Source organism: Pseudomonas sp. SR18 (genome assembly GCF_023701505.1).
Lineage (GTDB): Bacteria > Pseudomonadota > Gammaproteobacteria > Pseudomonadales > Pseudomonadaceae > Aquipseudomonas > Aquipseudomonas cyclaminis.
Genome location: NZ_JAMQAU010000014.1, coordinates 1 through 112,952, shown reverse-complemented (window position 1 = coordinate 112,952; position 112,952 = coordinate 1). Strand labels below are relative to the sequence as shown.

Genomic DNA, 112,952 nt, shown 5'->3' with positions numbered 1-112,952 from the left:
TCAAGATGAAGTACCTGACCGGGGGTGACGATTCGTTCGGCCCCAACTACGGCCAGGCCACCATCTACACCAACGTCCGCAAGGGCTACACCCAGGAATGCAGCAACGTTGGCCAATTGCTGAAAAACCTGTCGTTCACCCTGAACATGGAAAGCACCCTCATGGGTAACGTCCTGGACGACAAGATGAAGCCCGATGCAGCGGCCAAGGCCTGGCTGAAGAAAAACCCGCAAGTCCTCGACACCTGGCTCGCCGGTGTCACCACCGTTGACGGCCAACCTGGCCTTGCTGCCGTAAAAGCGTACCTCGACAAGTAAGTAACGCCGTTGTCCCCGGGGCGGTGCGCTGTCCCGGGATGTTTTCCCTCTTCGCATGTGGACATTCACTACCATGCTGACTGAACAGAAAATCCCACTAGGCCAGTACATCGCTGCCTTCGTCGAATGGTTGACCCAACACGGCGCCAACTACTTCGACGCAATCGCATCGACACTGGAAACGATGATCCACGGCGTGACGTTTGCGCTGACCTGGTTCAATCCGCTGGCATTGATCGGTCTGATTGCGCTGCTGGCTCACTTTATTCAACGTAAATGGGGACTGACTGTTTTTGTCATTGCCTCCTTCCTGCTGATCCTCAACCTGGGGTACTGGCAGGAAACCATGGAGACCCTGGCGCAGGTGCTGTTCGCCACCCTGGTCTGCGTGGTCATCGGCGTGCCGCTGGGCATTGTTGCCGCGCACAAACCGATGTTCTACACCATGATGCGGCCGGTGCTCGATCTGATGCAGACCGTACCGACCTTCGTCTACCTCATCCCTACCCTGACCCTCTTCGGGCTGGGTGTGGTGCCTGGGTTGATCTCCACGGTGGTGTTCGCGATTGCCGCGCCGATCCGCCTGACCTACCTGGGTATCCGTGATGTACCGCAAGAGTTGATGGACGCCGGCAAGGCCTTTGGCTGCTCGCGCCGTCAGTTGCTCTCGCGCATTGAACTGCCCCACGCCATGCCGAGCATTGCCGCCGGCATTACCCAATGCATCATGCTGTCGCTGTCGATGGTAGTGATCGCCGCGCTGGTCGGCGCCGATGGCCTCGGCAAGCCGGTGGTCAACGCGCTGAACACCGCCGACATCGCCCTGGGCTTTGAAGCGGGCCTGGCGATCGTGCTGCTGGCCATCATGCTCGACCGCATCTGCAAACAACCCGACGCCAAAGTAGGGGGTGATGCATGAGCATTATCCGATTCGACAATGTCGATGTGATCTTCTCCAAAGACCCACGCGAAGCCCTCAAGCTGCTGGACCAGGGCATGAGCCGTAACGAGATCCTGAAAAAGACCGGGCAGATCGTCGGCGTGGAAAAAGCCAGCCTGGATGTACAGAAAGGCGAAATCTGCGTGCTGATGGGCCTGTCGGGCTCCGGCAAGTCGAGCCTGCTGCGCTGCATCAACGGCCTCAACACCGTCAGCCGTGGCCAGTTGTTTGTAGAGCATGAAGGTCGCCAGATCGACATCGCCTCCTGCACCCCGGCCGAGCTGAAAATGATGCGCACCAAGCGCATCGCCATGGTGTTCCAGAAGTTCGCCCTGATGCCGTGGCTGACGGTGCGCGAAAACATCAGCTTCGGCCTGGAAATGCAGGGCCGTCCCGAGAAAGAACGGCGCAAGCTGGTGGACGAGAAACTTGAGCTGGTGGGCCTGACCCAGTGGCGCAACAAGAAGCCGGACGAGCTCTCGGGTGGCATGCAACAGCGCGTCGGCCTGGCCCGCGCCTTGGCGATGGACGCCGACATCCTGCTGATGGATGAACCCTTCTCCGCCCTCGACCCGCTGATCCGCCAGGGTTTGCAGGACGAGTTGCTGGAACTGCAACGCAAGCTGAGCAAGACCATCGTGTTCGTGAGTCACGACCTCGACGAGGCGCTCAAGCTGGGCAGCCGCATCGCGATCATGAAAGACGGCAAGATCATCCAGTACAGCGTGCCGGAAGAGATCGTACTCAACCCGGCGGACGACTATGTGCGCACCTTCGTCGCGCATACCAACCCGCTGAACGTGCTCTGCGGCCGCAGCCTGATGCGCACGCTGGACAACTGCAAACGTGTGAACGGTTCGGTGTGCCTCGATCCGGGCGGCGACTCGTGGCTGGACCTGGCCGAAGGCAACACCATCCAGGGCGCTCGCCAGAATGGCGTGGTGATGAACCTGCAGAACTGGGCGCCGGGGCAAGCGGTTGAAGGTTTAGGCCGGGTGCCGACGCTGGTGGACTCGAATATCGGCATGCGCGATGCGTTGCAGATTCGCTACCAGACGGGGAATAAGCTGGTGTTGCATGACAACAACAAGGTGGTGGGGATTCTGGGGGACAGCGAGCTGTATCACGCCCTCCTCGGCAAGAACCTGGGCTAAAAAACACTGCAAACCCAATGTGGGAGGGGCAAGCCCCCTCCCACATTTGAAATCAATGGTGTCAGTGAGGACACCACAAGGCTTTCAACTATCAGCTATAGACACGGCCAAGGAGCTGCCGATGGCTTTCAAACTGATCGAGCACGTCCCGGGTAATCTGCTCCTGGGCGAAGCCCATCAGGTCGTACTCTTGAGGCCCGTTGTGCAGGTACACCTCGGCACGGTAATAGCGGGTGCGTTCTTCTTCAGGCAAGTCGCTCGGCGCCGCCGAGTAAGCGTCCAGGCTCACTTCGTAGACAAACGGGTTGCCCTCTTCCATCTCGATCCGCACACCGATGCAGCGCTTGGATTTACCCAGCAGCGTCTGCACTTCCAACCCCTGATCACGCAGCGCAATCGCGGCTTCTTCCAGCGCCGGCGTTACGTGCTTGTCCATAAAGCGCTGCACGGTGGCCTGGCTCGGTTGCAGGTCCAGGGCGGTCAAACGCTCGCTGAAACCACGACGCCCACGTTCAGCCAATTGCGCCTGCTCCTGTTCGATCGCCGCGTCCTGGCGCATGGCCTTGTGCAAACCGAACATGAAGAAAATCAGCACCACCGAAAACGGCAGCCCCGCCAACACCACCATGGTTTGCATGGCTTCGAAGTTGCCGGCAAACAGCAGGCCGATGGTCACCAGGGTGATCACCGCCGACCAGAAGATCCGCAGCCAGTGCGGCGCATCTTCATCCACGTTGCCGCCTTTGCACGAAAGGTTGGCCATCATCACCGCGCCGGAATCCGCCGGGGTCAGGAACAGCACGAAGCCCACAAAGATCGACACACCGATGACAATTTTCGACGCCGGGTAGTGCTCCAGCAGTTGGTAGATCGCCATGGACGGTTGTTCCAGGGCCGTCTTGCCCAACTCCACCGCCCCCTGGTTCAGCACCAGGTCCAGCGCCGAGTTACCGAAGATCGACAGCCACGCCAGGGTAAAGCCCAGCGGGATCAGCAGCACGCCGGCCACCAGTTCACGCACCGTACGACCACGGGAAATACGCGCGATGAACATGCCTACGAATGGCGCCCAGGAAATCCACCAGGCCCAGTAGAACAGGGTCCACAGGCCCATCCAGCGCTCGGTCTTCTCACCGTCGCCTTCGTACACATACAGGTCGAAAGTTTTCAGCACGATGCCGTTGAGGTAGTCACCGGTGTTCTGCACCAGGCCATTGAGCAGGTGCAGGGTCGGGCCGAACAGCAGCACAAAGATCAGCAAACCGCTGAACAGCACGATGTTGAGGTTGGACAAGCGACGAATGCCGTTCTCCACACCCGACACGGCGGCGATGGTCGCCACGGTGCTCATCACGATGATCACGATCAGCAGGTTGGTGTTGCTGTGTTCCATGCCGAACAGGTTTTCCAGCCCGGACGACACTTGCAGCGAGCCAATCCCCAGGTTGGTCACCAGACCCAGCAGGGTCACGAACATGCCGAAACCGTCCACCGCGTGGCCGGCCGCGCCTTTGACCCAGCGCTCGCCCATCAGCGGGTACAACGCCGAGCGCAAGGCCAGCGGCTGGTTGTGGCGGTAGGCAAAGTAGGCCACGGCCAGGCCGACCAAGGCATAGATCGCCCAGCCATGCAGGCCCCAATGCAGGAAGGTCAGTTGCAACGCCTGACGCGCCGCACCATTGCTGGCGGCCGCGCCTTCGGGCGGGTTGAAGTAGTGATCCAACGGCTCCGAGGCGCCGAAGTACAGCAACGAGATGCCGATGCCCGACGAGAACAGCATGCCGGCCCAGGCGCCGTAGCTGAAATCCGGGGTGTCGTCCTTGCTGCCCAGTTTCAACTTGCCGTAGGACGAAAACGCCAGGCCCACCACGAATACCAGGTAAGCGGCGATGACCACCATGTAGTACCAGCCGAAGCTTTTCGACAGCCACGCCTGGGCAATGCCGAGCATGCGCCCGGCCTCCTGCGGGGCGATGATCAGGATGGCGGTCAACAACAGGATCAGCGCGGTGGAGGTGTAGAACACCCAACCGTTGACCCGCACCTTTTCCGGCGGGGTCTTTATAAGAGAGGCAGAACTCATGGCGCAGATGCTCCGGGCAGTGCGAGAGAGAAACACAAGGCAACGGTTATCCCAGGCCATCGATTTTTCGGCAGTCGACGGACGGGTGTTATAAAGACACCCCGAAAATTCTTGCGCCCCGTCGATGCGGTGCCAGGCGCTCAGGTGGCCTGTTTCAAGGGTTTTCCAGGTGTCAGATGTCGCAGCTCCCGGGTAGGAAATACCTGTAGGCAGCGACCATTTGTCGCAGAGCTTATTCTTTGTTGATTGAACGTTCAATCAAAACAAAATAGACTGGCCATCAAGCCGACGGACGTTCATCGCCCATCGGCAGGCCTAAGGAGAGGTGCTACATGCCCAAGGTCGGTATGCAACCCATACGCCGCCAGCAGTTGATCGAAGCCACGCTGACGGCCATCGATCAGGTCGGGATGGGCGATGCCAGCATTGCGCTGATCGCCCGTCTGGCCGGCGTTTCGAACGGCATCATCAGTCACTACTTCAAGGACAAGAACGGCCTTATTGCAGCGACGATGCGCTACTTGATGAACGCGCTGATTGAGAACGTCCACGAACGCAGGCTTGCGCTCACGGACGACAGCCCACGGGCACATCTTCAGGTGATCATCGAGGGCAACTTCGATGCCAGCCAGGTCAACGGCCCGGCAATGAAAACCTGGTTGGCCTTCTGGGCCACCAGCATGCACCACCCGTCATTGCACAGGTTGCAGCGGATCAACGATCAACGTCTGTATTCCAACCTGTGCTGCCAGTTCCGCCGAACGCTGCCGCTGCCGCACGCACGCAAAGCAGCCCGAGGCCTGGCGGCCCTGATCGACGGTTTGTGGTTGCGCGGCGCCCTGTCGGGAGACGCTTTCGACACAGCGCAGGCGCAACGGATCGCTTACGAATACATGGATTTCCAATTGGCCAAGCAGGTGAGTTAGAGCACACATAACCGCTCAACCCCTGAACTGCCGTCGCTCAGTGTTGCCACACCCTTATGGCCCACTTGGCGGCGGTCAACGCCAACCACTTATGCACTTGCGAGGACTTTATGGCCCGTTTCGAACTGCAAAAACTCTACATTGACGGCGGCTACAGCGACGCTGGCAGCGATGCCACCTTCGAAGCCATCAACCCGGCTAACGGTGAAGTTCTCGCCCAAGTGCAACGCGCAACGAAAGAAGACGTTGAACGTGCCGTGGTCAGCGCCGAGAAAGGCCAGAAAATCTGGGCCGCCATGACCGCCATGGAGCGTTCGCGCATCCTGCGTCGTGCCGTCGACATCCTGCGCGAGCGCAACGATGAGCTGGCCGCCCTGGAAACCCTGGACACCGGTAAAGCCTTCTCCGAAACCAAGTACGTCGACATCGTCACCGGCGCCGACGTGCTGGAATACTACGCAGGCCTGGTGCCGGCCATCGAAGGCGAGCAGATCCCGTTGCGCGACACTGCCTTCGTCTACACCCGCCGCGAGCCGCTGGGTGTGGTTGCCGGTATCGGCGCGTGGAACTACCCGATCCAGATCGCCCTGTGGAAATCCGCACCGGCCCTGGCTGCCGGTAACGCGATGATCTTCAAGCCAAGCGAAGTGACGTCGCTGACCACCCTGAAACTGGCCGAGATCTACACCGAAGCCGGTGTTCCAGACGGTGTGTTCAACGTCCTGACCGGCAGCGGCCGTGAAGTCGGCACCTGGCTGACCGAGCACCCGCGCATCGAGAAAATCTCGTTCACCGGCGGCACCGACACCGGCAAGAAAGTCATGGCCAGCGCGTCGAGCTCTTCGCTCAAAGACGTGACCATGGAACTGGGCGGCAAGTCCCCACTAATCATCTTCGACGACGCCGACCTCGACCGCGCCGCCGATACTGCGATGATGGCCAACTTCTACAGCTCCGGCCAGGTCTGCACCAACGGCACACGCGTGTTTGTTCCAAAGCACCTGCAAGCAGCCTTTGAAGCCAAGATCGTCGAGCGTGTTGCGCGCATCCGCGTCGGCAACCCGGAAGACGAAAACACCAACTTCGGCCCGCTGGTCAGCTTCGCCCACATGGAAAGCGTGCTCGGCTACATCGCCAAAGGCAAAGAGCAAGGCGCCCGCCTGCTGTGCGGCGGCGACCGCCTGACCGACGGCGACTTCGCCAAAGGCGCGTTCGTGGCACCGACTGTGTTCACCGACTGCACCGACGACATGGTGATCGTGCGTGAAGAAATCTTCGGGCCGGTGATGAGCATCCTCACCTACGAGACTGAAGAAGAAGTGATCCGTCGCGCCAACGACACCGACTTCGGCCTGGCTGCCGGCCTGGTCACCAAGGACCTTAACCGCGCCCACCGCGTGATTCATCAGTTGGAAGCCGGTATCTGCTGGATCAACGCCTGGGGCGAGTCCGACGCGAAAATGCCGGTCGGTGGCTACAAACAATCCGGTGTGGGTCGTGAGAACGGCATCAGCTCGCTGAACAACTTCACCCGCATCAAATCGGTACAGGTTGAGCTGGGCGATTACGCCTCGGTGTTCTAACAGATCCGGGATTCGCCTTTGTGGTGAGCGGGCTTGCCCCGCGCCGGGCTGCGCAGCAGCCCCATCCCGGACACCACTGTTTGACTGACCTGACCATCTCCAAAGAGGGTGCATTTATGTCCCAAGAATACGACTACATCATTGTGGGTGCCGGCTCTGCCGGTAACACCCTGGCGACCCGTCTGACCGAAGACGAAGGCGTCACCGTCCTGCTGCTGGAAGCCGGCGGCCCCGACTACCGCATGGACTTCCGTACCCAGATGCCCGCCGCCCTGGCATTCCCGCTGCAGGGCCGCCGCTACAACTGGGCCTACGAGACCGATCCAGAGCCACACATGGACGGCCGCCGGATGGAGTGCGGTCGCGGCAAAGGCCTCGGCGGCTCCTCGCTGATCAACGGCATGTGCTACATCCGTGGCAACGCCATGGACTACGACAACTGGTCGAAGCTGCCAGGCCTGGAAAACTGGACCTACCTCGACTGCCTGCCGTATTTCCGCAAGGCCGAAACCCGCGATATCGGCCCCAACGACTGGCACGGCGGCGATGGCCCGGTCAGCGTGACCACGCCTAAAGCCGGCAACAATCCACTGTTCCACGCCATGGTTGAAGCTGGCGTGCAGGCCGGTTACCCGCGTACCGAAGACTTGAACGGCTATCAGCAGGAAGGTTTCGGCCCGATGGACCGCACCGTCACGCCGAACGGCCGTCGTGCCAGTACCGCACGCGGTTACCTGGACACCGCCAAGAAGCGTTCGACCCTGACCATCGTCACCCACGCCCTCACCGACAAAGTGCTGTTCGAAGGCAAGCGTGCCGTTGGCGTGCGTTACCTGATCGGCGCGGCTGAAGAGCGCGTTGAAGCCCGTGCGCGCAAGGAAGTGCTGGTGTGCAGCGGCGCAATTGCCTCGCCGCAACTGCTGCAACGCTCCGGCGTCGGCCCGGCCAAATTGCTGGAAAGCCTCGACATCCCGGTGGTCCACGACCTGCCCGGCGTCGGTGAAAACCTGCAGGACCACCTTGAGCTGTACCTGCAATATGCGTGCACCCAACCGGTGTCGCTGTACCCGTCGCTGCTCTGGTACAACCAGCCGGCGATCGGCGCCGAATGGCTGTTCAACGGCACCGGTATCGGCGCCAGCAACCAGTTCGAAGCGGGCGGTTTTATCCGTACCCGTGAAGAGTTCGAGTGGCCGAACATCCAGTACCACTTCCTGCCGGTCGCGATTAACTACAACGGCAGCAACGGCGTGAAAGAGCACGGTTTCCAGGCGCACATGGGCTCCATGCGTTCGCCGAGCCGTGGCCGCATCCAGCTGAAGTCGAAGAACCCACGGGACTACCCGAGCATCCTCTTCAACTACATGGCCACCGAGCAGGACTGGCAGGAATTTCGCGATGGCATCCGCCTGACCCGTGAAATCATGCAACAGCCGGCGTTGGACCAATACCGTGGCCGCGAAATCAGCCCGGGGATTGAGGTGCAAACCGATGAGCAGTTGGACACGTTCATCCGCGAGCACGCCGAGACCGCGTTCCACCCGTCCTGCTCGTGCAAGATGGGCACCGACGAGATGGCCGTGGTCGATGGCGAAGGTCGCGTGCATGGCATGCAAGGCCTGCGTGTGGTCGATGCTTCGATCATGCCGATCATCACCACCGGCAACCTGAACGCGCCGACGATCATGATCGCCGAGAAAATCGCCGACAAGATCCGTGGCCGCCAGCCATTGCCGCGCAGCACGGCTGACTACTATGTAGCAGGCGGTGCGCCGGTGCGCGGCAAGCCGATGCGTGAGATTGCGCAGTAACTGATAGACCGCGGCGCTTCTATCGGGGGCAAGCCCCCTCCCACACTTTGATTTGTGAATACATTCCAAATGTGGGAGGGGGCTTGCCCCCGATAGGGCCCGAACAAACAACGCACAACCACCTCCCTTGATCAGCTCCCAGCCCAGGCCTACTCTGTCTGCCTGCCTGCGCTGAGCCGCCCACAAGGAAGGCCCCATGTTCGACCACCACGCCACACTCAAACGGCACTTCAGTGCCCTGCGCACCTGCGCCGAGTTCTTCTCCCTGCGCTACGTGCGCGAATCCGGCCAGTACCTGTCGGTGCGCAAGAACGTCGCCGAACCGCCCCACTTGAGCCACGACGAAGGCGCCATGCTCACCGTGCGTCTCAACGGTGTCGAAGCCTACGCCGCGACCAACGATATCTCCCTTGCCGGCCTGCAAGCCGCCCTTGAGCGTGCCGAACAGCAAGCCCGGCAGATCAAGCCTCACGCCCTGCTCGACCTGCGCGACCAACACGTGTCCAGCGACGTGGCCGACTACCTGTCGCCCGATCTCAGCCAGCCCTTCCCGTCCCTGAGCGACTGCTACCAACTGCTCGGCGACGAATCGGCCGCCGTGCCCAGGGATGAGCGTCTGGTCAGTTGGGATGTAAGCCTCGGCCTGACCCATGTCGAGCAGATCTACCTCAACACGGCCGGCGCCGAACTGCGCCAGGCCCAGCGTTTTGTGTTCCCCGGCGTCAACGTCACGGCCTTCGACGGCAACGACAGCCAGACCCGCACGCTCGGCGGCAGTAACTTCGGCCAGCAAGGCGGGTTTGAGGTGATCAACCGCTTCGGCCTGGTCGGCGCCGCGCCGCGCATTGCCGACGAAGCCCTGCAACTGCTGCTCGCGCCGAACACGCCCCAAGGCCCGCGCGACCTGCTGCTGATGCCGGACCAGATGATCCTGCAGATTCACGAGTCCATCGGCCACCCACTGGAGCTGGACCGTATCCTCGGCGACGAGCGCAACTACGCCGGCACCAGCTTTGTGAAGGCCAGCGACTTTGGCCACCTGCAATACGGCTCCAGGCTGCTCAACGTGACGTTCGACCCGGACATTCCCGAGCAACTCGCCAGCTACAGCCATGACGACGACGGCACCGCCGCCAGCAAGCAATTCCTGATCCGCGAAGGGCTGTTGATCAAGCCATTGGGTGGAGCGCTGTCGCAATTCCGATCGGGCATGAGCGGCGTGGCCAACAGCCGCGCCAGCAGTTGGAACCGCGCACCGATCGACCGCATGGCCAACCTGAATATCGAGCCCGGTGACAAGAGCCTCGCGCAGTTGGTGGGCGGCATCGAAAGCGGCATCCTGATGTCGACCAACCGTTCCTGGTCCATCGACGATGCGCGCAATAAATTCCAGTTCGGCTGCGAATGGGGCCAGTTGATCGAAAACGGCGAACTCAAGGGCGTGGTGAAGAACCCCAACTACCGGGCGATTTCCGCGCAGTTCTGGCGCAAGCTCAGCGCCGTGGGTGACGCCAGCACCTCCAAGGTGCTGGGCACGCCGAACTGCGGCAAGGGTGAACCCAACCAGGTGATCCGCGTCGGCCACGCCTCGCCAGCCTGCGTATTCAGCAACGTAGATGTATTTGGGGGAGATGCCTGATGAACAACTTCACGGCATTGGTGCAGTGGCTCAAGCAAGCCATCACCGACAAGGAACAATTTCACCTGGGCTACGCGGCGGAATCGTCCGAGTTCGTGCGCTTCAACCACGCCAAGGTGCGGCAGGCCGGGCAAGTGCAGCAGGCCAGCCTCAACCTCAAATTGATCAACGATGGCCGCCATGCCGACCTCGGCATCACCCTGGCCGGCGAGCCTGAGCTGGATCGCCAGCGCCTCGCCGCCGGCCTGCAACAGCTGCGCGAAACCTTGCCGCTGCTGCCTCTCGACCCGTATCTATTGCTCAACCAGAACGCCTGGCACAGCCACAACGAACAGGCCCAGCCGTTGCCCGACCTGGGCCTCGTACTGGAGGACATCAGCCAGGCTGCCGACGGCGTGGACCTGGTCGGGATCTATGCCGCCGGGCCGATCAGCCGTGGCTTTGCCAGTTCCGACGGAGCCTTCGGCTGGCACCAGGCCAATAGCTTCAACTTCGATTTCAGCCTGTTCCATGCCAACGGCGAAGCGGTAAAGGCCAGCTACGCCGGGCATACCTGGGACAGCGCGGAATTCGCCCGCCGCTTGCAACAGGCCCGCGACCAGCTTGAGTTCCTCGACCGGCCGCTGCATACCCTGCCACCCGGAGAGTACCGCGCCTACCTGGCCCCGGCGGCATTGGAAGAAATCATCAGCATCATCACCTGGGGTGGTTTCTCCGCCCAGGCCATCGCCAGCAAAGGCAGCTCGCTGCAAAAACTGTACGCCGGTGAGCAACACCTCAGCCCGCTGGTAACGGTGAGCGAACAGATCAGCGGCTCCCTGAGCCAGGCGTTTTCCAGTGAGGGCTACCCGCGCAGCGATGTCACGCTGATCAACGCCGGCAAGGCCGACGGCCAACTGGTGAACTCGCGCAGCGCCGCCGAATATGACCTGAGCGCCAACGGCGCCGGCAGCGACGAATCCCCCAGCGCCTTGCAGATGGCCGCAGGCAGCCTGGCCCAGGCCGAGATCCTCAAGCAGTTGGGCACCGGCCTGTACATCAGCAACCTGTGGTACCTGAACTACTCCGACCTGCCGGCCGCACGCCTGACCGGCATGACGCGCTTCGCTACGTTCTGGGTGGAAGACGGCGAAATCAAGGCGCCGGTCAGCACCATGCGTTTTGATGACAGTGTCTACAGCTTGCTGGGTTCGCAGTTGGAAGCGCTTACCGCCGAGCGCGAGTTGCTGTTGTCGGCCAGTACCTATGGGCAGCGCAATACTGCGTCCAACCTGCTCCCCGGCGCCTTGGTAAAACGCCTGACGCTAACCCTCTAAACACTGCAAACCCAATGTGGGAGCCGGATTGCCCCCTCCCACATTGCTTAGCGTGATTTCAGAGACTTCGTTTCACCTATTCCTACCGCCAAATCCCATCTCACACGTCTCCCCGTGCAGCCTGTTGTCGCCTGCAAAAAACCTCGTTATAACGGTTAGTGGCATACCGCCACACACCGGAAGTGATGCGATGAACCATGGAAGTTTCGTCATACAAAAGCTGTTCAAACACTACAACGTTCACGTGGAGCAACTGGGTCACGACCCGCAAAAGAAGACGGTGCTGATGGTCAATGGCGCGCTGTCCACCACGCGTTCCTTCGCCCGCACCAGCAAATGCCTGGCTGAGCATTTCAATGTACTCATGTTCGACTTGCCATTCTCCGGCTACTCCCGCGAGCACAACACCGACCTGGACCTGGTGACCAAGGACGACGAAGTACAGATGCTGCGCGCCCTGGTCGAGCGTTTCGAGGTCAACCACTTGGTGTCGGCCTCCTGGGGCGGCATCTCCACGCTGCTGACCCTGGCGCACAACCCGCCGTCCATCGAAAGCTCGGTGGTGATGGCCCTGGCGCCCAACCTCAATCAAGCGATGCTCGACTATGTGGAGCGTGTGCGCGTGCTGATCGAGGCCGATGACAAGTCCGCCGTCGGCCACTTGCTCAACGAGACGGTCGGCAAATACCTTTCGCCCCGGCTCAAACGCAACAACCATCGGCACCTGTCTACCATGGCCACCACCGAGTACCGCCAGGCGCGCTTTCATATCCATCAGGTGCTGGGCCTGGGCGACGGCAACTACCTGCCCGCACTGCGGCAGATTGAAACGCCGGTGCATTTCCTCAACGGCGCCCTGGACGAATACACCCCCGCCGCCGAAGCCAAGTTGTTCAAGCAGTACGTGGCGCGCAGCAGCTTTGCCGTGGCCGAGCACACCGGCCATTTGCTCGATCTGGAGTCCCGCGAGGCCGCGTTGTCGGTGCACCGCGCCCTGCTGAATTACCTGGTGGGTGAGCACGCGACGTTGTCGGACTTAGACGAACCGCCAGTGGGAAAAAGCGCGACGGATGGCGCATAATCGCCAACACATAGCCTGCTAACAAAAGGGTTCCCATGCCGAATCGCGTCCCGCTCGATGCCAAGACCGCCCGCTGGCTCCCCTGGGTGGTGGCGATTGCCTTCTTCATGCAGTCGCTGGATGGGACGATTCTGAACACCGCACTGCCGGCCATGGCGCGGGACCTCGCCGAGAACCCGCTGCGCATGCAAGGCGTGGTGATCGCCTACATGCTCACCGTCGCCCTGCTGATCCCTGCGTCGGGCTGGATCGCCGACCGCTTCGGCACCAAGAAAATCTTCTTTGGCGCGATCATGCTGTTCAGCATCGGCTCCTTGCTGTGCGCGTTGTCCAGCAGCCTGACCATGCTGGTGGGGGCGCGGGTGGTCCAAGGCTTGGGCGGTGCGTTGATGCTGCCCGTGGGCCGGCTTGTAGTCTTACGTGCTTACCCACGTTCCGAGCTGGTGCGGATCATGGGCTTCATCACCATTCCCGGCCTGCTCGGCCCCTTGCTCGGCCCGACCATGGGCGGCTGGATGGTGCAATACCTGACCTGGCACTGGATCTTCCTGATCAACCTGCCGGTGGGCATGATCGGTTGCTACGCCGTGTGGAAATTCATCCCCGACCTGCGCGGCAGCGAGCGTACGCGCTTCGATGGCATCGGCTTCCTGCTGTTCGGCGCGGCGATGGTGCTGATCACTATCGCCATGGAAGGCCTGGGCGAACTGCACCTGCCGCACCTGCGGGTGATGTTGCTGCTGTTCGGCGGGCTGGCGTGCCTGGCGGCGTATTGGCTGCGGGCCGGGCATATCGACAATGCGCTGTTCTCGCCGGTGCTGTTCAAGACGCGCACCTTTGCCGTGGGCATTCTGGGCAACCTGTTCGCCCGGCTGGGCAGCGGCGCGCTGCCGTTCCTGGTGCCGCTGCTGTTGCAGGTGGCGCTGGGCTATTCGCCGTCGCAGGCCGGCATGAGCATGCTGCCCCTGGCGGCGGCGGCGATGTTTGCCAAGTCGGTGGCGCGGCCGCTGATCGAGCGCCTGGGTTATCGCATCGTGCTCACCGGCAACACGCTGGCGCTGGGCCTGATGCTCGCCAGCATGGGCCTGGTCACGGAACAAACGCCCTACCCGTTGCTGCTGGGCATGCTCGCGGTGCTGGGGGCGATCAACTCCCTGCAATTTACCGCGATGAACACCGTGACCCTGATCGACCTCGACGACGCCCAGGCCAGCAGCGGCAACAGTTTGCTGTCGGTGGTGGCGCAATTGTCCCTTAGCCTGGGCGTGGCCTGTGCCGGTGCGCTGCTCGGCGGGTTTACTGCCGAAGCGGGCAATGATGGAGTGGACAGTATCCTCGGCGCCTTCCAATTAACCTTCCTCACCGTGGGCATCATGGCGATGCTGGCGGCGGCGATCTTCCTGCAACTGTCGCCAAAAGACGGCAAACGGGTGGCCAACCCGGACCAACATATCGAGCATTAACCGGCGGCTCGTCTAGAACTTGCAGGGAAATTCCCACGGTACTGGTACACTGCGCGACATTTTGTTTTGCAGAGCCAGTCCCGTGACCACCATCGCCACCGCTTTTAATACTTTGCCGCTCTCCGCCGCCATGCTGGCTAACCTCGACTCGCTGGGTTATGTCGAGATGACGCAGATCCAGGCGCAAAGCTTGCCGGTGATCCTCAAGGGGCTGGACCTGATTGCCCAGGCCAAGACCGGCAGCGGCAAGACCGCAGCCTTCGGCATCGGCCTGTTGAACCCGATCAACCCGCGCTACTTCGGCTGCCAGGCGCTGGTGATGTGCCCGACCCGTGAACTGGCCGACCAGGTCGCCAAGGAAATCCGTCGCCTGGCCCGTGCCGAAGACAACATCAAGGTCCTGACCCTGTGCGGCGGCGTGTCCCTCGGCCCGCAGATCGCGTCCCTTGAACACGGCGCCCACGTGATCGTCGGCACTCCGGGCCGCATCCAGCAACACCTGCGCAAAGGTTCGCTGGTGCTGGACGGCCTGAACACCCTGATCCTCGACGAAGCTGACCGCATGCTCGACATGGGCTTCTACGACGCCATCGAAGACATCATCAGCAAGACCCCGCCACGCCGCCAGACCCTGCTGTTTTCGGCCACCTACCCGGTGAGCATCAAGCAGTTGGCGTCCAAATTCATGCGCGCACCGCAGCAAGTGAAGGCCGAAGCCTTCCACTCCGATGACCAGATCGAGCAGCGTTTCTTCGAGATCTCGCCGGAAGAACGCATGGACGCCGTGACCAAGGTGCTGGCGCACTTCCGCCCGGCCTCCTGCGTGGCGTTCTGCTTTACCAAGCAGCAAGTGCAGGAAACCGTCGACCACCTGACGGCCAAGGGTATTTCCGCCGTTGGCCTGCATGGCGACCTGGAACAGCGCGACCGTGACCAGGTGCTGGCGATGTTCGCCAACCGCAGCACCTCAGTGCTGGTGGCCACTGACGTCGCCGCCCGTGGTTTGGACATTGATGCGCTGGACATGGTGATCAACGTCGAACTGGCCCGCGACTCGGAAATCCACATCCACCGCGTTGGCCGGACTGGCCGTGCGGGCGAGACCGGTATCGCCATCAGCCTGGTGGCGCCGTCCGAAGCGCACCGCGCCCAGGCCATCGAGCAACTGCAGAAGTCGCCACTGAACTGGGACCAACTGGACAACCTCAAGCCGCAAAGCGGCGGTCCGTTGCTGCCGGTGATGAGCACGCTGTGCATCGCCGCTGGCCGTAAAGACAAGGTGCGTCCGGGCGACATCCTCGGTGCACTGACCGGCGACGCCGGCATCCCCGGCGCTCAGGTCGGCAAGATCGCGATCTTTGACTTCCAGGCGTTCGTGGCCGTGGAACGTGGCATCGCCAAGCAGGCGTTGCAGCGCTTGAATGACGGCAAGATCAAAGGCCGTTCGTTGCGCGTGCGCATCCTGTAAGAAATCTCCAACCCAATGGAGATCCAAATCAGAATTTGCATGAGGACACCGTTTTGCGCTCGACCGAAGTTGTGATCATTGGCGCCGGCGCCGCAGGCTTGATGTGTGCGCTGACCGCCGCCGGGCGTGGGCGCAAGGTGATGTTGATCGACCACGCGAACAAGGCCGGTAAAAAGATCCTGATGTCCGGCGGTGGCCGCTGCAATTTCACCAATATGTACACCGAGCCTGCCAACTTCCTCTCGCACAACGCGCACTTCTGCAAATCCGCCCTGGCCCGCTACACCCAGTGGGATTTCATTGGGCTGGTGGCCAAGCACGGCGTGCCGTATCACGAGAAGAAGCTCGGCCAGCTGTTCTGCGATAACAAGTCCAGCGACATCCTCGGCATGCTGCTCGACGAGTGCATCCAGGCGGGCGTGAACATGCACCTGGACACTTCGGTGCAGGAAATCGCCAAGGTCGACAGCGGTTATCAATTGCAGACCACCTTGGGCGAACTGCGCTGCGAATCCCTGGTGATCGCCACCGGCGGCTTGTCGATTCCGACCCTGGGCGCCACCGGTTTTGGTTATCAAGTGGCCAGGCAATTCGGCCACGAACTGCTGCCGACCCGCGCAGGCTTGGTGCCGTTCACCATCACCGATCAGCTCAAGGACTTGTGCGGCGAGTTGTCCGGCACCTCCGTGGATTGCCTGGTCAGCTGCAACGACCAGAGCTTTCGCGAGAACATCCTGTTTACCCACCGTGGCCTGAGCGGGCCGGCGATCCTGCAGATTTCCTCGTATTGGGAATCCGGCGACACCGTGGAAATTAACTTGCTGCCCGACCACGACGCCCACACCTGGCTGCAACAGCAACAGGCCGAGCGCCCCAACAGCGAGCTGAAAACCCTGCTGGGTGAGATCTTCACCAAGAAGATGGCCAACCTGCTGGCAGAGACGTGGTTTGCGTCCAAGCCGATGAAGCAGTACACCCACGCGGAGATCGCCGACATTGCGCAAAAGCTGGGCAGTTGGCAGCTGGTGCCGGCGGGTACCGAGGGTTATCGCACCGCCGAGGTGACGTTGGGCGGGGTGGATACGCGGGAAGTGTCGTCCAAGACCATGGAATCGCTGAAAAGCCCTGGGTTGTACTTCATTGGTGAAGTGCTGGATGTGACCGGGCACTTGGGTGGGTTCAACTTCCAGTGGGCGTGGGCGTCGGGTTACGCTGCTGCGCAGTACGCCTAGAGGATGTACTCGGTCAAATGTGGGAGGGGGCTTGCCCCCGATGGCGGTGTATCAGTCAAAGATGTTCTGGCTGACACACTGCTATCGGGGGCAAGCCCCCTCCCACATTTTGATTTGAGGTGTGCCAGGGAATAAATTGCAGTGAGATGTGATCACCACCCTTGCCGTGGCGTCCTTGATAGCTCAATTTAACGGCATCGTCCCGGAAGACTCACGACTTCATGTCATCGACCTCGTTCAAGCAGTCCATGCGGCGCCTGTGGGCCCTGGATAAATTCAGCTACAGCATTCGGGTATTCATCGCCCTCACCGGCAGCATGGCGCTGTGCTGGTATCAGGATGAAATGACGCTGCTGATCCCGCTGTTCCTGGGGATTATCGCCAGCGCCCTGGCCGAGACCGACGACAGTTGGCAAGGCCGCCTCAACGCCCTGGCCGTGACGCTGGTGTGTTTCAGCATCGCCGCGCTGTCGGTGGAGTTGCTGTTCCCTTATCCCTGGGTTTTCGCCATCTCCCTGGCCCTGGCGACGTTCGGCCTGACCATGCTCGGCGCCTTGGGCGAACGTTATGGGGCGATTGCCTCGGCCACCTTGATTTTGTCGGTCTATACCATGATCGGCGTGGACCAGCGCGGCGGCGCCGTCAGTGATTTCTGGCATGAGCCATTGCTGCTGGTGGCCGGTGCGGCCTGGTACGGCGCGTTGTCGGTGCTGTGGCAGGCGCTGTTTTCCAACCAGCCGGTGCAGCAGAGCCTGGCGCGGTTGTTCCGCGAGTTGGGGCGCTATCTCAAGCTCAAATCGTCGCTGTTCGAACCGATCCGCCAGCTGGATGTGGAAGCGCGCCGCCTGGAACTGGCCCAGCAAAACGGCCGGGTGGTGGCGGCGCTGAATGCGGCGAAGGAAATCATCCTGCACCGCGTGGGCAACGGCCGACCGGGGTCGAAGGTCAGCCGCTACCTCAAGCTGTACTTCCTCGCCCAGGACATCCACGAGCGCGCCAGTTCCTCCCACTATCCTTACAACGCCCTCGCCGATGCTTTCTTCCACAGCGACGTGCTGTTCCGCTGCCAGCGCCTGCTGCGTCAGCAAGGCAAGGCCTGCCAGGCCCTGGCCGAGTCGATCCAACTGCGCCAACCGTTCATCTATGACGACAGCTTCGCCGAAGCCCTCAGCGACCTGAATGCCTCCCTGGAACACCTGCGCATCCAGAGCAACCCGGCCTGGCGCGGCCTGCTGCGCTCGTTGCGCGCGCTGGCGGCCAACTTGTCCACCCTCGACCGTTTGCTGGGCGATGCGAGCAACCCGGACGCCCTGGCCGACGCCACCGACAGCAACCTGCTGGACCGTGCGCCGCGCAACCTCAGGGAAATGTGGACGCGCCTGCGCACGCAACTGACGCCGACGTCGCTGCTGTTCCGCCACGCCTTGCGCCTGTCCCTGGCATTGACCATCGGCTACGGCACCTTGCACGCCATCCATGCTTCCCAAGGTTACTGGATCATCCTCACCACCCTGTTTGTGTGCCAGCCCAACTACGGCGCCACGCGGCGCAAGCTCGGCCAGCGGATCATCGGCACCGCCATCGGCCTTACCGTGGCCTGGGCGCTGTTCGACCTGTTCCCCAACCCCTTGGTGCAGTCGATGTTCGCCATCGCCGCTGGCCTGGTGTTCTTTATCAACCGCACCACCCGCTACACCCTGGCCACGGCAGCGATCACCTTGATGGTGCTGTTCTGCTTCAACCAGGTGGGGGATGGCTACGGGCTGTTCCTGCCAAGGCTGTTCGATACCTTGCTCGGCAGCTTGATCGCGGGCCTGGCGGTGTTCCTGTTCCTGCCGGACTGGCAAGGCCGCCGACTGAACAAAGTGCTGGCCAACACCCTGACCTGCAACAGCATCTACCTACGCCAGATCATGCAGCAATACGCTGCCGGCAAGAGCGACGACCTGGCCTACCGCCTGGCCCGCCGCAACGCGCACAACGCCGACGCGGCGCTGTCGACCACCCTCGCCAATATGCTGATGGAACCGGGGCATTTCCGTAAGGAAGCGGATGTGGGGTTCCGTTTCCTGGTGTTGTCCCACACCTTGCTCAGTTACCTGTCAGGGCTCGGTGCACACCGCGACACGCAATTGCCGGCCGAAGTGCGCGAGCATCTCATTGACGGCGCGGGCAAAACACTCGCGGCGAGCATTGATGAAATCGCGACAGGACTGGCCAACAAGCAGCCCATTGCGATCCAGAGCGACGCCGAGGAAGCCCTGGCGGCGGACCTGGAGCAGATGCCGGACGAGATAGATGAAGGGCAGCGGTTGGTGCAGACGCAGTTGGCGTTGATTTGTCGGCAGCTAGGGCCGCTGCGAACATTGGCGGCGCATTTGATCAAGGACACCAGCGCGGCTTAGGCCGCTACATCCCATGAGCCTTCATCAACCGCGCATAACTGCCATCAGCCTTCATCTTGGCAATCTCGCGATCAAAGCTCGCGACAATCTGCTCATGCTCTGGGTTCTTCAGGCTCACCAGGATATGCAGGCTGTTTTCACTCAGCGGCTGGGGCAGGAACTCCACCGAATTGCGCACCCGCGCCGATTCCCGTGACAGGTAAAAGCGCGCCACATATTCATCCTCCACCGTCAGCCGCACGCGCTGCGCCGCCAGCATCCGCACGGCCATGGCAAAGTTATGCACAGGGACTTTCTGCAACTGCGCGTCACCATCGAACGCCGCCGAATACGCATAACCGCGCACCACGGCGATGGGGTAGTCGTGCAGTTGCTGCAGGTTCTGATACTCGATGGGATCATCACGGCGCTTGATAAAGCGCACGCGGTTGAGCAGGTATTCGCCGGAGAACTGCCCCAATTGCGTACGGGCGTCGTCGTACCAGGCGTTGATCAGCACGTCATAGCGCCCGTCACCCACGCCCATCAGCGCGCGAGCCCAAGGCACCTGCTCGAAATCACTGGCATAGCCGGCGCGGGCCAGGGCCGTGCTGACAATGTCGGTGGCCAAGCCACCGTTGATCAGCGTGGCATCGGTAAAGGGCGGCCAGGCATCCGCGACCAGACGCAGGCGCTGTGCACATGCAGGCGTCGCCAGCAACAACACTCCCATCAAAGCAACGGCACGAGACAATCGCGGCATGCTCAAAATCCTTGGCGGACAGGCGGTGGCCTTAGCTCAGGCTGCGCCTGAGGTTCTAACATTAGCTCAGATTACACAAAGAAACGGCTGGCGCATGCACTCAATGATGGCAAATTGATTTCACTCACAAAAATAGTTGATTTAGACACCACCGCGCGCCGCGCTTACTATCCAGAACAGACATTCACGTGAGAACACACCATGACAGTCGATTGGGTCTGCAAACATCACACCGACCTGGGCAAGGAGCAGCTGTACGCCATCCTGCGCCTGCGCGGCGAGGTCTTCGTTGTCGAGCAGAAGTGCGTTTATCAAGACATCGACGGGCAAGACCTGGCGGGCGACACCCACCACCTGATGGGCTGGAAAGACGATGAACTGGTGGCCTACCTGCGCCTGCTGGATCCAGAGTCCCAAGGCGGCGATGTGGTAGTTGGCCGGGTGATCGTCGCGTCGGGGGCGCGGAGGACCGGGCTGGGGCACACGATGATGGAAGAAACGCTCAAGCAGATCGACGAGATCTGGCCAGAGACACCGATCTTTCTGTCAGCCCAGGCGCATCTGCAGGGGTATTACGGGCGGTATGGGTTTGTGGTGGCGGGTGAGGAATACCTTGAGGATGATATTCCACATATAGGTATGCGCCGGGCTTGAGGGCCTCATCGGGGGCAAGCCCCCTCCCACATGTGGGAGGGGGCTTGCCCCCGATGGCGTCAGCTGAAACAGTGCAAAACCTTCAGGGATACCCCAACACCTGCTTCACCGACGCCAGATTGCCTTCGATCCAGCGCCGATCAATTGCGCCCCAATCACGAATCCGATAGTGCCCGGCATGGTTACGGGCACCGTCCTCTTGCTCGAATTCACACACGATATCCAGGTCAGCCAATGCCGCAATCGTGTCCTGCGCCGTGCGCCGAGGCATGCCGGTGGCGTCGGTCAGCGCCGGCACACTGCTGGCCAGCCCACTGTCGATCAGGTACGCCACGTACAGGCGGCGGTAGAAGCTGCTTTTGGTCTTGCTCACATCCATGGTCAGTCGCCTTGTGCGGTCAGGGTTTGCCCTGCAGGTCGCGATACGTGAGGTACACCCGCAGGTCGAATTCCACCTGGTGGTAACCCGGCATCATGTAGTCGCAGAGTTTGTAGAACGCCTTGTTGTGGTCCGATTCCTTGAAGTGTGCCAGTTCGTGCACCACGATCATGCGCAGAAATTCCGGCGCGGCGTCCTTGAACAACGCAGCAATGCGGATCTCTTTCTTGGACTTGAGGTTGCCGCCCTGCACCCGCGAAATCGTGGTGTGCAGGCCGAGGGCGCGGTGGGTCAGGTCCAGGCGATTATCAAACAGCACCTTGTCGATGGCCGGCGCGTTGCGCAGGTGTTCCTGCTTCAAGGCCAGCGCGTAGGCGTACAGGGCTTTGTCGCTCTGCACCGCGTGGCGCTCGGGGTAGCGCTGCTCCAGGTAGGCACCCAACTGGTCCTTGGCGATCAGTTGGCGTACCTGCTCCTGGAGGGCGGCGGGATAGGCCTGGAGGTATTTCAGCGCGGTCATGGAGGTCTGCAACAGGGTTCGAATGGCCGCCAGTGTAGCGAATTCAGCGCATGCGGGCGCGAGACCAGTCGAGCACTTCATCGGCCATCAGCGGTTGTGCCGCCCACGGCCCTTGGATAAACGGGCAGCCATGCGCCTTGAGCCACTGAGCTTGTTCCTGGGTTTCCACGCCTTCGGCCACCACGACCACATCAAAATGCCCACACAGCTCGATAATGCTGCGCGCCATCGCCGTGTCCCTCACCGAACCCGGCAGACGCGCAACCAATTGCGGGTCAAGTTTGAGGGTGTCGAACGCCAAGTCACGCAGATGCGACAAGGAGCACTGCCCCGCGCCGAAGTCATCCAGCGCAATGCGTACGCCGATGCGGCGCAGCAATTTAAGCTGTTTGGCGGCCTCTTCCAGGTTACTCATCAGGCAGTCTTCGCCGATTTCCACCTCCAACTGGTGCGTCTGCAGCCCATACCGCTCCATCATCTGCTGCAACTGGTTCGCCAGGTTGGGCATGTTGAACTGGCTGCTGCTCAGACTCACGCTCAATACCAATTCGTCATCGAAGGCGCTTTGCCACATCTGACGCTGGGCAGCGACCTGCTGATAAATCCACGCGCTCAGTTGGCTGATCAGCCGCGCCTCTTCCAGCAACGGTAAAAACAGCCCTGGCGGCACGTCGCCGACGCTGGGGTGCTGCCAGCGCAACAACGCCTCGACGCCGCGCAAGCGCCCATCCGCCAGGGAAACCTGGGGCTGATAGACCAGGGTGAACTCCCTGTTTTGAATCGCCGTGCGCACACTGTCTTCGAGCATCAGCCGCGAGCGCGCACGGCCGTTCATTTCCTGGTCGTAATAACGATATTGCTGACGGCCTGCGCGCTTGGCTTCGTACATGGCGATGTCGGCCGCACGCAGCAAACCATTCAGATCCGAGCCGCAATCCGGGTAGGTCGCAATGCCGATGCTCACACCGAGCATCACATCCAGACCGTCGACCTGCTGGCACACCGAGACGCGCTCGATCAGCTTCTCCGAAATCTTTGCCGCCTGCTCCGGGAATTCCAATTCCAGCAGCGCGGTAAATTCATCCCCGCCCATGCGGCCGATAATGTCGTAGGAGCGCAGGCAGCCCTGCAATTGCTCCGAGACCCAGCGCAGCACCCGATCACCGGCGTCATGGCCCAGGGAATCGTTGACCCGCTTGAAGCCGTCGAGGTCCAGGTACAGCAACACCAGGGACTGCTCCGTGCGCTCGCTGCGCAACAGTGTGTTTTCCACTGCCTGATGGAAGCCGCGCCGGTTCAGCAGCCCGGTCAGTGGGTCGGTGACGGCCTGGAATTCCAACTGCTGATGCAAGTGGCGGACCTCGGACATGTCCAGCACCGTCACCACCATGGCCTTCTGCTCGGCGGGCAACGGCGCGCAGGACAGTGCCACCGGCACCTGCTGGCCACGGCGGGTGCGCAGCAGCGCATCGTGCAGACGCCAGGTTTCGCCCTTGCGATAACCGGCGTACATCTGGGAGTCCAGCCAGGCGGGCACATGGGGTTTTTGCAGGAAACTCAGGAAGTCCTGATCTTGCAACTCCTGGATCGTGGCGTTGAGCAGCCGCGAAATCGCCGGGTTGGCGTATTCGATCACGCCCTCCTCACTCACCACCAGGATGCCCTCGGCGGCGTTATCCAGCACCGACGCATTAAAGGCCCGCGCGGACTCCAGGTCATGGCTCAGGCGCTGCAACGCCCGGCGATTGCGCTGGTGCTCCAGCAACGCCTGGACCTTGGGCTTGAGGATATGCGGGTCGAAGGGTTTGAACAGATAGTCGATGGCACCACTGGCATAGCCTTCCAGCACGGCGGCGGGCGACTGGGCGTTGGCACTCAGAAAGATGATCGGGGTCATGCGCGTGCGCTGGCTGCCGCGCATCAACCGCGCGACTTCGAAGCCGTCCATGCCGGGCATCATCACATCCAGCAACACCAAATCGACTTCATGTAGCAGCAACAACTCCAGGGCTTCCATCCCGGATGCGGCGGTGATCACCTGCCAGTCATCGCGTTGCAAAAGCGCACGCATGCTGATCAGGTTTTCCGGGTAGTCATCGACCACCAGAAGAACCGAACTGCCATCGCCGTGATGTGGAGCGCATTCCATGCTGGGACTCTTCCTTAGGTCTAATCCGGTCATTTCTGACAGAAAACCCGGACAAACATCAAGGCCTCACTCTAGCCCCGGATCCTGAAAATCAGAAGTGACGTGGATGCCATCATTGCGCCAAAGTTCAGTCAGCCGACTAACGGTCAACCTCTGCAGCCCACGGTTCATGGGAAACATGGCTTTTTGGCATTCCTATGGCGTCAATAAATTGCCAGCAAATGTTTAACAACTGGACGGCCACCGCCTATAAAGAACCTGTCAGGCCCCCGGGCCAAAGCCGTCACCCCCTGTAAAAGGCCAACGCCATGATCGACCTCTCCACGTGGAACCTGAGCATTCCGGTCGGCTCGCCCCCCGCGACTATCGACACGCCAAAGCTGCTCAGCGGCTTCAACGACCAGTATTTCCAGGCCGAAGGCAGCAACGTGCAATTCTGGACCCCCGTCACCGGCACCCGCACCGAAAACGCCATCTACCCGCGCAGTGAATTGCGCGAAACATACGCCGACGGCCGCCTGCGCAACTGGACCTACCCCGACGCCGACAACTTCCTGCGCGCCACCCTGGCCGTGAACCAGGTGCCCTCCAGCGGCAAGATCGTCATTGGCCAGATCCACGCCTATGACAGCCAAAAACCACTGATCAAGCTCGAATACCAGTTCAAGGAAAAGACCCAGACCGGCAACATCGTCGCCAAAGTGCGCATGCGCCCGGATGAAGATGAAAGCCGCGTAATCATCGTCGCGTCCAATGTGCCGCTGGAGAAAAGCTTCACTTACGTGATCAACCTCAACAAGGCTGGGCTACTCAGCGTGTACGCCGCCGACAGTGAATGGAACGAGCGCATCGGCGCGGCCTGGGCGGCCAAGCCGCTGTATTTCAAGGCAGGCGCGTATGTGCAGGACAACAGTGGGGACAGCAAGGAAGGGGCGAAGGTGACGTTTGCGAAGTTGGATATAGATCACGAGTGAAGTGTCCGGTGGTGCCAAGGACGATTCCTCGGTGAAGCTACCTTGTTAAACACACCGCGATTCCTGTGGGAGCCGCAGATATGCATGGCTATCGCGGGCAAGCCTCAACGCCGGTCAGTTAAGAGATAAAAAGACAAAAAGTTTTGTCCTTAACTGACTCGCGCTGTTCACTTAAGAATTGCTGACTATTCCTCAAGCAACCGGGCAACCCGGAGTCTGAGAAAGACTCCGGATTTTTATGCATGTCGCTGAGGGATTGCGATATGTGAACCGCAACGACAACCTAAACTTCGGCACATGTGCTACTTGATGTTACAGCCTTGTGTATTAGTGAGCATTATTAAAAATCAGCGAGGGAGCGAAATGTAGGAAATACCAATCAGAATAATCCGGTACTTTCCTACAAAAACACACAAAGACTCAGCTGAAAAACAATACAACCCAAGAAATAGAAATTGACAATCACAATAAGCCCTCATACGGTTTAAGCGCATCGCAAATCTGCGAAGGCAATAACACTGAGGAACGAATGAATCGCAGAATCGTCGCATGCATCAATTGCTGAGTGCCTATCGGGCTGTGTCAGGAGTCGGCGAACTGTGCAACACCTCTTTGAACTTTAACGGACGCGGCTTTATAAATAGGCTGAGCGACTTGTATCGATTCGCCAGTGAGCATGAGCTCGACGGTTTCGTATTTGAAGACACACTTTTTCTTCATTCAGATCAGCATCATGAAAACGTCAAGTAAGCTTATTTGCGTACAAGCGCTATCCAGCTTTTCACTATGGCTTGATATTTTTTTAATCTTCACGGTTCCCGTGTATCTATGGCATGCCTCATCTTCATCGATAGCGTTCCTGGCTTTTTGCCTTGGTGCCCCGATGTTGTTTCTAGGCCCTATAGTAGGAACGCTGATAGATCGATATGACGTAAGGAAAACACTATTATCCGGCGCCTTACTCCGCACACTGTCTACCATAGCGTTAGCAGTTTCTCCGGACCTCCAGACCTTTTTGCTTTTCGTCATATTCAAAGGCGTGTCAAACTTATTCTACTTCCCCTCGATAACTATTGTGGTTCGGCAATTGATACATGCTGAGGAGCGCAAATCTTTTTTCAGCCACGTAAGTGTATTTGATCAATCTTCCAAAATTTTCGCGCCGTTATTTGCTGGTGTGTTAACGGCAGCATTATCACCTAAGGATTTATTCTTTTTTTCGGCTGCCGCCGTTTTACTAACCGTCCCATTCCTAAGGTCTATTTGCCTTGCATTCCGAACGCAAATTAAGGGCACCTCTTCAAAAGCCCTGCCACTTTATCGCGACCTGGCAAGAGGATTCTCTATATTCAATGCCTTACCCTTTCAATTACGCATGGGTTTTTTGTACTCCCTGCTAACTTCGCTGGCTTTAGGCATTTACGACCCGCATTTGGCGTCCCTTCTAGCCTATGAAGGTTTACCTCCAGTTAACTTTTCAATAATCGTCTCAGCAACAGCCGCAGGTGCAATATGTGCCGCATTGCTGATGAAATTCAAATTGAACAACTTCGATGAGATTCTTCTTCGGTCAGGCGCGTTAGTGGTTTTCTCTATAGCATTAATTCTGACCGCAGCTTTGGTATTTTTTCAACTGCCTGGAAGATCCTATCTCTACCCATTGGTTTGGTTTTTGAATGGCGTTGGCTACGAGACACTAATAATATCTTCGAATATAATTCTTCAGCAGTTATGCCCTGCTGACAATATCGGAAGAGTTTCCATGTCTTTCAGAAGTATCCAAGTACTATGTGTTATAACGGGACCTTCTTTAGGAACAATGCTAATAATCGCAGGTGGTCGCCCAGCACCTTTTGTCGTGGCTGCAGGCATGACACTTTTAACTGCATCGGTGTCCATTGCCGTCTATTTATATTTTTACAGAAAACAAGCGCACGCACCTACCAGCTAGTGCAAAAATCAAACAATCATCCCGTGAACCTCCTGCCTCTCAAACTTATCTAATCAAATCTCAGCCACAAAAAAGCCCGCATCGCTGCGGGCTTCTTTTTAAACGACAGAGGTTCAGTTCACCTTAGCGTTCAACTCACCTTTCAAATACCGCTGATACATCGCTTCCAACGATACCGGCTTGATCTTCGAAGCATTACCCGCAGTACCAAACGCTTCGTAACGTGCGATACACACATCACGCATCGCGGTCACGGTGGCGCCGAAGAATTTACGTGGGTCGAATTCGCTCGGGTTGGTGGCCATCAGGCGACGCATTGCGCCGGTGGACGCCAGGCGCAGGTCGGTGTCGATGTTGACCTTGCGCACGCCGTGCTTGATGCCTTCGACGATTTCTTCAACTGGTACGCCGTAGGTTTCTTTGATGTCGCCGCCGTACTGGTTGATGATCGCCAGCCACTCTTGCGGGACCGAGGAAGAGCCGTGCATCACCAGGTGGGTGTTGGGGATGCGCTTGTGGATTTCCTTGATACGGTCGATGGCCAGCACGTCGCCGGTAGGCGGCTTGGTGAACTTGTAAGCGCCGTGGCTGGTGCCGATGGCGATGGCCAGGGCGTCGACCTGGGTCTTCTTGACGAAGTCCGCAGCTTCTTCCGGGTCGGTCAGCATCTGGCTGTGATCCAGCACGCCTTCGGCGCCGATGCCGTCTTCTTCGCCGGCCATGCCGGTTTCAAGCGAACCCAGGCAACCCAGCTCGCCTTCAACCGAGACGCCGCAGGCGTGAGCCAGGGCCACGGTTTGTTGGGTCACGCGCACGTTGTATTCGTAGTCGGTCGGGGTCTTGCCGTCTTCGCCGAGGGAGCCGTCCATCATTACCGAGCTGAAGCCCAGTTGGATGGAGCGCTGGCACACGTCAGGGCTGGTGCCGTGGTCCTGGTGCATGCACACCGGGATGTGCGGGAATTCTTCGATGGCTGCCAGGATCAGGTGACGCAGGAACGGGGCGCCGGCGTATTTGCGCGCACCGGCCGACGCCTGGACGATCACTGGGGAGTCGGTCTTGTCAGCGGCTTCCATGATGGCGCGCATCTGCTCAAGGTTGTTGACGTTAAAGGCTGGGACGCCGTAGCCGAACTCGGCTGCGTGGTCCAGCATTTGACGCATGCTGATAAGTGCCATTGTGTTGTCTCTCCCGGTCGAGGGTCGTTAATCGTGCAAGCCTGCCGTAGCGGCGGCTGCTATTCAAGTTATTGCCGGTCAGGTTTTGCATGCCTGGCCTGCTGAATCGTTATTGCTGTCAGGCTTATTGGGCTTTGCAGCCGCGCCCGATCAAATCGTCGGTAGCCACCCAGTAAACCAGGCCTTCCTCACCTTTCGTGTGAAACGCCAATTGGTCGTTGCTGTACAGCACGCCAGAAGCCGCAACATCCTGTTTAAGGCGGTAAACCTGGTCGGAACCACCGAGGCGAACATCCACCTCGGATTTGGCCGCATTGGCAAAGCGCCAGTTGACCTCAGCCTTGCTGTCGCAGGTCCAGGTGGTCCACTTGTCGGCAGGCTCTGCCTTGTTGAACATGTTCATGCTGCTGCAACCGGCCAGTAGGGCCAGGGCTGCCAGGGCGAAAACGCCTTTCATTGCCAATCCTCGCAGCGGCGCCAAAGGCCGCCGATGCTGTCGGTTAGTTGATCAGACCCGTCAAGGGCAACCCTGTTCCTGACCGTTGGGCGCGGAGTCGTATTTCTCCAGCCGCTCATTGCCGATGCGCTTGTTGATCACCGGCATGGTCTCGGCTTGCCAGTCCGCCTGGTAGCAGCTCGTTTTCTGCTGCGATGCCGGCTTTCCAGCCTGCTGCGCCGCGCTTGGCGTGCTGCCGCAACCGGCCAAAAGGCCCGCTGCGATCACCAGTGCCAACGACTTGATCATGGGAATGCTCCTTTTCCTGATCACGGGCCTTAACCTTTGGCTCGGGTTTCCAGCACTTCAACGGCGGGCAGGACTTTGCCTTCGACGAATTCAAGGAATGCGCCGCCACCGGTAGAAATGTAGGAGATACGGTCAGCCACGCCATATTTATCGATGGCCGCCAGAGTGTCGCCACCGCCGGCAATGGAGAAGGCCGAGCTTTCAGCGATGGCGTTGGCCAGCACTTTGGTGCCGTTGCCGAACTGGTCGAATTCGAACACGCCAACCGGGCCGTTCCACAGAATGGTCTGGGAGGCTTTCAGCAGTTCCGCGAAGTTGGCTGCAGTTTGCGGGCCGATGTCCAGGATCATGTCGTCTTCAGCCACGTCAGCGATGAGTTTGACGGTAGCGGCGGCGCTTTCGGCGAATTCCTTGGCTACCACCACGTCTACTGGCAGCGGCACACTGACTTTGGCAGCAATGGCGCGGGCGGTGTCCAGCAGGTCCGGCTCGTACAGCGACTTGCCCACCGGGTGGCCGGCAGCGGCCAGGAAGGTGTTGGCAATGCCGCCGCCGACGATCAATTGGTTGCAGATCTGGCTCAGGCTGTTGAGCACGTCCAGCTTGGTGGACACCTTGGAGCCCGCCACGATGGCAGCCATCGGCTGGGCCGGTGCGCCGAGGGCTTTGCCCAGTGCATCCAGTTCAGCAGCCAGCAGCGGCCCAGCAGCGGCGACCTTGGCGAACTTGGCCACGCCGTGGGTCGAACCTTCAGCACGGTGGGCGGTACCGAACGCGTCCATTACAAACACATCGCACAGGGCCGCATATTTCTGGGCCAGTTCGTCGCTGTTCTTTTTCTCGCCTTTGTTGAAGCGCACGTTTTCCAGCAGCACGAGGTCGCCGGGCTTCACGTCAACGCCACCCAGGTAGTCAGTCACCAGTGGCACGTTGCGGCCCAGGGCATTGCTCAGGTAATCGGCTACAGGCTTGAGGCTGTTTTCTTCCGAGAACTCACCTTCGGTCGGACGACCCAGGTGGGAGCAGACGATGACGGCTGCACCTTTTTCCAGGGCCAGCTTGATGGTCGGCAGCGAAGCCCGGATCCGCGCATCGCTGGTGACAACACCGTCTTTGACTGGGACGTTGAGGTCTTCGCGAATCAGTACGCGCTTACCTTGCAGATCGAGGTCGGTCATCTTCAACACGGTCATGGGTCGCAGTTCCTGAGTTACTGTTGTTGAGGTTGTTTAGAGGCGATGTGCAGATAATGTTCCGCAACATCCAGCATACGGTTGGCAAACCCCCATTCGTTGTCGAACCAAGCCAGGATGTTCACCAACCTGGGGCCGGAAACGCGAGTCTGGCTGGCATCGACAATCGCCGAATGCGGGTCATGGTTGAAATCACAACTGGCGTGGGGCAACTCGGTGTAGGCCAGCAAGCCTTTGAGCGGGCCGCGGGTGGCGGCGTCGCGCAGAATCCGGTTGACCTCCACCGCATCGGTGTCGCTGACGGTTTGCAGGGTGATGTCCAGGCAGGACACGTTCACCGTCGGCACCCGTACGGCTTTGGCCTGAATTCGCCCGGCAAGTTCCGGCAGCAGGCGCTCGATGCCGCGGGCCAGACCTGTGGACACCGGAATCACTGACTGGAACGCCGAGCGTGTACGACGCAGGTCTTCATGATGATAGGCGTCGATCACAGGCTGGTCGTTCATCGCCGAGTGGATGGTGGTGATCGACACGTAATCGATGCCGATCGCCTGATCCAGCAGGCGCAACAGCGGCACACTGCAGTTGGTGGTGCAGGAAGCGTTGGATACCAGCAGCTCATCGCCGGTCAGGCAATCCTGATTAATGCCGTAGACGATAGTGGCGTCGACATCCGCCTCGCTGGCCATCGGCTGGGAAAACAGCACACGCGGCGCGCCGGCATCGAGAAAACGCTGGCCATCGGCGCGGGTGTTATAGACACCGGAACATTCCAGCACCAGGTCGACGCCCAATGCTTTCCAGTCGATGCCTTCGGGGGTGGCACTGCGCAAGACCTGCACGCAGTTGCCATTAATATGCAGACAATCGTCTTCAACCCGCACTTCACCAGGGAAGCGGCCGTGAGTGGAGTCAAAGCGTGTCAGGTATTCGATGCTGGCCATGTCGGCCAAATCGTTGATCGCGACAATTTCAAACCCGGCAGCCGCCCCTCGCTCGAACAGAGCACGCAAGACGCAACGACCAATGCGGCCGTAGCCGTTGAGTGCAACTTTGTAGGGACGCGGTTGGGGCATGGGGTTCTCGATCAAGGTTAGTTCGGTGTCGAATGTTCTGACGCCATCGCGGGCAAGCCCGCTCCCACATTAGACCGCGATCTAAATGTGGGAGCGGGCTTGCCCGCGATAGCGCCAGTACAGACAACGCAGACTGACTTAGTCTTCCAGCAGCTCTTCAGCCTGACCCAGGATGTTTTCCAGGGTGAAACCGAATTCTTCGAACAAGGCTGGCGCCGGCGCCGACTCACCGTAGGTGGTCATGCCGATGACGCGGCCTTCCAGGCCCACGTACTTGTACCAGTAGTCGGCGTGAGCCGCTTCGATGGCAATACGCGCGCTGACCTGCAACGGCAGGACCGATTGCTTGTAGCCAGCATCCTGGGCTTCGAACACGCTGGTGCACGGCATGGACACAACGCGCACGTTACGGCCCTGGGCAGTCAGCTTGTCGTAGGCCTGAACGGTCAGGCCGACTTCGGAACCGGTGGAGATCAGGATCAGCTCCGGCTCGCCGATGCAGTCCTTGAGCACGTAGCCGCCACGCGCGATGTCGGCGATCTGTGCGTCGGTACGCACTTGGTGTTGCAGGTTCTGACGCGAGAAGATCAGCGCCGACGGGCCGTCCTTGCGCTCGATGGCGTGCTTCCAGGCCACAGCGGATTCCACCGCGTCGGCTGGACGCCAGCAATCCAGGTTCGGCGTGGTACGCAGGCTGGTCAGTTGCTCGACCGGCTGGTGCGTCGGGCCGTCTTCGCCCAAGCCAATGGAGTCGTGGGTGTAGACATGGATCACGCGCTTCTTCATCAGAGCGGCCATACGTACTGCGTTACGTGCGTATTCCATGAACATCAGGAAGGTCGCGCCGTACGGCACCAGGCCGCCGTGCAGCGACACGCCGTTCATGATGGCGCTCATGCCGAACTCGCGCACGCCGTAGTACATGTAGTTACCGCTGGCGTCTTCGGCCGAGACACCTTTGCAACCTTTCCACAGGGTCAGGTTGGAACCGGCCAGGTCGGCCGAACCGCCAAGGAACTCAGGCAGCAGCGGGCCGAAGGCATTCAGGGTGTTCTGGCTGGCTTTACGGCTGGCAATGGTCTCGCCCTTGGCCGCAACTTCGGCGATGTAGGCCGAGGCTTTTTCCGAGAAGTCGGCAGGCAGATCACCGGCGAGGCGGCGCACCAGCTCATTGGCCAGCTCTGGGAATTCGGCGGAGTAGGCAGCAAAACGCTGGTCCCACTCGGCTTCGGCCGCCAGGCCTTTTTCCTTGGCGCTCCACTCGGCGTAGATGTCAGCCGGGATTTCGAACGGGCCGTGGTTCCACTTCAGCGCTTCACGGGTCAGGGCGATTTCCGCGTCACCCAGTGGGGCGCCGTGACAGTCTTCCTTGCCTTGCTTGTTCGGCGAACCGAAACCGATAGTGGTCTTGCAGCAGATCAGGGTTGGTTGCGCGCTCTTGCGAGCGGTGTCGATGGCGGTCTTGATTTCTTCAGGATCGTGGCCGTCGACGTTGCGGATCACCTGCCAGTTGTAGGCTTCGAAACGCTTTGGCGTGTCATCGGTGAACCAGCCTTCGACTTCGCCGTCGATGGAAATGCCGTTGTCATCGTAGAAGGCGATCAGCTTGCCCAGGCCCAGGGTACCGGCCAGGGAAGCGACTTCGTGGGAAATGCCTTCCATCATGCAGCCATCACCCAGGAACACGTAGGTGTGGTGATCAACGATGTCGTGGCCAGGACGGTTGAACTGCGCGCCCAGGACTTTTTCAGCCAGCGCGAAGCCAACAGCGTTGGCCAGGCCTTGGCCCAGGGGACCGGTGGTGGTCTCGACGCCTGGGGTGTAGCCGAATTCCGGGTGGCCCGGTGTGCGGCTGTGCAGCTGGCGGAAGCTCTTGAGGTCATCAATGGTGACGTCGTAGCCGGTCAGGTGCAGCAGCGAGTAGATCAGCATCGAGCCGTGGCCGTTGGACAGCACGAAGCGGTCACGGTCGGCGAACGACGGGTTGCTCGGGTTGTGTTTCAGGTAGTCACGCCAAAGTACCTCGGCGATATCCGCCATGCCCATCGGGGCACCGGGATGGCCGCTGTTGGCTTTTTGCACGGCATCCATGCTGAGGGCACGAATGGCGTTGGCACGCTCACGACGGCTGGGCATCGCTGTTCTCCTGAGGATTTGAATAAAGAGTGAATAAAAAGAAACGCAAAAAAGGACCGGCATTTTCCCTCAGCCACCGCCTGCGGGCAATGACAGATAGTCACTTGAGGCTGTTTTTCCTGTGCGTTGCCGGCAATCGCCTGCAGAAATCGGCAACTTGTTCGTCTAACGGTTATAGCGGCGGCTTATAACCGCCACTTATCGATCAATATCAAAACTTTTTGATATTGGCCTTGCGAGGATATGCACCCGTCACTAGACTGCTGGCCTTATGAACCTACCCGTGCCCTCACTGCGTCCCGACGACGGCGATGAACTGGCAGCCTTGTGCAAGGCCGCTGGGGACCCGTTGCGCCTGAACGTCTTGCGTGCGCTGACCAACGATTCCTTCGGCGTACTGGAACTGGCGCAGATCTTCGCCATCGGCCAGTCCGGCATGAGCCACCATTTGAAGGTGCTGTCCCAGGCCGACCTGGTAGCCACGCGCCGCGAAGGCAATGCAATTTTTTACCGCCGCGCCCTGCCCCACACCGACCTGCTCGGCGGCAAGCTGCACGCCGCCCTGCTCGAAGAAGTGGACAACCTGAGCCTGCCAACCGACGTACAGTCGCGCATCGGCCAGGTCCACGGGCAACGCGCAGCGGCGAGTCAGGACTTTTTCGCACGGGTGGCCGAGAAGTTTCGTGCGCAGCAAGACCTGATTGCCGGCCTGCCGCAGTACCGCGACAGCGTGCTGGCGCTATTGGACAAGCTGAGCTTCAGTGATGAGGCGACGGCATTGGAAGTCGGGCCTGGGGATGGCGGTTTTCTGCCGGAGTTGGCGCGCCGCTTTCATCAGGTGACCGCGCTGGACAACAGCCCGGCGATGCTCGAACTGGCGCGACAGCTGTGCGAGCGTGAATCGCTGGGCAATGTGACCCTGCAACTGGCTGACGCCTTGAGCGGCACGCTGATCAAGGCCGACTGCGTGGTGCTGAACATGGTATTGCACCATTTCGCCGCTCCCGCCGACGCATTAAAGCAAATGGCCGGGTTGCTGCACCCCGGCGGTAGCCTGTTGGTTACGGATTTATGCAGCCACAACCAGAATTGGGCCAGGGAGGCCTGCGGTGATCTCTGGTTGGGTTTTGAACAGGACGATCTGGCCCGTTGGGCCACCGCTGCGGGGCTCGTTCCCGGGGAAAGCCTCTATGTAGGCTTACGTAATGGTTTCCAGATCCAGGTTCGCCATTTTCAGCGACCGGCTGGCGACACTCACCATCGGTAATATCAGGAAAACATCGAGATGAGCGAATACTCCCTTTTCACCTCCGAGTCCGTGTCTGAAGGGCATCCGGACAAAATCGCCGACCAGATTTCTGATGCGGTGCTGGACGCCATCATTGCTGAAGACAAGTTCGCCCGCGTGGCGTGCGAGACTCTGGTGAAAACCGGTGTAGCGATCATCGCTGGCGAAGTGACCACCACCGCCTGGGTTGACCTGGAGCAGATCGTCCGTGACGTGATCACCGAGATCGGCTACACCAGCTCCGACGTCGGCTTCGACGGCGCGACCTGCGGTGTGATGAACATCATCGGCAAGCAGTCCCCGGACATCAACCAAGGTGTCGACCGTGCCAAGCCAGAAGACCAGGGTGCCGGTGACCAAGGCCTGATGTTCGGCTACGCCAGCAACGAAACTGAAGTGCTGATGCCAGCACCGATCACCTTCTCGCACCAGCTTGTGCAACGTCAGGCCGACGCGCGTAAATCCGGCCTGCTGCCTTGGCTGCGCCCGGACGCCAAGTCCCAGGTGACCTGCCGCTACGAAGGCGGCAAGGTGGTGGGTATCGACGCTGTCGTGCTGTCGACCCAGCACAACCCTGACGTGTCCTACGCCGACCTGCGTGAAGGCGTGATGGAGCTGATCGTCAAGCACGTACTGCCGGCCGAACTGCTGAGCAAAGACACCCAGTTCCACATCAACCCGACTGGCCAGTTCATCATCGGTGGCCCGGTGGGCGACTGCGGCCTGACCGGTCGCAAGATCATCGTCGACAGCTACGGCGGCATGGCGCGTCACGGCGGCGGCGCGTTCTCCGGTAAAGATCCGTCCAAGGTTGACCGTTCGGCCGCCTACGCCGGTCGTTACGTGGCCAAGAACATCGTTGCGGCTGGCCTGGCCGAGCGCTGCGAAATTCAGGTGTCCTACGCCATTGGTGTGGCCCAGCCTACGTCGATCTCGCTGAATACCTTCGGCACCGGCAAGATCAGCGACGACAAGATCGTCAAGTTGGTGCGTGAGATCTTCGACCTGCGCCCGTACGCGATCACCACCATGCTCGACCTGCTGCACCCGATGTACCAGGAAACCGCAGCCTACGGCCACTTCGGTCGTACCCCTGCGCAAAAGACTGTCGGCGACGACACCTTCACCACGTTCACCTGGGAAAAAACCGACCGCGCCAACGACCTGCGCACCGCCGCCGGCCTGTAAGCACGCGCTGCACCCAAAAGCCCTGCCGGGTTCGCCCGGCGGGGCTTTTTATGGCCTGCGCGACCCCTTTCACATTTTTTGGATCCAAACCTTGCAGGCCCAATGATGGCCCTCTAGAATCCGCGCCCTCTCGGGCCCTCTAACCTTATCTGGATATTGACCTGCGCCAGCCCGGGATAGACACGTGCACAGGCAATCGAACATTGAGGTTTTTCATGCGCATCTCCACGCTCGCCCCTGCTGCCCTTCTGCTCAGCCTGTTCGCCCTGCCGGCCCACGCCGCTGACCTGAGCGCACTGAGTGGCGCCCTGACCTCCCAGCTGGGCGGCGGCAACTCCGGCGACTGCCAAAAACAAGCCGCAGACCTGCAAACCAAGATCGATGCGGCCGAAGCCAGCAAAGACACCTTGAAAGTGAAGGCCTTCAAAGCGGCGCAAGACCAGATCAACAAAGGTTGTGACAAACTTTCCGAGGCCCAGGCCAAAGCCGACGCCAAGCAGCAAACCCAAGAGGCCAAGGCTGATAAGCCGGATGCCGTGAAAGCCTTGGGCGGTCTGTTCAAGTAAGTAGAAACACCCGGTAAAAAGCCCCGCACTGTCGGGGCTTTTTTGTGGCCGTGAGGTTCATTTAGGCTGGGCACCCTTTCCGAGCAAGGATGCTCATGATGCGTTTATTGGTTGCCCTGTTACTCAGCACGTTCCCCTTATTGGCATCGGCCGAAGACTGCCCCGACGAGGCCAGGACACAGGTCGACACCCTGGCCGAACAGGTCCGCCTGTGGGATGACAGCTATCACCGCCTCGGCCAATCCCCCGTCCATGATGAGCTCTACGACCAGGCCCGCCAGCGCCTGACCCATTGGCGCCAGTGCGTCCCTCCAACCCCCTCGAAACCTGATAACCCACTGGCTAGCGCTCGGGGCACCTTGCCACATCCGGTCGTGCATACCGGCCTGGAAAAACTCCTGGATGAACAGGCCGTCGGCGCCTGGCTGGACACCCGACACGACGTGTGGATCCAACCCAAGGTCGACGGCGTTGCAGTGACGCTGGTGTACCGTCAGGGCCGCTTGAAGCAGGTGATCAGCCGCGGCGATGGCACTCTCGGCCAGGACTGGTCAGCCTCCGCCCGCAGGATCCCCGGCATTGTCCAGCAACTGCCGGAGCCCATCGATGTGGTGCTGCAAGGCGAGCTGTATTGGCGCCTCGACGACCACGTGCAATCAGCCCTGGGCGGGCTCAATGCCCGCAGCAAGGTGGCCGGCCTGATGAACCGCCGACAGTTGAGTAACGCCGACGCCGCCGGTATCGGCCTGTTTGTCTGGGCCTGGCCGGACGGCCCGGCCGTTTTTACCGAACGCCTGGCCATCCTGGCACGCTGGGGTTTCACCGACAGCCAGCGCTATAGCCAGCCCGCCCGGACGATCACCGAAGCCGCGCACTGGCGCACCTATTGGTACAACCACACACTGCCCTTCGCCAGCGACGGGGTGGTACTGCATCAGGCATCACGGGCGCCCGCCAAGCGCTGGCAAGTCAGCGCACCCTACTGGGCTGTCGCCTGGAAGTACCCCGCTTCCAGGGCCTTGGCCCTGGTCCGCAAGGTGCAGTTCAAGATCGGCCGCACGGGGCGCATAACGCCGATTCTGGAACTGGAGCCAGTGCGGCTGGACGACCGACAGATCAGCCGGGTCAGCGCCGGCTCGCTGAAACGCTGGCAGGCGCTGGATATTCGCCCTGGCGACCAGGTGTCCATCAGCCTGGCAGGCCAAGTGATCCCGCGACTGGACCAGGTGATCCTGCGCAATACCAAACGGATCGACCTTCCTGTCCCCGACCCGCAGGACTTTCACGCCCTGAGTTGCTGGCAACTGGACCCAGGCTGCGAAGAACAGCTGCTCGCACGCCTGACCTGGCTGAGCGGCAACCAGGGCTTGGCGTTGCCGCACATGGGTCGCGAGACATGGAACATATTGATCCAGGCCGGTCTAATCGCAGGCTTTCTCGATTGGTTAACCCTGGATACGACAGAGCTTGCTAACATTGATGGCTTGGGTGAGCGCAGCCGCGCACGACTGCTCGACAGCCTTCACAGCGCTCGGCAACGACCCTTTGCACAATGGCTCAAAGCCTTGGGTGTGCCGCCTGCGGCCCGCAGCAATCTGGAGGGCAACTGGCAGACGCTGGTCGCCAGAGATACCCAGGCCTGGTTGGCCATCGATGGCATAGGTCCGGGGCGTGCAGCGCAACTGAGCGCTTTTTTCCGCGATCCACAAGTACTGGCTTTGGCTGAAACATTACGCGTGGCAGGAATAGACGGGTTTTAAACCCCGCCCAGCCACCCTTAAACCACCGCAGAATTCACCCTGCACTTTGCGATCCTGGAGCTCCACATGAAATTCCTCGCCCCTTTTGCCCTGCTGACCGTCGCAAGCTTCATGGCCACGCCACTGCTGGCCGCTGAAGAAGCCCCCCAACTCACCGGCTGCGCCGCCAAGCGCCAAGCCATCAGCACCCAGATCGAACAAGCCAAGGCCCACGGCAACAGCGCCCAACAGGCCGGCCTGGAAAAAGCCTTGAGCGAAGTCACCGCCAACTGCACCGACGCCTCGTTGAGAAAGGAGCGGGAAAACAAAGTGCTCGACGCCAAGCACGAGGTCAGCCGCCGTCAGGCCGACCTCGACAAGGCGATGAAAAAAGGCGACTCGGAGAAGATCAACAAACGTAAGGACAAACTCGCCGAGTCCCGCAAGGAACTGCAGGACGCCGTGGAAGAACTCGACCAGTAAAACCGGTCAGTGGTCACGAAACTGTTTATGGCAGGCACTGCAGGCGTCTTCGACTTTCTGTACGGCAGGCGAAAGGTTACTGGCCTTGTAGGGCTGCACCTGGCTGGCGATCACCAACTCGCCGGTGGCCGCTTCCAGGTCGCGAGCCAATTGCTGGAATTGCGCCTGTTTTTGCCACACGTCATCCTTGGCGCTGGTGTGATCTTGCTCGCGCACGCTCGGAAAATGCTTCCATGGTTCATGGGACAACGCATCGAGCTTGACCGCGCCTTCGGCGAATTTCGCGCCGTCGAACGGAATGCGTCCACGCAACATGCCGCCCAGGTCTTCGCCGGTCTTGAGCATCTGCTTGAAGATCGCCTTGCGCTGGCCCAGGGGCGAATTCGGATCGACGCCACCGCAGGCAGACACCGCCATGCAGGCCAACAGTACAACCGTCATTTTTTTAAAAGTCATGGTGGCTCAGGGTCACGGGAAACGGCGGCCAGTATCCTCGCCCCGCCCGCAAAGACCAATAGCCCTATTAATAACAAGGGTTGCCCAAGAGCGCCAAGGCGCGGGCAATCGTTTCAGGAAATACGTGTATGAGTCTCATGTTGAAACCCTGGAGCCGCCGTCTGGCGTGGGCTCTGCCGTTGATTGCGCTGCTGGCCGGCTGCGACGCAGGCAAGGACACCGGTAAAGACACAGCTAAAGATGAAGCAGCCAAACCCCATGCCGTTGCCACTTACGTCAGCGCCCCCTGGGAAGCGCTGCCGACGGTATCCGACAGCGACCTGCTGGCCGGCTTTGAATCCTGGCGCAGCGCTTGCCAACGCCTCAAGGCCGACCCGGTATGGGGCGCGACCTGCGCGGCGGCAGCCAGCGTGCCGGGCAATGCCGCAGCGGTGCGCGGTTTTCTCAAGGAGCGCCTGGATGTGTTCGGGCTGCGCTCGGCTGATAACACCCCAAACGGCTTGATCACTGGCTACTACGAACCGGTCTACCCCGGCAGCCTGACCAAGACCGCCACCGCCCATGTGCCGGTGTATGGCGTGCCGGATGACCTGATCATCGTCAACCTGGAAAGCATCTACCCGGAACTCAAGGGCAAGCGTCTGCGCGGTCGCCTGGAAGGCCGCGTGCTAAAGCCTTACGACGATGCCAGCGCCATCAACGGCCAAGGCTCCAGCGCCAAGCCGATTGCCTGGTTGACCCAGCCGATGGACCTGCAATTCCTGCAGATTCAGGGCTCGGGGCGCATTCAACTCAAAGACGGGCGTCAACTGCGCGTCGGTTACGGCGACCAGAACGGCTACCCCTACCGCCCTATCGGCCGCTGGCTGGTGGAGCAAGGCGAGCTGAAGAAAGAAGACGTGACCATGGGCGCCATCAGTGCCTGGGCCAAGGCGCACCCGGAGCGAATCCCGGAGTTGCTGGCGAGCAACCCCAGCTACGTATTCTTCAGCGCCCGCCCCGACAGCAACGAAGGCCCACGCGGTTCGCTGAATGTGCCGTTGACCGCCGGCTACAGCGTGGCGGTGGATCGCAAGGTGATTCCGCTGGGCAGTTTGTTGTGGTTGTCGACCACCAAGCCTGACGGCACGCCGTTGGCACGTCCGGTTGCGGCACAGGATACGGGTGGTGCAATCACCGGCGAAGTGCGTGCGGACTTGTTCTGGGGCACCGGCGATGCGGCAGGTGAACTGGCCGGGAATATGAAGCAGCAAGGACAAATCTGGATGTTGTGGCCCAAGGGCGCGGCGTTGCCACAGGTTCCGGAGACCCTCTAAGTCAAATGTGGGAGGGGGCAAGCCCCTTCCCACAAGTGGATCTGCGTCACAGGTCAGATCGAGACAAAGAAGAAACTCGCAATCAACGCCATGCCGACAGACCACACCACCGAGCGCAGTATCGCCCAGTCGGCCAGGTAGCAAATGATGTACAGCAGGCGGCTGGTGATAAACAGCACGGCCAACACATTGATGGTCACCAGCTCGGCCGTACCGGCCAGATGCGCGATAATCACCGCCGCCGCAAACGCCGGGGTGACTTCAAAGCCGTTGAGTTGCGCACTGTGGGCACGCTTGGCAACCCCTTGCAGGGTGTCCAGAAAAGCACGCGGGTCGTGGTTCTGCCGAGGCCCGAACTTGCCCTGGCTGAACTTGGCCACACCCGTACACAGGTAAGGCAGAAAAATTGCGATCAACACACACCAGAAAGCGACCGTCATCACTCATTCCTTTTGTCGTTTTAAACAGCGATTAGAGTTTTAGCACTAAACATACCAAACCGCACTTACCCGCTAAGAGCCGCCCCGCACCAAAAGGTTCTATCGTGCGCGGTGCAACCTCATGCCGCTGCTGCGGTCCATCCCCCCACTCATCACTGATCTTCCTCCCACTCCAAGGACCCCGGATGCTTGAACTTGTCGCCGCCTTCATTTGCCTCACCACCCTGCTCACCTACGTGAACTTCCGCTTTATCGGCCTGCCGCCCACCATCGGCGTCATGGTCACGGCCCTGCTGTTTTCCCTGATCCTGCAAGGCCTGAGCGTGCTCGGCTACCCCGGCCTGGAGGAACGCATCCAGCAACTGATAGGCCAGATCGACTTCGGCGACCTGCTGATGAACTGGATGCTGTCGTTCCTGCTGTTCGCCGGTGCCTTGCACGTCAACCTCAGCGACCTGCGCAGCTACCGTTGGCCCATCGGCCTGCTGGCGACCTTCGGCGTGCTGATTGCCACGGTAGTGATCGGCAGCCTGGCGTACTACATCTTTGCCCTGTTCGGCTGGCACGTGAGTTTCCTCTACTGCTTGCTGTTCGGCGCGCTGATCTCACCCACCGACCCGATTGCGGTGTTGGGTGTGCTGCGTACTGCCAATGCGTCGAAACCGCTTAAAACCACCATCGTCGGCGAGTCACTGTTCAACGACGGCACAGCGGTGGTGGTCTTTACCGTCCTGCTGGGCATCGCGCAATTGGGCGAGACGCCTACCGTGGGCGCCACAGCCATGCTGTTCGTCCACGAAGCCGTTGGTGGCGTGGTGTTCGGCGGGCTCATCGGCTACCTGGTTTACCTGATGATCAAGAGCATCGAACAGCACCAGATCGAAGTCATGCTGACCCTCGCCCTGGTGATCGGCGGCTCGGCCATGGCCACCGAGCTGCACGTCTCTGCACCGATTGCGATGGTGGTGGCCGGGCTGATCATCGGCAACCTGGGGCGCAAGCTGGCGATGAACGACATGACCCGGCGCTACCTGGACGGTTTCTGGGAGTTGCTCGACGACATGCTCAACGCCTTGCTGTTTGCACTGATCGGCATGGAACTGCTGCTGTTGCCGTTCAATTGGCTGCACGTATTTGCGGCCAGTTTGCTGGCAGTGGCGATCCTGCTTTCGCGCTTGCTGACCGTAGCCCCGGCGATCCTGCTGCTGCGCCGCTGGCGCGCGGTGCCGCGCGGGACCATCCGCATCCTGACCTGGGGCGGCTTGCGCGGCGGGGTTTCGGTGGCATTGGCGTTGGCCCTGCCACTGGGCCCGGAGCGCGACTTGCTGCTGAGCATCACCTACATCGTGGTGCTGTCCTCGATCCTGTTGCAGGGGTTGAGCATCGGCAAGCTGGTCAAGCGCGTGACCCGGGACGAGCCCCAGGCCACGCCTGACGCTCACTGATCCTGGTCGATACGCTGCGGATGCCTTGGGTCCGCAGCCTTCTTGCCCGGCAGGCTGCCTTCGCTGCGAATCTGCGCATGGCTGATCAAGGCAAAGATAAAGCTGCCCCCGATGATGTTGCCGGCCAGTGTCGGGCCGGCAAACACCAGCCAGAAATCCTTCCACGGCAGCTCGCCGGCAAACACCAGATAAGACACTTCTGCCGAACCCACCACGATATGGGTGAAATCCCCCAGCGCCATCAGGTAGGTGATCAGAATGATGATCCACATCTTGGCGCTTTCCATCGATGGAATCATCCACACCATGGTGGCGATCATCCAGCCGGAGATGATGCCCTTGGCGAACATCTGACCGGGGTCGTTTTCCATGATCTTGCGCCCGATCTCCAGGAAGGCCATGTCGGTCTTGGTATCGAAGATCGGCAGGTGCAGCATCACATAGGCCACCAACAGGGTGCCGCAGAGGTTGCCGACCAGCACCACTGACCACAGCCGAAGCAGACGCCCGGCATTGGCCAGAGTTGGCTTGCTCATGACCGGCAGCACGGCGGTAAGAGTGTTTTCAGTGAACAGTTGCTGGCGCGCAAGAATCACCGCCAGAAAGCCCGCACAGTAGCCGAAGCTGGCAATCACCTTGAATGCTTCACCCTCGGGCAGGCGTGAATTGAGCAGCCCCATGGCCATCAGCGACAGGCCCATGGTCAACCCGGCGGCCAATGCCGACCACCACAAGGCGGCCACGTTGCGCTCCAGTTCCTGGTCACCCTGGGTGCGGATGATTTCATGCAGCACCGCTGCACGGGGTGGCTGGTTATCGTCCACATCCTGCTGCTCTTCCTGCGAAAGGTTGGGAGTTTTGCCGTCTTCGTGTTTGGCCATGATGGTCCAGAGTCCAAGGGGTGCCTGTAGCTACGACACGCCCCAGCGATGGCTGTTCAGTGGCCAGGTCACTAAACCGGAATACGCCAGGCCCTGGCCTGTTCCACAGTCGTGGAATTGACCGGCTTACCCCAGGGTTTATTGCGTGCTCCGTAATTTTGAACAATGCCGTCAAGCACGCGGTTGAATGCTGCCGGCGTGGTCGCTTTGGCCAAGTCACGCGCCGCCGCTTGCAACAACTCGACATTGGCATCTGGCTGGCCCGGGCGGTACTGCGATGGGTAAATGACCTCACGGGTGAAGTTCTCAGCCCTCACCGCGAGATCACGCCTCTGCATTTCGGCGACGGCACTGGTCATGACCTTGGAGATTGGCGTTTTAACCAATGCCTGCATGGCGCCCATCTGCAAAAGCTGCTGGAAGTTACGCTGCCCACCGGCATTAAGGCGCTGCCCCAGCCACTCGACTTGTTCGGGCCGACGAGCGAGTGCGTCCAGGTTACGTAGCGCCGATGCCAACTTCGGCGTGAGCGCAAGCGCTCCTGCAGATTGATTGGCATCCGTAATCGCACCGTCCAGCACCCCCAACGCCTCGTAAGCATCCTCGCGAAACTTCAGTACGGCTCCGGCAGCCGGATCATTCTCCAAGTGACCCTGAACACGGGTGATGTGTTCATCATCCATCGCCAACAGCGCGCTTTCCAATGAGGCGAACGGATGATGCTCACGTGTTGTGTCACGCCTTTCCAGATGGGCCGCTACCGCTTGACGCGCCAGCGCCTGCAGATAATTTTTCTGTTCAGGGGTCATGGTGAAGTTGACGGTGCCATTGAGCAGGCCGCGGAAGTCACCTTTTGTGGTGTTCAGCGGCAACGTCACGGTCTGATCAGCGAGTGTTTTGAGCCGATCATCTTGATAAGCCTCGGCCGCCGTGTGCGGAGTATCGGTAAAGGTGTCGACCAGATGACTGAAAAAACCACCGCTTTTTTGCGGCGTTTCAGGCTTTTCGGATTCGAATTGGACGATCAGCGGCTCGTCTCTGTTCCAGATGCTCTCTGGCAACGAACGGTCAATGACATTGGGAGCAGGGGTATTGAGGAGCAGCCCACCATCGCGAAAGGCCGTAACTTCTGAACCCTCCTGAAATCCGTGGCCCTGCTCGACCGGGCTCTTGAACAGCATCGGCAACGAACCCGAAATATGGGCAGCGCGGGCGATGTCCATCTCCGGGGTCAGGTTGGCGTTGAACACCACCAACTGCGGGCGACCGTCGAACATAGCTGTGCCGGTGATATTGAGTTGCTTGATTGCAGGGATAACGCGATTCAACACCTCAAGATCGCGAAAGGTGGGCGCCCCTCCGGCACTGAGCCGGTCGGCAATCTTCATGAGTTCTGCTGGCCGGGTGGCCCTGGGCGTGTCGGCGATATGGGCGAGAATTGATTTGCGCGACTCATTGCGCATCATCTCTACCAATAGGGGGGCCTCGCTTTGCAGGCGCGGCATCATGGTCAATAAGAGCTGGGAAATATTACCAACCGGACCAGGCAGTCGCTTGGCGAGCTTGCCAAGGGTCGAACTTGCATCTTGCAACCAGGCTGTTACCGGGTCTTGGCTGTTGAGCAAACCGGGCAGGTCGATACGATCCAGCAGGCTATCGAACGCCTTGCCGCCTATTCCGCTGGCAAGCAATACGCCAGAAATCGCCCCCGCGGATGAGCCGGACACCACCTTGATACCCTGCATTTTCCCGACATCTTCAAGCGCCTGCGTCATCCCGGAAAAGGCCACACCTTTGGCACCGCCACCGCTGAGCACCAGATGTCCAGGCGCAGGCGGTGACAAAACCACCTCCACTGCGCCACTGCTGTCGCGATAGAGGCTCAACTTACGGGGCCCTAGCCCCTCGACCAACGAGGTGCTAGTGCTTGGGTCCAAAGGACAAGGCAACGGCGGCTGAACCTGATGAACGGAACCGGACACTTTCATACGCAAGCCTCTCACTGCAGGGTGTGAGACTGAGTGATGAGCACGCTACGAAAAGATCCACGCAGAATGACCCGGTAACTAAAATCCAACCGCTGCCGTGTTATTCACGAAGGCTGTCATCCTGGAACTGGTCTTTCACGTATTTGATCTCTGTACGGCCGTGAGGGGCCGGCAGGCCGTCTTCGCCGAGGTTGACGAAGACCATTTTTTCCACGGTGAGGATGCTTTTGCGGGTGATCTTGTTGCGCACTTCACAGGTCAGCGTGATGGAGGTGCGGCCGAACTCGGTGGCGGTGATACCCAACTCGATAATGTCGCCCTGGCGCGACGCGCTGACGAAGTTGATTTCGGAAATGTATTTGGTCACCACCCGCTGGTTGCCCAGTTGGACGATGGCGTAGATAGCTGCCTCTTCGTCGATCCAGCGCAGCAGGCTACCGCCGAACAGGGTGCCGTTGGGGTTGAGGTCTTCGGGTTTTACCCATTTGCGGGTGTGGAAGTTCATGGTCACTCCAAAGCGTCTTGCCGAATGATGGGCAACATCATGGCAGAGCCCAGGCCCAAGCTCTATGAGCCATTGCCTATCAAGCCCATGAACGATCTTCATGCCGCCGACAGAAAGGCTTGGGAAGTCTGGCGCACACGGCTATAATCGCCCCCGTTTCAAAACGGTCATTTTCAATTGATACCGTTCTCCCGCCACCTGTCCGAGGGGCGCTGCAGCAGGTTCAACCTGTCAGGCTCGGATGGGGCGTTGTCCGGCCTGATTCCCCTGGCCTGATACTAAACGCACAACGGCGCCCATTCGCACACTACGAATGGAGGCTCTTCATGAGCGCTGTCAACACGCCTGCAGATTTCACCGACTACAAAGTCGCCGACATGTCCCTCGCCGCCTGGGGCCGTCGCGAAACCTTTATCGCCGAATCCGAGATGCCAGCCCTGATGGGCCTGCGTCGCAAGTATGCCGGCGAGCAACCGCTCAAGGGCGCGAAGATTCTCGGCTGTATCCACATGACCATTCAGACTGCCGTACTGATCGAAACCCTGGTTGCCCTGGGTGCCGAAGTGCGTTGGTCGTCCTGCAACATCTTCTCGACTCAAGACCAGGCCGCCGCTGCGATCGCTGCTGCCGGTATCGCGGTTTACGCCTGGAAAGGCGAAACCGAAGAAGAGTACGAGTGGTGCCTGGAGCAAACCATCCTCAAAGATGGCGCGCCTTGGGATGCCAACATGATCCTCGACGACGGCGGCGACCTGACCGAGTTGCTGCACAAGAAATACCCGGCGATCCTGGACCGCGTCCACGGCGTCACCGAAGAAACCACCACTGGCGTACACCGCCTGCTGGACATGCTGGCCAAGGGCGAGCTGAAAATCCCGGCCATCAACGTCAATGACTCGGTGACCAAGAGCAAGAACGACAACAAGTACGGCTGCCGTCACAGCCTGAACGACGCCATCAAGCGCGGCACCGACCACCTGCTGTCGGGCAAGCAAGCCCTGGTGATCGGCTACGGTGACGTGGGCAAGGGTTCGTCCCAGTCCCTGCGTCAGGAAGGCATGATCGTCAAGGTCTCCGAAGTTGACCCGATCTGCGCCATGCAAGCCTGCATGGACGGTTTCGAAGTGGTTTCGCCGTTCATCGACGGCCAGAACGACGGCACCGAAGCGAGCATCGACAAGGCCCTGCTGGGCAAGATCGACCTGATCGTGACCACCACCGGCAACGTGAATGTTTGCGACGCAAACATGCTCAAAGCCCTGAAGAAGCGCGCCGTTGTCTGCAATATCGGCCACTTTGACAATGAAATCGACACCGCTTTCATGCGCAAGAACTGGGCATGGGAAGAAGTGAAGCCACAGGTGCATAAGGTTCACCGTACCGGTGCTGGCGATTTCGACCCGCAGAACGACGACTACCTGATCCTGCTGGCTGAAGGCCGTCTGGTTAACCTGGGTAACGCCACTGGCCACCCAAGCCGCATCATGGATGGCTCGTTCGCCAACCAGGTACTGGCCCAGATCTTCCTGTTCGGCCAGAAATACGCCGACCTGTCGCCTGCCCAGAAAGCAGAGCGCCTGACCGTGGAAGTACTGCCGAAGAAACTCGACGAAGAAGTGGCCCTGGAAATGGTCCGCGGCTTCGGCGGCGTAGTGACTCAACTGACCAAGACTCAGGCCGACTACATCGGCGTGACCGTTGAAGGTCCGTTCAAGCCGCACGCTTACCGCTACTGATATGCCTGCTGCCTGCTCTCCTAGTGGGGGCGGGCTTCTAATGTGGGAGGGGGCTTGCCCCCGATGGCGGTGGGTCAGTCGATATATTTACTAACTGACACTCCGCTATCGGGGGCAAGCCCCCTCCCACATCGACGGTGTGCATATTGCGCAATTATGAGCTTCCAAGGGTATGACCATGTCCCAAGACCGTCGCTACAGCTTCGAGTTCTTCCCGACCAAGACCGATGCTGGGCATGAAAAACTGATGGCGACTGCCAAGCAGTTGGCCAGCTACAACCCTGACTTCTTCTCCTGCACCTACGGCGCCGGCGGTTCGACACGTGATCGCACGATCAACACCGTGTTGCAGCTCGAAAGCGAAGTCAAAGTTCCCGCCGCTCCGCACTTGTCGTGCGTGGGCGACAGCAAGGACGACCTGCGCGGCCTGCTGACCCAATACAAGGCTGCCGGCATCCAGCGCATTGTCGCCCTGCGTGGCGACCTGCCCTCCGGCATGGGCATGGCCAGCGGTGAGCTGCGCTACGCCAATGACCTGGTGAGCTTCATCCGCGAAGAAAGCGGCGATCACTTCCATATCGAAGTGGCGGCTTACCCGGAGATGCATCCTCAAGCGCGCAATTTCGAAGACGATCTGCAAAACTTCGTGCGCAAGGCCAACGCTGGCGCCAATAGCGCGATCACCCAGTACTTCTTCAACGCCGACAGCTACTTCTACTTCGTCGAACGTGTACGGGCGATGGGTGTGAACATCCCAATCGTGCCGGGCATCATGCCGATCACCAACTACAGCAAGCTGGCGCGTTTCTCCGACGCTTGCGGTGCCGAGATTCCACGCTGGGTACGCAAGCAACTGGAAGCCTACGGCGACGACGTCAAGAGCATCCAGGCGTTCGGTGAGCAGGTCATCAGCGAAATGTGTGAGCGTTTGTTACAAGGTGGCGCACCAGGGTTGCACTTCTATACCCTGAACCAGGCTGAGCCGAGCCTTGCTATCTGGAACAACCTTAAACTGCCACGCTAGGCCAGTTTAATAGCAGTACCCGGCCCTCGTTATCACGGGGGCTTTTTTTGCCTGTATATCCCCGGAAAGGAAACCAGCAGTAAATGAATACAGCGTCCCCGACTCCCCGCCCGCAGCTGATTTACCTGGTATTCGGCGCCGAGACCTACCATCAGGAAGCCGTATTCAGTATCGCCAGTGCCCTTTCTCACCTGGGCGGCCCCCAGGACATGCCGTTGGATATCCAGGTCTTCAGCGACAATCCGGCGCCCTACCGTGGCCTGCCGGTGCAGGTCCATGTACTGGACGACGCGACGCGCAAGCGCTGGAGCGAGCCCCACGGCTACCACTTCCGCACCAAACATGTGCTGTTGCGCCAGGTGCTGCAAACGGCTGAACTGGCGCTGCTGATCGACACCGACACGTTTTTCCACGATTCGCCCATGGCGCTGTTCGAACGCGTCGCACCTGGCGCCGTGCTGTGCAATGCCTTCCACGCCAAGTACGGCGATAACCACGAAAGCGTGCTGTATGAAGCCCTGGCCAAACACTTGGCCGACAAAGGCCTGGCCGACGACGAAATGTGGCTGCTCAACTCCGGCGTCATGGGCCTGACCCGGCAAGACGCGCACATTCTGGATCGCTCGATCGAGCTGATGGACGAACTGTTCCCCATGGCCCGCGGCGCCTATACCCTGGAAGAGTTCTGCCTGTCGGTGGCCGCGTACCGCACACTCGACGTCCGCCAGTGCCCCGACCTCATCCATCACTACTGGAGCCGCAAGCAGTTGTTCCGGGCCAAGGTCAAGGCGTGGGTGACCAAGCACGCCGCCGACCCGCTCTGCGCCCAGGCCCTGGCCGATACACGCAAGGTCTCCGCGCACCTGCCCCGTCCGCCACGCCTGCAACGCTTGATGTACAAGCTGATCACCCTGGCGCTGCCCAAGCGCAAGCAGCAGTTCATCCGCGAGATTCTCTACGGCTGCTACGAGCACGAAAATGAATTCGACCAAGCCTGTGGCCCGGTTTGGTGGGACAAGGCGCTGCAGAACCAGGAAGAACGCCAGAAATCCCCCGTCGACGCGCACCAACTCGAACATTGGTTCGCCAACCCTGTGGTGCGGCTGATTCTCGGCGAGCGACGTGCAGCCATCTACGAACACCTGATGACCTCGCCCACAAAATAGCAGCGCCCGCAGAAGCTTGCGCCAGAGCTTCTCTTTAGCTCACGGGCGTCGTAACCTCAGGGTATGCCCGTCATTCTGAAGCTGTTGACCGCTGCATTTTTTACTTGCCTGAGCCTGGCCGCTTACGGCGAGAAATTACGTATTGTCACCGAGCCGTGGGCGCCTTATGTCTATGAGGAACACGGCGCCATGCACGGGCTGGACTACGAAACCACGGTGATCGTATTCCAGCGCCTGGGGGTCGAGGTGCAATGGCAGTTCCTGCCCTGGAAGCGCTGCCTGGCCATGCTTGATCAAGGTCATGCTGACGGTGCGCTGGATATTTTCCACAGTCACGACCGCGACGCGCTGTTGCTGTACCCCAGCGAACCCCTGTCGCAGGTGGAGTTCGTAATGTTCTACGCCAACGAACGTCCGCATCCGATCCAAAGCCTTGACGAGCTGCGCGGCCTCACGGTCGGCACGTCGCCAGGCTACCTGTACGGTTCGCCCTTTATCGACTCCACCGAATTCAACCGCGAGCCGGCCCCCAGCCATGAAGCCAACTTCGGCAAATTGCTGCTGGGGCGCATCGACCTGTTGATCACCGACCGCCGGGTGGGCCAGCACGTGATCAAGGCACTGGGCCTGGAAAACAAAGTCAGCCAGGCCCCCGTGGTGGTCAGCCGCCAGCAACAATACCTCGCCGTACGCCGTGGCGCGGGCATGGACCTGTTGGTGCAACGTTTTGCCGCCGAGCTCAAACGCTTCAAACAGGAGCCGGCCTACACGCAATTGAGCGTCAAATATGGTGGAATCCAAGCGTTTACAGCGTTCGGACACGCCGTTGAGCAGCAGGAAAGCGGCGCGCCGTGATTGCTCTGTTATACTCCGGCCTTCCCGCCAGGCTTACGCCCGGCCGCTGAGGTCTTGAAAAAGGCACCCAACCCCGCTACTGCGCAGCTTTGAAGCCCGCGCGAGCCGGTGGAGTGCCCGCCAGACGCAGCAGGACCGGACGGGATTGCGCTCCCCTAAGCGCCATTCACGCCCGGCAAGATTATCCCTTTGGGCCAAGCCCTAACTAAAACAGGATTACTCATGTCCTTTGCTTCCCTCGGTCTCTCCGAGGCTTTAGTCCGCGCCATCGAGGCAGCGGGCTATACCGAGCCTACTCCGGTGCAACAGCGGGCCATTCCCGCCGTGTTGCAAGGTCGCGACCTGATGGTTGCGGCTCAGACAGGTACTGGTAAAACCGGCGGCTTCGCCCTCCCGATTCTGGAGCGGTTGTTTCCCAATGGTCACCCGGACAAATCCCAGCGTCACGGCCCGCGCCAGCCGCGCGTACTGGTCCTGACCCCTACCCGCGAACTCGCCGCCCAGGTGCACGACAGCTTCAAGCTGTATGCCCGCGACTTGAAGTTCGTCAGCGCCTGCATCTTCGGCGGCGTCGGCATGAACCCACAAGTTCAGGCCATGTCCCGTGGTGTTGACGTGCTGGTGGCATGCCCTGGTCGCTTGCTCGACCTGTGCGGCCAAGGCAGCGTCGACTTGTCCCACGTGGAAATCCTCGTGCTGGACGAAGCCGACCGCATGCTCGACATGGGTTTTGTCCATGACGTGAAAAAAGTCCTCGCCCGCCTGCCGGCCAAACGTCAGAACCTGCTGTTCTCGGCAACGTTCTCCCAGGACATCACCGCCCTGGCCGGCAAGCTGCTGCACAACCCGGAACGCATCGAAGTCACGCCACCGAACACCACGGTCGAGCGTATCGAGCAACGCGTGTTCCGCCTGGCCGCCAGCCACAAGCGCTCGCTGCTGGCCCACCTGATCACCCACGGCGCGTGGGAACAGGTGCTGGTGTTCACCCGTACCAAGCACGGTGCCAACCGTCTGGCTGAATACCTGGACAAGCACGGCCTCACCGCCGTCGCCATCCACGGTAACAAGAGCCAGAACGCGCGCACCAAGGCTCTGGCTGACTTCAAGGCCGGCAGCGTACGTATCCTGGTAGCAACCGATATCGCCGCACGCGGCCTGGATATCGACCAGTTGCCACACGTGGTCAACTTCGAGCTGCCAAACGTCGACGAAGACTATGTACACCGTATCGGCCGTACTGGCCGTGCCGGTCGTTCGGGCGAGGCCATTTCCCTGGTCGCACCGGACGAAGAGAAACTGCTGAAAAGCATCGAGCGCATGACCAAGCAGAAAATCGCCGACGGCGACCTGATGGGCTTCGATGCCAGCGCCGTAGAGGCCGAGAAGCCTGAAGTGCGCGAACGTCCGGACGTGCGTAACCCACGCAACCCACGCGGTCCGAAGGGCGATGGCCCGAACGGCGGCGGTGGCGGCGGTGGTCGTCGTGACAAAGGCAAAGACAAAGGCGGCAAGGAAAAAGCGCCCGCCAACGGCCGTGGCGAACGCCCTGCCCGCGAGCAGAAACCCCGTGAAGGGACCCCGGCCCGCGAACAGCGTCAGCCAAGCCAGCCGCCCCGCGCTACCGCCGACCGTGCCCCGGACGAGTTCCTCGACGACGACGTGGATAACTTCGGTAACCGCGTTGACTACGTACCCCAGGCCAAACCGGCCCAAGGCCGTGGTCGTCGTCCAGGTGCGCCAGCACAGGGCGCAGGCACGGGCGCACCCCGTGGCGGCCAGCCACAGGGCGCTCGCCAAAACGGTCCGCGCAACAGCAGCGGCGGCACCACCGGCACTCCACCTGCCAAGCGCAGCGGCCCGCGTAGCGGTGCACCGCGTGATGGCCAGGCCCGTCGTGAAGACTCGCGCAGCAACAACCGCCGACCGGCCCGTGACGACCAACCTCGTTCGTCCGAGCCAGCCGTGCAAAACCCGCGCGGTGGCCCGGCGCCGAAGATCATCCACAAGGAGTCGAAAGCTGACCGCTTCCCGACACCTGAGCAGTTGGATCAACTGCCAGGCCGCCCTCGTGGTGAAAAACCAGCGCTGCTGACCCGCAACCGCTGAGTTTTAAAGCACCATAAAAAATGCCCCGCCTCTTTCGAGACGGGGCATTTTTTTGGACTCAGCAAAAATGAATGAGCCCTGCTGTGGGCAGAAATTACTTCTGCTTGACGCCTTCCAGCGAGATGTCCAGGTCAACAGTCTGCGACGACGGGCCTGGGCCTTTGATGCCGAAGTCATTCAGGTTCAGCGTGGTCTTGGCGTTGAAGCCAGCACGCTCGCCACCCCATGGATCCTTGCCTTCACCGTTGAAGGTAGCCTTGAAGGTCACAGGCTTGGTCACGCCGTGGAAGGTCAGGTCGCCGGTCACGTCAGCGGTTTTGTCGCCGGTGGATTTAACAGCGGTAGACACGAACTTGGCGTCAGCAAACTTGGCAACGTCCAGGAAGTCCTTGCTGGCGATGTGCTTGTCACGTTCAGCGTGGTTGGACCACAGGCTGGCGGTTTTCACGTCGACGGCGATTTTGCTGGCTTCAGGCTTGGCGGCATCCCAGCTGAACGAGCCATCCCAGTCCTTGAAGGTACCGTGGATGAAGCTGTAGCCCAGGTGGCTGATTTTCCAGTCGATGAAGGCGTGCTGGCCTTCCTTGTCGATTTTGTAGTCAGCGGCCATCACCTGACCGGCAGACAGCAGAGCAGTACCGAGTGCCAGAGCAGCGAGTGTCTTTTTCAACATGCTTTATATTCCTTGTGAGTCGAGGTTGAACATCAGGCTTTGCGCCCCAGCATTCGCGTGAGGGTCGCATCACGATCGATAAAGTGGTGTTTCAACGCAGCCACGCCATGTAGGCCAGCGAAGACCACGAGCACCCAGGCCAGGTACAGATGCACCAGGCCTGCGTTGTCTGCCTGGTCCGGTAGACCGGAAACCACGGCAGGAATTTCAAACAAGCCAAACACCGGGATACCGACACCGTCTGCGGTGGAAATCAGGTAACCGGCAATCATCACGGCAAACAGGCCGAAATAGAGGAACCCGTGGCCAAACGCAGCACCGAGGCGGGTCAGGCGGCTGTAGCTGGCCAACGGTGGCGGTGGCGGGCTGAGCAGGCGCCAGACGATACGCACCAGCATGATGGCGAACAGCGTGATGCCGATGCTCTTGTGCAGGTCCGGCGCATCTTTGCGCCAGGCGCTGTAGTAGTCGAGCCCGACCATCCACAAGCCCAGGGCGAACAGACCGAATACAACCAGGGCCACGCCCCAGTGCAAAATCATACTGACCCAGCCGTAACGGGCTGGAGAGTTACGTAGCTGCATGTACTTAATCCCGTAAGAGCCGCGCCCAAGATTAGCGTTTTACCTATCGAATTAAAGCGGAAAATTTCGCTTTGAAATATCGAGAAATACGATCTGGAGCGTATGCACAATAAGTTAACCAAGGATTAAGGACTATTCCTAAGAAACGTGACAGTCCGTCCTGCGTTTACTCCGAATTCCCGACAATGGCTTGTGACCCAGGCCACCATTGCATAGGCTTGCGCGATTGTTTCGCCTGCGCCGCTCGCAGGACCGCTTCGAGGAGATCACCGATGGGCTTGAACAACCAGTGGATGCAACGCGACCTCGCCGTGCTGTGGCATCCCTGCACCCAGATGAAAGACCACCAGCAACTGCCGCTCATCCCGATCAAGCGCGGTGAAGGCGTCTGGCTGGAAGACTTCGAAGGCAAGCGCTACCTCGACGCCGTCAGTTCCTGGTGGGTCAACGTGTTCGGCCACGCCAACCCGCGCATCAACAAGCGCATCAAGGATCAGGTCGATCAGTTGGAACACGTGATCCTTGCCGGTTTCAGCCATCAGCCGGTGATTGAGCTTTCCGAGCGCCTGGTGGCGATGACGCCCGAAGGCCTGACCCGCTGCTTCTACGCTGACAACGGTTCGTCGTGCATTGAAGTTGCCCTGAAGATGAGCTTCCACTACTGGCTCAACCGCGGCCTGCCGGACAAAAAGCGCTTTGTCACCCTGACCAACAGCTATCACGGCGAAACCATCGCAGCGATGTCGGTGGGCGACGTGCCGTTGTTTACCGAGACCTACAAGGCGCTGCTGCTCGACACCCTCAAGGTGCCAAGCCCGGACTGCTACCTGCGGCCCGAAGGCATGAGCTGGGAAGAGCACTCGCGCAACATGTTCCTGGCCATGGAACAGACCCTGGCAGAAAACCACGCCACCGTCGCCGCCGTGATCGTCGAGCCGCTGATCCAGGGCGCAGGCGGCATGCGCATGTACCACCCGGTGTACCTCAAGCTGCTGCGCGAAGCCTGCGACCGCTATGGTGTGCACCTGATCCACGATGAAATCGCCGTAGGCTTCGGCCGTACCGGCACGATGTTCGCCTGTGAGCAGGCCGGCATCCGCCCGGACTTCCTGTGCCTGTCCAAGGCCCTGACGGGTGGCTACCTGCCGCTGGCGGCCGTGGTCACCACGGACGACGTCTACGACGCGTTCTACGATGACTACCCAACCCTGCGCGCCTTCCTGCATTCCCACAGCTACACCGGCAACCCGCTGGCGTGCGCGGCGGCCCTGGCAACCCTGGATATTTTCGAAGAAGACAACGTCATCGAAAACAACAAGGCCCTGGCCCAGCGCATGGCTACCGCCACTGCCCACCTGGTCGATCACCCCCATGTGTCGGAAGTGCGCCAGACCGGCATGGTATTGGCCATCGAAATGGTCCAGGACAAGGCCACCAAGACCGCCTACCCGTGGCAGGAACGCCGTGGCTTGAAGGTGTTCGAACACGCCCTGGAACGTGGCGCGCTGCTGCGGCCATTGGGTAGCGTGGTGTATTTCCTGCCGCCGTATGTGATTACGCCGGAGCAGATCGACTTCCTCGCCACCGTCGCCAGCGAAGGCATCGATATCGCGACCAACAGCAAGGTCAGCGTCGCCGTGCCAACAGACTTCCACCCAGGCTTTCGCGACCCGGGCTGATGGCTCCTACCTCAATTCTTCAGAGAACAGACATGAGACTGTCCCGCTTTTTCACCGACACCCCGCTGAGCCTCGGTGACCATGAACTGCCCGAAGCCCAGGCGCACTACATCAGCCGCGTGCTGCGCATGGTCGACGGCGACGCCGTGCAATTGTTCGACGGCTCCGGCCAGGAGTTTCGCGGCACCTTGCTGGAGGTCGGGAAAAAACGTGTCACCGTAAACCTCACCGAAAGCTTCAACGGCCAGGCTGAATCGCCGCTGCACATCCACCTCGGCCAGGGCCTGTCCCGAGGCGAACGCATGGATTGGGCGATCCAGAAAGCCACTGAATTGGGGGTCAACCAAATCACGCCGATTTTCAGCGACCGCTGCGAAGTGCGCCTCAAGGACGAACGCGCCGACAAGCGCCTGCTGCACTGGCGCCAAGTGGCGATCAGTGCGTGTGAGCAATGCGGACGCTCCACGGTGCCGCTGATTCACCCACCGCTGTTGCTGGCGGACTGGCTGAAACAGGCCGAAGCTGACCTCAAGCTGGTGCTGCACCCGGTGGCCGAGCCGATGATCAGCCATGCCAAGCCGTCGAGCCTGGCCTTCCTGATCGGGCCGGAAGGCGGCTTGACCGACCATGAAGTCGACACTGCCCAAAGTGCCGGCTTCCATGCAGCGCGCCTGGGTCCGCGGGTGTTGCGCACCGAGACCGCGCCCGTCGTCGCATTGGCCGTCGCCCAACAACTCTGGGGCGACTTCTAACCGCCTTTGCCAACCCAGTCAAAAATGTGGGAGGGAGATTGCCCCCTCCCACATTTGGATTGGATTACCCCGTCTTACTCGACAGGGTCGCTGACCGGTTTGGCAATGATCGCCTTCAACTCACTGGTCATCGGGAACTCCAGGTTCAGGCCCTTGGGCGGAATCGGTTGTTCAAACCAGCGCTGGTAGATCCCGTTGATCTCGCCGCTGCGGTACAACTCACCCAAGGTGTCGTTGACCACCGCGAGAAACTGCGGATCGTCCTTGCGCACCATGCAGCTGTAGATCTCCCGCGACTGCTCCTCGCCCACCACGACCCAATTGTGCGGGTCCCTGGCTTTGGCGCGCTCGCCATAGAGCAGCGCGTCGTCCATGTAGAACGCCACTGCGCGGCCAGTCTCCAGCATCTTGAACGCCTCGCCGTGATCCTTGGCGCTGATCACGAACATATTGGTTTTGCGCTCGGCGTTGTAGCTTTTGAGAAAACGTTCGTTGGTGGTGCCGGCGGTGGTCACCACGTTCTTGCCCGCAAGATCGCTGAAGCCTTTGATGCCACTGTCTTTGGCCGTCAGCAACTGGCCTTTCACGTAGATAAACCCATAGGAAAACGCCACCTGCTTCTGCCGCTCGGCGGTCACGCCAGTGGAGCCGCATTCCAGGTCGACGGTGCCGTTCTGCACCAGCGGAATTCGGGTCTGGGACGTCACCAGGTTGTACTTCACCTTGAGGTCCGCCAACCCGGTTTTCTGCTGGACGCGCTCGACAATCCTGCTCGCCAGGTCCACCGAATAGCCCATGGGCTTGCCGCTGTGATCCCCCACATAGGAAAACGGCACCGACGCATCGCGATAGCCCAGGGTGATGGACTTGGCGTTGGCGATCTTGCTCAACGTGCCGTTCAGCGCCGGTTCATTGGCCTGAACCTGAGCCCCGAACAACAGCCCCAATGTACAGCCGGTCAACAGGATTTTTTTCATTGTTATGCTCCGTTGGTTATTTACGTACAGCAATGACGCTGATTTCCACCAGCACGCTCGGCCGTGCCAGCTCCGCCTGCAAGGTGGTGCGAGTGGGCGCCATCCCCGGCGACAGCCACGCCGACCACTCCTCGTTCATCGGTGCAAAGCCGGTGCCGATGTCTTTCAGGTAAATGGTTGCATTGAGCAGGTGATCCTTGTCACTGCCCGCATGGGCCAGCAGCCCGTCGATCTTGGCCAGCACTTCGCGGGTTTGTGTCGCTACATCCTGACCGTCACCCGGCACCTGGCCGGATAGGAACACCAAGTCCTTATAGGTCACGGCACCCGAAAGACGCTCGTTGCTGCTGATTCGGTTGATGGTCATGTGTGCATCCTCAAGCGGCGCGGGGCGCCAGGCCCTGCATATCAATGGACGGTGTGCGCTGGCCGATCAGTTCGGCCAACAGGTGGCCGCTGCCGCACGCCAGGGTGAAGCCCAGCGCGCCATGGCCCAGGTTCAGCCACAGGTTGCGATAGACGCTGGCGCCGATCAGCGGCACACCGGTAGGCGTGGCGGGGCGCATGCCGGCCCATTCCACCCCATGGTCGTAGTCACCCGCTGTAGGAAATGTCTCGACAGCCTGACGTTTCATCAGCGCCAGTCGTTTGGGCTCAAGGCCGGCATCGAAGCCGACGATATCCACCATCGCCGCGACCCGCAGTTGTTCGCCGATGCGTGCGTAGACGATCTTGCGGTCGTAGTCGGTGATGCTCACATTCGGCGCCTGATGCTGCGGGCCAATCGGCACGCTCAGGCTGTAGCCCTTGAGCGGATACAAAGGCAGCGACAACCCCGGCAACCCCAGTTCCGCGCTGCGATGCCCGGCAGCCAGCACCAGTTGCTCGACCGGCATCACGTCATCGCCCAACTCGATGGCCGTGACTGCACCGTCGGCGTGACGAACCCCAGTCACCTTGCGCCCCAGCATAAAGGTACAGCGCCCCGAAGCTTCAAGCCGCTGCGCCAGCCGTTGGCAAAAGGCATAACAGTCCGCCACTTCCTCATTCGGCGTGTAGATACCGCCGACAAAACCCTGCGCCGCGTGGGCCAGTGCAGGTTCCAGGCGGACGCAATCCAGCGTGGAAAGAACCTGTTGCTGCAAGACATCGGTGACCTTATTGCGCGCTCGCTCAAACGTGTCGGCAGTGCGAAACGTCACCAGCTTGCCGTTGCGCCGCCAATCGAAGTCGCCCAGGCGGTCGTCGACACGCCATTGTTGCAGGGTGCTCTGGCTCAGGGAGGCCAGACGCAGCAGGTGGGCCGCGTTACGCGTGTTCACCGAGCCACGGCAGGCGCCAATGAACGCGGCCATCCAGCGCCACTGTTGCGGGTCCAGGCGCGGGCGCAGCTTCAACGGCGAATCACCGCGCAACAGCCAGCCAATCGCTTGCAGCGGCACACCGGCGTCGGCCAACGGCGCCACATAGCGGTAGGACAACTGCCCGCCGTTGGCGTAACTGGTCTCGCTGCCCAGGCTGTCGCGGGCGTCGATCACTGTCACCTCATGGCCTGCGCGTACCAACGCGTAGGCGCTGGCCAAACCGATCACCCCACCGCCAATGATGCACACCATCGCTGCCACCCGCTTAAATCAGAGGCTTCAAGCGTAGGCGCAGGTGACAGGCCACCGACAATGAATAAAGATGGGCCACCTATAAACAAAGGTTATGGACTTGCCATGCGCTTGCGTCATATCGAGATCTTCCAGGCGATCCGCCAGACCGGCTCCGTCAGCGCCGCCGCGCAACTGCTGCACGTGTCGCAACCCGCAGTGACCAAAGTGTTGCAGCACGCCGAATTGCAGCTGGGTTTCCCCTTGTTCCTGCGCGTGCGCGGCAAGTTGCAACCCACACCGGAAGCCCTGGCGCTGGAAAGCGAAGTCGAGAAAGTCACCGCGAGCCTGCAAGGGGTGCGGCGCCTGGCCAAGAGCTTGCGCCGTGCGCCGGGACAAAGCGTGCGCATCGGTGCCATCCCCGCGCTGGCGCTATCGCTGCTGCCACCGGCGATTCTGGAATGGAAGCGCGACTACCCGGACATGGCCTGTGAACTGTCCAGCGACCATAGCCGCGAACTGGTGCAAAAGCTGTTGATGCGCGAGATTGACCTGGCGCTGACGCTCAACTTCTCAGGCCATCCGGGGTTGACCACCCAAGTGCTGGCCAACGGCGTGCTGGTGGCGTTGGCGTCCAAAGGCTATTGGCCGGATGCGGAACTGCATCAGCCGTTACCATTGGCCGACCTGGCCGGCGCGCCGCTGATTGGGTTATCCAGCGCCGACCCGCTGGCCGCCAAACTCGACAGCTACCTGGAGAGTGTCGAACCGGCGCCACGGGTGACGATCTCGGTGCAAACCTATTCATTGGCGCGCGCGATGGTCGAGTCCGGCGCGGGGTTGACCGTGATCGACCCCTTCACCGCACTGGGCGCCTCGACGGCCACTACCTGCATCCGCCCTCTCACGCCGCCGCTGCCGATCACCCTGTACGCCCTGACCCGCGCCAATGAGCCACCACCGCATATGTTGGCCAAGCTGTTGGAGATCTTCGGCAGCCGCGCCTGTGAGTTGCTGGAACGCCTATAGCACGTAGCGCATGATCGCCACGAAATGCAGCAGGCTGCCGCCGATCACAAACAGATGCCAGATCCCATGGGAGTGCCGCAGGCGGTCCTCCAGGGCAAAAAAGATAATGCCGACGGTGTACAACACCCCGCCCGACGCCAGCCAGGTAAACCCAGCGGTGCCCAATGCGGCGATCAGCGGCTTGACCGCCACCAGGACAATCCAGCCCATCACTGCGTAGATGACGATCGACAAAACGCGCGCCTCGGAGCGCGGCTTGATCTCCTGCAAAATGCCAATCACCGCCAGCCCCCACACGATGCCGAACAGCGTCCAGCCCCACGGGCCGCGCAGTGTCACCAGGCAGAACGGCGTGTAACTGCCGGCGATCAACAGGTAGATCGAAAAGTGATCGACCTTCTGCATGATCTCTTTTCGCCGCCCGCGCACGCTGTGGTACACGGTCGACGCGCTGTACAGCACCATCAGCGTAAAACCATAAATCGCCACGCTGACGATCTTCCAGGGGCTGCCATCGAGGCTTGCCACCACCAACATCCACACGGCGCCAATACACGCCGCGACTGCACCGAGCAAATGGCTCCAGGCGTTGAATCGTTCCCCGTGATACATGTGTTACCGACCTCCTGTAACCATTAACGGCTGGCGGCAAGCCTCCCGCCTTGGGCTTAAGAGTGCAAGTGCCGCATGACGTTCCAGCGACGCCGCGCAGTTTTGCGGGCACAATCGGGAACATTCGAACAAGAGCCTGCGGCCATGCTGATCGACGAAGAATTCACCCTCAAAAAGCTCGAAATCTTCCTGGCGTTCATGCGTACCGGCAACCTGGCCCGCGCCGCGGCCGAGTTGCAAACCAGCAACGTCAGCGTGCACCGCGCCATCCACTCCCTGGAAAACGCCCTGCGCTGCCCGCTGTTCAAACACGAAGGGCGCAACCTCACACCGCTGGAAAGTGCCTACGTGCTCGAAGAACGCGCACAGAAACTGGTGGCCGATGTGGTCGACAGCGTGCGCCTGACCCGCGAAGCCGCGGGTTTTTCCGCCGAGCGTTTCAAGCTGGGCTCGCTGTATTCGCTGACGGTCAAAACCGTGCCGCAGCTGATCATGGGCCTGAAGATCCGCCGCAGCGAGCTCAACATCGACCTGATCCTGGGCTCCAACTTCGACCTGCTCTACAAGCTCAAGAACATGGAAGTGGACGCGATCCTGATCTCACTCGACGAACACGCCAACGACCCCGATTGCGAGCAGATTGCGCTGTTCTCCGACGACATCTTCCTCGCCACACCGGCCGATTCACCCTTCGACCGTGAACGCGAAATCGACCTGGCCGACGTGCGCGACGCTACTTTCATCACCCTCACCCAAGGCTTCGCCACTCACCAGGATGGCAACCGGGTGTTCAAGCAAGCGGGGTTCGAGCCGAAAGTGGCGATGCAGGTCAATGACATCTTCACGCTGTTGAGCATGGTCAGTTCGGGGGTGGGTTATGCGCTGCTGCCGGGGCGAATTGCGGCGGTGTATGAGAACCGCGTGAAGCTGATACCGCTGCAACCCAGGTATCGGTTGCAGCAGCAGATTGGCGTGGTGTTCTTGAAGGCCAAGGAACGTGACCCGAATTTACTGGCGCTGTTGGCGGAGTGTCGGATGTATGCCAATCGGCAGGCCTGAGACCGCTATCGGGGGCAAGTCCCCTCCCACACTTGAATGTATCCGCAATTAAAAATGTGGGAGGGGGCTTGCCCCCGATAGCGCCACACCAGACAGCACAAATCCCGAAATCAGCCCACCAACCCCCGCATCAGCAAAAACAGCAACGACGGCCCCAGCAGACACCCCAGCGCCGTATAGAACGCTGCGGTCAAACAGCCGTAAGGCACCAGCTTCGGATCAGTCGCCGCCAACCCGCCCGCCACGCCGCTGGACGTGCCCATCAACCCACCAAAAATCACCGCACTGCGCGGATTGTTCAAACCGATCAGCGGTGCCACGAACGGCGTCATCACCATCACCAGAATGGCCTTGATCAACCCCGCAGCAATCGACAACGCCATCACCTCGGAGCTGGCACCAATCGCCGCGCCAGTCACCGGGCCGACGATGTAGGTCACGGCGCCCGCGCCAATGGTGGTGAGGCTCACCGCATCGGTGTAACCGAACGCCATGGCCACGCCGACGCCGGCGACAAACGACGAGCCCACCCCGACAAACAGCGCAAGCACACCCACGTATCCAGCGCGCTTGAGCTCATCGACACTCACACCAAACGCCGTGGCGACAATCGCGAAATCGCGCAGCATCGCCCCACCCAACAGGCCGATGCCCGACAACAACGGAATATCCACCACACCCTTGGCGCCACCCGTGAAGGCACCACCGACGTACGACAGCACCAGCCCGAGCAGGATGGCGATGGCTGAGCCGTGCAGGCGGCCTTTGGTAAAGGTGTCGGAGATCCAGTAGGACACCCACATGGTCAGGCCGATCACCGCGAAACCGCTGATCAGGCCGTAGCCGGTGATCACTTTCATCAAGGATTCGTACATGGCGATCACCCCGCCTCTTTGGTGGGAACGGCCGCGCTCGGCTCACGATTGCCGATGCGCACCAACACCGGCACCAGGGCAAAGCCCAGCACCACGGCCAGGGTCCCGGCCAGTATCGCCATGGGCCCGCCACTGATGGCGCCATACACGTTCTGCTGGGCCGCCATGGCCACCACGATAGGGATATAGATCGCCGCCCAGAAACTCACGCCCTGCTCCGACTTGCCGGTAAACAAGCCCCGCTTGCCGAGGTAACTGCCCAGGCCAATCAGCAGCAACATGGCGATGCCCACCCCGCCGACGTTGGCAGGAATACCCATCCACTTACCCAGCAGTTCACCGACAAACAGGCCAGCCAACGTGCAGAGCGCCAGAAACGCCACACCGTAGATAATCATTGTTGTTGTCCTCAAAGTGCTCGATCGAAATTGTTGTTTTTGTGCTTCGAAAGCCTTGGGTGGTGCTTTATCGGTGGCGGCGCTCCTCCTCTTGCAGCAGGGCCTGCAACGTGTCCAGGCGCGCGCCTTCGCAGGCGATCACCGTACCTTGTTCGAATACGCGGCGTGACAGACCGGTGAGCACGGCGCCCGGCGGCAGTTCGATTTGCAGGCGCACGCCGCGCTCATAGGCGCTTTGCACGGTGCCGCGCCAGTCGACCACGCGGCACATGTTGAAGGCCAAGTCGTCGCGCAGTTGCTCGGGATTGTGGATCGGCCGCGCACGGGTGCTGCTCAAATAGGTGATACGCGGTGCCTTCAGTGCAACGAACGCTTGCGCCAGCGCCTGGGCCGGTTGCTCCAGCAATGCGCAATGGGACGGCACGCTGACCGCCAGGCGCTTGGCGACGCCATTGCCTTTGATGCGCTCGGCAACGCGCTTCATGGCGGCATCACTGCCGGCGATGACGGTCTGGTTGTCGGCATTGATATTGGCCAGGTACACCGGGGTTTGCGGGCTGTGGACCTCAGCCAGCAAGGTTTCGACGGTGGATAACTGCGGGCCTATCAAAGCAGTCATGCCATAGCCCTTTGGATAAGCCTGTTGCATCAGCTCACCACGCAGGCTGACCAACCTGACCGCATCGGCAAACGCCAGCGCGCCGGCGATTACCGCTGCCGGGTAGGCACCGATGGACAGACCAGCCACGTAATCCGGGGTGTGTTGCAGGAGGCGAGCGTGCGCCACGCCGGCGATCAACAGGCACAGTTGCACGGCGCGGGTACTGGCCAAGGCTTGCGCGCAGTCGAGCCGGCGCACGTCTTCGCCCAAGGCATCGCTGGCCTCGGCCAGGATGTCGGCCGGCAACGCCTGGAGCATGCCCGTGCGCTGGGCGCCCTGCCCCGGAAACACCAGCAGACTGCTCATGCCACGGCCTGCCAGGGGTCGAGTACAAGGTGCGCACCGCTGACGGTTTTGAGCAATACGCGGCGTGACGGCCCGGCCCATTCGCGCAAGGCGACGGCGCCGAACGGGGTTTGCAGCTGCAGGTCAACGCTGCACGCCGCCTTATCCAATTGTTCCAGAAGCGCCCGCGCATCGTTGCGATCCAGCGGCTCAGGTGCGCGCAGGATCAAATCCAGGTCACTCATCGCATGCAGCGCTTCAATACCGCTCGCCAACTCAAAACCCGCACTGCCACTGACGCCCCAGCTTGCCTGGCCCAGCACCGGTCGCACCTGCTGCAATGCCTGCATCGCGGGCAAATCCCGGGTCGAGATCACGGCGCGCAACGCCTCCGGCACCACGCGCCGACGCACCGCCGCCATCGGCATCACGGCGGCAAAACGCTGTTCGCGCAAACGCCCACGCACACCGATCGCCACCTCGCCCGGCTCGGCGAGGGCGCGACGCACCACCACCGGGTGACCGGCGCTGATCACGTCCACCGCCCAGGCCGGTGCGTCGGCGGGCAGATGCGCCGGGGTCATGCCCCAGAGCAGGTCGTGGGCGTTCACCATTGCTCGCGCAACAGTTGGCGCACGTGGCTGGAAGCGGCACGATTGGTGGCGCCGAGGCGTCCGCTCAAATCGGACGTGCCAATGTCCTTGATCGCACTCACCAGACAATCACTGACCCGCGCCACATCGTCCGCCGTAGGCTGTTCAATCTGGCTCACCGTCAAGGTTTCCCACAGCAAACCAAGGCTGGCGTAACTGTCGATGTCATAGGCCATGGGCGGCACGCTGGCGGCCAATACTTCCAGCTCTTCGACGCTGCGCAGGGTCACCCGCGCCGCCGACGCCTTGCCCATGGCGTGCACCATCACACCAGGATCGCGCAGGGCGATCAGGCGATTGGCCTGGTAGCCGTGGGCGAGGAAAGCACCGGACATGGCCTTGCCCACCAGTAGCGCGATCACCGGATGCCCGGCCAATCGGGCGCGGGCGTAGCTGTCGGCGGCGGCGGCCAGGGCTTGATGGATGCCCAAGGCTTCTTCACGACGGCCATAGGCTTGGCTCGGCACATCGACGATAGCAATGATGGGACGCTTGTCGCCGCGAGCGATGGCTTCATCCACGGCCTTGGCCAACCCCCAGCCTTCCAGCAGGCCGACTTCGCCATTGCGGGCACGAGGGAAGCGGTTTTGCTCATCCGTGACCACGGCGATAAAACGACCTAATGGGCCATCGGCGACTTTCAGCGAAGCCGGCAACCCGTCAACAGGTGCGGCGCCGGCGCTCAATGCGTTGAACCACTGCAAACCTCTCATGAGCGTTCTCCCTGATACAGATCGCGAACCGTCGCCGGGTCGATTTGCGCCGCCGCGTCCAGTTCGGCCAGGCGTGCAAGATACAGATCAGCCTGCTGGCTGCGCTGTTGAGCGGGCATGCCTTGATGCAGCAACGCGGTGACGGTCTGTTGGATCTGCGCCACATCGTCGGCCACATAACGGTCGGCGAGACCGCTGTTGAAGCGCTGCTCGCCGCCGGTAAGGCTCCAGATAAACGGGCGGTCACGGGAGTCGTACTCCTCCAGCCCGGCTTCCTGCTCGATCACTTGCGGGCCGTTGAGGCCCAGGCGCGCTTCGCGGGTCACCACCAGATAGCTGCACAATCCGGCGGCAATGGACATGCCGCCAAAACAGCCAACGCTGCCCGCCACCACACCGATCACCGGTTGGTATTGGCGCAGGTCGACAATCGCCGCGTGGATATCAGCAATCGCAGCCAGGCCCAGGTTGGCTTCCTGCAATCGCACGCCGCCGGTTTCCAGCAGCAGCACGGCGCGGGTCGCAATGCCTTTGCGGTTGTCCTCGGCGGCCAGTTCCAGCGCGCCGGCGATTTTTGCGCCGCCGACCTCACCCAGGCTGCCGCCCTGGAAATTGCCTTCGATGGCCGCGATCACCACCGGTAAGCCATCGATGCTGCCCTTGGCGATGATCACGCCGTCGTCAGCCTGGGGCACCACGCCCTGGCGGCTGAGCCAGGGCGACATGACCCGTTGGAACGGGTCGATCAATTCGCGGAACGTGCCGGCGTCCAGCAAGGCCTTGGCCCGCTGCCGAGCGCCCAGCTCAACGAAGCTGTGTCTGGAGAAATCAATCATGGCCGAGCTCCTCGAAACCCTGCTCCAGGCGCAAGCGCACCACGCCGGGGGTGGCACCGAAATCGTGGATATCAATCTTCAGGGCGGGCGGCGTCTGCTCCTGGAAGATGCGTTCGAACACATGCTGCCAGCGTTGCTGAGCGCCATTCACCGAGGTCTGTACCTGAATGGTCAGCGTGCCGGGCGTGCCCGGTTCCAGCAGGACTTCCAGGTCGCCGGAGCCGACGCAACCCACCAGCGCACGACCTTTCGGCGGCTGCCCGGCGGGGAACTCAAAGGATAAGGTTTCCATCACAACGCTCCGTCGAGGCGGTCGATAAACAGGCAGGCGGCCAACAGGTCGGCGGCGCCGCCGGGGGAGGCATTCAGGGCCAGCAATTGGTGGTCGAGCTCATGCAGCTGGCGGCGCCCGGCGAGGCTTGCGCTGCCGCCCGCGTCGAGCACTGCCTGGGCGCCACGCTGCATCGCGTGCAAGCCTTCGGTGCCGGCGCGGTAAAGCACGCAGGTGTCGGCCAGCTCGGTCATGATCGCCAGCAAGGCGTCGAGGCGTGCGTTCTGTTCGCCGGCGTTCTGGCTGCGGCTTTTGTGCAGTTGCACCAGGCCGCGTTGCATCACCGAGGGGAAGCCAAGTTGTGCTTCTTCACGGGCTCCACGGGCGCCGTAGCGTTGCGCGACCTCAGCACCGTGGCTCCGCGATTGTGGGGCGTAGCGGTCGTTGAGCAGGGCCAATCGGGCGGCATTCAGCGTTACTGCGCGAGGTTCCAGGGCTGCCGCAGCAGTGAGCAAGCCGAGCGCCCAGATCGCGCCGCGATGGGTGTTTACACCGTTGGTGGTGATCAGCATCACTTGCTCACCTTCACGGCCGATCCGCCCGAGGGCTTCGCGCAGGGGCAAGCCGACCTCACCGATTTCAAGCGCAGCTTCGGCCATTTCCTTGAACATCGGCCACAACGACAGCGCCGAGGCGTGCATCAGCCCCAGGTGCAAATCGCTGTGGGCGCCATTGCCGCGACGGTCCACCAGGGCAGGTTTGGGCGACAGGTCGGCTTCATCGATCAATGCATCAACGGCCATGTCCGCCAGGCGATCCGCGAGGCTGAGTTCGTGCAGTTTAAGAGCGCGCATTTACCAGCTCCTGAATTTGGCGGGCGGGTTGTACAGGCCACCGGACCAGTCCACCAGATCGGCCACGCTCTTGGCGGCCAACAGCTCGCGGGTGGCGTCGGTACGACGGATGCCCAGATCTTCGGGCAAGGCGATCAGGCCCTCGCGGCGCATGCGCGCGGTGTCCTTGGGGTTGTGACGCAGGCCGATGGCGGTCACCCCGGCGACGGCGGCAATCATCGCCTGGCGCTCTTCCAGGGAGCGCGCCTTGTACAGGTAGGCGATGCCTTCTTCGGTAAGCAGGTGGGTGACGTCGTCGCCGTAGATCATGATCGGCGCCAGCGGCATGCCGCTTTTACGTGCCACTTCCACCGCGTCGAGGGTGTTGACGAAGGTGGGTTTGCCGCCCTCCTGGAAGGTCTCGACCATTTGCACCACGAGCTTTTTGCCGCGCTCCAACAAGGCCTCTGGCGCATCGTCGTGACGCATATCCAACCATGCCGGGGTACCGTGGCGACGGCCACGTGGGTCGTGGCCCATGTTCGGCGCGCCGCCAAAGCCGGCGAGGCGGCCACGAGTCACGGTGCTGGAGTGGCCGTCGCCATCCACTTGCAGGGTGGCGCCGATAAACAGGTCTACCGCGTATTGGCCGGCGAGTTGGCAGAACATGCGGTTGGAGCGCATCGAGCCATCGCGTCCGGTGAAGAACACATCCGGGCGTGCGGCGATGTAGTTCTCCATGCCCAATTCGGTGCCGAAGCAATGCACGCTTTGCACCCAACCGCTTTCGATCGCCGGGATCAGCGTCGGGTGCGGGTTGAGGGTCCAGTTGCGGCAGATCTTGCCCTTCAGGCCGAGGGATTCGCCGTAGGTGGGCAGGATCAGCTCGATGGCGGCGGTGTTGAAACCGATGCCATGGTTGAGCGACTGGACATTGTGTTTTTCGTAGATGCCACGGATCGCCATCATCGCCATCAGCACGTGGACTGGCTTGATGTGGCGCGGGTCGCGGGTGAACAGCGGCTCGATGTAGAACGGCTTGTCGGCCACCACCACAAAATCCACCCAGCTCGCCGGGATGTCGACGCGGGGCAAGTCGGTGACATCGTCCACCAACTGGTTGACCTGCACGATCACGATGCCATCGCTGAACGCGGCGGGTTCGATCAGCGCTGGCGTGTCTTCGGTACTGGCGCCGGTGTAGATATTGCCGGCACGGTCGGCCATGAAACCGGCGGAGAGCACCACGTTGGGGATCAGGTCCACCACCAGCCGTGCGTAGAGTTCGATGTAAGTGTGGATCGCACCGACTTCCAGCAGGCCGTCTTCGAGCAACTGGCTGATGCGCAGGGATTGGGTGCCGGCAAAGGAAAAATCGAGCTTGCGGGCGATGCCCTTTTCAAAAAGGTCCAAGTGCTCGGAACGGCCGACACTGGGCATGATCATGTGCAAATCGTGGAGCTTGGCGGGGTCGACCTTGGCCAGGGAGCGCGAGAGGAAATCGGCTTGTTTCTGGTTGTTGCCCTCCAATACAACGCGGTCGCCCGGCAGGATCAAGGCTTCAAGCGCTTCGACGATCCTGTCACTGGGCAGCACGGCCCCGTCTGCGTACTTCTTGACCAGCCCGAGCCGCCGCTGCTTCTCATCGCGCCGCCGCGTCCAGCGCGAGTCGGGGGTAGTTATTGTTGTCATGGTCGCTCCACGAGGGTTGCTGTCGTGGGCTTACCTTAGGAGTGATTCAGGGGGCCATCAATCAAGCCCGGCGGTGGATCGTTACGGCTGGAGTAATGGACCGTCAGCAAACGCTGACCCGAGCCAGCTGAAGGTCAAGATGTGGTGTCTGTGTGTCAGCTAAGTGATGTATCAACTGACACTCAGCCATCGGGGGCAAGCCCCCTCCCACATTTGCTCAGTGGTGTCTGTGAGATAGCGGTCCCAAACAGGGACTGATCAGTCCCTGTTTGGGACCGCTTGCGCAGAAGGGCTGACCTGCTCCAGCGCTCTATCCACCAATAATTGCCCCAACTCGGCCATTTGCTGAATCCCGAGCATAATGGCGCGCTGGGAAGTGTCCAGGTCGAACTGGTCGATTATCTTGACTACCACTGAGTAGAGGTATCGATATGGGCATGCACAACCCACCTCACCCCGGTGAAATCTTGCTTGAAGATGTAATCCCTGCCCTGGGCATCACCATTACCGAAATGGCGCGACGTCTTGGCTTCGCCCGCGAGACTTTTTCAAGGATCTTGCATGGCCACGCCCCGGTCAGCCCGGACCTTGCCGTTCGGTTGGAACGGGCCGGTGTGAGTACCGCGCAGCTATGGTTGTCGATGCAAAGTGCCTACGATTTGTGGCAGGCCGAGCACCGGGAGCAGCCGGTGATTGAGCGGTTTGCGCGGATTGATTGAGGGCTGGAGCCGAGCGCAAGCCAGCTCCCACAGTAGGTCTCACTGAATTTGAGAAGAGTGTTCAGGCCAATCCGGATTCGACCAGCAAGGCTTCCAACCCCATGAGGTCCGGCACCTTCGCCACCTGTTCCCCCACCTGCACCGCCGCCAGTTCCAACGGGCACAGCGGCACGTCCACGTAGCTCAACTCGCTGTCGAGCTTGTACGACCGGGGAATCCCCTGGATCACCAACGCAATGAACTTCAACGTCGGTCGCCCGCCCAGCGCGTTCAACACCACGATCCGTGAGCGTTCGCCAGTCACGCTGGCCTCGCCGCACGCGGCTTCGAAACTGATCAACGGAATCTGCCGATCCCGCCACGTCACTTGCCGCAGATACCACGGCGGCGCATCGCTGGCCGGTTCGCCGCGTTGGAAGTCGATCAACTCGGCCACGGCGACGTTGGGCAGCACCAGGTGACGGTCAGCCAGGGGTAGCAGCAGGCCGGTGAGTTGGCTGGTGCGGTGGTCAAGCATGGGACTTGCTCCAGTAGGCGATGCTGTCCAGCAGCACCGACTCTTGATACGGCTTGCCGAGGTAGTCGTTGACGCCAATGGCCATGGCGCGGTCGCGGTGTTTCTGGCCGGTGCGGGAGGTGATCATGATGATCGGCAGGCGCATCAGGCGTGGGTCGTTGCGCACTTGCGTGGCCACTTCAAAACCGTCCATGCGCGGCATTTCGATGTCGAGCAGCATCAGGTCCGGGGTGTGTTCTTCGAGCAACGCGAGGGCGTCGATGCCATCTTTGGCGGTGAGCACGTTCATGCCGTTGCGTTCCAGCAGGCGGCTGGTGACTTTACGCACGGTGACCGAGTCGTCCACCACCAGCACCAGTAGCGGGCGCTTTTTCAGTGGGTCGTTGAGGATCAGCGGCGCATCCACCGACTGGGCCGGCAACGCCGGTTGCCGTTCGCGGATATGCGCAAGCAAGTCGATGATCAGCACCACGCGGCCGTCGCCCAGGATGGTCGCGCCGGACAACCCCTGCACCCCGGCAAACTGCGGCCCCAGGCCCTTGACCACGATCTCCCGGGTACCGGCCATGGCGTCCACATGCACCGCCACGCGGCGCTCATTGCACTGCACCAGCAACACCGGTACCGGTTGGTATTGGCCCAATAATTTAGGCCGGCCGACGGTGTGCAGCAGGTCGCCCAGGTAGAACAACTCGTAGCTCTGCCCGGCATATTCATAGCGTGGCGGATCTTGCTGATAGTGCCCAGCCAGCTCATGGGGCAGCACCCGCACCAACGCTTCGATGGTATTGAGCGGGATCGCGTATTGATCGTCCGCGCACTGCACCATCAGCGCACGGTTGACCGACACGGTGAACGGCAAACGAATGCGAAAATGCACGCCCTCGCCCGGCGTCGACTCAATGAACATCGAGCCGCCAAGCTGGCGTACTTCTTCATGCACCACGTCCATGCCCACGCCACGTCCGGAAATCTGGGTGATTTTCTCGGCAGTGGAGAACCCCGGCTGCAAGATAAACTGCAACACGTCGCGGTCGCTGATCTCTTGATGAGGGCCGAGCAAACCACGCTTGATCGCCTTGCGCCGCACCGCGTCCAGGGGCACGCCAGCGCCGTCGTCGCGCATGTCGAACACGATGTCGCCGCCTTCGTGGGTCAGGTCCAGGGTGATGCGGCCCTTTTTCGGCTTGCCGGCCAGCAGGCGCGCCTCACTGGATTCCAGGCCATGATCGACGGCGTTGCGCAGCATGTGTTCCAAAGGCGCCGCCATGCGTTCCAGCACGTTGCGGTCCATCTCACCTTCGGCGTTGCCGACGATGAATTCCACGTCCTTGCCCAACTCGCCCGCCACCTGGCGCACGATGCGTTTGAGGCGTGGCAGCATGCGTTCGAACGGCACCATGCGCGTGCGCATCAGGCCTTCCTGCAATTCGGTATTGATGCGTGCCTGTTGCTGCAACAGGGCGTGCGCGTCCTCGTTGCGACGGTCGAGGGTGTCCTTCAGATCGAGCAAATCGGAGGCGGATTCGGACAACGCACGTGACAATTGCTGCAACTGCGAATGGCGGTCCATTTCCAACGGGTCGAAGTCTTCATAGCCCAGGCGCTCCGCCTCGGCCTGTTGGCGGCTGAGGATGCGGCCCTGGGTTTCGGTGTCGAGGCGGCGCAGTTGATCGCGCATGCGCTCGATGGTGGTTTCCACCTCGGTCAGGGCGATGCGTGCGTCATTGACTTGCTGTTCAATCCGACCACGGAAGATCGAGGTCTCGCCGGCCAGATTGACCAGGTCATCCAGCAGATCAGCGGAGATCTTCACCATGTCGGCGGCGGGATCAACGACCGCCTCGGTCTTGCCTGCGGGCAATGCGACCGGTGCCACTGCTTCTACGCTTGGGTGCACCAGGCTTCTGATGCGTCCGATAAGCTTGTCCACCGCGCCCACGGGCAAGCCGTCTGCCACGGCGTCGATCATCTGCGCCAGGCGGTCATGGCAGCCTTGCAGCAGCGCGAACAGTTCGGCGGACGGTGCGAGCAAGCCGGCCGATAGCCCTTCGTAGAGAAACTCAAGCTCATGGGCCAGGTCACCAATCGGTCCGATCTCGACCATGCGCGCGCCGCCCTTGAGGGTGTGCAAGTCGCGCAGCAGGGTCTCGACTTCCTGGCGATTGTTCGGCTCGGCTTGCCAGCGCAGCAGCGCGCTGCCGGAGCTGTCGAGAATATCGGCGGCTTCTTCGAGGAAGATATCCAGCAATTCCGGGTCGGCGCCCGCCGTTTCAGGCGCAGGAGCCTGTGCGGCGGGCGTACTGCTCTGGCGCAGTTCGCGCAGCTTGGCAACCAGCTCGGCGCTGTCGCTCAAGGGCTGGTGGCGGTGCAGTTCGTCCAGCTGTAAAGCCAGGCGTTCATGGCTGGCCATGAGCACCTGGGACAGCTCGGTGCTGTAGCTGTAGCGCCGGTCCACCAGGCCTTCGTAAAGGCATTCCAATTCGTAGGCCAGATCGCCCACCGGGCCGATTTCGGCCATGCGCGCGCCGCCCTTGAGGGTGTGCAGGTCGCGCTGCAACGAGGACAACGGTGCTGCGTTTTCAGGTTCCAGCAACCAGCGTTTGAGGGACTGCCCGGCGCTGTCGAGAATGTCCACGGCTTCTTCGAGGAAGATCTCGACGATCTCATCGTCCATCGCCGTTTCATGCTCCAACTGCGCGGTGGCGGCGCCCAGTTCAGCGATACTCAGCGCACGGTTGCCGTCGGTTTTGATCAGGCCAGTCGCGGACGGGTCGAGGGCATCGTCCAGCAGGTCGCGCAGGGCCTGCACCCGGGCCGGCACCGGGCTGATTTCCTGGCCGGCGGCCAACTGGTCAAGCATGTTGATCAGTGCTTCATGGGCCTGTTCGGCCTCATGGAAAAACCGCTCGCTGACCGCCAGGCTGCTCTCTTCCACCGCCCCATAGAGGTCGAGCAAGGCTTCGCACAACTCGTCGATGGGATGCAGGTCGGCGGTGTGTGCGCCCTCCCCCAGGGTGGTCAGTTCATCCAGCAGAGCGGTGAGTTCCTGGCGCTCGCCGGGGTGCTGTTGCCAGCGCCGCAGCAGGCTTTCGGCGTCGAGCAGGATGTCCATGCCCTGGGCCAGGAAGTTGGTGATCAGTTGCGGGTCGCGTTTGATGCGCAAGCCGGTGTTGGGCGCGTCGAGCAGCGCGGCCAACTGATGGTCGAGCAGGGTTTGGGTGCGGCCAATCAGGTCGGCCGCGCCCTTGATCGGCACCAGAGGGTCGCGGTCCAGTTGGCGTAAGCCACGCTGGAACAGGGCTTCGGCTTCCAGCAGCAACTCTACTTCGTCCAGATCCAGCGGCAGGCGATGGGCCTTGTATTCGCGGGTCAGGTGATCCAGCGGTCGCACCAGTTCGGCGATCGGTAATACGCCGGCCATGTAGGCACTGCCCTTGAGGGTGTGCAGGGCGCGTTGCAGCTCATCGCTGACTTGCAGTGGCACATGCTCGGCGGCCTGTTGCAGGAAGTGGTTGAGGCTGTCCAGGTGGCTCTGGGCTTCATTGCGGAAGATCTCCAGCAGCATCGGGTCATGGGGCTCGGCAGCGGATACAGCGCCGCCACCGGCCAAGGCGTGGGCGCGAGCGGCCAGTGCGTCGACTTCGTCGCGTTGGTGTTGGTCGTCCGTCGCAAAGTCGGCGATCAATTCCGGCAGCAAAGCCACGGCATCATCCAGCACCTGCTGGATTCCGGGGCCGAGGGCCACGCTGCGTTCGAGCACACGGTTCAGCAGGTTTTCCACGGCCCATGCCAGTTCGGCCAGCACCAGGGCGCGCACCATGCGACCACTGCCTTTCAAGGTATGGAAGGCGCGGCGCATTTCGCCTTGGGCGGTTTTGTCCGCGCTGTTGGGTAAGTGACGGTGCAGCACGTCGAGGACTTCGTCGGTCTCTTCGAGGAAGACTTCGCGCAGTTCATCGTCGATGGGCGCTTCATCAGCCGGGGGTGGCAACAGGCTACCGGGGCGTTGCAGAGCCGGCGGGTTGAGGCGCGACGTGGGGTTGGCCAACGCGTCGAACTGGGATTGGCTCGGGGCCTCATCCGTCGACAGCACGCCATCGGGGGCCAGCAAGGCCTGGCGCCAGGGTTTTTCAGCAGGCAGGTAACCCAGCGCCGCGAGGCTCTGGGTGGCCAGTTCCAATACCCGTTCACCGGCGGCGTCGGGGTCCTGGAGCATGCGTTCGAGGTAGTACTCCAGGCTGCTGATTACCTCGGCAAAATGGGCCAACTGCGTCTCGGACGGCGCGTCATGGTTGACGACCAACTGCTCATCGACGTAATCGGTGCAGCCGCGCATCAGGCTCGCTGCACGCGGCAGCGGAATCATCGCCAATGCGCCGCGCACCTGGCTCAGCAGTTCCGGCAGGGACTCCAGGCGCTGACGGTCCCAGTCGGCTTCGATACAGTCAATCACCAGCTCTTTGGCTTGCTTCAGGCACTGGCAAGACTCGCGGATCACCAGTTGGTGAATCTGAGTCAGGTCGGTGGTGGGCAGGCGGCTTTCTTCGCGGCTTTCCGGTTCGACGGTACCGGCCATTCCGGCCAGGGTGGCTTCGACGTAGAGCAGCGCGCCCGCGACGTCCATCAGTACGGCGTCATTGGGTTCGCGTTGGCCTTGGGCCAGGCTCAGTACCACCGCAAGCTGATCGATGATGACTTTGCGCGGCTGGCCGAACCCCAGCACCGCCAGGGTATCGGCGATCTGCCGCAGCGGCGCCAGCAGCGCATCAAGGTCGTGGGTGTGTTGGCGGTCGCTGCGTACGAACAGGTCGAGGCGCTCCTTGACTCGCACCAGCTCTTCACACAACGCACCGAGCACCGAGCCCATGGCATTGCGGTCCGGCCCGGCCAGGCGGGCACGTTCGGCGTCGACCACGGCGCTGTCGGGCAAGGCTTCATCCAGGCCGTAGCGTTCCTTGAGGCTTTGCATGCGCGGCGTCGGCCGGGTGACTTTGGCGACGTAGAACAACAGGCTCTTGAGCAACTCATCCGGCGCAGACTGGTTGATTCCGCCAATGCCTTGGGCCAGCAAACGCTTGAGCTGCTTGTCACTGGCCTTGAGCAGGCTGCGCAAGGCCGGGCTGTTGGCAACAACGCCGGTGAGCATGCCTTCGACCAGCGCCGACGCCACTTGCCACAACGGCAACAATGGCGCGCCCTGGCACAGGGCTTCAAGGCGTGCGAACACACGCGCCATGTCTTCCAGATTGCTGGGGCCGTGGTCTTCACGCAGCAACCCGGCGAGGGCCTGTTGCAGCAATTGATGCCATTGGCGCAGTTGTTCATGCAGGTCCGGCACTGCGCGTTGGGCCAGGGCTTCATCGGGCAGTGGCGCAATCGACAGCAGTTGTGGGCTGAACAGGCTGGTTTCCGAGAGCAGGCTTTCACCTCGCGCACTGCGCAGGTCGTTGAGCAGCGGCAGCACCACCAACGGCAGATCGCGGCGGGCGCTGTGCACGCGGTCGAGGTACAGGGGCAGTTGACCAAGGGCCTGTTGCAGCAGACGGATACTTTCCTCGCGCTGGCTGACCTGCCCGGCCTGGAGCGCCAGGGCCAGTTCTTCGATCTCTTCGGCGAGCAGCGCCGCGCCGTAGAACTCGACCATTTGCAGCGCGCCATGCACTTGATGGATACCGGCCAGGCATTGGCAGATTACGTCATCGTCATGGGTTTCGACAAACGCATCCAGCGCCGAACGGGCCTGTTTCAGGGTTTCGGCAATGTCGCCCTTGACCCATTCGAGGGCCACGTAGTCGTGCCGGTCAACCATAACTGCTCCGCTTAGAATTCGTGGGTTGCTGGTATTGCCCAGATCTCAACAATGATTGAGATCCAATGTGGGAGGGGACTTGCCCCCTCCCACATTTGGAATGCATTTCAGTCATCTGCCTGTTTCGGGGGCGGGAGGGTGAAGCCCGACACCGACCTGCGCAACTGGCTCGCCATCTTCGCCAGGTTACCGATGCTTTCGGCAGTCGCGGTCGACCCCGACGACGTCTGCGTAGTGATCTGCTGGATCACGTTCATGGTCAGGGAGATCTGCCCCGCCGATGACGTCTGCTGCTGCGCTGCATTGGAGATGCTCTGGATCAACGCCGCCAAGGTCTTCGACACGCCTTCAATCTCTTCCAGCGCCACGCCGGCATCCTGGGCCAGCCGTGCGCCGCGGACCACTTCGGTGGTGGTCTGCTCCATGGAGATGACCGCCTCGTTGGTGTCGGTCTGGATCGCCCTCACCAGGGTTTCGATCTGCCGCGTGGCGGCCGATGAGCGCTCGGCCAGTCGCTGCACTTCATCCGCCACCACCGCAAAGCCGCGCCCGGCATCCCCGGCCATGCTCGCCTGGATGGCGGCGTTGAGGGCGAGGATATTGGTCTGGTCGGCGATGTCGTCGATCAGGCTGACGATGTCGCCAATCTCCTGGGACGATTCGCCCAGGCGCTTGATGCGCTTGGCGGTGTCCTGGATCTGTTCGCGGATGTTGTCCATGCCGTGGATGGTGTTGTGAACCACCTCGTTGCCCTTGTTCGCAATCTCCACCGAGCGTTCCGCCACGGCCGAGGATTCGGCGGCATTGGCCGATACCTGGTCGATGGACTGGGCCATCTGGTTGATCGCGGTGGACGCTTCGGCGATCTGCTGGGCCTGATGCTCCGAGGCCTGGGCCAAGTGCATGGCGGTGGCCTGGGTTTCTTGCACCGCACCGGCAACTTGGCCGGCGGTGAGGTTGATCGTCGCGACCAGATCGCGCAGTTGGTCCACGGAATAGTTGATGGAGTCGGCGATGGTGCCGGTGAAGTCTTCGGTCACCGAGGCCGTCACGGTGAGGTCGCCATCGGCCAGGTCTTCGATTTCATCGAGCAGGCGCATGATCGCGTTCTGGTTGCGCTCGTTCTTCTCGGCGGTCTCGTACAGTTGGCGGTTGGTCTCACGCACCATTACCAGGCCAATCAGGATGATCGAGGCCAACGCCAGCAGGCCCAGCACGTAGCCGCCAATGGTGTCGAAGCTGCGCCCGCTGGCGAGGTTTTCAAACCCGGTGGCCAGGTGCGAGGCTTCATCGAGCAGGGTTTGCGACAGATTGAAAATATTGCTCGCCGAGGCGCGCACCTGAAACAGTTGCGGTGAGGTTTCGAGGATTTCATCCACGGAGCCGGAGACAAATTCGAACAGTTCGGCGATATCTGCCAGCCGCGCGCGGGCATCGTGGTCTTCGACCTGGGTGATGCGCAGGCCGGGGTTGCCGTTGAGCATGCCATTGAGCACCTGGCCAAAACGGGCGGCATCGCGGCCAAAGGTGTCGGCGGCCTGCGCGGCTGTTTCGTCGCCGGCCAGCACGGTGTTGACCGCCCCCAGAATACGTTCGGCCAGCAGCGACTGGCGCTGGGCCAGGGCCACCTGGCTGGCCGGGGCGCCACGTTGTAGCAGGATGTCGACGACCTTTTCCGATTCCATCTGCAATTGCGGCACGGTTTCGGCCAGGGTCGCGGCCACCTGGTGCAGGGACAACACGGTCTGCTCGCTGGCGAGGATGGCGTCGGTGTTTTTCAGCAGCGCTTCCCAGTCGGTCTGCACTGCGCGCATCTCGGCCCGCACCGCACTGGGCGCCGCAGGCAGGCCGGTTTGCGGGTCGCCTTTTTTCAGGTAGCCCCAGCGCTGGGCAAAATCGTTACGCGCGTCACCCAACAGCTTGAAGGCAGCAGCCTTGCCGGCGGCGGCTTCGGTAGCGTTCTTGGCAATGCGCTGGGACAGCACCCGCAGTTCTCCGGCGTGGCCGATGTACTGTTTGTCGTAGGTGGACTGGGTGTTGAGGTACGCGAAGTTGGCGAAGAGCAGCATGATGAACATGATCAGTGCGATAAACAGCACGATGATCTGTGAGCGGCTGCGCGAGCCGGCCTGGGGTTTGGGCGCGGTAGCGGTGGTCATGCGGCGACGTCCATGAAGCCTGGGGCCTGGGCCAGGGCGAAGGGGCTGAAGACCTGCCACGGCGGGTCGCCGTCGAACTGGCCCTGGATAAACGGCGCGCCGGGGCTGGCACTCGCCAGCAAGGCGTCTTGTGCAAAATGCTGCATGCCCACCACCTCGTCTACCAGCAACCCGACAAACAGATCGTTGTATTCCACCACCAGCACCCGCCGCTGCTTGCGCGCCTTGGACAGCGCAAGGCCGAGGAAACCACCCAGGTCCATCACCGGCAGCAGGCGCCCGCGCAGGTTAGCAACACCTTTGACCCAGGCCTTGACCCCGGGCATTAAAGTGCATCGCGGTTCATGCAGGACTTCGGCGACTTCGCCCATGGGCGCCACATACCAATGTTGCCCCAGGCGAAAGCCGATCCCGCTCCAGCGTTGCAGGCGGGCTTCCTGGGACGGCAGGTCGGCGGCCAGCAGGCGGCAGCGGCGGTCGATGTCCAGCAGCAACTCGAAGGCGGTTTGCGACTCGGTCATGATGGCGTGCCGTCAGCCGGCCAGCACCTTGTTCAGGGTGGCGATCAGGGTTTCTTCGTCGACCGGCTTGGTCAGGTAATCCTTGGCGCCCTGGCGTGCGCCCCAGATCTTGTCGGTTTCCTGGTCTTTGGTGGTAATGATGATGATAGGGATAGCGTTGGTTTCCGGCTCCTTGGACAACTGGCGCGTGGCCTGGAAGCCATTGAGGCCCGGCATCACGATGTCCATCAGTACTGCATCGGGCTTTTCCTGGCGAGCCAGGGCTACGCCGTCGGCGCCGTTTTCGGCCTTGAGGACCTGATGGCCGTGCTTTTCCAGCATGCCGGTGAGTTTGTACATTTCAGTCGGCGAATCGTCGACGATCAGAACACGTGCCATGGTTTTCCCCACTACATTGGTCGGCGCCGGCCCTTGTGGGGCGGCGTCAGTGTGCTTGTTCTACTGCGGCGAACCCCGGCACATATGCCTTGATCGCACCCAGCAGTTCTTCCTTGCTGAAAGGCTTGGTCAAAAACTGATCGACACCCACGATGCGCCCCTTGGCCTTGTCGAACAGGCCGTCCTTGGAGGACAGCATGATCACCGGGATCGACTTGAACGCCGGGTTGTTCTTCACCAAGGCGCAGGTCTGATAGCCATCCAGGCGCGGCATCATGATGTCGACAAAGATAATGTGCGGGTGATGATCAACAATCCGGGCCAGGGCATCGAAACCGTCGAGGGCCGTAATGACCTCGCAGCCCGAGTGCTTCAACAGCGTCTCGGCGGTGCGGCGGATCGTTTTCGAATCGTCGATCACCATCACTCTCAAGGCGTTGGAATGCTGTTCCATATCTGCTCTACCATCGCCACAGCGAATCGGTTTTCGGTGTGTACTGCCTGATGTTGCACAGGATGAGCGTCGCAGGCCTTGGATTTCAAGGGCTGCTGCGCCGTGGCAGTCTTTTTAGCACAGTCTCGGGGAGCAATCTATCGAGGCACCCGCCAGGTGGTTTTTCCTTGACCCACAACAGCCGCAGCGCCACTCTGACGCCACTTTTATGCGCCCAATTTGCTAGAGGAAATCCCCCATGAGCGTTCGCGTCGGCATTGTCATGGACCCTATCGCCAGCATTTCCTATAAAAAGGACAGCTCGCTGGCCATGCTCCTGGCCGCCCAGGCCCGCGGCTGGACCCTGTTTTATATGGAGCAGCGCGATCTGTACCAGGGCGACGGCGAGGCACGCGCACGCATGCGCCCGCTGCAGGTGTTCGCCAACCCGGAAAAATGGTTCGAGCTTTCGGACGAGATCGACAGCCCGCTGAGCGATCTGGACGTGATCCTGATGCGCAAGGATCCGCCGTTCGACATGGAATTCGTCTACTCCACTTACCTGCTGGAGCAGGCCGAGCGCGCCGGTGTACTGATCGTCAACAAGCCGCAGAGCCTGCGCGACTGCAATGAAAAGCTGTTCGCCACGCTGTTCCCGCAATGCACACCGCCGACCGTGGTCAGCCGCCGCGCCGATGTGCTGCGTGAGTTCGCCGCCAAACATGGCGATGTGATCCTCAAGCCGCTGGACGGCATGGGCGGCACGTCGATCTTCCGTCACCGCGCCGGCGACCCGAACCTGTCGGTAATCCTGGAAACCCTGACCGTGCTGGGTACTCAGCAGATCATGGGCCAGGCTTACATTCCGGCGATCAAGGACGGCGACAAGCGCATCCTGATGATCGACGGCGAACCGGTGGACTACTGCCTGGCGCGTATCCCGGCAGCCGGTGAGACCCGTGGCAACCTGGCCGCCGGTGGTCGCGGTGAAGCGCGTCCTCTGACGGACAAGGACCGTTGGATTGCAGCCCAAGTCGGCCCGACCCTGCGGGAAAAGGGTTTACTGTTTGTAGGCCTTGACGTGATTGGTGAAAATCTCACCGAAATCAACGTCACCAGCCCGACCTGTATCCGCGAGATCGACAACGCCTTTGGCACCAACATCGGCGAAATGCTGATGGCCGCCATTGAGCGCAAGCTACAAGCCAAGTGACATAGAACAGCCGGACACGCACCAACATTGCGTTATCATGCGCCACCTGTGAAACGCGCGATGTTGGTTTTTTTGTCATGACACTCCCGTCCGATCTGCCCCCCGAACTCTCCCATAGCGGCGTGCGCCCGGCTGATCGGCTCGGATTTACCCTGTTCCTGGCCGCCTTGATTCACTTGGCCTTGCTGCTCGGCGTGGGTTTCACCATGGTCGAGCCCAAGCAGATCACCAAGACCCTGGAAATCACCCTCGCCACCTTCAAGAGTGAAAAGAAGCCTGAGAAGGCGGACTTTCTGGCTCAGGACAATCAACAGGGCAGCGGCACCCTCGACAAGAAAGCCATCCCCAAGACCACCGAACTGGCACCGTTCCAGGACAACAAGGTCAATAAGGTCACGCCGCCTCCCTCGCCCAAGCCTGAGGTCAAGCAGGCTACACCCAAGCCGACGGTGACCACCGTCGCACCCAAACCACAAAAAGCCCCGGTCCAGCGCGAAAAAACCAAGACCAAGACCGAGCCGCAGCCGGAGCCCGTGAAACCGGCGCCTACTTTCGACAGCTCGACCCTGTCCGACGAAATCTCCAGCCTGGAAGCCGAACTGGCCAACGAACAGCAGTTGTACGCCAAGCGCCCACGCATCTACCGCCTGAATGCCGCCTCGACCATGCGCGACAAAGGCGCCTGGTATAAGGACGAGTGGCGCAAGAAGGTCGAGCGCATCGGCAACCTCAACTACCCGGAAGAAGCACGGCGCCAGCAGATTTACGGCAATTTGCGTCTATTAGTGTCGATCAACCGCGATGGCACCTTATATGAAGTGCAGGTGCTGGAGTCCTCCGGCCAGCCGCTGCTGGACCAGGCCGCACAGCGTATCGTGCGCCTGGCTGCGCCTTTCGCGCCGTTTACCGGCGACCTGAACGACGTGGACCGCCTGGAAATCATCCGCACGTGGAAGTTTGCCAAGGGCGATCGGCTGTCGAGCAATTGATGACAATTGCCCTGTGCGACACATCCCCAGCTTGTCAGTTCGCCCCTCCAACGCCACACTAGCGGACATGAAAAATGTCAGCCCGACCTACCTCAAGCACCAATTCCTGATCGCCATGCCCCATATGGCCGACCCGAACTTTGCGCACACCTTGACCTACATCGTCGAGCACACGGCCAAGGGTGCCATGGGGTTGGTGGTGAATCGGCCCCAAGCGCTGAACCTGGCCGATATCCTTGAGCAATTGCGCCCCGAGATCGATCCGCCGGCCCGTTGCCAGGGTGTTCCGATCTACATCGGCGGGCCGGTACAGACGGATCGCGGCTTTGTGCTGCACCCGACCGGGCCGACGTTCCAGGCCACGGTGGACCTGGACGGCGTGTCGCTGTCCACCTCCCAGGACGTGTTGTTCGCCATCGCCGACGGCGTAGGCCCCGAGCAAAGTGTGATCACCCTGGGCTACGCCGGCTGGGAAGCCGGGCAACTGGAAGCCGAACTGGCCAGCAATGCCTGGCTGACCTGCCCGTTTGATGCCGACATTCTGTTCAACACTGCCAGCGAACTACGCCTGGAAGCGGCCGCCGCCAAGCTGCGCGTCAACCTCAGCCTGCTGACCAGCCAGGCGGGGCACGCCTGATGGCCTTGCGTCTGATCCTCGGCTTTGACTACGGCACCAAACAGATCGGCGTAGCGGTCGGCCAGGTGATCACCGGCCAGGCCCGTGAGCTGTGCACCCTGAAGGCCCAGAACGGCATACCGGACTGGAACCAGGTCGAAGCCCTCATTAAAGAGTGGAAGCCCGACGCGGTAGTGGTCGGCCTGCCCCTGAACATGGACGGCACCCCCAGCGACATGTGCCTGCGCGCCGAAAAGTTCGCCCGCCGCCTCAACGGCCGCTACAACATTCCCTTCTATACCCACGACGAACGCCTGACGACCTTTGAAGCCAAGGGTGAACGCCGCGACCGTGGCGGGCAGAAAGGCAGCTACCGCGACAACCCCGTGGACGCCATCGCCGCCGCCTTGCTGTTGCAGGGCTGGCTGGATGAAAACACCGCTTTATTTGAATCCTGACTGACGCGGCCTGCCGCGTCTTCTTACGTTTGAGCCCGGAACTTGCCTACAGCAAGGCCTTGAAGGAGCCACCATGAGCCTGCCGAACCCCGCCGAACTGATCAGCCAGATGGCAATACGCCTCAAGGCTAACCTGGAACACCGTGGCATCAGCGAGCCGCGCTTCATCGGCATTCGCACCGGTGGCGTGTGGGTGGCCCAGGCGCTGCTGGAAGCACTGGGCAGCGATTCGCCCCTGGGCACCCTGGACGTATCCTTTTACCGCGATGACTTCAGCCAGAACGGCCTGCATCCACAAGTGCGCCCGTCGGCCCTGCCGTTCGAGATCGAAGGCCAGCACCTGGTGCTGATCGACGACGTGCTGATGAGCGGCCGCACCATCCGCGCCGCCATGAACGAGCTATTCGACTACGGCCGCCCGGCCAGTATCACGCTGGTCTGCCTGCTGGACCTGGATGCCGGCGAGTTGCCGATCAGCCCGAATGTGGTCGGCGCCACACTGTCGCTGCAAGCCCGGCAACGGGTAAAATTGTTCGGTCCCACGCCGCTCGAACTCGAACTGCAAGACCTTGCCCTTTAAACCGCCTTGTACAGAGTCCCCGCGATGACGCCTCTAGATGCCAAGCGCCCGCTGCAGCTCAATGCTCAGGGCCAGTTGCAACACTTTTTGTCCCTCGACGGTTTGCCCCGCGAACTGCTCACCGAAATCCTCGACACGGCCGATTCGTTTCTCGAAGTCGGTGGCCGGGCGGTGAAGAAAGTCCCGTTGCTGCGCGGCAAAACCATCTGCAACGTGTTCTTCGAGAACTCCACGCGCACCCGCACCACCTTTGAACTGGCGGCCCAGCGGCTGTCGGCCGACGTGATCACGCTGAACGTGTCCACGTCGTCGGCGAGCAAGGGCGAAACCCTGCTCGACACCCTGCGCAACCTGGAAGCCATGGCCGCCGACATGTTCGTGGTGCGCCACGGCGACTCCGGCGCCGCGCACTTTATCGCCGAGCACGTGTGCCCCCAGGTGGCGATCATCAACGGCGGCGACGGACGTCACGCCCACCCGACCCAGGGCATGCTCGACATGCTCACCATCCGTCGGCACAAGGGCAGCTTTGAAAACCTCTCGGTGGCCATCGTCGGCGACATCCTGCACTCGCGGGTCGCACGCTCGAACATGCTGGCCCTGAAAACCCTGGGCTGCCCGGATATCCGCGTGATCGCGCCAAAAACCCTGCTGCCCATCGGCATCGAGCAATACGGCGTGAAGGTCTACACCGACATGGCAGAAGGCCTCAAGGATGTCGACGTGGTGATCATGCTGCGCCTGCAACGCGAGCGCATGTCCGGCGGCCTGCTGCCGAGCGAGGGAGAGTTCTACCGCCTGTTCGGCCTGACCACCGCACGCCTGGCCGGCGCCAAGCCGGACGCCATCGTGATGCACCCAGGCCCGATCAACCGAGGGGTGGAGATTGAGTCGGCGGTGGCCGACGGCAGCCAGTCGGTGATTCTCAACCAAGTGACCTACGGCATCGCCGTGCGCATGGCCGTATTGTCCATGGCCATGAGCGGACAAACCGCGCAACGTCAATTCGAGCAGGAGAACGCCCAGTGAAGCTCAGCATTCTTGGCGCTCGCGTTATCGATCCGGCCAGTGGCCTGGATCAAGTCACCGATCTTCATCTGGAGGCCGGCAAGATCATCGCCATTGGCGCCGCTCCCGGCGGTTTCAGCCCCAGCGAGACGATCGACGCCAAAGGCCTGGTGGCCGCGCCCGGGCTGGTGGACCTGAACGTCGCCCTGCGCGAGCCGGGCTACAGCCGTAAAGGCAGCATCGCCAACGAAACCCGTGCCGCTGCGGCCGGTGGCGTGACCAGCCTATGCTGCCCGCCGCACACCAAGCCCGTTCTGGACACCTCGGCCGTGACCGAGCTGATCCTCGACCGCGCCCGTGAAGCCGGCAATTGCAAAGTGTTCCCCATCGGCGCCCTGAGCAAAGGCCTGGACGGCGAACAACTCGCCGAACTGATCGCCCTGCGCGACGCCGGGTGTGTAGCCTTCGGCAACGGCCTGGAGAGTTTCCGCAGCACCCGCACCCTGTGCCGCGCCTTGGAATACGCCGCCACCTTTGACCTGACGGTGATCTTCCACTCCCAGGACCGCGACCTGGCGGAAGGTGGCCTGGCCCATGAAGGCGCCGTCGCCAGTTTCCTCGGCCTGCCGGGCATCCCGGAAACCGCCGAGACCGTGGCCCTGGCCCGTGACCTGCTGCTGGTGGAGCAAAGTGGCGTGCGCGCGCATTTCAGCCAGTTGACCAGCGCACGCGGTGTCGCCCTGATCGCCCAGGCGCAGGCCCGTGGGTTGCCGGTGACAGCGGATGTGGCGTTGTATCAGCTGATCCTGACGGATGAGGCACTGATCGATTTCTCCAGCCTGTACCACGTGCAACCGCCGCTGCGCACCCTGGCCGATCGCGAAGGTTTGCGCGCGGCAGTGAAGTCCGGTGTGGTCTCGGCGATTTCCAGCCACCACCAGCCCCACGAGCGTGATGCCAAGCTGGCGCCATTTGGTGCGACCGAGCCGGGTATCAGCAGCGTTGAGCTGTTGCTGCCGCTGGCGATGACGTTGGTGGAAGACGGCTTGCTGGATTTGCCGACACTGCTGGCACGCCTGAGCGCCGGCCCGGCTGAGGCGTTGCGCCTGCCGGCGGGTAAGTTGGCGGTGGGTGCGGCGGCGGACCTGGTGCTGTTTGACCCGGCCAGCTCCACGATTGCCGGGGAACACTGGCTGTCCAAGGGTGAGAACTGCCCGTTCATCGGGCATAGCCTGCCGGCGACGGTGCGTTATACCTTGGTGGATGGGCGGATCAGCTACCAGGCCTAAAATAAGGTGGGGCTCGCTCGCGAATGCGGTGTATCAGTCATGTAGATGTCGACTGACATTCAGCATTCGCGGGCAAGCCCGCTCCCACACTGGGTTCTGCGCAGGCCTCTAAAGATTCAGCGGCCGCCGTTGCGCTCGGCATTGCGAATCGAAACCTGGGTATTCAACGTCCAGAAGTCATACAGCATGCCCACCAGGAACAAGCCCCCCGTCAGCAGGTAGATCAGCCCCGTGATCCATTTGCCCTGGTACATGCGGTGCACGCCAAACACGCCAAGAAACGTCAACAGAATCCAGGCCACGTTGTATTCGATGGGGCCGGCGGTAAAACGCAGGTCGGCTTCACGGTCCATCGCAGGGATCAGGAACAGGTCGATCAGCCAGCCGATACCCAGCAAACCCAGGGTAAGAAACCAGATCGTGCCGGTTACCGGTTTACCGTAATAGAAGCGGTGCGCGCCGGTAAACCCGAAAATCCACAGCAGGTAACCGATCACTTTGCTGTGGGTGTCTTGTCGCGGCCCAACCTGTTGATAGGTGTTCATGGCGTACCTCTTTTGCTTCGATAGATAAATTTTTTCATTTTCTTTGTGACTTTTTTACGGGCGCCCGACGTACGGCAAATGGTATCGTCCCACCCCTGAAAGCCTTATGCCACCTGACTTGTGTAGGACAATTGCGGCAATTCGTCGCGTATTTCCTGATTTTGACGTCAAGGTTCAGTCGACAAACGGCCTGAGATCGACACAAAAAGCTGTTATAAAGTTGCGCGCAAACCCATAAGAGCCACGCCTGATGCGACCATTTTTAAAGACATGGCTAACCATTTGCCTATTAATGCCATTGGCCGCCCACGCCACCAATCGTGAGCAACGACTTCCAAACGTCAACGGTTTCACCCCTAAAGTCCACAGCACGCCAAGCACTGCCAAATCGGCAAAGCCGACCGTCAGCCGCCCGACCCAACTGAGCAAGGCCCACGGTAAAGCAGTTCCCGGCCTGGTGGCAGCCAACACCAAGCAAAGCAGCAACGTCCTCAGCCGTGCCGTCAACGTGCTCGGTACACCTTATCGTTGGGGCGGCAGCAGCCCAAGTAAAGGGTTCGACTGCAGCGGCCTGGTGAAATATGCATTCAACGACGTCGCCGCCGTGGATCTGCCGCGCACTTCCAACGCCATGGCCGCCGGCCACGGGCAGAAGGTTGATCGCAAGGACCTGAAACCGGGTGACCTGCTGTTCTTCAAACTGAAGAGCCGCCAGGTGAACCACGTTGCCATCTACCTGGGCAACGACCGTTTTATCCACGCACCGCGCCGTGGCAAGTCGGTGAGCATCGACACGCTGAAAAAGCCGTTCTGGGACAAGAACTACGTGATTGCCAAGCGGGTGCTGCCTAAAGAGCAGAACAACAACCTGCGGGTCGTCCAGCGCTGATCTTCAGCTGAAATGCCGTAATCAGTGTGGGAGGGGGCTTGCCCCCTCCCACATTTGGATCTCCTTATGTCTCCCGATCTTATATATCCCCAGGCACCCTCGCCTTCTCCCGCGCATCCTCTCGGCTGACCAGCCCTTCGCTGACCAACGCCTTCAAACTCATATCCAGCGTTTTCATCCCCAACGCCCCACCGGTCTGAATCGCCGAGACCATCTGCGCCACCTTGTCCTCACGAATCAAGTTACGAATGGCCGGCGTGCCCAGCATGATTTCATGGGCCGCCACGCGCCCGCCGCCATGCTTTTTCACCAGTACCTGGGATACCACCGCCTGCAACGACTCGGACAGCATCGAGCGGACCATGGCTTTTTCGCCGGCCGGGAACACGTCCACCAGCCTGTCCACGGTCTTTGCCGCCGAGGTGGTGTGCAGGGTGCCAAACACCAGATGCCCGGTCTCAGCCGCCGTCAGCGCCAGGCGGATGGTTTCCAGATCACGCAATTCGCCCACCAGAATCACATCGGGGTCTTCACGCAGCGCCGAACGCAGGGCCGCCGAAAAACTGTGGGTGTCACGGTGCACCTGGCGCTGATTGATCAGCGCGGTTTTCGGCCTGTGGATAAATTCGATGGGGTCTTCCAGCGTGAGGATGTGCTGGCGCCGGTGTTGGTTGAGATAGTCGATCATGGCGGCCAGAGTGGTGGACTTGCCGGAGCCCGTAGGCCCGGTGACCAGCACAAGACCACGGGGCAATTGGGCGATCCGCTGGAACACTTCCCCCAGGCCCAGGCTTTCCAGGCTCTGGACGTCGGCCGGGATGGTGCGAAACACCGCGCCCATGCCGCGATCCTGCTGGAACACATTCGCCCGGAACCGCGCCACGCCTGGCAGCTCGAAGGCAAAATCCGTTTCAAGAGATGTTTCGAAATCCTTTTGTTGGTATTGGTTGAGCAAAGGGCTCAATAAATCCGCCACTTGCACAGCTGAAAGCACCGGGCAATCCATCGGCCAGACTTCGCCATCGATTCGCAACATGGGCGCCAGCCCAGCCGACAGGTGCAGGTCGCAGGCGCCACGGCGCACGCCGGCCACCAGTAATTCAGTGATATCCATAGGGCTTTCCATTTCCAGTAGAATGCCGCGGACTCCATATCCACGGGCGCATCTTGAATGTCGACGATAGCAGACAACATCGGCCAGGTTAGCCAGCGCATCCGCGCCGCAGCCGACGCCGTGCAACGTGACGCAAGCAGCATCCACCTGCTGGCCGTGAGCAAGACCAAACCCGCCCAAGCCGTGCGTGAAGCCTACGCCGCCGGTATGTGCGACTTTGGCGAGAACTACCTGCAGGAAGCCTTGGGCAAACAGGCCGAATTAACCGACCTGCCCTTGAGTTGGCACTTCATCGGCCCCATTCAATCGAACAAGACGCGCGCTATCGCCGAGAACTTCGCTTGGGTGCATTCCGTGGACCGCCTCAAAATTGCACAACGCCTGTCCGAACAACGCCCGGCCGACCTGCCACCGCTGAATATCTGCATCCAGGTCAATGTCAGTGGCGAAGCCAGCAAGTCCGGCTGTACGCCCGCCGACCTGCCGGCCCTGGTCGATGCGATCAGCGCCCTGCCGCGCCTGACGCTGCGCGGCCTGATGGCAATCCCCGAGCCGACCGAAGATCGCGCCGAGCAAGATGCAGCATTCGCCACCGTTCGCGACCTGCAAGCCAGTTTGAACCTGCCGTTGGACACTCTTTCCATGGGCATGAGCCATGACCTTGAGTCGGCCATCGCCCAAGGCGCGACCTGGGTGCGGATCGGTACCGCACTGTTTGGCGCCCGTGATTACGGCCAGCCGTGAAATGGCTGACCTCCCTCTGAATAAGGACCTGTCATGAGCAACACGCGTATTGCCTTTATCGGCGCCGGCAACATGGCGGCCAGCCTGATCGGTGGCCTGCGGGCCAAGGGCCTGGACGCCGCGCAGATCCGCGCAAGCGATCCGGGCGAAGACACCCGTGCGCGCGTCAGCGCCGAGCACGGTATCGACACCTTCGCCGACAACGCCGAAGCCATCCAGGGCGTCGACGTGATCGTGCTGGCGGTCAAGCCACAGGCCATGAAGGCCGTATGCGAAAGCCTGCGCCCGAACCTGCAACCGCATCAGTTGGTGGTGTCCATCGCCGCCGGCATTACCTGCGCCAGCATGAACAACTGGCTCGGTGCCCAGCCTATCGTGCGCTGTATGCCCAACACTCCGGCCCTGCTGCGCCAAGGCGTGAGCGGTTTGTACGCCACTGCCGAGGTCAGTGCCGAGCAACGTGACCAGGCCCAGGAGCTGCTGTCAGCCGTGGGCATTGCCCTGTGGCTGGAACAGGAACAACAACTGGACGCGGTCACCGCTGTCTCCGGCAGCGGCCCGGCGTACTTCTTCCTGCTGATCGAAGCCATGACCGCCGCTGGCGTGAAACTGGGCCTGCCACGGGAAGTCGCTGAGCAACTGTCCGAGCAAACCGCCTTGGGCGCTGCGAAGATGGCCGTCTCCAGCGATGTGGATGCCGCCGAACTGCGCCGCCGCGTGACCTCCCCAGGCGGCACCACGCAGGCCGCCATTGAATCGTTCCAGGCCGGGGGCTTTGAAGCCCTGGTGGAAAAAGCACTGGGTGCCGCTGCGCACCGATCGGCCGAAATGGCCGAACAACTGGGCAACTAAGGAGCCAACATGATTGGTTTGAACACCGCAGCCGTCTACGTGCTGCAAACCCTCGGCAGCCTTTACCTGCTGATCGTGCTGTTGCGTTTCGTGCTGCAACTGGTACGCGCCAACTTCTACAACCCGCTCTGCCAGTTCATCGTCAAGGCCACCCAGCCGTTGCTCAAGCCGCTGCGCCGAGTGATCCCTAGCCTGTTCGGCCTGGACATGTCCTCGCTGGTGCTGGCGATCCTGGTGCAGTTGGCCTTGATGGCGCTGACCCTGCTGCTGACCTACGGCACCACCGGCAATTTCGTACAGTTGCTGATCTGGGCAATCATCGGCGTGACCGCGCTGTTCCTGAAGATTTTCTTCTTCGCCATGATCATCAGCGTGATCCTGTCCTGGGTCGCCCCGGGCAGCCACAACCCTGGCGCCGAGCTGGTCAATCAGATCTGCGAGCCGGCCCTGGCGCCGTTCCGCCGTCTGCTGCCGAACCTGGGCGGCCTGGATATCTCGCCGATCCTCGCGTTCATGGTGCTCAAGCTGCTGGACATGCTAGTGATCAACAACCTGGCGGCCATGACCGGGATGCCAGAGATTCTGCGCTTGCTGATCTGATGTGAACAAAGGTGGGAGGGACTTGCTCCCTCCCTCATTTCGCACCGCGCAGGCCTTTGCTTGCCGCTGGGTGCAGCGGTCTTTAGACTTACGCCTCATTTAAACGAGAGCAGGGTCGATGCCAGCTGCCTTCCCCCCCGATTCTGTTGGACTGGTCGTGCCCCAAGTGGCGCACTTCAGCGAACCCCTGGCCTTGGCCTGCGGCCGTTCGCTACCCGCCTACGACCTGATCTACGAAACCTATGGCCAACTGAACGCCACGGCGAGCAACGCCGTGCTGATCTGCCACGCCTTGTCCGGCCATCACCATGCTGCGGGTTTCCACAGTGCCGACGAGCGCAAGCCCGGCTGGTGGGACAGCTGCATCGGTCCCGGCAAGCCCATCGACACCAACAAGTTCTTTGTGGTCAGCCTGAACAACCTCGGCGGCTGCAACGGCTCCACCGGCCCCAGCAGCCTCAACCCGGAAACCGGCAAGCCGTTCGGCGCCGACTTCCCGGTGCTCACCGTGGAAGACTGGGTGCACAGCCAGGCGCGTCTCGCCGACCTGCTGGGCATCAGCCAATGGGCCGCCGTGATCGGTGGCAGCCTGGGCGGTATGCAGGCGCTGCAATGGACCATCACTTACCCAGACCGCGTGCGCCATTGCCTGGCCATTGCCTCGGCCCCCAAGTTGTCGGCACAGAACATCGCCTTCAACGAAGTGGCGCGCCAGGCAATCCTCACCGACCCCGAGTTCCACGGCGGTTCGTTCCAGGAAGCTGGTGTGATTCCCAAGCGCGGCCTGATGCTGGCGCGGATGGTCGGGCATATCACCTACCTGTCCGACGACTCCATGGGCGAGAAATTCGGCCGTGGTCTCAAAAGCGAGAAGCTCAACTACGACTTCCACAGCGTCGAATTCCAGGTGGAAAGCTACCTGCGTTATCAGGGCGAGGAGTTCTCCGGGCGTTTCGACGCCAACACCTACCTGCTGATGACCAAGGCTTTGGACTACTTCGACCCAGCCGCCAACTTTGATGACGACCTGGCGAAAACCTTCGAAGGCGCTACGGCCAAGTTCTGCGTGATGTCGTTCACCACCGACTGGCGCTTCTCGCCGGCGCGCTCCCGTGAGCTGGTGGACGCGCTGATGGCCGCACGCAAAGACGTCTGCTACCTGGAGATCGATGCTCCGCAAGGCCACGACGCCTTCCTGATCCCGATCCCGCGTTATTTGCAGGCTTTTAGCAACTACATGAACCGCATTTCGCTTATATGAATTGCTTACGCTTTGAGGTGAGAACGCCATGAGAGCCGACCTGGACATCATCCAAGACTGGATCCCCGCCGGCAGCCGCGTGCTCGACCTGGGCTGCGGCGATGGCGAACTGCTGAGCTGGCTGCGCGACAACAAGCAAGTCACCGGCTACGGCTTGGAAAACGACCCAGACAACATCGCCCAATGCGTGGCCAAGGGCATCAACGTGATCGAGCAGGACCTGGACAAGGGCCTGGGCAACTTTGCCAGCAACAGTTTCGACATCGTGGTGATGACCCAGGCCCTGCAAGCAGTGCACTACCCGGACCGCATCCTCGACGAAATGCTGCGCGTGGGTCGCCAGTGCATCATCACCTTCCCCAACTTCGGCCACTGGCGCTGCCGCTGGTACCTGGCGACCAAGGGTCGCATGCCGGTGTCGGATTTCCTGCCGTACACCTGGTACAACACGCCGAACATCCACTTCTGCACCTTCGAAGACTTCGAAGCGCTGTGTGGCGAGCGTGAAGCCAAGGTGATCAACCGCCTTGCCGTCGATCAACAGCACCGCCACGGCTGGGCGAGTAAACTATGGCCCAATCTGTTGGGCGAAATCGGTATCTACCGGGTCAGCAGCCCTGGTCTGACCGACCACAAAATTGCCGTCTAAGCATTTTCGAGAGGGACGTTTATGAGTCGCTTGGCTATTTTTCTACTGACCGCATGCCTGGGCGCCAATGCCATGGCTGCGGACACTATCGACGCTAATCGCAAGAAAGACTTCGGTGATATCACCGTGCACTACAACACCTTCACCTCAAGCTTCCTGCCACCCGAAACCGCCCAAAAAGCCGGCGTGGTGCGCAGCAAGGAGAAGGGTTTGATCAATGTGACCGTGATCAAGGGCGTGGCCCCAGTCGCGGCCCAAGTGACCGGTACCATCAAGGACCTGGGCGGCAAGAGCGAGATGCTGACGTTCAAGCAAATCGAAGAAAAAGGCGGGATCAGCTACCTCGCGCCCTACTCCGTGACCCAGCGTGAATACAAGACCTTTACCATCAACGTTGAAACTGGCGGCAAAGCCCATAGCTTCCAGTTCAACCAGGAACTGTTTCCGGCGCAATGATGAACCTTACTCAACTGGTACTGGCCAGCCATAACGCCGGCAAACTCAAAGAACTCCAGGCCATGCTCGGCGAGTCGGTGCAACTGCGCTCGATTGGCGAGTTCAGCCAGGTCGAGCCGGAAGAGACCGGCTTGTCGTTCGTCGAGAATGCCATCCTCAAAGCGCGGAATGCCGCACGTATTTCCGGCCTGCCGGCGTTGGCGGATGACTCGGGGCTGGCGGTGGATTTCCTCGGCGGCGCACCCGGCATTTATTCGGCGCGCTACGCCGATGGCAAAGGTGACGCAGCCAACAATGCCAAGCTGCTGGACGCCCTCAAGGACGTGCCGGACGCGATGCGCGGCGCGCAGTTCGTCTGCGTGCTGGCTCTGGTACGCCACGCGGACGACCCGTTGCCAATTCTGTGCGAAGGCCTGTGGCACGGGCGCATCCTGCATGCGGCCAGCGGTGAGCATGGCTTTGGCTATGACCCGCTGTTCTGGGTGCCGGAGCGCAACGTCTCCAGCGCCGAACTGAGCCCGACCGACAAGAACCAGATCAGCCACCGCGCCCGCGCAATGGATTTGCTGCGCCAACGCCTGAGCCTGAAATGACCCACGACACCCCGGCGCTGCCGCTGATCCACGGCGGCGCGCAAACACCCCGGGCGGCCCTGCCTGTGCTGCCGCCCCTGGCGCTGTATATCCACATCCCGTGGTGCGTGCGCAAATGCCCGTATTGCGACTTCAACTCCCACACCGCAAGCAAAGTGCTGCCGGAAGAAGAGTATGTGGACGCCCTGCTGGCCGACCTGGACCAGGACCTGCACGCCGTATATGGCCGGGAGTTGAGCTCGATTTTCTTTGGTGGCGGCACGCCCAGCCTGTTCAGCGCCGCAGCACTGGGCCGCCTGCTCAAAGGTGTAGAAGCGCGCATTGCGTTTGCCAGCGATATCGAGATAACCCTGGAAGCCAACCCCGGCACGTTCGAACAAGAGAAGTTCGTGGCGTACCGCAAGCTGGGGATCAACCGCCTGTCCATCGGCATCCAGAGCTTCCAGCAGGAAAAACTCCAGGCCCTGGGCCGCATCCACAATGGCGATGAAGCTGTACGCGCCGCCGGTATGGCGCGCCAGGCCGGGTTCGATAACTTCAACCTGGACTTGATGCACGGCCTGCCCGATCAGTCCCTGGACGACGCCCTCGGCGACCTGCGCCAGGCCATCGCGCTCAAACCCACGCATTTGTCCTGGTACCAACTGACCCTGGAACCCAACACCGTGTTCTGGAACCAGCCGCCAGCGCTGCCGGAAGACGACACCCTGTGGGACATCCAGGAAGCTGGCCAGGCGCTGCTGGCCGAACACGGTTACGCCCAATATGAAGTATCGGCCTATGCCCAACCGGGCCGTCCGGCGCGACATAACCTGAATTACTGGAGCTTCGGCGACTTTATCGGCATCGGCGCCGGCGCCCACGGCAAGCTCAGCCACCCGGACGGGCGCATTGTGCGCACCTGGAAAACCCGTGCGCCAAAGGACTACCTCAACCCGGCCAAAAGCTTCCAGGCCGGCGCGAAGGAACTGACCAACGACGAGCTACCCTTCGAATTCCTGATGAATGCCTTGCGCCTCACCGAAGGCGTCGACGCCAAGCTCTACGCCGAGCGCACCGGCCTCGACCTGGCAAGCCTCGACGAGGCACGTCGCGAGGCAGAACAAAGTGGCTTAATGCAGGTCGAACCGTCACGCCTGGCGGCCACCGACCGTGGGCAACTCTTTCTCAATGACCTGTTGCAGAAGTTTTTGAGCTGACGCTCTAAGGAAGTCACATGGATTTGGTACTCGACCTGCTCGCCACCGTATCCCGCTGGAGCCGCAGCAACCTGTCGGAAATCTCCCTGGCCCTTGTGGGCTGTTTGCTGGTGCTGTTCGGCGCCGACATCAAGGGCTGGGTCGAAGCACGCCTGGGCAGCATCGCCGGCGCCTTGCGCGTGCCGCTGATGGCACTGGTGTGCATGATCGGCAGCGGTGCGGCGTTGATCTATGCCACACCGTGGATTGTGCGGGGGTTGAGCCAGTTCAATAACTACAGCCTGGCGCCGGTGCTGGTGGTGGTGCTGGTGTTGATTGGGGTAGTCGCAGACCGCCGCTGACCTCAAACCCAACACAGAACCAAATGTGGGAGGGGGCAAGCCCCCTCCCACATTTTTACTGCATTTCAATTCGAAAGCGGGTCAGGCCAGCTTCTCGAACTTCAAATCCCAAACCCCATGCCCCAACCGCTCACCGCGACGTTCGAACTTGGTGATCGGCCGCTCAGCCGGGCGTGGCACGCATTTGCCGTCTTGCGCCAGGTTGCGGTAGCCAGGGGCAACGTCCATCACTTCCAGCATGTATTCGGCATAGGGCTCCCAGTCGGTGGCCATGTGCAGGATGCCGCCAACTTTAAGCTTGCTGCGCACCAGTTCCGCAAAGGACGCCTGGACGATGCGGCGCTTGTGGTGACGGGATTTGTGCCATGGGTCCGGAAAGAACAGCATCAGGCGGTCGAGGCTGTTGTCGGCAATGCAGCGGTTGAGCACTTCAATCGCGTCGCAGTCGTAGACGCGCAGGTTGGTAAGGCCTTGGGTCAGCACGCCGTTAAGCAGTGCGCCGACACCTGGACGGTGCACTTCCACGCCGATGAAGTCCTGGTCCGGCGCAGCGGCGGCCATTTCCAGCAGGGAATGGCCCATGCCGAAACCGATCTCCAGGGAACGCGGGGCCGAGCGGCCGAACACTTGGTCGTAGTCCACCGGCGCATCGGCCAGGGGCAATACGAACAGCGGCGTGCCTTGCTCCAGGCCCTTTTGCTGGCCTTCGGTCATGCGACCGGCGCGCATCACAAAACTCTTGATGCGGCGGTGCTTGGACTCGTCGCCTGCGGCTTCCACGGTGTTCGGCGTTTCGTTTGATTCAGTCATCAATGGCTCTTACTTGATCAGACCATCCAGCGGCGAAGAGGCGCTGGCGTAGAGTTTTTTCGGCATGCGCCCGGCGAGGTAGGCCAGGCGGCCTGCGACGATGGCGTGTTGCATGGCTTCGGCCATCATGATCGGTTGTTGGGCATGGGCGATGGCCGAGTTCATCAGCACGGCGTCGCAGCCCAGCTCCATGGCGATGGTCGCGTCGGAGGCGGTGCCTACGCCGGCATCCACCAGCACCGGGATCTTGGCTTCTTCAAGGATGATCTGCAGGTTGTACGGATTGCAGATACCCAGGCCGGAGCCGATCAGACCGGCCAGCGGCATCACTGCGATGCAGCCGATTTCCGCCAATTGACGGGCGATGATCGGGTCATCACTGGTGTAGACCATCACGTCGAAGCCTTCCTTGACCAGCGTTTCAGCGGCCTTGAGGGTTTCGATCACGTTGGGGAACAAGGTTTTCTGGTCGGCCAGTACTTCCAGCTTCACCAGGTTGTGGCCGTCGAGCAGCTCACGGGCCAAGCGGCAGGTGCGCACGGCTTCGATGGCGTCATAGCAACCGGCGGTGTTCGGCAAGAAGGTGTAGCGATCCGGCGACAGCACTTCGAGCAGGTTCGGCTCGCCCTCGATCTGGCCGAGGTTGGTGCGGCGCACGGCGAAGGTCACGATATCGGCACCCGAGGCTTCGATGGCCAGGCGGGTTTCTTCCATGTCGCGGTACTTGCCGGTGCCGACCAGCAGGCGGGACTGGTAGGTACGACCGGCCAGAACGAAAGGCTTGTCGCTACGAACGATGCTCATGGGAAATCCTCGTAATGGGGTGAGGTTCTGCAGAATTCGGGCAGGCGACTAGCCGCCGCCGATGGCGTGGACTACTTCGACCTGGTCACCGTCGCTGAGCGCGGTGCCTTCATGCTGGCTACGCGGGACGATATCCAGGTTGAGCTCCACTGCAACACGACGCCCGGTCAGTTCCAGGCGGGTCAGCAGGGCCGCAACGGTTGCGCCGTCGGGCAGTTCAAAGGATTCGCCGTTCAACTGAATGCGCATGCCACGGGCCGCCATCGTTTTTAGGGGCCAGCATTCTAGCTTGATTGGTGTTGCTGGCCCAAGTCCCTTGGTCAGACGACCTGCAAGCGCCAGGCAAACAGGCCGAGGAAGAACCAGCCGAGCAGGAATGCCAGGCCACCGAACGGCGTGATGATGCCGAGCTTGCTGATGCCCGTGGTAGTCAACACATACAGGCTGCCGGAGAACAGCAGGATACCGATGACAAATGAGATACCGGCCCACGTCACCAGGCGGCCGGGAAGATGGGCCGCCAGCAATGCCACGCCAAACAGTGCGAGGGTGTGCACCAGTTGGTAGGTCACGCCGGTATGGAAGATCGCCAGGTATTCGGCGCTCAGACGGTTTTTCAGGCCATGTGCGGCAAAGGCGCCGAGGGCGACACCGGTGAAGCCGAAAAACGCGGCCAGCATCAGAAAGCTTCGCAGCATGGGGAACTCCAGTCAGACTCATCGGGCAGGGTCTGTATAATGGCCCGCTCAACGGGTTCGGCCAAGCCATCTCTATGCTGCGTCTCCTCTTCAAACGCTTTCTCAACGTCGTGAAATGGTTTGCCATCGGCAGTGTATTGCTGGTGCTGCTGTTTCGTGTCGTCCCGCCGCCGTTCACTGCGCTGATGGTGGAGCGCAAGGTCGAATCCTGGTTCGACGGCGAACCCATTGACCTGCAGCGCACCTGGGTGCCGTGGGACGAGATATCCGATGAGCTCAAAGTGGCGGTGATGGCCGGTGAAGACCAGCGCTTCCCGCAGCATTGGGGCTTTGATTTCGGCGCGATCCAGGCGGCGATCCTGCACAACGAGCGCGGCGGCTCGATTCGCGGGGCCAGTACGTTGAGCCAGCAGGTGTCGAAAAACCTGTTCCTGTGGGCTGGCCGCAGTTATTTGCGCAAAGGGCTGGAAGCCTGGTTTACCGGGTTGATCGAGGTGCTGTGGCCCAAGGAGCGGATCCTTGAGGTGTACCTCAACAGCGTGGAATGGGATGAAGGGGTGTTCGGCGCGCAAGCGGCGGCGCGGCATCACTTTGGTGTGAGTGCCAAGGGGCTTTCACGGCAGCAGGCCAGTTACCTGGCGGCGGTGCTGCCAAACCCACGGGTGTGGAGTGCCAGCCATCCGACCGCGTATGTGGCGCGGCGGGCGGCTTGGATTCGGCAGCAGATGAGTCAACTCGGTGGCGATGGCTACCTGCTTGAGCTAAACAACTCCCGCAAAGCGCCCTGGTCCGACTGACCCAACACAGAAACAAATGTGGGAGGGGGCTTGCCCCCGATAGCGGTGGATCAGTCAGCTTATTTGTAGCTGACCCACTGCAATCGGGGGCAAGCCCCCTCCCACATTTTGACCGCGTTACCCTTTAGGCGGCGATCGACAACTTCAGCTTGTTCATCGCGCTTTTCTCAAGCTGACGAATCCGCTCGGCCGACACGTTGTACTTCTGCGCCAGGTCATGCAGCGTGGCTTTTTCTTCCGCCAGCCAGCGCTGGTAGAGGATGTCACGGCTGCGGTCGTCCAACACTTCCAGCGCTTCGTGCAGGTTGTGGTTGGAGTTGTCGCTCCAATCGGCGTCCTCCAGTTGACGCGCCGGGTCGTACCGGTGGTCTTCCAGGTAGTTGGCCGGCGATTGGAAGGCGCTGTCGTCGTCCGCTTCAGCGGCCGGGTCGAAGGCCATGTCATGGCCGGTCAGGCGACTTTCCATCTCGCGCACTTCACGGGGCTCCACGCCGAGACTTTCGGCCACGCGGTGGACTTCCTCGTTGTTCAGCCACGCCAGGCGTTTCTTCTGGCTGCGCAGGTTGAAGAACAGTTTGCGCTGGGCCTTGGTGGTCGCGACTTTCACGATGCGCCAGTTGCGCAGGATGAACTCGTGGATTTCCGCCTTGATCCAGTGAACCGCGAACGACACCAGGCGCACACCCATTTCCGGGTTGAAGCGCTTGACCGCCTTCATCAGGCCAACGTTGCCTTCCTGGATCAGGTCAGCCTGGGCCAGGCCGTAGCCGCTATAGCTACGGGCGATATGTACGACAAAACGCAGGTGGGCGAGCACCATCTGCCGAGCCGCCCCCAAATCCTGCTCATAATAGAGACTCTCGGCCAGTTCACGCTCCTGCTCGGGTGTCAGCAATGGAATGCTGTTGACCGTATGCACATAGGCTTCCAGGTTCGCACCCGGGACCAAGGCATAAGCAGGTTGCAAAGAAGTGGTCATACGAAACCTCCGACTTACATAACTCGTGCAGTTCAGCACTGCGAAAATTGACCGGGAACCGTAGGACAAGTTCCCTAAACCACTGATACGGTCAATACAAACGAAACCACATTAATCTGACATTAACTACTTCGGTGCCAGCTCACGTAAATGCCGTGCGACCGCAATCCACGCACCGATATAACCCAACAAGACCGCGCCAAGCAAGAGGCTCAGACCATCGGCTACCGGCACGCCGGCCAGGGCAAAATCGCTGCCGTACAACCCGGCAAGCCCGATTACCGCGTCGTTCAGCCAGTCCAGGCCAAATGCCAACACGCCCCAGGACAAAATCCCCGCACCCAGGCCATAAAGCGCACCCATGTACAGAAAAGGCCGACGCACATAGCTGTCCGTGCCGCCGACCAGTTTAATCACTTCTATCTCGGTGCGACGGTTTTCAATATGAAGACGAATGGTATTACCTATCACCAAAAGTAATGCAGACACCAACAGCACCGTCAGGCCGAACACAAAACGGTCGCCCAGCTTGAGGATGGCGGCCAGGCGCTCAACCCAGACTAGATCAAGTTGCGCCTGTTGCACCTTGGGCATCTCTGCGAGTTTTTGACGCAGGGCTTCCAGGGCGGTCTTGTCCACTTCGTTCGGCGTCACCAGCACCACGCCTGGCAGCGGGTTCTGCGGCAGCTCCTTGAGCGCCTCACCCAGGCCGGACTGTTGCTGGAACTCCTCAAGCGCCTGGTCGCGACTGACGTACTCGGCATCCGCCACGCCAGGAATGTTCTTGATGTCGTCACGCAGCGCTTCGCCTTGCTGGGTACTGGCATCCAGGTTCAGGTACAGCGAAATCTGCGCCGCACGCTGCCAGGAACCGCCCAGACGCTCGACATTATTAAGCAGCAGGGACAAACCCATCGGCAGGCTCAAGGCCACAGCCATTACCAGACAGGTGAAAAAGCTGCCGATCGGCTGCTTGCCCAGGCGACGCAGGCTGTCCAGCAGGCTGGCACGATGGCTTTCGATCCAGGCGCGCAGCAGCGTGCTGAAGTCCGGACCGTCGTCATCGTCGTGTTTTTTCTTTTTCGGTTGCGGGTCGGCCGGTTTCGGCGCCACGCGCTCGGAAACCTTGGGGCTGCGGGTGGCACTCATACGCCGGCCTCCCCATCACCGATCAGACGACCGCGTTGCAGGGTCAGCATGCGGTGGCGCATGCGGGCGATCAGCGCCAGGTCGTGGCTGGCGATCAATACGCTGGTGCCCAGGCGGTTGATGTCCTCGAACACCCCCATGATCTCGGCCGCCAGACGCGGGTCGAGGTTACCGGTAGGTTCGTCCGCCAGCAGCAAGGCCGGGCGATGGACGATGGCGCGGGCAATGCCGACGCGCTGTTGCTGGCCGGTGGAGAGGTCGCCAGGGTAGAGGTCGGTCTTGTCCGACAGCGCCACGCGCTCCAGGGCCGAGTCCACGCGCTTGACGATCTCGGCCTTGGACAGCCCGAGAATCTGCAATGGCAGGGCAATGTTGTTGAATACCGTCCGATCGAACAGCAACTGGTGGTTCTGGAACACCACGCCGATCTGCCGGCGCAGGTACGGAATCTGCGCATTGCTGATGGTGGCCAGGTCCTGGCCGGCCAGCAGCAACTTGCCGGTGGTCGGGCGTTCCATGGCCAGCAGCAGGCGCAACAAGGTACTTTTACCGGCGCCAGAATGCCCGGTTACAAACAAGAACTCGCCGCGCCGCACTCGAAAGCTCAGCTCATGCAAGCCCACATGCCCGTTGGCATAGCGTTTACCGACCTGTTCGAATCGAATCATGAACGCTCCCGCTCGGCAAACAGTGCCTCTACAAAGGGTTCGGCTTCAAAGGTGCGCAGGTCATCGATGCCTTCACCGACGCCGATATAACGAATCGGCAACCCGAACTGTTTGGCCAGGGCGAAGATCACGCCACCTTTGGCTGTGCCGTCGAGCTTAGTCAATGCCAGGCCGGTCAGTTGCACCGTCTGGTTGAATTGCTTGGCCTGGCTGATGGCGTTCTGGCCTGTACCGGCGTCCAGCACCAGCAGCACTTCGTGGGGCGCGTCGGCATCAAGCTTGCCGATCACGCGGCGCACTTTCTTCAGCTCTTCCATCAAGTTGTCTTTGGTGTGCAGGCGACCGGCGGTATCAGCGATCAGCACATCAATGTTACGGGCCTTGGCGGCTTGCACGGCGTCGAAGATCACCGAAGCGGAGTCGGCCCCGGTGTGCTGGGCGATCACCGGGATCTTGTTGCGCTCGCCCCAGACCTGCAATTGCTCAACGGCGGCGGCGCGGAAGGTGTCACCGGCGGCGAGCATGACTTTCTTGCCTTCCAGTTGCAGCTTCTTGGCCAGCTTGCCGATGGTAGTGGTCTTGCCTGCGCCATTGACGCCCACCACCAGGATCACGAACGGCTTGTTCGGGGTGATCACCAGCGGGGCTTCCACGGGTTTGAGCATCGCGGCCAGTTCGGCCTGCAAGGATTTGTAGAGTGCGTCGGCATCGGTCAACTGCTTGCGCGCGACCTTCTGGGTCAGGCTCTGGATAATCACGGCGGTGGCTTCGACGCCCACGTCGGCGGTCAGCAGGCGGGTTTCGATGTCTTCCAGCAGCTCGTCATCAATGACCTTCTTGCCCAGGAACAGGCTGGCCATGCCTTCGCCGATGCTGGCGCTGGTCTTGCTCAGGCCTTGCTTGAGGCGGGCGAAGAAGCCGGTCTTGGTGGTTTCTGCAGAGGGAGCGAGCGGTTCTGGCTCGACAACCTCGATAGCCTCGACAACCTGGACGGGCGCAGCGACCACAACAGCAACAGGCGCAGGGACTTCGACAACGGGCGGCGCCTGGACCACTACCTCAACCGGCTCAACCACCGCAGGAATCGGCGGGGCCAGGTGTTCAGCCTGGACGTCTTCGACCAACGCCACGGGCTCTTCGGCCACCGGCAACTCAGGCCATGGCTTGTGCTCGGGCTCAGGTTCCGGCTCAGCCTCAACCACCGGCTGCAACACCGGCTCAGCCATCGGCAACACCACCGGCGCCGGCGCTTCGGCAACCGGTTCGGCTTCTACTATAGGGTCGGGGATCGGCTCAGCTTGAACCTGTGGCTGTTCAACAGCGGTTTCCTGCGGCTTTTTGCGCAGCCATCCGAACAGGCCTTTCTTCTCGCCAGCCGCAGCTGGGGTCTTCTTGTCGTCGTTGGAACCAAACATGGAGACGGCTATCTCAAGGTAGCGACGCGCCAGAGGGGCGCGCCGGTAAATAAAATTCGATGCGTAACAGACTGTTTTTTAGCCAGCTCGTTCATGCGCAACATTTTGTAAGGCCAAAATAGGGCCTCAACAAGACTGCCGCAGTGGCCGTCCGTATATTCGACCAGTATCCTAGCACCTCCTCGCCCGCCGACGCTAAGACCAAGCGGGCAGCCCAACAGGTTTAAAAACGAATGAATGCTCTAGCCCGCCGCGCCGCAGGCCTGCTGTTCAGCACAGTTTGTCTGCCTCTTTCAGCTTTGGCTGCCGACCCACAACCCACCCACGAATTCACCCTGGACAACGGTCTCAAGGTCGTCGTGCGCGAAGATCATCGCGCCCCGGTGGTGGTTTCCCAGGTTTGGTACAAGGTGGGTTCGAGCTACGAAACCCCGGGCCAGACCGGTTTGTCCCACGCCCTGGAACACATGATGTTCAAGGGCAGCGCCAAAGTCGGCCCCGGCGAAGCCTCGCTGATCCTGCGCGACCTGGGCGCCGAAGAAAACGCGTTCACCAGCGATGACTACACCGCGTACTACCAAGTCCTGGCCCGCGACCGCCTGGGCGTGGCCTTCGAACTCGAAGCCGATCGCATGGCCAGCCTGCGCCTGCCGGCCGACGAGTTCAGCCGCGAAATCGAGGTCATCAAAGAAGAACGCCGCCTGCGCACCGACGACAACCCGATGTCCAAGGCCTTCGAGCGCTTCAAGGCCATGGCTTTCCCGGCCAGCGGCTACCACACGCCGACCATCGGCTGGATGGCCGACCTGGACCGCATGAAGGTCGAGGAACTGCGCCACTGGTACCAGTCCTGGTACGTGCCGAACAACGCCACCCTGGTGGTCGTCGGCGACGTGACCCCGGACGAGGTGAAAACCCTGGCCCAGCGCTACTTTGGCCCGATCCCCAAGCGCGACGTACCGCCCGCCAAGATCCCGATGGAGTTGGCCGAACCCGGCGAACGCCTGCTGACGATGCACGTGCAGACCCAATTGCCGAGTGTGATGCTCGGATTCAACGTGCCGGGCCTGGCGACTGCCGAAGACAAACGTTCGGTACAAGCCCTGCGCCTGATCTCGGCCCTGTTGGATGGCGGCTACAGCGCACGCATCTCGGAGCAGTTGGAACGCGGTGAAGAGCTGGTGTCGGCCGCCTCCACCAACTACGACGCCTACACCCGTGGCGATACGCTGTTCATGCTGTCGGCCACACCGAACCAGCAGAAGAAAAAGACCATTGCCCAAGCCGAAGCCGGCCTGTGGCGGTTGCTGGACGAGTTGAAGGCCAAGCCGCCAACCGCCGAAGAGCTGGAGCGAATCCGCGCCCAGGTCATCGCCGGCCTCGTCTACCAGCGTGACTCCATCACCAGCCAGGCCACGGCCATCGGCTCCCTGGAGACCGTGGGCCTGTCCTGGAAACTCATGGACAGCGAACTCGCCGACCTGCAAAGCGTGACCCCGGAAGACATCCAAAAGGCCGCGCGCACCTATTTCACCCGCGAACGTCTGAGCGTCGCCCATGTTCTGCCTGAGGAGACTGCTCATGAGTGATCGCAAAAGCCTGATCCTGCCCGGCCTGATCGCCGTCACCCTGATCGCGGCGAGCGCCGTGTATTTCCTGCGCCCGAGTGAATCGGTAGCCAGCCCCGCGCTGGAAAAAGCTCAATCGGCCAACACGCTGCAATCCCTGGCAGAACTGGACGGCAAGGCGCCGACCAACCGCAAGCTCGACGTGCAAACCTGGACCACCGCCGAAGGCGCCAAGGTGCTGTTTGTTGAAGCCCATGAGCTGCCGATGTTCGACATGCGCATCCTGTTCGCCGCCGGCAGCAGCCAGGACGGCGATGTGCAGGGCCTGGCGCTGATGACCAACGCCATGCTCAACGAAGGTATTCCTGGCAAGGATGTCAGCCAGATCGCCAGTGGTTTTGAAGGCCTGGGTGCCGACTTCGGCAACGGCGCCTACCGCGACATGGCGCTGGTGTCCCTGCGTAGCTTGAGCGCCAGCGATAAACGCGACGCCGCTCTGGCGCTGTTTGACGAAGTGATCGGCAAACCGACCTTCCCGGCCGACTCCCTGGCCCGCATCAAGAATCAGATCCTCGCCGGCTTCGAATACCAGAAGCAGAACCCCGGCAAACTGGCGAGCCTGGAGCTGTTCAAGCGCTTGTACGGCGATCACCCTTACGCACACCCAAGCGAAGGCACACCAGAAAGCGTGCCGAAAATCACCCTGGCACAGTTGCAGGCGTTCCATGCCAAGGCTTACGCCGCCGGTAATGCGGTGATTGCAGTGGTCGGTGACCTGACCCGCGCCGAAGCCGAAGCCATGACGGCGAAAGTGTCCGCATCGCTGCCTAAAGGCCCGGCCCTGGCGAAGATTGCCCAGCCGACCGAACCCAAGGCCGGCCTGAGCCGTATCGAGTTTCCGTCCAAGCAGACCCACTTGCTGTTCGCCCAACTCGGTATCGACCGCGCCGACCCGGACTACGCGGCCTTGTCCCTGGGTAACCAGATCCTCGGCGGCGGCGGCTTCGGTACCCGCTTGATGAGCGAAGTCCGTGAAAAGCGTGGCCTGACCTACGGTGTTTACTCCGGCTTCTCGCCGATGCAGGTACGCGGTCCGTTCATGATCAACCTGCAGACCCGCGCCGAAATGAGTGGCGGCACCCTGCGCCTGGTTGAAGACGTAGTCGCCGATTACCTCAAGACCGGCCCGACGCAAAAAGAGCTGGATGACGCCAAGCGCGAGCTGGCCGGCAGCTTCCCGCTGTCTACCGCGAGCAACGCCGATATCGTCGGCCAGCTGGGCGCCATGGGTTTCTACAACCTGCCGCTGAGCTATCTGGAAGATTTCATGAAACAATCCCAGGCCCTGACCGTAGAGCAGGTCAAGGCTGCAATGAATAAACACTTGAGCGCCGACAAGATGGTCATCGTGACCGCCGGCCCGACGATTGCGCAAAAGCCACTACCGCCCCCCACTGATAAACCCGCCGAGCAGCCGCTCGGGGTTCCGGAGCATTAATGGCCAGTTCATCTCGCCCGAAAAAACCTGTCCACAACGTACACAACGGTGTGGGCCAACTGCGCATCATTGGCGGTGAATGGGGCAGCCGCAAGCTGAGCTTCCCCGATGTCGTGGGCCTGCGCCCAACGCCGGATCGCGTGCGTGAAACCCTGTTCAACTGGCTCGCGCCGTACATCGCGGGCGCCAAGGTGCTGGACCCGTTCGCCGGTAGTGGCGCACTGTTCCTGGAGGCGTTGTCCCGTGGCGCATCCCAGGCACAGGCGCTGGATGCCAGCAATGTCGCGGTCTCCAGCCTCAAGGAACACCTGGGCACGCTGCGTTGCACCAATGGCCAGGTACAAACGGCCGACGCTCTGCGCTACCTGGAAACCCAGGCGGCCAGCGAGTACGACGTTGTGTTCCTCGACCCACCGTTCAACCAGAACCTGCTGCCCACCGTGTGCGCACTGCTGGAAGAACGCCAATGGCTGGCGCCGGATGCGTGGATCTACACTGAAAGCGAGACCGCGCCGTCCACCCTGGGTTTACCGGGCGCGTGGCGTCTGCACCGGGAGCAGAAATCCGGGCGGGTGTATTACGCTTTGTGGCACCGGGTGGTAGAACACGCCGAGTAGTCTCAGTGCGGGCTTCTGTGGTGGGCCCGCTCACCCCATGCCACAGAGATCTGCATGACCCCTTCTTCTGAAAGATTCACCCCCGCCTTCGGCCTCGGCAACCCCCACCTGCAAACACTGTGGGGGCCGTTGTGGCGTCCCACTACCCATATCGAGCGCCAACGCGAACGCCTGTGGCTGGAAGACGGCGATTTTCTCGACCTCGACTGGCATGGGCCCCATGACGCGCAAGCCCCCTTGGTGCTGGTGCTGCACGGGCTGACCGGTTCATCCAACTCGCCTTACGTGGCCGGACTGCAAAAAGTCCTCGCCGCACAAGGCTGGGCCAGTGTGGCGCTGAACTGGCGAGGCTGCTCAGGGGAACCAAATCTGTTGGCCCGCAGCTATCACTCGGGCGCCAGCGAAGACCTGGCCGCAACAATTGCGCACTTGCGCGCCAAGCGGCCATTGGCGCCGTTGTATGCCGTGGGTTATTCCCTTGGCGGCAATGTATTGCTCAAGCACCTGGGTGAAACCGGCGAAGCATCGGGGCTGCAAGGCGCGGCGGCGGTGTCGGTGCCGTTTCGCCTGGACCAATGCGCAGACCGCATCGGGCTGGGGTTTTCGCGGGTGTATCAGAAGCACTTCATGCGCGAGATGTTGGCGTATATCCGCGTCAAGCAGCGTCAGTTTTTGCAGGATGGTCGAGAGGATGGGCTAAAAACCCTTGAAGCACTCGGATCCCTGGAGAAGATGCGTACATTCTGGGACTTCGATGGCCGGGTAACCGCGCCGTTGCACGGTTTTCTCAGTGCAGAGGATTATTACCGAAAGGCATCGAGTCGATATTACCTGGGCGACATTCGCACACCGACCCTGATTATCCATGCCGCCGACGACCCGTTCGTCTTCGCCCACAGCTTGCCCGAGGCCAGCGAGCTGTCGGCGTGCACCGAATTTGAGCTGACGGCCAAAGGTGGGCACGTGGGCTTCGTCGATGGCTCACTGAAACGCCCCAGCTACTACCTGGAGCGCCGCATCCCACAATGGCTTAGGGCACATGTGTGAGGGGGCTTGCCCCCCTCACACATTTGGATTGGGTTTACACGGCTGGGAACTCAGTCGCCCGTAGCAATCGCCCGCGCCGGATCAGTAATCCACTCACTCCACGACCCCGCATACAGCTTGCCCAACGGATAACCCGCCAGGCTCAGGGCGAACAGGTTGTGGCAAGCCGTCACGCCGGAACCGCAATACGCCACCAGCTCATCCGGCGAGCGGCCTTGCAGTTGGGCGGCGAAGCGCTGCTTGAGCTGTTCAGCCGGAAGGAAGCGGCAATCGGCGCCCAGGTTTTCGTTGAAGGCCGCACATTGCGCGCCAGGGATGTGCCCGGCGATCGGGTCGATCGGCTCCACTTCGCCGCGAAAACGTGCTTGAGCGCGGGCGTCGATCAGGGTCAGACCCGACTGGGCCAAGCGTTTTTGCAGGTGTTCGGCGTCCACCAGCAGGCGGTTGTCCGGCGTACCGGCGAACGTCCCAGGCTCAACCAGCGGCGCGTCCAGGCTCAGCGGGAAACCGGCGGAGTGCCAGGCCTTGAGGCCGCCATCCAGGATAAACACGCCATCGCGCTTGCCCAGCCAGGCCAGCAGCCACCAGGCGCGGGCGGCATAGGCGCCGGGGCCGTCGTCATACAGCACAATATTGGTATCTGCGCTGATGCCCCAGGCCCGCAATTGCTGAACCAAGGTGTCCGCCGCCGGCAATGGGTGACGTCCAGTGACGCCCTTGGTCACCGGGCCACTGAGGTGTCGCTCCAGATCGGCGTATTGCGCGCCTTCGATATGCCCTTCGGCATAGCTGCAACGCCCGTAGTCCGGGTCTTCCAAGGCAAAACGGCAATCCAGGATCACCACCCCGCCGGCCTTCTGGCGCTCGGCCAGTTGCTGGGGACTGATCAGTTGGGCAAGCGGCATGACGAACTCCTACGAATGCATGTGGGAAAGGTCTACTTCACTTCTTCCAGTGCCTGGTTCAACGGCACGTAAAACTCTTTGAACAGCGCATCCACCGCCTCTTTCGCCTGAGGCGTGACAAAACCCGCCTCCAGCACCAGCACCTGATACACCCCGCGCTTGATGGCTTCGGCGCTCAATTGGGCGGAGTTTTCATTGGTGGTGCATAAGAACCGCACCCAGGACGTGAGGATGATCCAGGCATTGAGGGTCAGGGCTTCGGTTTGAACCGGGTCCATATTGAGGATGCCCGCGTCGACAAACCCCTGGTAGATCGCATTGCCTTGGATCAGGCAACGCTGGGAAAAACGCCGATAGCCGGTGGCCAGTTCAGGGTCGCTCTCCAGCAGATGCTCAAGGTCGCGATGCAGGAAGCGATAGCGCCACATCCCGGCCAGCAAGGCCTGCAGGTAGAAACGCTTATCCTGGACAGTCGCGGCGCGCCCCTGTGGTGGGCGCAGAAAGCTGTCGACCAGCGCTTCGTATTCACGAAACAGCACGGCGATGATCGCCTGCTTGTTGGGGAAGTGGTAGTACAGGTTCCCCGGCGAAATTTCCATATGGGCGGCGATATGGTTGGTGCTGATACTGCGCTCGCCCTGCTGGTTAAAAAGCTCCAGGCTGGTTTGCACAATGCGCTCGCTGGTCTTTACTCGTGGGGCCATAGGGGGAATCAGCTTCTATACACGTGATGGGGCATCTTACGACCTATCCTTGCCAGGATAAATCTGCATGTTGCCGCAATGTTATTTGACAATTTAGAGCAATGACTCTAAAAATCCAGGCAGACCAATAACAATCGGTGCTGCGCCATGTCTGCCAACGTTGCCTACCTGCAGGACTCCCAGGTGCTGGATCAACTCCAGGACCTGTTCGACACTCAACGCCGCGCCTACGCCGCCAACCCCATGCCGCCAGCCGCGCAACGCCAGCAATGGCTCAAGGCCCTGCGCGACCTGCTCAGCGACGAGCGCCAGGCGCTGATCAACGCGATCAGCCAGGATTTCAGCCACCGCAGCGCCGACGAAACCCTGTTCGCCGAATTGATGCCCAGCCTGCACGGCATTCACTACGCCAGCAAACACCTCAAGGGCTGGATGAAACCTTCGCGCCGTGCTGTAGGCATTGCCTTTCAACCGGCGTCAGCCAAGGTCATTTACCAGCCGCTGGGCGTGGTCGGCGTGATCGTGCCGTGGAACTACCCGCTGTACCTGGCCATCGGGCCGTTGGTGGGCGCGTTGGCGGCGGGCAATCGGGTGATGCTCAAGCTCAGCGAGTCCACTCCCGCCACTGGCGCGCTACTCAAAACCCTGCTGGCGAAGATCTTCCCCGAGGACCTGGTGTGCGTGGTGCTGGGTGAGGCCGACGTGGGCATGGCGTTTTCCAAGCTGCGCTTCGACCACTTGCTGTTCACCGGCGCCACCAGCATTGGCAAACACGTGATGCGCGCGGCGGCGGAACACCTTACGCCGGTCACCCTGGAGCTGGGCGGCAAGTCGCCCGCCATCGTTTCCGCCGATGTGCCGCTCAAGGACGCCGCCGAACGCATCGCTTTCGGCAAAGCCTTGAATGCCGGGCAAACCTGCGTCGCGCCGGATTATGTGCTGGTGCCGGAAGACCGCGTCGAAGGTTTCGTCGAGGCTTACAGCAACGCCGTTCGCGGGTTTTATCCGACCCTGACCGACAACCCGGACTACACCGCCATCATCAACGAGCGGCAATTGGCCCGGCTCAATGCCTACATCAAGGACGCCACCGACAAAGGCGCCACGCTGGTTCCGTTGTATGAGCAAGGCCAGGCGCGCCGCATGGCCCACAGCCTGCTGCTGAATGTCAGCGATGACATGACCGTGATGCAGGACGAGATCTTCGGCCCCGTGCTGCCGATCGTGCCCTATCGCGGTATCGACCAAGCGTTTGCCTACATCAACCAACGCCCTCGCCCACTCGCCTTGTATTACTTCGGCTACAACAAGGGCGAACAGAACCGCGTGCTGCACGAGACCCATTCCGGCGGCGTGTGCCTGAACGACACCCTGTTGCACGTGGCCCAGGACGACATGCCGTTTGGCGGCATCGGCCCGTCGGGCATGGGCCATTACCACGGCCATGAGGGGTTCCTGACCTTCAGCAAAGCCAAGGGGGTGCTGGTGAAACAGCGCCTGAACGCTGCCAAGTTGATATACCCGCCTTACGGCAAAGCCATCCAGAAGTTGATCCAGAAGTTGTTCGTTCGCTGATACCGCCACCTACGGGATAACAATAACAATGAACCCTAGCCTGACTGATTCACCCGCACTGTCGCGGCGCGGCGTGTTGAAAATCGGCCTGTGCGCCAGCGCCTTCCTGGCCACCGCCGGGCTTGGCGCCAGCCTCAGCGGCTGCTCCAGCAGCACACCGGCCAGCGGCTTTGCCCTGTTGCGCAGCAGTGATCTGCCGTTTCTGCGCGCGGTCATTCCGGTCTTGCTGGAGGGTGTAGCCAGCACCCAGGAAGTCGCCAACGGCGTCGAAGACACCCTGAAAAAGCTCGACTTCAGCCTGCAGCATCTGTCGCCGGAGATGTTCAAGCTCACCCAGCAACTGTTCGACGTATTGGGCATGGGCATTACCCGTGGGCCGTTGACCGGTATCTGGGGCAGTTGGGAGAACGCCAGCGCAGAGCAAATCCGCAACTTCCTGCACCGCTGGGAAAACAGCTACCTGAACCTGCTGCGCATGGGCCAAGGTTCGCTGCTCAAGCTGGTTATCATGGCCTGGTACTTCCGGCCGGCGTCCTGGGCCCATTGCGGCTATCCCGGCCCGCCGAAGATCTGATCTGCATCCCTCCACAATAAAAACAAGAGACGACCCTGATGCCCGTACCCGATCTGTTCCGCGAAGGCCTGGCCCGTGGCTGGAAAACCCACAACGGCGCCGCCCTCGACAATGACCTGACGCTGGAAGCCGACGTCGCCATCATCGGCAGCGGCGCCGGGGGCGGCACCACGGCCGAGATCCTCAGCGCCGCCGGCTACAAGGTGCTGCTGATCGAGGAAGGCCCGCTCAAGACCAGCAGCGATTTCAAGCTGCTGGAGGACGAGGCCTACGCCAGCCTGTACCAGGAAGGCATCGGCCGCATGAGCAAGGACGGCGCGATCACCATCCTGCAGGGGCGGGCAGTCGGCGGCACCACGTTGATCAACTGGACATCGAGCTTTCGCACCCCGGACGCCACCCTCGCCCACTGGGCCAGCGAATACGCGGTCAAGGGCCACAGCAGCGCCGAGATGGCGCCATGGTTCGAGAAAATGGAACAGCGCTTGGGCATCGCGCCTTGGGCTATCCCGCCAAACGCCAACAACGACGTAATCCGCAAAGGCTGTGAAAAGCTCGGTTATAGCTGGCATGTGATCCCGCGCAATGTGCGCGGCTGTTTCAACCTGGGCTATTGCGGCATGGGTTGCCCGGTCAATGCCAAGCAATCGATGCTGGTGACCACCATACCGTCCACCCTGGAGAAAGGTGGCGAGTTGCTCTACCTGGCCCGTGCCGAACGCCTCAACTACAGCGGCGATACCATCAGCAGCCTGGAATGCGTGGCCATGGATGAGCGCTGCGTATCGCCGACCGGCCGCAGGATCACGGTCAAGGCCAGGCATTACGTGCTATCGGGCGGCGGTATCAACAGCCCGGCACTGCTGATGCGCTCGGATGCACCCGACCCTCACTCGCGCCTGGGCAAGCGCACGTTCCTGCATCTGGTGAATTTCTCCGCTGGGCTGTTCGACGAGGTGATCAACCCGTTCTACGGCGCGCCGCAATCAATCTATTCCGACCACTTCCAATGGCAGGACGGCACCACCGGCAAAATGTCCTACAAGCTGGAAGCGCCGCCCTTACACCCTGGATTGGCCAGCACCCTGTTTGGCGGTTACGGCACCGGGAACGCGCTGGACATGAGCCAATTACCCAATACTCACGCGATGCTCGCCCTCTTGCGCGACGGATTTCATCCCGACAGCCCCGGCGGCACGGTAGATCTGCGCGGTGACGGCACCCCCGTCCTCGACTATCAGGTTTCGCCCTACGCCTGGGACGGCCTGCGCCGCGCCTTTCACAGCATGGCCGAGATTCAATTCGCAGCGGGCGCCAAGTCGGTCAAGCCGCTGCATCACGATGCACGCTACGTGAATACCTTGACCCAAGCCCGTGACCTGATTGACGGTTTGAACCTGGAACTGCATCGCACAACCCTGGGCAGCGCCCATGTAATGGGCGGTTGCGCCATGGGGGAAGACCCGAAGAACGCTGTGGCCGACAGCCTGGGTCGCCATCACCAATTGCGCAATCTGTCGATCCACGATGGCTCGTTATTCCCCACCAGTATTGGGGCTAATCCCCAATTATCGGTGTACGGATTGACCGCGCAACTGGCCAGTGCATTGGCCGAACGTCTGAAAACAGCATGAAAAAACGCTCGATCAGCGGCATGTATCTACATAAGTCGACTTGGCCGACCGGGATGGCTGCGATACCATCCGGTTCCCCAACGGACTCCGCCAGGACGACGCGATGAACCGAGTGTTGTACCCAGGAACCTTCGACCCGATTACCAAAGGCCATGGCGATCTGGTCGAACGCGCCTCTCGCTTGTTCGACCATGTGATCATCGCGGTCGCGGCCAGCCCCAAGAAAAACCCGCTGTTTCCCCTGGAACAGCGCGTGGAGCTGGCGCGTGAGGTCACCAGGCACCTGCCTAACGTAGAAGTGGTAGGTTTTTCGACGCTGCTGGCGCACTTCGCCAAAGAGCAGAACGCCAATGTGTTCCTGCGCGGCCTGCGTGCGGTATCGGACTTCGAATACGAATTCCAACTGGCCAACATGAACCGTCAACTGGCGCCGGACGTTGAGAGCCTGTTTCTCACGCCGTCGGAACGTTATTCGTTCATTTCCTCGACGTTGGTTCGTGAAATCGCCGCTTTGGGCGGAGATATCACCAAGTTCGTGCATCCAGCCGTGGCCGACGCGCTGACCCTGCGCTTCAAGAAGTAAGACCACTCTATCGGCGCCTGCTCGCACTGCAGGCGCCAATGCGGCACAATTGCGCGCATTAGTTTTCAGATGCCTTGGCCGAGCGCCCTGGCAGGAGTTTCCATGTCCCTGATCATCACCGACGATTGCATCAATTGCGACGTCTGCGAACCCGAGTGCCCGAACGCTGCGATTTCCCAAGGTGAGGAGATCTACGTAATCGACCCGAACCTGTGTACCCAGTGCGTCGGCCACTATGACGAGCCCCAGTGCCAGCAGGTGTGCCCGGTGGATTGCATTCCGCTGGATGAGGCGCGTCCGGAGACGGAAGAGCAATTGATGGAGAAGTACCGGAAGATTACCGGTAAGGCCTGAAGATCTTAAATGCCTGTTAAGGTCTCATCGGGGGCGGGACTGTCATAAATTTTGTGTTCGGGCATAACATGTTGATAGAGGTGCATGTATGCCGACCAAAAAGAAACCGGCCCGTGAGGCCCCGCGAGACCTTCCATCCATTCCCCAAGAGCTGATCGACC

109 protein-coding genes, 2 pseudogenes and 1 riboswitch (1 of these 112 running past the window's edge) are annotated in these 112,952 nt (G+C 61.2%); of the genes and pseudogenes, 61 read left to right on the top strand and 50 right to left on the bottom strand.

Annotation, left to right across the window (positions count from 1 at the left end; genetic code table 11):
• The 3 genes from NDJ82_RS20175 to choV all read left to right on the top strand — a co-directional run.
• Positions 1-317, top strand: the 3' end of a protein-coding gene (locus tag NDJ82_RS20175) for a choline ABC transporter substrate-binding protein (RefSeq protein ID WP_099585769.1). It extends 631 nt beyond the left edge of the window; the window shows 317 of its 948 coding nt (coding positions 632-948); its start codon lies off the left edge, out of view; its stop codon occupies positions 315-317.
• Positions 318-390: 73 nt separating this feature from the next.
• Positions 391-1,236 (top strand): choline ABC transporter permease subunit, encoded by an 846-nt coding sequence (gene choW / locus NDJ82_RS20170; RefSeq protein ID WP_010207125.1) that lies wholly within the window; start codon positions 391-393, stop codon positions 1,234-1,236.
• Positions 1,233-2,411 carry a choline ABC transporter ATP-binding protein gene (gene choV, locus NDJ82_RS20165; RefSeq protein ID WP_099585770.1) on the top strand — a complete coding sequence of 393 codons (1,179 nt, stop codon included), beginning with the start codon at positions 1,233-1,235 and terminating at the stop codon, positions 2,409-2,411. The genes choW and choV overlap by 4 nt, the downstream gene beginning before the upstream one ends.
• Positions 2,412-2,502: 91 nt before the next feature.
• Here the strand turns inward: choV and NDJ82_RS20160 are convergent, their stop codons facing one another.
• Positions 2,503-4,437 (bottom strand): BCCT family transporter, encoded by a 1,935-nt coding sequence (locus NDJ82_RS20160; RefSeq protein WP_250926185.1) that lies wholly within the window; start codon positions 4,435-4,437, stop codon positions 2,503-2,505.
• A 389-nt stretch (positions 4,438-4,826) separates the two neighbouring features.
• Here NDJ82_RS20160 and betI point away from each other — a divergent pair, with 389 nt between their 5' ends.
• The 10 genes from betI to yccS all read left to right on the top strand — a co-directional run bounded on the left by betI (position 4,827) and on the right by yccS (position 19,418).
• A complete protein-coding gene (gene betI / locus NDJ82_RS20155; protein WP_032884029.1) occupies positions 4,827-5,420 on the top strand; it encodes a transcriptional regulator BetI in 594 nt (197 codons plus the stop codon).
• Between the two features lie 110 nt (positions 5,421-5,530).
• The gene (betB, locus tag NDJ82_RS20150) at positions 5,531-7,003 is read left to right on the top strand and encodes a betaine-aldehyde dehydrogenase (protein ID WP_099586236.1); all 1,473 of its coding nucleotides are present in this window, start codon (positions 5,531-5,533) and stop codon (positions 7,001-7,003) included.
• A 116-nt stretch (positions 7,004-7,119) separates the two neighbouring features.
• Complete coding sequence (betA, locus tag NDJ82_RS20145; RefSeq protein WP_099585772.1) at positions 7,120-8,814, top strand: choline dehydrogenase; 1,695 nt, start codon at positions 7,120-7,122, stop codon at positions 8,812-8,814.
• Between the two features lie 196 nt (positions 8,815-9,010).
• A complete protein-coding gene (locus NDJ82_RS20140) occupies positions 9,011-10,453 on the top strand; it encodes a TldD/PmbA family protein (RefSeq protein WP_250926158.1) in 1,443 nt (480 codons plus the stop codon).
• The gene (locus tag NDJ82_RS20135; RefSeq protein WP_099585774.1) at positions 10,453-11,769 is read left to right on the top strand and encodes a TldD/PmbA family protein; all 1,317 of its coding nucleotides are present in this window, start codon (positions 10,453-10,455) and stop codon (positions 11,767-11,769) included. Before NDJ82_RS20140 ends, NDJ82_RS20135 begins: the two co-directional genes overlap by 1 nt.
• Positions 11,770-11,959: 190 nt before the next feature.
• A complete protein-coding gene (locus NDJ82_RS20130; RefSeq protein WP_250926157.1) occupies positions 11,960-12,850 on the top strand; it encodes an alpha/beta fold hydrolase in 891 nt (296 codons plus the stop codon).
• 35 nt (positions 12,851-12,885) lie between these two features.
• Entirely contained in the window at positions 12,886-14,313 is a 1,428-nt protein-coding gene (gene mdtD / locus NDJ82_RS20125) for a multidrug transporter subunit MdtD (RefSeq protein WP_099585776.1), read from the top strand.
• A gap of 130 nt (positions 14,314-14,443) precedes the next feature.
• A complete protein-coding gene (dbpA, locus tag NDJ82_RS20120; protein ID WP_244643590.1) occupies positions 14,444-15,781 on the top strand; it encodes an ATP-dependent RNA helicase DbpA in 1,338 nt (445 codons plus the stop codon).
• 53 nt (positions 15,782-15,834) lie between these two features.
• Positions 15,835-17,013 (top strand): BaiN/RdsA family NAD(P)/FAD-dependent oxidoreductase, encoded by a 1,179-nt coding sequence (locus tag NDJ82_RS20115; protein ID WP_250926156.1) that lies wholly within the window; start codon positions 15,835-15,837, stop codon positions 17,011-17,013.
• A 221-nt stretch (positions 17,014-17,234) separates the two neighbouring features.
• Positions 17,235-19,418, top strand: a complete 2,184-nt coding sequence (gene yccS / locus NDJ82_RS20110; RefSeq protein ID WP_158876721.1) for a YccS family putative transporter — start codon at positions 17,235-17,237, stop codon at positions 19,416-19,418.
• Positions 19,419-19,422: 4 nt separating this feature from the next.
• On the opposite strand, the gene NDJ82_RS20105 is transcribed toward yccS, so the two are convergent.
• Positions 19,423-20,160, bottom strand: a complete 738-nt coding sequence (locus tag NDJ82_RS20105) for a substrate-binding periplasmic protein (protein WP_112192639.1) — start codon at positions 20,158-20,160, stop codon at positions 19,423-19,425.
• 201 nt (positions 20,161-20,361) lie between these two features.
• Between NDJ82_RS20105 and NDJ82_RS20100 the strand changes: the two genes are divergently transcribed.
• Positions 20,362-20,814 (top strand): GNAT family N-acetyltransferase, encoded by a 453-nt coding sequence (locus NDJ82_RS20100; protein WP_250926155.1) that lies wholly within the window; start codon positions 20,362-20,364, stop codon positions 20,812-20,814.
• A gap of 82 nt (positions 20,815-20,896) precedes the next feature.
• Here the strand turns inward: NDJ82_RS20100 and NDJ82_RS20095 are convergent, their stop codons facing one another.
• From NDJ82_RS20095 to NDJ82_RS20085, 3 genes are read right to left on the bottom strand one after another with little or no spacing between them, the layout of a single operon-like run.
• Positions 20,897-21,193: a winged helix-turn-helix domain-containing protein gene (locus NDJ82_RS20095; protein ID WP_099585782.1), complete on the bottom strand. Its 297-nt coding sequence runs from the start codon at positions 21,191-21,193 to the stop codon at positions 20,897-20,899.
• A gap of 19 nt (positions 21,194-21,212) precedes the next feature.
• A complete protein-coding gene (locus NDJ82_RS20090; RefSeq protein WP_017735682.1) occupies positions 21,213-21,713 on the bottom strand; it encodes a M48 metallopeptidase family protein in 501 nt (166 codons plus the stop codon).
• Between the two features lie 43 nt (positions 21,714-21,756).
• Entirely contained in the window at positions 21,757-23,862 is a 2,106-nt protein-coding gene (locus NDJ82_RS20085; protein WP_099585783.1) for a putative bifunctional diguanylate cyclase/phosphodiesterase, read from the bottom strand.
• 308 nt (positions 23,863-24,170) lie between these two features.
• On the opposite strand from NDJ82_RS20085, the gene NDJ82_RS20080 reads away from it, so the two are divergent.
• From NDJ82_RS20080 to NDJ82_RS20070, 3 genes and pseudogenes are all read left to right on the top strand, one after another.
• Positions 24,171-24,836 (top strand): polysaccharide lyase family 7 protein, encoded by a 666-nt coding sequence (locus tag NDJ82_RS20080; RefSeq protein ID WP_099585784.1) that lies wholly within the window; start codon positions 24,171-24,173, stop codon positions 24,834-24,836.
• A gap of 543 nt (positions 24,837-25,379) precedes the next feature.
• Positions 25,380-25,586, top strand: a pseudogene (locus NDJ82_RS27535) (carbamoyltransferase C-terminal domain-containing protein); the annotation flags it as partial.
• Positions 25,570-26,787, top strand: a complete 1,218-nt coding sequence (locus NDJ82_RS20070; RefSeq protein WP_250926154.1) for an MFS transporter — start codon at positions 25,570-25,572, stop codon at positions 26,785-26,787. The pseudogene NDJ82_RS27535 and the gene NDJ82_RS20070, both read left to right, overlap by 17 nt.
• 113 nt (positions 26,788-26,900) lie before the next feature.
• On the opposite strand, the gene fba is transcribed toward NDJ82_RS20070, so the two are convergent.
• The 6 genes from fba to tkt all read right to left on the bottom strand — a co-directional run bounded on the left by fba (position 26,901) and on the right by tkt (position 33,115).
• The gene (gene fba / locus NDJ82_RS20065; protein ID WP_099585785.1) at positions 26,901-27,965 is read right to left on the bottom strand and encodes a class II fructose-bisphosphate aldolase; all 1,065 of its coding nucleotides are present in this window, start codon (positions 27,963-27,965) and stop codon (positions 26,901-26,903) included.
• A 124-nt stretch (positions 27,966-28,089) separates the two neighbouring features.
• Entirely contained in the window at positions 28,090-28,422 is a 333-nt protein-coding gene (locus NDJ82_RS20060) for an MliC family protein (protein WP_099585786.1), read from the bottom strand.
• A gap of 60 nt (positions 28,423-28,482) precedes the next feature.
• Positions 28,483-28,710 (bottom strand): hypothetical protein, encoded by a 228-nt coding sequence (locus NDJ82_RS20055; protein ID WP_099585787.1) that lies wholly within the window; start codon positions 28,708-28,710, stop codon positions 28,483-28,485.
• Positions 28,711-28,739: 29 nt separating this feature from the next.
• The gene (locus NDJ82_RS20050; RefSeq protein ID WP_250926153.1) at positions 28,740-29,903 is read right to left on the bottom strand and encodes a phosphoglycerate kinase; all 1,164 of its coding nucleotides are present in this window, start codon (positions 29,901-29,903) and stop codon (positions 28,740-28,742) included.
• 17 nt (positions 29,904-29,920) lie between these two features.
• Complete coding sequence (epd, locus tag NDJ82_RS20045; protein ID WP_099585789.1) at positions 29,921-30,979, bottom strand: erythrose-4-phosphate dehydrogenase; 1,059 nt, start codon at positions 30,977-30,979, stop codon at positions 29,921-29,923.
• 138 nt (positions 30,980-31,117) lie between these two features.
• On the bottom strand, positions 31,118-33,115 hold the full coding sequence (gene tkt, locus NDJ82_RS20040) for a transketolase (RefSeq protein WP_158879127.1): 1,998 nt from the start codon (positions 33,113-33,115) through the stop codon (positions 31,118-31,120).
• A gap of 271 nt (positions 33,116-33,386) precedes the next feature.
• Between tkt and NDJ82_RS20035 the strand changes: the two genes are divergently transcribed.
• From NDJ82_RS20035 to NDJ82_RS20015, 5 genes are all read left to right on the top strand, one after another.
• Positions 33,387-34,382: an ArsR/SmtB family transcription factor gene (locus NDJ82_RS20035; RefSeq protein ID WP_099585791.1), complete on the top strand. Its 996-nt coding sequence runs from the start codon at positions 33,387-33,389 to the stop codon at positions 34,380-34,382.
• Positions 34,383-34,400: 18 nt separating this feature from the next.
• On the top strand, positions 34,401-35,591 hold the full coding sequence (metK, locus tag NDJ82_RS20030) for a methionine adenosyltransferase (protein ID WP_099585792.1): 1,191 nt from the start codon (positions 34,401-34,403) through the stop codon (positions 35,589-35,591).
• A gap of 215 nt (positions 35,592-35,806) precedes the next feature.
• Positions 35,807-36,157, top strand: a complete 351-nt coding sequence (locus tag NDJ82_RS20025; protein WP_099585793.1) for a hypothetical protein — start codon at positions 35,807-35,809, stop codon at positions 36,155-36,157.
• Positions 36,158-36,252: 95 nt separating this feature from the next.
• A complete protein-coding gene (gene ligB / locus NDJ82_RS20020; RefSeq protein WP_250926152.1) occupies positions 36,253-37,917 on the top strand; it encodes an NAD-dependent DNA ligase LigB in 1,665 nt (554 codons plus the stop codon).
• A 66-nt stretch (positions 37,918-37,983) separates the two neighbouring features.
• On the top strand, positions 37,984-38,379 hold the full coding sequence (locus NDJ82_RS20015) for a DUF1090 domain-containing protein (RefSeq protein ID WP_099585795.1): 396 nt from the start codon (positions 37,984-37,986) through the stop codon (positions 38,377-38,379).
• 6 nt (positions 38,380-38,385) lie between these two features.
• Here NDJ82_RS20015 and NDJ82_RS20010 read toward each other — a convergent pair whose 3' ends face one another.
• On the bottom strand, positions 38,386-38,835 hold the full coding sequence (locus NDJ82_RS20010; RefSeq protein ID WP_250926151.1) for a c-type cytochrome: 450 nt from the start codon (positions 38,833-38,835) through the stop codon (positions 38,386-38,388).
• Between the two features lie 128 nt (positions 38,836-38,963).
• Here NDJ82_RS20010 and mltA point away from each other — a divergent pair, with 128 nt between their 5' ends.
• Positions 38,964-40,151, top strand: coding sequence for a murein transglycosylase A (mltA, locus tag NDJ82_RS20005; protein WP_250926150.1), 1,188 nt, complete (start codon positions 38,964-38,966; stop codon positions 40,149-40,151).
• A gap of 53 nt (positions 40,152-40,204) precedes the next feature.
• Here mltA and NDJ82_RS20000 read toward each other — a convergent pair whose 3' ends face one another.
• Complete coding sequence (locus NDJ82_RS20000; RefSeq protein ID WP_099585798.1) at positions 40,205-40,591, bottom strand: MAPEG family protein; 387 nt, start codon at positions 40,589-40,591, stop codon at positions 40,205-40,207.
• Positions 40,592-40,776: 185 nt separating this feature from the next.
• Between NDJ82_RS20000 and NDJ82_RS19995 the strand changes: the two genes are divergently transcribed.
• Positions 40,777-42,036: a cation:proton antiporter gene (locus NDJ82_RS19995; RefSeq protein ID WP_099585800.1), complete on the top strand. Its 1,260-nt coding sequence runs from the start codon at positions 40,777-40,779 to the stop codon at positions 42,034-42,036.
• On the opposite strand, the gene NDJ82_RS19990 is transcribed toward NDJ82_RS19995, so the two are convergent.
• The 3 genes from NDJ82_RS19990 to NDJ82_RS19980 form a co-directional block, all read right to left on the bottom strand.
• Positions 42,030-42,917, bottom strand: coding sequence for a formate/nitrite transporter family protein (locus NDJ82_RS19990; protein ID WP_158879138.1), 888 nt, complete (start codon positions 42,915-42,917; stop codon positions 42,030-42,032). The genes NDJ82_RS19995 and NDJ82_RS19990 overlap by 7 nt on opposite strands.
• Positions 42,918-42,988: 71 nt before the next feature.
• Positions 42,989-44,905 carry a patatin-like phospholipase family protein gene (locus NDJ82_RS19985; RefSeq protein ID WP_250926149.1) on the bottom strand — a complete coding sequence of 639 codons (1,917 nt, stop codon included), beginning with the start codon at positions 44,903-44,905 and terminating at the stop codon, positions 42,989-42,991.
• 100 nt (positions 44,906-45,005) lie between these two features.
• The gene (locus tag NDJ82_RS19980) at positions 45,006-45,410 is read right to left on the bottom strand and encodes an acyl-CoA thioesterase (RefSeq protein ID WP_099585803.1); all 405 of its coding nucleotides are present in this window, start codon (positions 45,408-45,410) and stop codon (positions 45,006-45,008) included.
• Between the two features lie 198 nt (positions 45,411-45,608).
• Positions 45,609-45,715, top strand: a riboswitch (S-adenosyl-L-homocysteine riboswitch).
• A gap of 21 nt (positions 45,716-45,736) precedes the next feature.
• Here NDJ82_RS19980 and ahcY point away from each other — a divergent pair.
• The 5 genes from ahcY to rhlE2 all read left to right on the top strand — a co-directional run bounded on the left by ahcY (position 45,737) and on the right by rhlE2 (position 52,300).
• Positions 45,737-47,146, top strand: a complete 1,410-nt coding sequence (ahcY, locus tag NDJ82_RS19975) for an adenosylhomocysteinase (RefSeq protein WP_017735703.1) — start codon at positions 45,737-45,739, stop codon at positions 47,144-47,146.
• Positions 47,147-47,324: 178 nt separating this feature from the next.
• Positions 47,325-48,170 carry a methylenetetrahydrofolate reductase [NAD(P)H] gene (metF, locus tag NDJ82_RS19970; protein WP_099586237.1) on the top strand — a complete coding sequence of 282 codons (846 nt, stop codon included), beginning with the start codon at positions 47,325-47,327 and terminating at the stop codon, positions 48,168-48,170.
• 83 nt (positions 48,171-48,253) lie between these two features.
• Positions 48,254-49,336: a hypothetical protein gene (locus NDJ82_RS19965; RefSeq protein ID WP_250926148.1), complete on the top strand. Its 1,083-nt coding sequence runs from the start codon at positions 48,254-48,256 to the stop codon at positions 49,334-49,336.
• A gap of 63 nt (positions 49,337-49,399) precedes the next feature.
• Positions 49,400-50,191 carry a substrate-binding periplasmic protein gene (locus NDJ82_RS19960; protein ID WP_099585805.1) on the top strand — a complete coding sequence of 264 codons (792 nt, stop codon included), beginning with the start codon at positions 49,400-49,402 and terminating at the stop codon, positions 50,189-50,191.
• A 222-nt stretch (positions 50,192-50,413) separates the two neighbouring features.
• The gene (gene rhlE2 / locus NDJ82_RS19955) at positions 50,414-52,300 is read left to right on the top strand and encodes an RNA helicase RhlE2 (protein WP_099585806.1); all 1,887 of its coding nucleotides are present in this window, start codon (positions 50,414-50,416) and stop codon (positions 52,298-52,300) included.
• 94 nt (positions 52,301-52,394) lie between these two features.
• On the opposite strand, the gene NDJ82_RS19950 is transcribed toward rhlE2, so the two are convergent.
• Both NDJ82_RS19950 and NDJ82_RS19945 read right to left on the bottom strand, forming a co-directional pair.
• A complete protein-coding gene (locus NDJ82_RS19950) occupies positions 52,395-52,973 on the bottom strand; it encodes a YceI family protein (protein ID WP_099585807.1) in 579 nt (192 codons plus the stop codon).
• Between the two features lie 32 nt (positions 52,974-53,005).
• Positions 53,006-53,557, bottom strand: a complete 552-nt coding sequence (locus NDJ82_RS19945; protein ID WP_112192650.1) for a cytochrome b — start codon at positions 53,555-53,557, stop codon at positions 53,006-53,008.
• 272 nt (positions 53,558-53,829) lie between these two features.
• On the opposite strand from NDJ82_RS19945, the gene NDJ82_RS19940 reads away from it, so the two are divergent.
• Together NDJ82_RS19940 and NDJ82_RS19935 are read left to right on the top strand one after the other, a co-directional pair.
• Complete coding sequence (locus NDJ82_RS19940) at positions 53,830-55,236, top strand: adenosylmethionine--8-amino-7-oxononanoate transaminase (protein ID WP_250926147.1); 1,407 nt, start codon at positions 53,830-53,832, stop codon at positions 55,234-55,236.
• Between the two features lie 32 nt (positions 55,237-55,268).
• Entirely contained in the window at positions 55,269-55,988 is a 720-nt protein-coding gene (locus tag NDJ82_RS19935) for a 16S rRNA (uracil(1498)-N(3))-methyltransferase (protein ID WP_112192652.1), read from the top strand.
• Positions 55,989-56,062: 74 nt separating this feature from the next.
• Here the strand turns inward: NDJ82_RS19935 and NDJ82_RS19930 are convergent, their stop codons facing one another.
• Genes NDJ82_RS19930 through NDJ82_RS19920 form a run of 3 tightly spaced genes read right to left on the bottom strand, consistent with a single transcriptional unit; the run spans position 56,063 to position 58,590 of the window.
• Complete coding sequence (locus NDJ82_RS19930; RefSeq protein WP_250926146.1) at positions 56,063-56,965, bottom strand: transporter substrate-binding domain-containing protein; 903 nt, start codon at positions 56,963-56,965, stop codon at positions 56,063-56,065.
• Between the two features lie 16 nt (positions 56,966-56,981).
• Complete coding sequence (locus tag NDJ82_RS19925) at positions 56,982-57,332, bottom strand: RidA family protein (protein WP_158879142.1); 351 nt, start codon at positions 57,330-57,332, stop codon at positions 56,982-56,984.
• A gap of 10 nt (positions 57,333-57,342) precedes the next feature.
• On the bottom strand, positions 57,343-58,590 hold the full coding sequence (locus tag NDJ82_RS19920) for a D-amino acid dehydrogenase (RefSeq protein WP_250926145.1): 1,248 nt from the start codon (positions 58,588-58,590) through the stop codon (positions 57,343-57,345).
• Between the two features lie 96 nt (positions 58,591-58,686).
• On the opposite strand from NDJ82_RS19920, the gene NDJ82_RS19915 reads away from it, so the two are divergent.
• Entirely contained in the window at positions 58,687-59,589 is a 903-nt protein-coding gene (locus tag NDJ82_RS19915; RefSeq protein WP_191946781.1) for a LysR family transcriptional regulator, read from the top strand.
• Here NDJ82_RS19915 and trhA read toward each other — a convergent pair.
• The gene (trhA, locus tag NDJ82_RS19910; protein ID WP_099585815.1) at positions 59,584-60,201 is read right to left on the bottom strand and encodes a PAQR family membrane homeostasis protein TrhA; all 618 of its coding nucleotides are present in this window, start codon (positions 60,199-60,201) and stop codon (positions 59,584-59,586) included. The two genes, NDJ82_RS19915 and trhA, sit on opposite strands and share 6 nt — an antisense overlap.
• Positions 60,202-60,345: 144 nt before the next feature.
• Here trhA and NDJ82_RS19905 point away from each other — a divergent pair, with 144 nt between their 5' ends.
• Positions 60,346-61,260: a LysR family transcriptional regulator gene (locus tag NDJ82_RS19905; RefSeq protein WP_099585816.1), complete on the top strand. Its 915-nt coding sequence runs from the start codon at positions 60,346-60,348 to the stop codon at positions 61,258-61,260.
• Between the two features lie 110 nt (positions 61,261-61,370).
• Here the strand turns inward: NDJ82_RS19905 and madM are convergent, their stop codons facing one another.
• The 10 genes and pseudogenes from madM to NDJ82_RS27740 form a co-directional block, all read right to left on the bottom strand.
• A complete protein-coding gene (madM, locus tag NDJ82_RS19900; RefSeq protein ID WP_099585817.1) occupies positions 61,371-62,135 on the bottom strand; it encodes a malonate transporter subunit MadM in 765 nt (254 codons plus the stop codon).
• A gap of 5 nt (positions 62,136-62,140) precedes the next feature.
• Positions 62,141-62,533 carry a malonate transporter subunit MadL gene (madL, locus tag NDJ82_RS19895; protein ID WP_112192657.1) on the bottom strand — a complete coding sequence of 131 codons (393 nt, stop codon included), beginning with the start codon at positions 62,531-62,533 and terminating at the stop codon, positions 62,141-62,143.
• Between the two features lie 67 nt (positions 62,534-62,600).
• A complete protein-coding gene (gene mdcH, locus NDJ82_RS19890; RefSeq protein WP_250926144.1) occupies positions 62,601-63,500 on the bottom strand; it encodes a malonate decarboxylase subunit epsilon in 900 nt (299 codons plus the stop codon).
• The gene (locus NDJ82_RS19885) at positions 63,497-64,093 is read right to left on the bottom strand and encodes a malonate decarboxylase holo-ACP synthase (protein WP_250926143.1); all 597 of its coding nucleotides are present in this window, start codon (positions 64,091-64,093) and stop codon (positions 63,497-63,499) included. Before NDJ82_RS19885 ends, mdcH begins: the two co-directional genes overlap by 4 nt.
• Positions 64,087-64,845: a biotin-independent malonate decarboxylase subunit gamma gene (mdcE, locus tag NDJ82_RS19880; protein ID WP_250926142.1), complete on the bottom strand. Its 759-nt coding sequence runs from the start codon at positions 64,843-64,845 to the stop codon at positions 64,087-64,089. Before mdcE ends, NDJ82_RS19885 begins: the two co-directional genes overlap by 7 nt.
• On the bottom strand, positions 64,842-65,681 hold the full coding sequence (locus tag NDJ82_RS19875) for a biotin-independent malonate decarboxylase subunit beta (protein WP_158879145.1): 840 nt from the start codon (positions 65,679-65,681) through the stop codon (positions 64,842-64,844). Before NDJ82_RS19875 ends, mdcE begins: the two co-directional genes overlap by 4 nt.
• Positions 65,674-65,973 (bottom strand): malonate decarboxylase subunit delta, encoded by a 300-nt coding sequence (locus NDJ82_RS19870; protein WP_099585823.1) that lies wholly within the window; start codon positions 65,971-65,973, stop codon positions 65,674-65,676. The genes NDJ82_RS19875 and NDJ82_RS19870 overlap by 8 nt, the downstream gene beginning before the upstream one ends.
• On the bottom strand, positions 65,973-66,806 hold the full coding sequence (locus NDJ82_RS19865) for a triphosphoribosyl-dephospho-CoA synthase (RefSeq protein WP_099585824.1): 834 nt from the start codon (positions 66,804-66,806) through the stop codon (positions 65,973-65,975). Before NDJ82_RS19865 ends, NDJ82_RS19870 begins: the two co-directional genes overlap by 1 nt.
• Positions 66,807-68,477: a malonate decarboxylase subunit alpha gene (mdcA, locus tag NDJ82_RS19860; RefSeq protein WP_250926141.1), complete on the bottom strand. Its 1,671-nt coding sequence runs from the start codon at positions 68,475-68,477 to the stop codon at positions 66,807-66,809.
• 258 nt (positions 68,478-68,735) lie between these two features.
• A pseudogene (locus NDJ82_RS27740) lies at positions 68,736-68,867 on the bottom strand (DUF6124 family protein); the annotation flags it as partial.
• A gap of 41 nt (positions 68,868-68,908) precedes the next feature.
• Here NDJ82_RS27740 and NDJ82_RS19855 point away from each other — a divergent pair.
• The gene (locus NDJ82_RS19855) at positions 68,909-69,196 is read left to right on the top strand and encodes a HigA family addiction module antitoxin (RefSeq protein ID WP_020301914.1); all 288 of its coding nucleotides are present in this window, start codon (positions 68,909-68,911) and stop codon (positions 69,194-69,196) included.
• Between the two features lie 61 nt (positions 69,197-69,257).
• On the opposite strand, the gene NDJ82_RS19850 is transcribed toward NDJ82_RS19855, so the two are convergent.
• The 6 genes from NDJ82_RS19850 to pilG all read right to left on the bottom strand — a co-directional run bounded on the left by NDJ82_RS19850 (position 69,258) and on the right by pilG (position 79,037).
• The gene (locus NDJ82_RS19850) at positions 69,258-69,713 is read right to left on the bottom strand and encodes a chemotaxis protein CheW (RefSeq protein ID WP_099585829.1); all 456 of its coding nucleotides are present in this window, start codon (positions 69,711-69,713) and stop codon (positions 69,258-69,260) included.
• On the bottom strand, positions 69,706-75,525 hold the full coding sequence (locus NDJ82_RS19845) for an Hpt domain-containing protein (protein ID WP_250926140.1): 5,820 nt from the start codon (positions 75,523-75,525) through the stop codon (positions 69,706-69,708). The genes NDJ82_RS19850 and NDJ82_RS19845 overlap by 8 nt, the downstream gene beginning before the upstream one ends.
• Before the next feature lie 107 nt (positions 75,526-75,632).
• The gene (locus tag NDJ82_RS19840; RefSeq protein ID WP_250926139.1) at positions 75,633-77,684 is read right to left on the bottom strand and encodes a methyl-accepting chemotaxis protein; all 2,052 of its coding nucleotides are present in this window, start codon (positions 77,682-77,684) and stop codon (positions 75,633-75,635) included.
• Positions 77,681-78,205, bottom strand: coding sequence for a chemotaxis protein CheW (locus tag NDJ82_RS19835; protein WP_099585832.1), 525 nt, complete (start codon positions 78,203-78,205; stop codon positions 77,681-77,683). Before NDJ82_RS19835 ends, NDJ82_RS19840 begins: the two co-directional genes overlap by 4 nt.
• Before the next feature lie 12 nt (positions 78,206-78,217).
• Entirely contained in the window at positions 78,218-78,583 is a 366-nt protein-coding gene (gene pilH, locus NDJ82_RS19830) for a twitching motility response regulator PilH (RefSeq protein WP_003176670.1), read from the bottom strand.
• Positions 78,584-78,629: 46 nt separating this feature from the next.
• A complete protein-coding gene (pilG, locus tag NDJ82_RS19825; RefSeq protein WP_099585833.1) occupies positions 78,630-79,037 on the bottom strand; it encodes a twitching motility response regulator PilG in 408 nt (135 codons plus the stop codon).
• A 238-nt stretch (positions 79,038-79,275) separates the two neighbouring features.
• On the opposite strand from pilG, the gene gshB reads away from it, so the two are divergent.
• The 7 genes from gshB to NDJ82_RS19790 all read left to right on the top strand — a co-directional run bounded on the left by gshB (position 79,276) and on the right by NDJ82_RS19790 (position 85,169).
• A complete protein-coding gene (gene gshB, locus NDJ82_RS19820; RefSeq protein ID WP_099585834.1) occupies positions 79,276-80,229 on the top strand; it encodes a glutathione synthase in 954 nt (317 codons plus the stop codon).
• A gap of 77 nt (positions 80,230-80,306) precedes the next feature.
• Positions 80,307-81,218 carry an energy transducer TonB gene (locus tag NDJ82_RS19815; RefSeq protein WP_250926138.1) on the top strand — a complete coding sequence of 304 codons (912 nt, stop codon included), beginning with the start codon at positions 80,307-80,309 and terminating at the stop codon, positions 81,216-81,218.
• 67 nt (positions 81,219-81,285) lie between these two features.
• The gene (locus NDJ82_RS19810) at positions 81,286-81,855 is read left to right on the top strand and encodes a YqgE/AlgH family protein (protein ID WP_099585836.1); all 570 of its coding nucleotides are present in this window, start codon (positions 81,286-81,288) and stop codon (positions 81,853-81,855) included.
• Positions 81,855-82,292: a Holliday junction resolvase RuvX gene (ruvX, locus tag NDJ82_RS19805; RefSeq protein ID WP_003176676.1), complete on the top strand. Its 438-nt coding sequence runs from the start codon at positions 81,855-81,857 to the stop codon at positions 82,290-82,292. The genes NDJ82_RS19810 and ruvX overlap by 1 nt, the downstream gene beginning before the upstream one ends.
• 73 nt (positions 82,293-82,365) lie before the next feature.
• Positions 82,366-82,872, top strand: coding sequence for a bifunctional pyr operon transcriptional regulator/uracil phosphoribosyltransferase PyrR (gene pyrR, locus NDJ82_RS19800; RefSeq protein WP_250926137.1), 507 nt, complete (start codon positions 82,366-82,368; stop codon positions 82,870-82,872).
• Positions 82,873-82,896: 24 nt separating this feature from the next.
• Positions 82,897-83,901, top strand: coding sequence for an aspartate carbamoyltransferase catalytic subunit (locus NDJ82_RS19795; RefSeq protein WP_099585838.1), 1,005 nt, complete (start codon positions 82,897-82,899; stop codon positions 83,899-83,901).
• Positions 83,898-85,169, top strand: coding sequence for a dihydroorotase (locus NDJ82_RS19790; protein ID WP_250926136.1), 1,272 nt, complete (start codon positions 83,898-83,900; stop codon positions 85,167-85,169). Before NDJ82_RS19795 ends, NDJ82_RS19790 begins: the two co-directional genes overlap by 4 nt.
• A gap of 116 nt (positions 85,170-85,285) precedes the next feature.
• On the opposite strand, the gene NDJ82_RS19785 is transcribed toward NDJ82_RS19790, so the two are convergent.
• Positions 85,286-85,714, bottom strand: a complete 429-nt coding sequence (locus tag NDJ82_RS19785) for an NINE protein (RefSeq protein WP_250926135.1) — start codon at positions 85,712-85,714, stop codon at positions 85,286-85,288.
• A gap of 250 nt (positions 85,715-85,964) precedes the next feature.
• Here NDJ82_RS19785 and NDJ82_RS19780 point away from each other — a divergent pair, with 250 nt between their 5' ends.
• The gene (locus NDJ82_RS19780; protein WP_122306612.1) at positions 85,965-86,603 is read left to right on the top strand and encodes a C40 family peptidase; all 639 of its coding nucleotides are present in this window, start codon (positions 85,965-85,967) and stop codon (positions 86,601-86,603) included.
• 79 nt (positions 86,604-86,682) lie between these two features.
• Here NDJ82_RS19780 and NDJ82_RS19775 read toward each other — a convergent pair whose 3' ends face one another.
• Positions 86,683-87,717 (bottom strand): type IV pilus twitching motility protein PilT, encoded by a 1,035-nt coding sequence (locus NDJ82_RS19775; RefSeq protein ID WP_250926134.1) that lies wholly within the window; start codon positions 87,715-87,717, stop codon positions 86,683-86,685.
• Between the two features lie 57 nt (positions 87,718-87,774).
• Here NDJ82_RS19775 and NDJ82_RS19770 point away from each other — a divergent pair, with 57 nt between their 5' ends.
• The 9 genes from NDJ82_RS19770 to NDJ82_RS19730 all read left to right on the top strand — a co-directional run bounded on the left by NDJ82_RS19770 (position 87,775) and on the right by NDJ82_RS19730 (position 94,412).
• Positions 87,775-88,461 carry a YggS family pyridoxal phosphate-dependent enzyme gene (locus NDJ82_RS19770; RefSeq protein WP_112192669.1) on the top strand — a complete coding sequence of 229 codons (687 nt, stop codon included), beginning with the start codon at positions 87,775-87,777 and terminating at the stop codon, positions 88,459-88,461.
• A gap of 33 nt (positions 88,462-88,494) precedes the next feature.
• On the top strand, positions 88,495-89,313 hold the full coding sequence (gene proC, locus NDJ82_RS19765; RefSeq protein ID WP_158879152.1) for a pyrroline-5-carboxylate reductase: 819 nt from the start codon (positions 88,495-88,497) through the stop codon (positions 89,311-89,313).
• Positions 89,314-89,322: 9 nt separating this feature from the next.
• On the top strand, positions 89,323-89,913 hold the full coding sequence (locus NDJ82_RS19760) for a YggT family protein (protein WP_099585845.1): 591 nt from the start codon (positions 89,323-89,325) through the stop codon (positions 89,911-89,913).
• Between the two features lie 118 nt (positions 89,914-90,031).
• Positions 90,032-91,174 (top strand): homoserine O-succinyltransferase MetX, encoded by a 1,143-nt coding sequence (gene metX, locus NDJ82_RS19755; protein ID WP_112192671.1) that lies wholly within the window; start codon positions 90,032-90,034, stop codon positions 91,172-91,174.
• A 28-nt stretch (positions 91,175-91,202) separates the two neighbouring features.
• Positions 91,203-91,823, top strand: coding sequence for a methionine biosynthesis protein MetW (gene metW, locus NDJ82_RS19750; protein WP_017735309.1), 621 nt, complete (start codon positions 91,203-91,205; stop codon positions 91,821-91,823).
• Between the two features lie 21 nt (positions 91,824-91,844).
• Positions 91,845-92,279: a DUF4426 domain-containing protein gene (locus NDJ82_RS19745; RefSeq protein WP_099585847.1), complete on the top strand. Its 435-nt coding sequence runs from the start codon at positions 91,845-91,847 to the stop codon at positions 92,277-92,279.
• The gene (gene rdgB, locus NDJ82_RS19740; protein WP_112192673.1) at positions 92,276-92,872 is read left to right on the top strand and encodes an RdgB/HAM1 family non-canonical purine NTP pyrophosphatase; all 597 of its coding nucleotides are present in this window, start codon (positions 92,276-92,278) and stop codon (positions 92,870-92,872) included. The genes NDJ82_RS19745 and rdgB overlap by 4 nt, the downstream gene beginning before the upstream one ends.
• Positions 92,869-94,071 (top strand): radical SAM family heme chaperone HemW, encoded by a 1,203-nt coding sequence (gene hemW, locus NDJ82_RS19735; protein ID WP_250926133.1) that lies wholly within the window; start codon positions 92,869-92,871, stop codon positions 94,069-94,071. The genes rdgB and hemW overlap by 4 nt, the downstream gene beginning before the upstream one ends.
• A gap of 17 nt (positions 94,072-94,088) precedes the next feature.
• Positions 94,089-94,412 (top strand): DUF3392 domain-containing protein, encoded by a 324-nt coding sequence (locus NDJ82_RS19730; RefSeq protein WP_016972961.1) that lies wholly within the window; start codon positions 94,089-94,091, stop codon positions 94,410-94,412.
• Between the two features lie 81 nt (positions 94,413-94,493).
• Here the strand turns inward: NDJ82_RS19730 and trmB are convergent, their stop codons facing one another.
• The 4 genes from trmB to NDJ82_RS19710 form a co-directional block, all read right to left on the bottom strand.
• Entirely contained in the window at positions 94,494-95,222 is a 729-nt protein-coding gene (gene trmB / locus NDJ82_RS19725) for a tRNA (guanosine(46)-N7)-methyltransferase TrmB (protein ID WP_099585850.1), read from the bottom strand.
• 9 nt (positions 95,223-95,231) lie between these two features.
• A complete protein-coding gene (locus NDJ82_RS19720; protein WP_250926132.1) occupies positions 95,232-96,026 on the bottom strand; it encodes a thiazole synthase in 795 nt (264 codons plus the stop codon).
• Positions 96,027-96,074: 48 nt separating this feature from the next.
• On the bottom strand, positions 96,075-96,275 hold the full coding sequence (thiS, locus tag NDJ82_RS19715) for a sulfur carrier protein ThiS (protein ID WP_160385078.1): 201 nt from the start codon (positions 96,273-96,275) through the stop codon (positions 96,075-96,077).
• Between the two features lie 71 nt (positions 96,276-96,346).
• Positions 96,347-96,724: a DUF423 domain-containing protein gene (locus tag NDJ82_RS19710; protein ID WP_099585852.1), complete on the bottom strand. Its 378-nt coding sequence runs from the start codon at positions 96,722-96,724 to the stop codon at positions 96,347-96,349.
• 74 nt (positions 96,725-96,798) lie between these two features.
• Here NDJ82_RS19710 and mtgA point away from each other — a divergent pair, with 74 nt between their 5' ends.
• Positions 96,799-97,521, top strand: a complete 723-nt coding sequence (gene mtgA, locus NDJ82_RS19705) for a monofunctional biosynthetic peptidoglycan transglycosylase (protein WP_112192675.1) — start codon at positions 96,799-96,801, stop codon at positions 97,519-97,521.
• Positions 97,522-97,645: 124 nt separating this feature from the next.
• On the opposite strand, the gene rpoH is transcribed toward mtgA, so the two are convergent.
• From rpoH to ftsY, 4 genes are all read right to left on the bottom strand, one after another.
• A complete protein-coding gene (rpoH, locus tag NDJ82_RS19700) occupies positions 97,646-98,500 on the bottom strand; it encodes an RNA polymerase sigma factor RpoH (RefSeq protein ID WP_003176698.1) in 855 nt (284 codons plus the stop codon).
• Positions 98,501-98,626: 126 nt separating this feature from the next.
• Positions 98,627-99,649 carry a permease-like cell division protein FtsX gene (gene ftsX / locus NDJ82_RS19695; RefSeq protein ID WP_099585854.1) on the bottom strand — a complete coding sequence of 341 codons (1,023 nt, stop codon included), beginning with the start codon at positions 99,647-99,649 and terminating at the stop codon, positions 98,627-98,629.
• Positions 99,646-100,317, bottom strand: coding sequence for a cell division ATP-binding protein FtsE (gene ftsE / locus NDJ82_RS19690; RefSeq protein ID WP_017737950.1), 672 nt, complete (start codon positions 100,315-100,317; stop codon positions 99,646-99,648). The genes ftsX and ftsE overlap by 4 nt, the downstream gene beginning before the upstream one ends.
• Complete coding sequence (gene ftsY / locus NDJ82_RS19685; protein WP_112192676.1) at positions 100,314-101,732, bottom strand: signal recognition particle-docking protein FtsY; 1,419 nt, start codon at positions 101,730-101,732, stop codon at positions 100,314-100,316. The genes ftsE and ftsY overlap by 4 nt, the downstream gene beginning before the upstream one ends.
• Before the next feature lie 233 nt (positions 101,733-101,965).
• Between ftsY and NDJ82_RS19680 the strand changes: the two genes are divergently transcribed.
• The 4 genes from NDJ82_RS19680 to NDJ82_RS19665 are packed head-to-tail and all read left to right on the top strand — an operon-like array spanning position 101,966 to position 106,462.
• Positions 101,966-103,321, top strand: a complete 1,356-nt coding sequence (locus NDJ82_RS19680; RefSeq protein WP_112192677.1) for a M16 family metallopeptidase — start codon at positions 101,966-101,968, stop codon at positions 103,319-103,321.
• Complete coding sequence (locus NDJ82_RS19675) at positions 103,314-104,798, top strand: M16 family metallopeptidase (protein ID WP_250926131.1); 1,485 nt, start codon at positions 103,314-103,316, stop codon at positions 104,796-104,798. Before NDJ82_RS19680 ends, NDJ82_RS19675 begins: the two co-directional genes overlap by 8 nt.
• Entirely contained in the window at positions 104,798-105,415 is a 618-nt protein-coding gene (gene rsmD, locus NDJ82_RS19670) for a 16S rRNA (guanine(966)-N(2))-methyltransferase RsmD (protein WP_099585858.1), read from the top strand. Before NDJ82_RS19675 ends, rsmD begins: the two co-directional genes overlap by 1 nt.
• 54 nt (positions 105,416-105,469) lie before the next feature.
• Positions 105,470-106,462 carry a hydrolase gene (locus NDJ82_RS19665; RefSeq protein ID WP_250926130.1) on the top strand — a complete coding sequence of 331 codons (993 nt, stop codon included), beginning with the start codon at positions 105,470-105,472 and terminating at the stop codon, positions 106,460-106,462.
• A 50-nt stretch (positions 106,463-106,512) separates the two neighbouring features.
• On the opposite strand, the gene NDJ82_RS19660 is transcribed toward NDJ82_RS19665, so the two are convergent.
• Both NDJ82_RS19660 and NDJ82_RS19655 read right to left on the bottom strand, forming a co-directional pair.
• Entirely contained in the window at positions 106,513-107,367 is an 855-nt protein-coding gene (locus tag NDJ82_RS19660) for a sulfurtransferase (protein ID WP_250926129.1), read from the bottom strand.
• A 32-nt stretch (positions 107,368-107,399) separates the two neighbouring features.
• Positions 107,400-108,071, bottom strand: a complete 672-nt coding sequence (locus NDJ82_RS19655; RefSeq protein ID WP_191946763.1) for a TetR/AcrR family transcriptional regulator — start codon at positions 108,069-108,071, stop codon at positions 107,400-107,402.
• Between the two features lie 147 nt (positions 108,072-108,218).
• On the opposite strand from NDJ82_RS19655, the gene NDJ82_RS19650 reads away from it, so the two are divergent.
• The 5 genes from NDJ82_RS19650 to NDJ82_RS19630 all read left to right on the top strand — a co-directional run bounded on the left by NDJ82_RS19650 (position 108,219) and on the right by NDJ82_RS19630 (position 112,791).
• Positions 108,219-109,646: a coniferyl aldehyde dehydrogenase gene (locus NDJ82_RS19650; protein ID WP_250926128.1), complete on the top strand. Its 1,428-nt coding sequence runs from the start codon at positions 108,219-108,221 to the stop codon at positions 109,644-109,646.
• Between the two features lie 28 nt (positions 109,647-109,674).
• A complete protein-coding gene (locus NDJ82_RS19645; protein ID WP_250926127.1) occupies positions 109,675-110,220 on the top strand; it encodes a twin-arginine translocation pathway signal protein in 546 nt (181 codons plus the stop codon).
• Positions 110,221-110,258: 38 nt separating this feature from the next.
• Positions 110,259-111,854 (top strand): GMC family oxidoreductase, encoded by a 1,596-nt coding sequence (locus tag NDJ82_RS19640; protein ID WP_099585864.1) that lies wholly within the window; start codon positions 110,259-110,261, stop codon positions 111,852-111,854.
• A gap of 103 nt (positions 111,855-111,957) precedes the next feature.
• A complete protein-coding gene (gene coaD / locus NDJ82_RS19635; RefSeq protein ID WP_003234650.1) occupies positions 111,958-112,437 on the top strand; it encodes a pantetheine-phosphate adenylyltransferase in 480 nt (159 codons plus the stop codon).
• 102 nt (positions 112,438-112,539) lie between these two features.
• Complete coding sequence (locus NDJ82_RS19630; protein WP_057723493.1) at positions 112,540-112,791, top strand: YfhL family 4Fe-4S dicluster ferredoxin; 252 nt, start codon at positions 112,540-112,542, stop codon at positions 112,789-112,791.
• Positions 112,792-112,952: the final 161 nt, after the last annotated feature.

Coding starts and splice junctions, on each gene's coding strand:
- choW (WP_010207125.1), top strand. CDS start 391: ATGCTGACTGAACAGAAAATCCCACTAGGCCAGTACATCGCTGCCTTC.
- choV (WP_099585770.1), top strand. CDS start 1,233: ATGAGCATTATCCGATTCGACAATGTCGATGTGATCTTCTCCAAAGAC.
- betI (WP_032884029.1), top strand. CDS start 4,827: ATGCCCAAGGTCGGTATGCAACCCATACGCCGCCAGCAGTTGATCGAA.
- betB (WP_099586236.1), top strand. CDS start 5,531: ATGGCCCGTTTCGAACTGCAAAAACTCTACATTGACGGCGGCTACAGC.
- betA (WP_099585772.1), top strand. CDS start 7,120: ATGTCCCAAGAATACGACTACATCATTGTGGGTGCCGGCTCTGCCGGT.
- NDJ82_RS20140 (WP_250926158.1), top strand. CDS start 9,011: ATGTTCGACCACCACGCCACACTCAAACGGCACTTCAGTGCCCTGCGC.
- NDJ82_RS20135 (WP_099585774.1), top strand. CDS start 10,453: ATGAACAACTTCACGGCATTGGTGCAGTGGCTCAAGCAAGCCATCACC.
- NDJ82_RS20130 (WP_250926157.1), top strand. CDS start 11,960: ATGAACCATGGAAGTTTCGTCATACAAAAGCTGTTCAAACACTACAAC.
- mdtD (WP_099585776.1), top strand. CDS start 12,886: ATGCCGAATCGCGTCCCGCTCGATGCCAAGACCGCCCGCTGGCTCCCC.
- dbpA (WP_244643590.1), top strand. CDS start 14,444: ATGCTGGCTAACCTCGACTCGCTGGGTTATGTCGAGATGACGCAGATC.
- yccS (WP_158876721.1), top strand. CDS start 17,235: ATGTCATCGACCTCGTTCAAGCAGTCCATGCGGCGCCTGTGGGCCCTG.
- NDJ82_RS20105 (WP_112192639.1), bottom strand. CDS start 20,160: ATGCCGCGATTGTCTCGTGCCGTTGCTTTGATGGGAGTGTTGTTGCTG.
- NDJ82_RS20100 (WP_250926155.1), top strand. CDS start 20,362: ATGACAGTCGATTGGGTCTGCAAACATCACACCGACCTGGGCAAGGAG.
- NDJ82_RS20095 (WP_099585782.1), bottom strand. CDS start 21,193: ATGGATGTGAGCAAGACCAAAAGCAGCTTCTACCGCCGCCTGTACGTG.
- NDJ82_RS20090 (WP_017735682.1), bottom strand. CDS start 21,713: ATGACCGCGCTGAAATACCTCCAGGCCTATCCCGCCGCCCTCCAGGAG.
- NDJ82_RS20085 (WP_099585783.1), bottom strand. CDS start 23,862: ATGGAATGCGCTCCACATCACGGCGATGGCAGTTCGGTTCTTCTGGTG.
- NDJ82_RS20080 (WP_099585784.1), top strand. CDS start 24,171: ATGATCGACCTCTCCACGTGGAACCTGAGCATTCCGGTCGGCTCGCCC.
- NDJ82_RS20070 (WP_250926154.1), top strand. CDS start 25,570: ATGAAAACGTCAAGTAAGCTTATTTGCGTACAAGCGCTATCCAGCTTT.
- fba (WP_099585785.1), bottom strand. CDS start 27,965: ATGGCACTTATCAGCATGCGTCAAATGCTGGACCACGCAGCCGAGTTC.
- NDJ82_RS20060 (WP_099585786.1), bottom strand. CDS start 28,422: ATGAAAGGCGTTTTCGCCCTGGCAGCCCTGGCCCTACTGGCCGGTTGC.
- NDJ82_RS20055 (WP_099585787.1), bottom strand. CDS start 28,710: ATGATCAAGTCGTTGGCACTGGTGATCGCAGCGGGCCTTTTGGCCGGT.
- NDJ82_RS20050 (WP_250926153.1), bottom strand. CDS start 29,903: ATGACCGTGTTGAAGATGACCGACCTCGATCTGCAAGGTAAGCGCGTA.
- epd (WP_099585789.1), bottom strand. CDS start 30,979: ATGCCCCAACCGCGTCCCTACAAAGTTGCACTCAACGGCTACGGCCGC.
- tkt (WP_158879127.1), bottom strand. CDS start 33,115: ATGCCCAGCCGTCGTGAGCGTGCCAACGCCATTCGTGCCCTCAGCATG.
- NDJ82_RS20035 (WP_099585791.1), top strand. CDS start 33,387: ATGAACCTACCCGTGCCCTCACTGCGTCCCGACGACGGCGATGAACTG.
- metK (WP_099585792.1), top strand. CDS start 34,401: ATGAGCGAATACTCCCTTTTCACCTCCGAGTCCGTGTCTGAAGGGCAT.
- NDJ82_RS20025 (WP_099585793.1), top strand. CDS start 35,807: ATGCGCATCTCCACGCTCGCCCCTGCTGCCCTTCTGCTCAGCCTGTTC.
- ligB (WP_250926152.1), top strand. CDS start 36,253: ATGATGCGTTTATTGGTTGCCCTGTTACTCAGCACGTTCCCCTTATTG.
- NDJ82_RS20015 (WP_099585795.1), top strand. CDS start 37,984: ATGAAATTCCTCGCCCCTTTTGCCCTGCTGACCGTCGCAAGCTTCATG.
- NDJ82_RS20010 (WP_250926151.1), bottom strand. CDS start 38,835: ATGACTTTTAAAAAAATGACGGTTGTACTGTTGGCCTGCATGGCGGTG.
- mltA (WP_250926150.1), top strand. CDS start 38,964: ATGAGTCTCATGTTGAAACCCTGGAGCCGCCGTCTGGCGTGGGCTCTG.
- NDJ82_RS20000 (WP_099585798.1), bottom strand. CDS start 40,591: ATGACGGTCGCTTTCTGGTGTGTGTTGATCGCAATTTTTCTGCCTTAC.
- NDJ82_RS19995 (WP_099585800.1), top strand. CDS start 40,777: ATGCTTGAACTTGTCGCCGCCTTCATTTGCCTCACCACCCTGCTCACC.
- NDJ82_RS19990 (WP_158879138.1), bottom strand. CDS start 42,917: ATGGCCAAACACGAAGACGGCAAAACTCCCAACCTTTCGCAGGAAGAG.
- NDJ82_RS19985 (WP_250926149.1), bottom strand. CDS start 44,905: ATGAAAGTGTCCGGTTCCGTTCATCAGGTTCAGCCGCCGTTGCCTTGT.
- NDJ82_RS19980 (WP_099585803.1), bottom strand. CDS start 45,410: ATGAACTTCCACACCCGCAAATGGGTAAAACCCGAAGACCTCAACCCC.
- ahcY (WP_017735703.1), top strand. CDS start 45,737: ATGAGCGCTGTCAACACGCCTGCAGATTTCACCGACTACAAAGTCGCC.
- metF (WP_099586237.1), top strand. CDS start 47,325: ATGTCCCAAGACCGTCGCTACAGCTTCGAGTTCTTCCCGACCAAGACC.
- NDJ82_RS19965 (WP_250926148.1), top strand. CDS start 48,254: ATGAATACAGCGTCCCCGACTCCCCGCCCGCAGCTGATTTACCTGGTA.
- NDJ82_RS19960 (WP_099585805.1), top strand. CDS start 49,400: ATGCCCGTCATTCTGAAGCTGTTGACCGCTGCATTTTTTACTTGCCTG.
- rhlE2 (WP_099585806.1), top strand. CDS start 50,414: ATGTCCTTTGCTTCCCTCGGTCTCTCCGAGGCTTTAGTCCGCGCCATC.
- NDJ82_RS19950 (WP_099585807.1), bottom strand. CDS start 52,973: ATGTTGAAAAAGACACTCGCTGCTCTGGCACTCGGTACTGCTCTGCTG.
- NDJ82_RS19945 (WP_112192650.1), bottom strand. CDS start 53,557: ATGCAGCTACGTAACTCTCCAGCCCGTTACGGCTGGGTCAGTATGATT.
- NDJ82_RS19940 (WP_250926147.1), top strand. CDS start 53,830: ATGGGCTTGAACAACCAGTGGATGCAACGCGACCTCGCCGTGCTGTGG.
- NDJ82_RS19935 (WP_112192652.1), top strand. CDS start 55,269: ATGAGACTGTCCCGCTTTTTCACCGACACCCCGCTGAGCCTCGGTGAC.
- NDJ82_RS19930 (WP_250926146.1), bottom strand. CDS start 56,965: ATGAAAAAAATCCTGTTGACCGGCTGTACATTGGGGCTGTTGTTCGGG.
- NDJ82_RS19925 (WP_158879142.1), bottom strand. CDS start 57,332: ATGACCATCAACCGAATCAGCAGCAACGAGCGTCTTTCGGGTGCCGTG.
- NDJ82_RS19915 (WP_191946781.1), top strand. CDS start 58,687: ATGCGCTTGCGTCATATCGAGATCTTCCAGGCGATCCGCCAGACCGGC.
- trhA (WP_099585815.1), bottom strand. CDS start 60,201: ATGTATCACGGGGAACGATTCAACGCCTGGAGCCATTTGCTCGGTGCA.
- NDJ82_RS19905 (WP_099585816.1), top strand. CDS start 60,346: ATGCTGATCGACGAAGAATTCACCCTCAAAAAGCTCGAAATCTTCCTG.
- madM (WP_099585817.1), bottom strand. CDS start 62,135: ATGTACGAATCCTTGATGAAAGTGATCACCGGCTACGGCCTGATCAGC.
- madL (WP_112192657.1), bottom strand. CDS start 62,533: ATGATTATCTACGGTGTGGCGTTTCTGGCGCTCTGCACGTTGGCTGGC.
- mdcH (WP_250926144.1), bottom strand. CDS start 63,500: ATGAGCAGTCTGCTGGTGTTTCCGGGGCAGGGCGCCCAGCGCACGGGC.
- NDJ82_RS19885 (WP_250926143.1), bottom strand. CDS start 64,093: ATGGTGAACGCCCACGACCTGCTCTGGGGCATGACCCCGGCGCATCTG.
- mdcE (WP_250926142.1), bottom strand. CDS start 64,845: ATGAGAGGTTTGCAGTGGTTCAACGCATTGAGCGCCGGCGCCGCACCT.
- NDJ82_RS19875 (WP_158879145.1), bottom strand. CDS start 65,681: ATGATTGATTTCTCCAGACACAGCTTCGTTGAGCTGGGCGCTCGGCAG.
- NDJ82_RS19870 (WP_099585823.1), bottom strand. CDS start 65,973: ATGGAAACCTTATCCTTTGAGTTCCCCGCCGGGCAGCCGCCGAAAGGT.
- NDJ82_RS19865 (WP_099585824.1), bottom strand. CDS start 66,806: ATGCGCGCTCTTAAACTGCACGAACTCAGCCTCGCGGATCGCCTGGCG.
- mdcA (WP_250926141.1), bottom strand. CDS start 68,477: ATGACAACAATAACTACCCCCGACTCGCGCTGGACGCGGCGGCGCGAT.
- NDJ82_RS19855 (WP_020301914.1), top strand. CDS start 68,909: ATGGGCATGCACAACCCACCTCACCCCGGTGAAATCTTGCTTGAAGAT.
- NDJ82_RS19850 (WP_099585829.1), bottom strand. CDS start 69,713: ATGCTTGACCACCGCACCAGCCAACTCACCGGCCTGCTGCTACCCCTG.
- NDJ82_RS19845 (WP_250926140.1), bottom strand. CDS start 75,525: ATGGTTGACCGGCACGACTACGTGGCCCTCGAATGGGTCAAGGGCGAC.
- NDJ82_RS19840 (WP_250926139.1), bottom strand. CDS start 77,684: ATGACCACCGCTACCGCGCCCAAACCCCAGGCCGGCTCGCGCAGCCGC.
- NDJ82_RS19835 (WP_099585832.1), bottom strand. CDS start 78,205: ATGACCGAGTCGCAAACCGCCTTCGAGTTGCTGCTGGACATCGACCGC.
- pilH (WP_003176670.1), bottom strand. CDS start 78,583: ATGGCACGTGTTCTGATCGTCGACGATTCGCCGACTGAAATGTACAAA.
- pilG (WP_099585833.1), bottom strand. CDS start 79,037: ATGGAACAGCATTCCAACGCCTTGAGAGTGATGGTGATCGACGATTCG.
- gshB (WP_099585834.1), top strand. CDS start 79,276: ATGAGCGTTCGCGTCGGCATTGTCATGGACCCTATCGCCAGCATTTCC.
- NDJ82_RS19815 (WP_250926138.1), top strand. CDS start 80,307: ATGACACTCCCGTCCGATCTGCCCCCCGAACTCTCCCATAGCGGCGTG.
- NDJ82_RS19810 (WP_099585836.1), top strand. CDS start 81,286: ATGAAAAATGTCAGCCCGACCTACCTCAAGCACCAATTCCTGATCGCC.
- ruvX (WP_003176676.1), top strand. CDS start 81,855: ATGGCCTTGCGTCTGATCCTCGGCTTTGACTACGGCACCAAACAGATC.
- pyrR (WP_250926137.1), top strand. CDS start 82,366: ATGAGCCTGCCGAACCCCGCCGAACTGATCAGCCAGATGGCAATACGC.
- NDJ82_RS19795 (WP_099585838.1), top strand. CDS start 82,897: ATGACGCCTCTAGATGCCAAGCGCCCGCTGCAGCTCAATGCTCAGGGC.
- NDJ82_RS19785 (WP_250926135.1), bottom strand. CDS start 85,714: ATGAACACCTATCAACAGGTTGGGCCGCGACAAGACACCCACAGCAAA.
- NDJ82_RS19780 (WP_122306612.1), top strand. CDS start 85,965: ATGCGACCATTTTTAAAGACATGGCTAACCATTTGCCTATTAATGCCA.
- NDJ82_RS19775 (WP_250926134.1), bottom strand. CDS start 87,717: ATGGATATCACTGAATTACTGGTGGCCGGCGTGCGCCGTGGCGCCTGC.
- NDJ82_RS19770 (WP_112192669.1), top strand. CDS start 87,775: ATGTCGACGATAGCAGACAACATCGGCCAGGTTAGCCAGCGCATCCGC.
- proC (WP_158879152.1), top strand. CDS start 88,495: ATGAGCAACACGCGTATTGCCTTTATCGGCGCCGGCAACATGGCGGCC.
- NDJ82_RS19760 (WP_099585845.1), top strand. CDS start 89,323: ATGATTGGTTTGAACACCGCAGCCGTCTACGTGCTGCAAACCCTCGGC.
- metX (WP_112192671.1), top strand. CDS start 90,032: ATGCCAGCTGCCTTCCCCCCCGATTCTGTTGGACTGGTCGTGCCCCAA.
- metW (WP_017735309.1), top strand. CDS start 91,203: ATGAGAGCCGACCTGGACATCATCCAAGACTGGATCCCCGCCGGCAGC.
- NDJ82_RS19745 (WP_099585847.1), top strand. CDS start 91,845: ATGAGTCGCTTGGCTATTTTTCTACTGACCGCATGCCTGGGCGCCAAT.
- rdgB (WP_112192673.1), top strand. CDS start 92,276: ATGATGAACCTTACTCAACTGGTACTGGCCAGCCATAACGCCGGCAAA.
- hemW (WP_250926133.1), top strand. CDS start 92,869: ATGACCCACGACACCCCGGCGCTGCCGCTGATCCACGGCGGCGCGCAA.
- NDJ82_RS19730 (WP_016972961.1), top strand. CDS start 94,089: ATGGATTTGGTACTCGACCTGCTCGCCACCGTATCCCGCTGGAGCCGC.
- trmB (WP_099585850.1), bottom strand. CDS start 95,222: ATGACTGAATCAAACGAAACGCCGAACACCGTGGAAGCCGCAGGCGAC.
- NDJ82_RS19720 (WP_250926132.1), bottom strand. CDS start 96,026: ATGAGCATCGTTCGTAGCGACAAGCCTTTCGTTCTGGCCGGTCGTACC.
- thiS (WP_160385078.1), bottom strand. CDS start 96,275: ATGCGCATTCAGTTGAACGGCGAATCCTTTGAACTGCCCGACGGCGCA.
- NDJ82_RS19710 (WP_099585852.1), bottom strand. CDS start 96,724: ATGCTGCGAAGCTTTCTGATGCTGGCCGCGTTTTTCGGCTTCACCGGT.
- mtgA (WP_112192675.1), top strand. CDS start 96,799: ATGCTGCGTCTCCTCTTCAAACGCTTTCTCAACGTCGTGAAATGGTTT.
- rpoH (WP_003176698.1), bottom strand. CDS start 98,500: ATGACCACTTCTTTGCAACCTGCTTATGCCTTGGTCCCGGGTGCGAAC.
- ftsX (WP_099585854.1), bottom strand. CDS start 99,649: ATGAGTGCCACCCGCAGCCCCAAGGTTTCCGAGCGCGTGGCGCCGAAA.
- ftsE (WP_017737950.1), bottom strand. CDS start 100,317: ATGATTCGATTCGAACAGGTCGGTAAACGCTATGCCAACGGGCATGTG.
- ftsY (WP_112192676.1), bottom strand. CDS start 101,732: ATGTTTGGTTCCAACGACGACAAGAAGACCCCAGCTGCGGCTGGCGAG.
- NDJ82_RS19680 (WP_112192677.1), top strand. CDS start 101,966: ATGAATGCTCTAGCCCGCCGCGCCGCAGGCCTGCTGTTCAGCACAGTT.
- NDJ82_RS19675 (WP_250926131.1), top strand. CDS start 103,314: ATGAGTGATCGCAAAAGCCTGATCCTGCCCGGCCTGATCGCCGTCACC.
- rsmD (WP_099585858.1), top strand. CDS start 104,798: ATGGCCAGTTCATCTCGCCCGAAAAAACCTGTCCACAACGTACACAAC.
- NDJ82_RS19665 (WP_250926130.1), top strand. CDS start 105,470: ATGACCCCTTCTTCTGAAAGATTCACCCCCGCCTTCGGCCTCGGCAAC.
- NDJ82_RS19660 (WP_250926129.1), bottom strand. CDS start 107,367: ATGCCGCTTGCCCAACTGATCAGTCCCCAGCAACTGGCCGAGCGCCAG.
- NDJ82_RS19655 (WP_191946763.1), bottom strand. CDS start 108,071: ATGGCCCCACGAGTAAAGACCAGCGAGCGCATTGTGCAAACCAGCCTG.
- NDJ82_RS19650 (WP_250926128.1), top strand. CDS start 108,219: ATGTCTGCCAACGTTGCCTACCTGCAGGACTCCCAGGTGCTGGATCAA.
- NDJ82_RS19645 (WP_250926127.1), top strand. CDS start 109,675: ATGAACCCTAGCCTGACTGATTCACCCGCACTGTCGCGGCGCGGCGTG.
- NDJ82_RS19640 (WP_099585864.1), top strand. CDS start 110,259: ATGCCCGTACCCGATCTGTTCCGCGAAGGCCTGGCCCGTGGCTGGAAA.
- coaD (WP_003234650.1), top strand. CDS start 111,958: ATGAACCGAGTGTTGTACCCAGGAACCTTCGACCCGATTACCAAAGGC.
- NDJ82_RS19630 (WP_057723493.1), top strand. CDS start 112,540: ATGTCCCTGATCATCACCGACGATTGCATCAATTGCGACGTCTGCGAA.